We start from the raw sequence: 115,343 nt of genomic DNA on the forward strand, positions 1-115,343 counted from the left end.
AACTTAAGATATTAGACAATAGACGCTAGACAGGAGACTGGTTGAGATACGAAAGAGATCTTGCTACTTGATACTAGCTACTTAAGTCTTCCAATTTAGGCGGCCTAGCGCAGGGGTCCCACCTCTTCCCATCCCGAACAGAGAAGTTAAGCCCTGCAGCGCCGATGGTACTGGGGTTACACCCGGGAGAGTAGGTCGCCGCCTCATTTATTCAAAAGCCAGCTTTAACCAGCTGGCTTTTTTGCGTTAACGCCTGTTTTGGTAAGTGAATACAAAAGCCGGAAGAACAGCCAACGATAGGAGTCCAATGCAGCCTCATTTATCCTAAGCCCGATGGTTAATTCCATTGGGTTTTGGTTTTATATACTTTTTTGTATGCCAACTCAATTCTCTGTTAAGACATTTGGATTGGGTTAGTTATTTTTCTTTTGCAATAGTTTTTTCTCTTCCAATTGCAAAGACCAAACTACTAGGCATTTATTCTCGAATATGATTTTTGTCAGCTTTTAGTATAGTTTATGTCAAGTACCACCATTTTTTACTCACGTAGTTTTGGTGATCCAATAGATTATAAAACCTCAAGAAGATCTGGAGTTATTCTTTCCATTTTTTCTTCAAGTAATTGGTGATATGCAATCTTTAAACTAAGAATTAACCATAATTCGTTTTGGATTTTATAAATTAGTAGAGCAATAGTTATATAAATGGATAAAAAACTACCTGCACATGAAGTTGTTTCTTGCTATCACTGCGGTGAAGATTGCGAGAATGTGCATTTAGTAGTTGATGATCGTAATTTTTGCTGCCAAGGATGTAAACTAGTATATGAGGTTCTCTCTGAAAATGATCTCTGTAATTACTATGATATCGCTAATCATCCAGGAAATAGCCAGAAGAGCAAGAAACTTCAATCTAATAGATTTGATTACCTAGAGGATCAAGAGACGGCTAATAGCTTACTCGATTTTCAAAATGCCAACGAGAGTCACTTAACCTTTTATATCCAAAATATTCATTGTGCGTCTTGCATCTGGCTGCTGGAGAATTTAAATCAAATTCACTCAGGTATTTATTATAGTAGAGTTGATTTCATCAAAAAGAAGGTTCAGATAAAATTTCTTAAGGATAAAATCACGATTAAAGAATTGGTGAGTTTGCTTTCTACCATAGGCTATGAACCTAAAATAAACCTATCAAATCTAGATAAGAAGCAAGTTCCTACTTATGATAAGCGACTTATCCAGAAGCTCGCAGTTGCTGGATTTTGCTTTGGAAATATGATGCTATTTAGTATTCCTGAATACTTTTCAGAAGCTGAGCTCATCGACCCTTCTTTTCGGGGTTTGTTTAGCTATCTAAATGTTATTCTGGCTATTCCAGTAGTCATTTACTCCGCTAGTGATTATTATCTCTCTGCATGGAATTCGCTCAAGCAAAAGCGAATAAATATGGATGTTCCTATTGTATTAGGGATAGTAGCCTTGTTCGTTTATTCGCTTTGGGAAATTTTTGCTTTTCAAAGATCAGGATATATGGACAGCCTGGGTGGATTATTGTTTTTCTTATTATTGGGGAAAATCTATCAACAGAAAACTTTTTCAACCCTAGAGTTTGACAGGGATTATAAGGCCTATTTTCCAATTGCAATTACCCGAATATCAAAAGACCAAGAGTCAGTAATCCCTTTATCCAAACTCTCGGTTGGTGATGTGATTATGGTTCGTGATGAGGAGTTGATACCTGCTGATTCAGTTTTGTTGAGTGCCAACGCTAGTATTGATTACAGTTTTGTGACTGGAGAAGAGGTTCCAGTTCCAAAACAAAAAGGAGAATTAGTATATGCTGGAGGTCGTCAGATGGGTGGTGCTATTTTGCTGACAGTCCAAAAATCTCCCTCACAGGGATATCTCACTGATTTATGGAACAATGAATCTTTTGAGAAAGGCAAAGAAGGATTGCTCGAACCCATATCAAACAAAATCAGTGCTGTTTTCACTTGGTCAGTTTTAGCGATTGCATTTATCTCATTTGCCTATTGGTCTTTCACTGATTTATCTCTTGCAGTAAAAGTATTCGCGTCAGTGCTTATCGTAGCTTGCCCCTGTGCTTTGGCGATGTCCACGCCTTTTACTTTAGGTAATACACTCAGGATTTTTGGGAAAAGTAGATTTTACTTAAAAAATGCGAATGTTGTTGAGCGATTGGCTTTGGTTGATTCAGTAATCTTCGATAAAACTGGTACCCTCACAGATCCTTCAACAGCGAAAATCAGTTTTATTGGTGTGCCTCTTTCAGAAGAATCTAAAAGTATTTTGAAAGCTTTGGTCCAGCGCTCTACCCACCCACTCAGTAATCGTATTAATTATTGGCTTGAGGGTCAAAATGCTATTTCAATAGAACAGGTAAAAGAAATCAAAGGAGCTGGGGTCCAAGTGACATATAAAAACCAAGACTTCAGAATTGGTTCTGCTGAGTTTACAGGCTTTAAAACTCAGCCAAAAAGTCAATTTGGAAACATTGTATGCTTCACTGTAGAAGGCCAGGAATTAGGTTATTTCCTAATTGAGTCAGGTCTTCGAGAAAAGGCATCTGATGTAATTAGTGAGCTTAGCGCTAAATATAACCTGCATATGTTGTCGGGAGATTATCCTCACGAACAAACATACCTAGAAGAAAAGCTTGGTCATAAAATCACTTATAATTTCCAACAAAGTCCAGTCGATAAATTGTCCTATGTGAAGAACTTGAACAAAGCCAACCATACTTTAATGATAGGAGATGGCTTAAACGATGCTGGGGCTTTGCAAGAGGGTGAAGTGGGAATAGCAATATCTGATCGAGTGAGTCATTTCTCCCCAGCAAGCGATGCGATCATGGATTCTGAGGTATTTGGTATGATTCCTAATTTTCTGAGTTTCGCCAAATCAAGCAGACTTATCATAAAGGCAAGTTTTATTTTGAGTTTATTTTATAACTTAGTTGGACTTGGGTTGGCAGTTCAGGGGCTTTTGAGTCCGGTAATCTGCGCTATTTTGATGCCTTTAAGTAGTATTTCTGTGGTTGTTTTTACGACGTTGACCACCAATTTTGTTGCCTGGAAGAGGGGAATGTTAAGTTCAAAACTGTTCTAGCATGGAGGTTATTTTTCTGTTAATCGCGATTAGTCTAATACTGGCAAGTACATTTCTCTACCTTTTTTTTAAGGCAATGAAAGACGGCCAATTTGATGATAATTATACTCCTTCAATAAGAATACTCTTCGATAACACATCGAAAAAATCAAAGAAAGATCAACCATCAAAACCCGATTCCTATGAATGACACTATGCTGGAGAGGTTCCAATATGACAATAAAATTGTCAAATATTTTGGGGCAGCCACAATTATCTGGGGCGTAATAGGGATGCTGGTCGGCGTTCTTGCGGCGACACAGTTATTCTTGCCTGAAGCTAATTTAGGCAACCCCTACACTACATTTGGGCGAATTCGCCCGCTCCACACTAATGCGGTAATTTTCGCTTTCGTTGGAAATGCAATTTTCGCTGGGGTGTATTATTCCATGCCTAGGTTACTTAAAGCGCCGATGTGGAAGAAATCACTGAGCTGGTTTCACTTCTATGGCTGGCAATTAATTATTCTTGCGGCTGTTCTGACTTTGCCTTTGGGATTAACCTCTTCGAAAGAGTATGCTGAATTAGAATGGCCTATTGATATTGCAATAGCTGTTGTTTGGGTGGCTTTTGGAGCCAATATGATTGGTACTATTCTCAATCGTAGAGAGCGTCATATGTACGTTGCTATTTGGTTTTATTTAGCATCATTCATTACGGTAGCCGTATTGCATATCGTGAACTCCTTGGCGTTGCCGGTTACGTTATTTAAGAGTTATTCTGCCTACGCAGGTGTGCAGGACGCGTTGGTGCAATGGTGGTATGGCCACAATGCCGTAGCATTTTTCCTTACTACACCTTTCCTCGGCTTGATGTATTATTTCTTGCCAAAGGCAGCAAATAGACCGGTTTACTCTTATAAGCTTTCTATTATTCACTTTTGGTCCCTGATCTTCCTTTACATGTGGGCAGGACCTCACCACTTACTTTATACTTCGCTTCCTGAGTGGGCTCAAGTATTGGGGACGGTTTTTTCCGTGATGCTTTTGGCTCCATCTTGGGGCGGGATGGTTAATGGTCTTTTAACCTTGCGGGGAGCTTGGGATAAAGTGACAAATGATCCCGTCCTGAAATTCATGGTAGTGGCGATCACCGCTTATGGTATGGCAACTTTTGAGGGACCAATGCTTTCCTTTAAAAATGTCAGCGCAATAGCTCACTATACCGATTGGATTATAGCACACGTACATGTAGGCGGATTAGGATGGAATGGTTTCTTGACTTTCGGAATGCTGTATTGGATGTGGCCTAGATTATTTAAGACAACCATTTATTCAACTAAGCTGGCTAATACACACTTCTGGCTTGGAGTATTGGGAATCATTTTCTATGCCTTGCCAATGTATGTAGCCGCTTTGACTCAATTCTTGATGTTGAGAGAGTTTGATGAGATGGGTAAACTGGCTTATGGTAACTTCCTTCAAACTGTAGTTGAGTTAGTTCCAATGTACATGCTTCGGGCATTTGGTGGTCTGCTCTATGTGAGTGGTGCAATTCTGATGGGCTATAATATGTTCAAAACTGCTAAGCAAGGTACGTTTGTAGCAACCGAAGAAGACTCAGCACCGGCACTGACGAAAAGCTACAATCCCCAAGGAGAATTTTGGCATCGGGCATGGGAGAGAAAACCAGTTTTCTTTGCCGTATTAGCTACTGTGGCCATTTTGATAGGTGGCGTGGTAGAGATCGTTCCTACTATTTTGGTAAAATCCAATATACCTACTATCAGCTCTGTGAAACCTTACACTGCTCTTGAGCTGGAAGGAAGAGATATTTATATCAATAATGGATGTGTGGGATGTCATTCTCAAATGATTCGGCCATTTAGGTTTGAAACAGAACGATATGGAGAGTATTCCAAGGCAGGTGAATTTGTATATGATCGACCTTTCCTCTGGGGATCCAAACGGACTGGTCCAGATCTTCATAGGGTAGGTGGTAAATACCCTGATAGTTGGCACTATTTCCATATGGAAGACCCTAGAAGTATGTCTCCTGGATCTTTGATGCCTCCATATCCATGGTTGAAAACCAATGAACTTAATTATTCTGATTTGCCTGCCAAAATCAGAACGATGCAAAAATTGGGCGTCCCATATCCTGAGGGTTATGACCAGCAAGCAGTGGCAGACTTGGAAGCTCAGGCTGCTAAAATCGCTATAAATCTGGAAGATGCAGGAGTGGCAGTAATGCCAAATACTGAAATAGTAGCATTGATTGCTTATCTCCAGCGATTAGGGACAGATATCAAAGTTTCATCATCTAACTAGCCGGAAATCATGTACAAAGAAGTATTAAGATCGATTGAAAATGTAGAAGTGTTCCCAGTGGTTTCTCTGGTGATATTTGTTCTGTTTTTTATAGGGATTACTATTTGGACTATGCGTGTTCCAAAAGATGTAATAGACCATATGAGTTCTTTGCCAATGGATGATGATAACGAATTAACCGACAAACAGCCATGAAAAAATTACTAACCCTATTTACATTCAGTGGACTTTTGGCTTCTAATCCACTTTTGGCGCAGGAAGTGTCAGGGGGATTTGCAGCTATCGACTCTAATCAAAAGACTCTTTTAATAATTATTGGGATCACTATCGGAGTAATTATTTTGCTCTTGGTTCTGATGATTTATTTGATGTCGTTTATTTCTACCGTTTTCCGCAAGGAAAATCCAGAGATAGCAGAAGAACCTAGCTGGTGGGAATCATTTAAGTTGAAGTTTGTCACAGGTGATATCGAAGAGGAGCAAACAAAAGATAAGTTGATGAACGATCATTCGTATGACGGAATTCAGGAGCTGGACAACTTTATGCCCCCATGGCTTCAATGGGTATTTACTGGAACCATCATAATAGCATTTGTGTATTTTGGTTATTACACAGTTCTTGGTTATGGAAAAACCGGTGTTGAGGAATATCAAGAAGAAGTACGGATCGCAGCGATAGAAGCTAAAGCTAGAGGTGAGAGTGCGCTTGCGTCGCTAGATGAAACCAACGTGACTCTTGATGATTCTGAAGCAGCTTTGGCTACAGGAAATACTATTTTCCAAGCGAACTGTGCTGCTTGTCATGCTGCTGACGGCGGAGGCGGAGTAGGACCGAATCTAACAGATAAATATTGGATACACGGCGGAGATATCAAAGATTTATTCTCTGTGATAAAATATGGTGTGATATCGAAAGGGATGGTCCCTTGGGAAGATCAGCTTAATCCTAAGGAGATTCAGGAAGTGGCAAGCTTTATCCTGAGTCTTCAAGGCACAAGCCCTGCTGCTCCAAAAGATCCACAAGGAGAATTGTATGAAGAGGGAGCTGAAGAACCTGCTATGGATTCTGTTTCTCCTGCAGATACAACTTCATTTGCGACCGATACAACGGCGATAGCCGAATAAGTTAACCCTACCGGCAGTCATCCGATTTCCGGTAGAAAATAGCCTAATTTTATGGCAAAAAAGAACCCACATTTAAATCCTGAGACCTTTAGAGACTCATTGGCTACTGTCTTGGATGATGGGAAGCGGAATTGGGTCTATCCCAAAAAGGTAAAAGGGTTCTTTTATAAGTACCGGACCTACGTTTCTTGGGTCCTCTTGGGGATTTTATTTGCTGGACCATTTATCAAAGTAGACGGCAGGCCTTGGCTTCTATTCAATATTTTTGAGCGGAAATTCATCATTTTCGGGGCAGTATTCTGGCCTCAGGATACCTACCTGCTCATTTTTCTTTTGCTGATATTCTTTGTCTTTGTCATTCTCTTCACGGTAGCTTTTGGAAGAGTATGGTGTGGGTGGGCATGCCCGCAAACGCTATTTATGGAAATGGTTTTTCGTAAAATAGAATACCTGATTGAGGGAGATGCTAATCAGCAAAGAGCGTTGAATGCGCAGCCTTGGAACCAGGAGAAGATAGTCAAGAAATCAATTAAGATCAGTGTCTTTGCTTTCATATCACTCTTGATTGGTCATTTGATGATGGCCTATTTGATTGGAATAGAAGCGGTGCTAGAAATCGTCTCTTCACCGCCTACTGCGCATATGGCAGGATTTATAGGCTTGATTGCCTTTTCTGGCATTTTCATGTTTGTTTTTACCTGGTTTAGAGAGCAAGCCTGCTTGGTGGTGTGTCCTTATGGTAGATTACAAGGTGTGATGCTAGATAACAACTCCATCAATGTGATGTATGACTATGTTCGTGGAGAACCGAGAGCACCTATCCGAAAAAACGCTGCAGAGAATGTAGACAAAGGAGATTGTGTGGATTGTAGCCTTTGCGTGCAAGTTTGCCCGACGGGAATAGATATTCGCAACGGAATACAGATGGAATGTGTGAACTGTACGGCATGTATAGATGCCTGCGACGAGGTAATGGTGAAAGTAGATCGGCCTACAGGCTTGATTCGATATGCATCAGAGAATAGTATCAAACAAGGCTTTCAAAAGCTACTGACTGGAAGAGTAAAGTCTTACATCGTAGTTTTGGTTTTGCTGTTAACTGTTTTCGTTTCTCTGATTGCCACCCGAGATGATATTTCTGCTACAATTACTAGATTTCCAGGGATGACTTACCAAGAGCGGGAAGATGGAATGGTTACTAACCTTTATCAAATTACCTTGATTAATAAAACCTTTGAGCCTCAGGAGGTCGAGTTGAAGTCCCTGGCTGAAGGAATGAATGTGGAGATTGTGGGAGCTCAGCATTTGGTTTTGGATGCACAATCTAAATTTGAAGGAAGGTTCTTTTTGGTAAGAAATCAAGATGAGGTGAAAGTGAATCAAGAAAAAGTAGAATTGGCTCTTTTTTACAAAGGAGAGAAGATTGACGAGATAGAGACGAATTTCACAGCACCAATCAAGTGAGTTTAAAAATTAATCAGATGCAATTATGGATTGGGGAAAGGGTATAGTACTTACAATTATAGGCTTTGTCGCACTGATTTTGACTATGGTGGTGATCTCTGTGCGAATGGACGGTATCGAGTTGGTGACGGAGAATTACTACGAAGAAGAAATAAAATACCAAGACAGGATTGATGAATCTAAATCTGCTGACGATTTAGACCGAGAAGTGATTTCTTTTGATGTGCAATCCAAAGTCATAGAACTTGACCTTCCGAGTGGTACAAAAGGGTTTCTCCAGCTTTTCCGTCCTTCCGATTCTTCTTTGGATCAAAAAATAAACGTTGAAGTAACGCATTCTGGAATTACTCAAATCCCCCTGAAAGATCTTAAATCTGGTTATTGGAAAGTTCAGCTCAACTGGTCTGAAAATGGAATTGATCACTATCAGGAAAAAAAGATCACACTATAAATGCTCTGGACTGCCTTCATACTTGGGTTTTTGGGTTCATTTCACTGCGTGGGAATGTGTGGTCCCATAGCTTTAGCCGTAGGCGGAAGTGGGAGCAAATCATTCTTCTATAATAAGATTCTCTATAACCTTGGCAGAAGCGTTACCTATGCTATTCTTGGGCTAATTATTGGCAATATTGGTTTTCCCTTATCAGTGGCTGGAGTACAGCAAGGTTTCTCTATTGCGATGGGCGTACTCATTCTGATTATGGCGCTTTCATACAAAAAAGCCGATCAATTTTTAACTATCCCTGCTCTTTCGGGAATAGTGATTTGGGTAAAGAGACAATTAAATAGATTTCTGAAAGCTGGAGGCCCATTTGCTTTCTTTGGTACAGGGTTAGCCAACGGTTTACTTCCCTGCGGAATGGTCTACATGGCGTTAATTGCTGCTTTGGCATTCCAAAGTCCGCTACTTGGGACCACCTATATGTTCTTTTTCGGTATTGGTACGATTCCTATGCTCCTTGTACTTATGTACTCAGGGACTTTGATTCCGGTTGGAGCAAGGCAAAAATTCCAAAAAGCCATTCCTTACCTCGGTGTGCTTATAGGACTTCTATTTATTTTCCGTGGACTTGGGTTAGGAATGTTTTTCAGCCCTGATCTACACGTTTTTGATTATGGTAGTCAGCAGGTCGAAATTACGATGTGTCGCTAGACCGTCTTGCTGAAAAGAGCTTTTTTAGCTTGATTTTTTGCCAAACGAAGATCTATCTGAGAGCAGATGTTTCTAATGAAACTCATTCCTTTTTGCGATACTTTGATCAGAGTAGAATTTATGGACATAAGACCGTCCAATTCCATTTCTCTTAGGTTCCAAACTTGATTTTCTGAAAACTGCTCCCAGACTTCAACTGGGATTTCAGCTTCTTTTCTACAAATCAACTCAAGAATTATACTTCTGATTTGTAGGTCAAGTTCGCTGAGTGTGTGCCCTTTTTGGATAGACCATTCTCCTTTCATCGTCTCAGCTTTATAGCGCTCAATAGCTTTGTCATTTTGGGCATAAGCATAATACACGTCACTGATGCTACTGGCTCCCAGCCCAATCAGGGTTTTGGAAGGCAAAGTAGTGTAACCCATAAAATTTCTATGCAATGAGCCTTCGTTTTTTGCTAGGGTCAAAGGGTCGTTTGCAAGTGCAAAGTGGTCCATTCCTATTTCTACGTATCCCATTTTCACAAGAAGAGCTCTTCCGAATTTGTAGAGTTCACTCTTCTCAGTTTCTGTTGGTAAAAATTGCTCGAAGCTCCTCTGCGCAGGAAATGCACTAGGCAGATGTGCGTAACTATAAAAAGCTATCCGGTCAGGTTTTAACTCATTTACTTTTTCAAAGGTGTCTTTGAGGCTTTTGATGGTCTGATGTGGCAACCCATAGATCAAATCAAAATTTATAGAAGTGTAACCTAAAATTCGTGCAGAATCTGTCGCGTATTTTACTTTCTCAAATGGCTGGACCCGATGGATGGCTTTCTGAACTTTCTCATCAAAATCCTGAATTCCATAGCTTACACGCTTGAAGCCCAGATCGCCCAGTGTTTTTAAATGTTCAAAACGTGTATTGTTCGGATGTCCTTCAAAGCTAAACTCAGCATTAGGACTGATAGCTGAACCTTTCAGAATAGTTGAAATCAAATGATTTAGACTTGAGGGGGCAAAGAAGGTGGGAGTTCCTCCGCCAAGATGGATTCCTGCTATTTTAGGTTGATTCTCAAAAATCGCCTTATATTTTTCCCATTCGGCAAGCAGTGCTTCAATGTATGGATCTTGGACTTGTTTGTTTTTGGTGATTCGTTTGTTGCAGCCACAGTAGGTGCACAGGCTTTCGCAATAAGGCAGATGGATGTAGATAGAAATCCCTTCTTTCTCGCCAAAGTTTATAAATGCTTTCTTTACCAGGTCATTCCAATCCTTATGCTCTAAGTTATTTTCCCAAAGAGGAACGGTAGGATAAGAAGTGTATCTGGGTGCAGGACTGTTGTACTTTTTGACTAATTCGGCTGAATTCGGCATGTGAATTTGCTTTTTTGCAAATAACGCCATTCATCTTTTTAGACTAGATGATAACTGAAGTCAAGTTTAATGACTAAAATCAGGTCACAAACTTTCTCCAACTCTTGCTCATTAAAGTAATTAATCGAGTAGGAAATTATTTAAGAAACTGCTTTTCAACCCAAGCCAAATAAAGAATAATATCAAACCCCAAAATAGGTATATGCGATAGTAATCGGCTGTTTCCTTATAGCGATTTTCTATCACTTCAGTCTTTTCTAAGGTGTCTATTCTATCAAAAATAGAAGCTAGGGTACCTCCATCAGCAGCTCTGAAAAATTCTCCATTTCCAACCTTGGCTATTTCTCGAAGTGTGGATTCATCCAAATAGCTTTCTACCATCTGAGGTCTTCCAAAGAAATCTGTACCATAAGGAACGAGACCATCCTTTCCCATGGCAATCGTATAAAGCTTGATATCCAGTGCGGCGGCTAGGTTTGCAGCGAATAAAGGATCTACATTACCTGCATTACTTTCACCGTCACTAAGCAGGATCATTACCTTAGAAGCAGACTCGGATTCCTTCATTCGATTGGTACCGGCGGCTAACGCTGAGCCAATTGCTGTTCCTTTTGCTTCCATCATGCTGAAGGAAATTTCTTGCACTAAATCTGTTAGTAGCTCATAGTCATTTGTTAGAGGGGCCAATGAATACGCCTCGCCTGCGAATACAACCATACCAATTCTATCTCCAACTCTGCCATTTATAAACTCAGTAGCGGTAGCTTTAGCCGCTTCAAGGCGATTTGGAGTGAAATCCTGTAAATCCATGGATTCGGAAATATCCAAAACCAGCATGATGTCTATTCCCTCCGTATATTGCTCTACCCGCTCATTGCTACGCTGTGGTCGAGCTAAAGCAATTACAAGCATAATGAGGAAGAGATAGAAAAAGCCAGCAGGTATTAGGCGTAAATAAGTCCAAGGGTTGTTATTCGCGATGCGTTTTGGAAGTGAAAGCTCTAGAACAGGGTTTTTCAAGAACTTAACAAAAGTTCTAAAAAGGATGAATACTGGAATAATCCAGATCAAATTCAATAAAATCGGATTTTCCCATTCGAAACTTTTGAAGGTCTCAGGCAGAAACCAGGACCAGCTAAAGAATTCAGACAGCTGCTCTCTCATGCTTGATTTTGGTTTGTTTTTCCTGATATTTCTCTCTTGCCACTTCTAATAAATAGCTTGTTGCCTCTTCGCTTTCAGAAGATTCTCCGGCATAAATAATCAAATCTATCGCTCTGAGCGCTTTGAAAATCTCAAGATTATCCAATTGCTCACCGATTTCGCTGGAAGTCCATTCCTTAATAGGAAGATTGGTGATGCTCTCCATATATCCTTTCCAAAGACCAATTACCTCATCTGCAGATTCAATGGAAGGGTTTTTAGTGAGCAATGCCGTCTGGGTTTTCCATCTTTTTTCAAACTGCTCCCAACGTCTTTTCTCTCTTCTTTCTGTCCAATATTCTTGGAATTTATCTGCAAAAAGGAAGTAAATAATTCCAAGGAAAATCAGAATACCACCTAGAATAATACCTATAATAATCCAGTTGAAAGATTTTTCGAGGGATTGGTAAATGTTGTTTTGTTGGAAGACTAGCTGCTCAGGAATGCTGTCTAATGTTAGTTTAAGTTTCAGTTCAGCCTCCATTGGATAATGGACCACACTATCATACCTAGCAAGTTCATATACCGGCAAAGTCAGATAAGTACTCGGGTCTAACGAAAAGTTAGATACAAAATAAACTGTACTGTCTTGAGTAATGCTGTCCTGAGTAGAGGATATATAGGTCTTTTTTTCAAGAAGGACCATTGGAGAAAAATCGAAGGTAGAATCAGGAAAAATAATCTGGGTGGATTCTGGGTAAGTTGCCTTCAGTACATACCCTACTCGCTCACCAATCTTAGCAGAGTCTTGCATGAAATAGCCATCCACCTTGACTTGCTGCGCATTGCTCAGAAAAGGAAGGAGTAGAAATAAAAAGATTTTGAGCGTTTTAACCACGTTTCATACTTTTGTTTCGGTACTTAAATAGCTCCAGTAGAGGGCCAACTATATCTTGGGTGGTATCAATAGTTAGGTAGTTTATTTGGTTCTTTTTACAAATATCCTTTAAGTTCTCTCGCTCAGAAGTAAAGGTATTCGCTATTTTTTTAGAAAAGCTCCCAAAGGCAGTGTTCACCCATGTTGTTTTACCTTTTTCTTTATCATAAACCGGTATAATACCCAAGGAAGGTAATGCCGACTCACGAGGGTCGGTTAATTGTATGGCCACTACATCATGTCGCTCAGCAAGGGCTCTGAATGGGCGCTCGTAACCGTCGTCGATGAAATCAGAAATAATTACAATTACAGCTCTTTTTTTAATAAGATTCAGGGCAAACATAAACATGGAGTTCAAATCTGTTTTCAAAGAATTGTTTTCATGGTCAAATATTCCTCGAATCATCTTTACGCCTTGCTTGCTTCCTTTTGAAGGGAGAATCAGTTTTTCCCGTTGATCTGAATAGCTGATCAACCCAACTTGGCTTCCATCAAAAACCGCAGCAAGTGTTAATACTCCTGCGATAATCTTTCCTTGATCGATTTTCTTATTGCCTGGCTGTCCAATATCCTGACTGCCGCTAATGTCTAACAGAAAGAAAACTGACTGTTCCTTGTCTTCGCGAAACGTTTTGACAAATGTCCCGTGCCCCTTTGCAGATACTTTCCACTCAATGGTACGGATGTCGTCTCCATACTGGTAAGGGCGGAGATCATCAAACTCCAATCCCGACCCTTTGAAAAGCGACTGATACTCTCCTTGCAGGTGATTATTGGCCACCTTTCGGATCATGATTTCGTATTTTCTGAGCTTGCTGAATAATTCGTTCATGAAGGATGATTTGAACGGCCTAAGTTATGCTTCTAAGCTGAATTATAAAATTTCAGTTACATGAAGGGTGGGGAGATTTTCCGTTAAAAAAACCTAATTTTGACCTGTGAAAAGATTTCTGATACTAAGTTTTTGCATCATTTCCCTTGTAAGTTGTAATTCTAGCAATAAACCAACTGGTCTGTTGCCCGAAGATAAGATGGTGGAAGTGTTGATAGATATTCATCTTACTGAGGGACTTACGAGTGCTATGCCAGTAGCATATGATTCGTCCAAAGTACTTTATAATTTGCTCGAAAAAGATGTTTTCATCAAACATCAGGTAAGTGATTCAGTTTTCACACAGAGCATGTTGTATTACCTCCGTGATCCTTCAGAAATGGAGCGAATTTATTCTCGCGTGGTAGATTCCCTTATGGTAAGAGAGTCTTCCGGCGGGACGATAGACCAATTCTAATGCTATACCCACGCAATCTCGAACAAAAAGTAAATTTTATCAAAGTCAAAGAACTCCTCAAAACGGAGTGTAGCTCTCCACTTGGAATGCAATACGTGGACCGTTTGACTTTCTCTTCAGATTTTAATTTGGTGACCAAATTGCTCGATCAAACAGAGGAATTCCGCCAGATTTTAATCTCAGGAGACCTTTTTCCCTCATCCAATTTCACCAATCTGAATCCTTATTTAGAGAAAGCCAAACTGGAGAATGCTTTCCTTGACGTGGAGGATTTTTATGAGATAAAACTTTCTCTGGATACACTCAGAGGCTGTATTTCCTTTTTTCAGAAAAGAGAAAATGAATATCCAGTGTTAAGCCAGCTGTTGGGATTACTGATGGATCTCGATATGAGTTTACTGAAAGCGATCGAGCTGATTATCGATGAGAAAGGCAAGATGAGAAGCAATGCCAGTCGGGAATTACAGCTTATCCGTACGCAGATCTTGTATGAAGAAGGCCGTCTGCGAAAGGTGATGGATCGGGTCTTCAAGGAAGCCAGAGCAAAAGGACTTACTACGGAAGATTCCGCTATTACGGTGCGTTCAGGTCGATTGGTGATTCCTATTGCTGCAGAAAATAAGCGTAAACTCAGAGGTTTTATTCACGATGAATCTGCGACGGGTCAAACGGTATTCATGGAGCCAGAAGAGGCTTTGGATATCAATAATGAGATTCGAGATTTGGAGTATATGGAGCGCAGGGAGATTATCAAGATTCTCATTCAGCTGACTGATAAGATTCGGCCTGCTATTCCTGCCTTGAGGAAGGCGACAAATTTCCTTGGTCTAATGGATTTCATCCGAGCTAAAGCAAAATTTGCTCAAAAGACGGATAGCTGTAGACCGGAAATCACTAAGGAAAGGCAATTGACTTGGAGGAAAGCTAGGCATCCCTTGTTGGAAATGGCACTTAAGTCGCAGGGTAAAAATGTCGTTCCGCTTGATGTAAAACTCAGTGGCCATGAGCGTTTACTGGTTATCTCTGGTCCAAATGCCGGAGGAAAATCGGTGACCTTAAAAACCGTAGCACTCCTTCAGTACATGCTGCAGTGTGGAATATTGATTCCAGTTCATCCAGACTCCAAAAGTTCGCTATTTGATAATTTCTTTATCGATATAGGGGACGAGCAAAACTTGGAAAATGACCTCAGTACCTATAGCTCGCATTTAATGAGCATGAAGCATTTTTCGCTTTTCGCCAATAAGAAAACTATCCTTTTTATAGATGAATTCGGTACCGGAACCGAGCCTCAGTTTGGAGGAGCAATAGCCGAATCCATTCTTTTGGCATTGAATAAGCTCGGGGCGTATGGCGTGATTACGACTCACTACGGTAATCTGAAGCAAATCGCAAACAAAAACCAAGGGATGGTCAATGGAGCGATGCGCTATGATGTGGATAAATTGGAGCCACTTTATCAGCTTGAAATTGGAAAGCCCGGTTCTTCTTTCGCCTTGGAGATTGCCTCCAAAATTGGTATACCTAAGGAGATATTGAAATATGCCAAAGAGCAGATTGGCGAGGAGCGCGTGCGTTATGATCGTTTGCTCACACAGGTTGAGAACGAGAAAAACCAATATTCCACTTTGCTGGCGGATGTGAAAGCAAAAGAGCGCTTATTGAAAACGCGTCTTCAGGAATACAATGAGCTGAAAGAGACGATGGAGACAACTAAAAAACGCTATCTCCAAGAAGCAAAACAGGAAGCCAAGCAACTATTAGATCAAACAAATAAAAAGATAGAAGCCACTATTCGTGAGATTAAAGAAGGCAAGGCAGAGAAAGAGGCCACAAAGTTGGTGAGGAAAGATCTGGAAGAATTCAAGGAAAAGGTCAAGCCTGAGAAGAATGTCATCAAGAGTCCTGAGATAAAAGTGCTAAGTGGAAAAATAGGCGTAGGAGATTGGGTAAGACTAAAAGATAATGGAGCGATAGCAGAAGTGCTTCAAGTGAAAGGAAATGAAATTGAAATTTCCATCGGTGAACTTAAATCGAAAGTGAAGCTTTCGAGATTAGAGAAAATATCTCAAGGTGAAGTAAAAAAAGAAAAGAAGGCTGCTGCGTCAAGAAGTGGATATAATACCAACGAAAAGATGATGGATTATTCGCCTAATCTTGATTTGAGAGGAAAACGAGGGGAGGAGATACTCTCATTGATTCAAACCTTCGTTGATGAAGGGTTTATGCTTGGTCTGAAAGACCTCAGGATTGTCCATGGAAAAGGTAATGGGATATTGAGGGATTTAACTCGCAATTTCCTGAAAGATATGAGTCAAGTAAGGCATATGGAAGATGAGCATGCAGACCGAGGCGGCGCAGGAGTCACACTAATTACGCTGAAATAAACTAAAATGGGGAGCAATATTGCTCCCCATTTTAGTTTATTGTCTGATTCAGGTTATTTCTTAAGCAGGTTGAAAGTGTAATTTCCTGCAACTGCTAAAACACCATTTATCCTTGCTCCCGGTGCTGGAATTGTAAAGGTGAGGGTTAAGTTGCTGTTGTTTTGCGTAAAAGAAATTTCCCTTCCGGCGACCGGCTTGGTTCCGGAAAGCATAAACTTGTCGAAGTTTGTGCCTGCAAAACTCCAGGTTCCTGATGCATCAAAAATGTCATTGTTGTTTTTGGACGTGTAGGTTTTAGATGCTCCAGACTTTAGTACCAATTCAAAGCCTGAATATAGATTTGTGACTGCCGTACCATCACGAAGTACAGATCCGCCGCCATCAATACCCCAAGTCTGAGTACCCGTTCCTGTCAAGGCTTCAACAGCTAGTTCTTCTGCTGTTTTAGCAGGAGGAGTAGGGTTTGGGTCGTCTCCACCGCAACTTTGAACTATGCACATGGCAAAAGCGAGGATGCAAAGTCTAATTATTGATGATTTCATATGATTATTTCTTAAAGGTAATTTGGCATCTGGCATATAATTCCTGAAATGATCAAGCAATTGAAACCTTCAACTGTTTGTCTGTTCCAATATGTTCGATTTGTTATGCTGGATAGTTGTCAACCGTGAATTTAAAGATAGGAATTAAAGTTTAATGCTATTGTTTACTTATAATCTTCAAGTGCTATTTTTTGTTTGCAGAATTCGTACTCTCTAGGCTCGTTAGAACATATTATCAGCGTTCTACTTTGAGCATACTGATTTATCATTTCCTGATACCATTCTATTCCCTTACGGTCAAGGTTAGAAGTTGGTTCATCTAAAAGAATTAATGAAACATCTGAAAAAAGCGCCAGACCAAGCTTAAGTCTCTGTTTCATGCCAGAGGAAAATTGACTGATTTGCTTCGACCTATGCTGTGTTAAGTAGAGCTTTTCTATGATTTCATCCAAAGAAATTGAATTCAGCGGCTTTTTAAATTTAAAGTGGAAGTTGAGCAATTCTACTAAACTGAATTCTTCTGGAACTTCCATGTAAGGAGCAGAGATAGCCAGATGGGTAAACCAATCAGTTTCTGAAATAGACTTTTCATTAAAGCAATAATCTATTTTTCCCGAAGTAATAGGGATTGCTCCACAAAGGCACTTCAGCAATGTAGATTTTCCGGATCCGTTACTGCCCGTAATAGCTAAGGAATTCCCTTGAGTCAATTCAAGGCTGAGATTCTTAAAAACCCATTCGTATTGGAAGCGTTTCGAAGCTTCTTCTAGGTGGATTTTTAGCATTACTAATTGATGTAGCCTTTCATTACACCTCGTTCGGAAGAGCGAATGAAATTGAGAATTTCATCCCTTTCTTTTGTTGCAGGCAGATTTACTTCGATTTCTTCCAATGCACGGCTATTATTCATACTATTCAAGAAAAGGTAGCGATAGACTTCCTGAATGTGGGAAATGGACTCACTGGAAAAGCCTCTTCTTCGTAATCCAAGGGAATTTACGCCTGCATATGAAAGAGGCTCACGCGCTGCTTTAGTAAATGGTGGAACGTCTTTTCTAACTAACGACCCGCCAGAAACCATGGCATGCATCCCAATTTTTACAAATTGATGAACTGCACTTGATCCACCCACAATCGCCCAATCGTCAATGGAAACGTGACCGGCTATCTGTACCGAATTAGCGATGATCACATGACTTCCGATCACGCAATCATGAGCCACATGCACGTAAGCCATTAATAAACAATTGCTTCCTATCACTGTAGTTTGCTTTTCTACTGTTCCTCGGCTGATTGTAACACACTCCCGTATGGTCGTATTATCGCCGATCATTACTGTGGAGTCTTCACCTTGGAATTTTAAATCCTGAGGAATTCCGGCTATTACTGCACCTGGAAAAATCTTACAATTTTTACCAATACTGGCTCCTGAAAAAATCGTTACGTTTGGTCCAATCCAAGTATTGTCTCCAATAGTGACATTCTCGCCAATCATCGTGAAAGGATCGATATGAACATTTTTTCCTATTGTTGCTTTTGGGTCGATATGTGCTAAAGGACTGATCATGATTCTTTTCTGGTTATGCTTGCTGTCATTACGGCCTCACATACTAGCGTATTTCCGACATAAGCTTCACCACGCATTTTTGCAATTCCTCTTCTTATCGGGGCCAAAAGTTCACATTTAAAAATGAGAGTATCACCAGGAAGAACCATTTTTCTAAACTTACAGTTTTCAATTCCCAGAAAATAGGTCCAGTAATTTTCTGGATCATCCACTGTACTCAATACTAAGATACCTCCTGTTTGGGCCATTGCCTCTACCTGCAATACTCCTGGCATCACTGGGTTAGCGGGGAAGTGCCCCATAAAGAAAGGTTCGTTGATCGTTACATTTTTTACTCCTGCCACCACCGTATTATCGAGATAAATGATTTTATCAAGTAGTTGGAAAGGATATCTATGCGGCAAAATGCTGCTGATCTGATTGATATCCATCACTGGCGGGAGCTTTGGATCATAATATGGGATGTGTGAGGAAGATGATTTTTCCATCGCACGCTTGATTTTTTTGGCAAAAGCTACATTAGCCGCGTGACCAGGTCTTGCAGCCATAATTTGCGCTTTCAATGGGCGGCCAACAAGAGCTAAATCCCCAACGACATCAAGTAATTTATGTCTTGCAGGTTCATTTCGGTAGCGAAGATCGACATTATTCAAAATGCCTTCTTTCTTTACCTCAACCTTTGGCTTATTGAACATCTTAGCCAAATTGACCAATTCTTTTTCTTCGACAATCCTATCCACCACAACGATGGCATTATTCAAATCACCACCTTTGATAAGATTAGAATTGTAAAGCATTTCTAGCTCATGCAAAAAACAAAAAGTACGGCAAGAAGCTATTTCTGATCTGAATTGGCCAATATCAGTGATCGAAGCATGCTGGCTTCCTAGGACGGGTGAATTATAGTCCACCATCACTGTCACGCGATAATTGTCTGTTGGTAATGCCACCATTTCTACTTCGCGAGCAGTGTCCTTGTACTGGATGCTCTCCTGGACTTCATAGAATCTCCTTAGTGCATTTTGCTCCTCAAGTCCCGCTTCTTCCAGTACTTCGATAAATTGGATAGATGATCCATCCATAATTGGAGGTTCAGGGCCATCCAATTGGATTAGGACATTGTCTATTTCCAAACCCACCAAAGCGGCTAACACATGTTCTACAGTATAAACCCGGGCTCCATTTTGCTCCAGCGTAGTGCCTCTGGAAACATCTACCACCAAGTCGCAGTCTGCGTCTACGGTTGGTTTGCCTTCCAGATCAATTCGCTGAAATTTATATCCGTGATTTGGAGGTGCAGGAAGAAATGTCATGTTTGAAATAACTCCAGTGTGTAGTCCCACCCCGGATATTTCCACCTGCTTTTTAATGGTGTGTTGTTTTACTTTCATCTGATTTTTGAACCGTTCAGCATGCTAAAGGCTGCAAATTTACTGCTTTTTTTCTAGTTCTCTTATGCGGTCTTCTATTGAGCCGAGCTTTTTGAAGATTGAATACGATTTCAGGAAATTCTTCATATCCATTGCTACGTACCCGAACAGAGTAGTTCCTGATTCTTTGATCGATTTACTTATGCCTGTATTAGCGCCGATAGTGGTGTTGTCTGCGATTTTTATATGTCCTACAATTCCAACTTTTCCAGCGATTATGCAGTTTTTTCCTATTTCTGTTGAACCCGAAATGCCAGTTTGAGAAGCTATGACTGTATTTTCACCAACTATTACATTGTGTGCTATTTGAACCATATTGTCGATTTTTGCTCCCTTTTTGATCAAGGTAGATCCCATCGTTGCACAATCAATGGTGCTGTTTGCACCTACGCTCACATTGTCTTCTAGAATTACATTCCCTATCTGTGGAATGGTTTTGTAAGTTCCGTCTTCTTGGGGTGCAAAACCAAACCCATCTGAGCCAATCACGGCTCCAGGATGTATTTCGCAATTATTACCAATAACTGTGTCAGCGCAGATTTTTGCGCCGGGATGTATAATGGTATTGTTGCCGATTTTCACTCGATCGCCAACATGTACATGACTGTGGATTTTGACTGAATCTCCGATGGAGCAGTTTTTGCCCACATAAGAAAAAGCGCCTCTATAAGCCTGTTGCCCGATGCTAGAACTGACATCCAAATAGGATGGTTCTTCAACTCCTACTTTGCTACTTTTCATGAGCATGGAGTAAGCTTCAAGGAGTTTAGTGAATCCGTTATAAGCATCTTCAACGCGGATTAGATTGGTTTTTAGAGCCTTTGTCGGAGTGAAATCTTTGGAAACGATAACTGCTGTTGCCTCCGTTTCATAGATATATGGGGTGTACTTTTCATTAGCCAAAAAACTGATGCCTCCTTGCTGACCTTCTTGGATTTTATCCAATCGGGTTACTTTTTGGTTTTCATCGCCCTCTACTTTTCCTTGTAGTATTGCAGCAACTTGTCCGAGAGTAAATTCCATAAACAATATAAACGGAGTTAATAAGTTAAATTTAGGCTTTTGGCCTTACATACATAGTGTTTCTCTACGATTTTACTCATGACTTTGATATTTGGTAAGTCTGCGGCCTGAGCAACATCAATTACCTTTCCTTTTTTTGTCAAGATGTTAATTCTATCCTTGGCCAAATACCCATAATTACTAACTGCGCCATGCGAAAAGAAATAAACTAAATCACCTTCAGGTATTTGGAGTTTGCTAATCGTTTTCTCCTTTAAATGTTCTATTTCCTCACCCGAAAAAGGCTCATTGGTAAGATTGATCTTAAAAAGGTTTCGAGTCAAAAACATTTGAGAAATATTTCTAAGCACATAATCCGGATGGTTTTTCCAAAGCTTTACCGCCCCCCAAATATCCAAATCATCCATTTCGAGAAATAAGGTCAAAAGATCTGGATTAGTTCGGAAATCAGATAAAGTGGGATCATTCATTAAGAAGAAATCAAATTCCTCAGTTACCGTAAATCGATCTCCAGACTGTCGAAGGAATTTAGCTCTTTCAATAAGTTTGATCAACATTTTCTCTGCACTGACGGTCGTTTTGTGTAAATAAACCTGCCAATACATTAGACGTCTAGCGCTCAAGAAATTTTCGATAGAATAAATTCCTTTTTCTTCGATCACCACCTGATCATTTTTCACATCCATCATCTTGATGATGCGATCTGCTCCGATGGTTCCTTCTGATACGCCGGTAAAGAAACAATCACGCTGCAAGTAGTCAAGTCTGTCTATGTCCAACTGGCTGGAAACCAGTTGATGAAAGAATTTTCGCTCGTATTTATTCTTAAATATTCTTAAAGTAAGATCTAATTTTCCGCCAAACTCCTGATTTAAGAGTTCTATAATCAGAAGGGAAAGGTCTTCATGGGGTACGCCTTTTAGTAGACTATATTCCAAGGCATGTGAAAAAGGTCCATGTCCAATATCGTGCAAAAGAATAGCGATTAGTGCCGCTTCATATTCTTCATCTGTGATTTCAGTGCCTTTATTTCGTAGATTGTCTAGCGTAATGCTCATTAAGTGCATTGCCCCAATCGCATGATGAAATCGGGTATGAAGAGCGCCGGGATAGACAAAATCAGTCAGGCCCAGTTGTTTTATTCTCCGTAATCGTTGAAAATAAGGATGGTCAATAATCGTAAAAATCAACTCGCTAGGGATTGTTATAAATCCGTAAACGGGGTCGTTAAGTATCTTCTGGCTTTTCAAGGAGGCCTTTTTTGTTTGCCCCAAAAGTAATTATAATTTTAAAAGAAACTGAACCTGAAATGTCTCAAAAATTCAAGATACTCTGGGCTGATGATGAAATCGACTTGCTCAAACCTCATATTCTTTTTTTAGAACAGAAAGGATATGACATTACTACAGTGAATTCAGGCGTGGATGCTATCGAAGAGGTAGAATCCAAAAACTTTGATGTAATCTTCTTGGATGAAATGATGCCGGGAATGACAGGTCTCGAAACGCTGCAACAAATCAAACAAATGAAGCCTCAGGTGCCTGTGGTCATGATCACCAAAAGTGAGGAAGAGCATATCATGGATGATGCGATAGGAGGAAAAATCGCTGATTATCTTATTAAGCCTATTAATCCCAGCCAGATATTGCTTTCTGTGAAAAAGCTATTGCAAAATAAGCAGTTGATAGACGAACGCACAACGCAAAGTTATCAGCAGGATTTCATGAATATTAGTATGGCTTTTGATGATGCAGATGATCATCAAGATTGGGCTGATATCTATCGTAAGTTGACGTACTGGGAGATGCAAATCGATGATACGGAAAACAAAAACATGCTCCCTGTTCTAGAATCTCAGAAAATCGAAGCAAATGCAAATTTCTCCAAATTCATAAAAGAGAATTACCTGGATTGGATGGAGGAGAAAAACCCTATAAAGCCGCTACTTTCCCATCAGGTGGTGAAGAAAAAGGTATTTCCACAGCTTCAGGAGAAAAAGCCTCTTTTCTTTATTGTGATTGATAATTTTAGGTTAGATCAATGGGAAGATATAGAGTCAATTATTGCCCCGTATTTCAATATAAAAGACAAGGATACCTATTACAGTATTTTGCCAACCACTACTGCTTTTGCGCGAAATGCGCTCTTCAGCGGCATGATGCCGATGGATATGGCGAGATTCTATCCTCACTTCTGGGAAGATGAGGACTCTGATGAAGGTAAAAATAACTTCGAAGACGAGTGGCTGAAGATCAACTTGGAGAAAAATAGATTGTCGATAAAGTCTAGTTATAATAAAATCATCCAAGCTCATCAAGGAAAAGCAGTCTTGGAGCAATTCCATACCTTTCTTCAAAATGATCTCAATGTCCTGGTCTATAACTTTGTGGATATGGTTTCTCACGCCAGAACGGATATGAAAATGATACGAGAGCTGGCTCCGGATGAATCCGCCTACAGGTCATTGACTACAAGTTGGTTTGAGCACTCTTCCTTGTTTGAACTACTGAAAAAGATCCATGATGCAGGTGCTGAGGTTATTATTACCACAGATCATGGCACGAAAAGAGTAAATAAACCCTATCGAATCATAGGGGATAAAAATGTTACTACGAACTTGAGATATAAGCAAGGTAAGAACTTAAACTTTGAACAAGGAAAGGTTTTTGAGATCAAAAAACCTGAAGACGCGAAATTGCCAAGATTGAATGTGTCTTCTACCTATGTTTTTGCCGTTGAGGATTATTTCTTTGCATACCCCAATAATTACAATTATTATGTGAACTTCTATAAGGATACCTTTCAGCATGGAGGTGTATCTTTGGAGGAAATGATCATTCCGATCGTTCATTTGTCACCTAAATAATCAATCATTTGACCCAGTTCACCTACGAACTAGATGAGATAGATAAGGCTGTACAGGCTATACTAGCGGTAGCTTCGGAAGAAAAGGTATGGGTGTTTCAGGGCGATATGGGAGCAGGAAAGACTACGCTCATAAAAGCGCTGTCCCGAGCTTTTTCTATTACTGATCAAGTTAGCAGCCCTACATTTGGCATCGTCAATCACTATGAGAACCCAAGTGGTACTATTTTTTATCACTTTGATTTTTATAGAATGGATGATCCAACTGAAGCCTTGGATATCGGAATAGAAGAGTATTTTTATAGTGGAAATTATTGTTGGTTGGAATGGGCTGAAAAAATAGCTGCATTTTTGCCTGAGAACTTTCTATTAGTGCGGATTCAAAATGATTCCGATACCAAAAGAACCCTGAACCTACAACACGTCGAGAATGCCAACTGAATTAGACCAATTCACCGCTGTGGGACTGATCCCAAAAGAATCCCCCGCGAAAGTGAGAAATAGAGACAACTCTTTGGTAATTGGACTACCAAGGGAAGTGTCTACTCAAGAGAAGCGGATAGTAATTACACCTGAATCTGTAGGCTTGCTTTCAAACAACGGGATTAGCGTAGTAGTGGAGGCAGGTGCAGGCATGCAGTCCAAATTTTCAGATCAGGATTTTTCTGATGCTGGAGCGAAAGTCACCAATTCTAAAAAGGAGGTCTTTGAGTCCCAAGTAGTGCTTAAAATTGATCCGCCTACAGAAGAGGAGTTGAGCTACATGACTACAGGAAGCTGTTTGATGTCCGCTCTCCAGCTTGAGCGTCAAAGTCAGGAGTTTATACAGACACTAAATCAAAAGAAAATCACAGCTGTAGCATTTGAATACCTGGAGGATAAGGTAGGAGGCATGCCAGTTGTGCGCGCGATGTCAGAGATAGCTGGAAGCACGGTAATGCTTATTGCTTCCGAGTATCTTTCTAGTGAGAATGATGGAAAAGGGTTGATTATGGGTGGAGTGACGGGTGTGCCGCCTACTCAAGTCGTGATTATCGGAGCAGGTACAGTGGCTGAATATGCAGCAAGGACTGCTTTGGGATTAGGCGCAAATATTAAAGTCTTTGATAATCATATTTACAAGCTGCGGAGATTAAAGCAGCTTCTTGGCCAGCAGATATATACCTCCACGATTGATAATTTTAGTCTTAATCAGGCACTTTCAGAAGCAGATGTGGTCATAGGTGCGCTTCGTGCGGAGAAGGGTAGAAATAAGATTGTGGTTTCTGAAGAAATGGTTGCCAATATGATGCATGGAAGTATCATTATTGATGTTGCTATTGATCAAGGCGGTTGTATTGAGACAGGAAGGATGACTTCACATGATGAACCTGTCTATCAAGTCCATGACATAATTCACTATTGTGTACCTAATATTGCTTCTCGAGTTGCCAGAACAGCCTCATACTCTTTGAGTAATATATTTACACCAATAATTCTTCAAATGGCAGACCTCGGAGGTGCCGAAGAAATGATATTCAATTATAAATGGTTTTTGAGAGGCGTTTATACTTACAGAGGAAGTCTTACTAATGCCTATCTAGGAAGGAAATTTGGGATGAGCCACAAAGAGTTACAATTATTGTTGGCGGCTAGATATTAAATTAGGATAGTAGATTCTGTCGTAAAATAAATTCCAATTGATCATTGGCCTTAATTAGTGCTTTGGTCAATTTTTCATTTTCTCTACGAAGCTGATAAATCTCAAACGCATTTTTGATTACAGTTCTTAAGTAATCTTCTTCCCAAGGTTTTGTCAGGTAATGATATACTTGTCCTTTGTTGATCGCATCAATTACAGCTTGGATATCAGTATAACCAGTCAGTAATATTCTTATTGGGTTAGGATAAATTGGAATAATTGATTCTAAAAATTCTACACCAGTTTCGCCGGGCATTCTCTGATCCGTGATAATTATGTCAACTTCCTGCTTAGAAAGCACCTCTCGGGCTACTGTAGCGTCGATAGCGAGAAAAATTTGGTAATCTCTTCTAAAAGTAGCCTTGAATGCCTGAAGGTTATTTTCTTCATCATCGACATAGAGTATTTTTATTTTTTCTTGAGGCGTAGTTTCCATTTAACAAATTTGTCTAAAACAATCGATACGTTACGATCAAACAGTATTTTTTTATAAAAATAACTATTGAAAACTATTTTCTAGAACTTTTTGAATACTAATATAAAAAGATACACTATAAAGGGTATTAAAAAATTGGACTTATAGTTGAAAAAATTAACTTTACTTCAATTTGTCACCCCCGATAATACGAAATGTTTAGCAGTACACAGTTTCATCTTGATGATCAGGTTTTCCCCTCAATCTTTAAGCCTTCAGATTTTTCGGATTCTTCCATTTTTAATGAATTGTATCATAATTCTGAAGTCACCGTACTTGACAAGCTAGATGACCAAGTAGCTGAATTGGTAAAAGTGGACAATCCAACATTGTCCTTCACAAAAGAAGAGTTGTCTACACGTGTTTCTCATTTTTTTGTTGAACATGATAGAAGCAACTATGGCAATTGGGTTTACTTTCCATGGAAGAAAGTATTGGTTAGGTTACTTCCTGAAGAGGATTTTATTCGAGTTAGGACCGCTAGAAATAATTATAAAATTACTCCGCAAGAACAGCAAGAGCTGAGGAAGAAGAAAGTTGGAATCATTGGACTTTCAGTAGGGCAAAGTATAGCATTTGCGATAGCTTTGGAAAGAGGATGTGGCGAATTAAGATTGGCAGATTTTGATACCTTGGAGCTGAGTAATCTCAATCGGATCAAGGCTGGTGTGGTTGATTTGGGAGTAGAAAAAGTTATTTTGGCGGCTAGAGAGATTTTTGAAATAGACCCTTATCTGAAAGTCACCTTATACAGAAAAGGGGTAAATGAAGATAATATTGATGATTTCCTGTCAGATGGCGGGGATTTGGACTTACTGATTGATGAGTGCGATAGCCTTGATATCAAAGTGCTGGCAAGAGAAAGAGCCAAGGCGAAAAAGATTCCTGTACTAATGGAGACTTCAGACCGAGGCATGTTGGATGTTGAGAGATTTGATAGAGAGCCTTCCCGTGAAATTTTTCATGGCCTACTAGGGGGGGGTAATTTTTCTGATCTTAAGAATTTGACCAGCAAGCAAAAGTTGCCTATGGCGCTTAAAATTACGGGGATTAAGACTGTTTCCACGCGTATGAAAGTGTCATTACTTGAGATGAATCAAACCATTGCCTCTTGGCCACAATTGGCTTCAGCAGTTTACTTGGGAGGTGCCGCGGTCTCCCATGTTTCGAGAAATTTGTTGTTGGGTGAGAATATTGACTCGGGTAGGTATTTTGTCGATTTAGATGAAATACTGAAGAAAAATGAAACTCCCCAAACTTTCAGTGCAGGGGAATCCCCTAATGAGGATACAGATTTTATTAGCTTTTTGCCTACAAGTAACAAAATATCCAACTATAGGCTAACTGAGGAAGAACTTAAGCGCTTGGTAGGAAAAGCTAATACGGCTCCATCTGGAGGTAATTGTCAACCTTGGAAATGGATATTTGATAAAAATGGGGTTTTACACTTGCTTCATGACAAGAAAAAGAGTGAATCTCTGCTTGATTTTTTGGGTACGGGTTCATTATTAGCTTTTGGTGCTGCATTGGAGACGTTACGATTAACCTCAGCTGAACTGGGAATTGATATTACTATAGATTATCAAATCCATAATTTTAATGCTGAGTTGATTGCGTCAATAGTTTTTAACTCGAAATCGCATGCCCCAATAGATACTCCTCATGGAGAATTAGTGCAAGGAATTGGCCTAAGATGTACCAATCGTAAAAACGATAAAAGGGAACTTATTAGTTCTGATCAACTTGCTGAATTCAAAGCCTTAATTGCTGACAATGAGATTTCACTTGAAGTCTGTGATGATATCATAGAGTTAAAGAAGCTTGCACCAATACTTGGTGGAATGGATCGCCTGCGTTTGCTCCACGATCAAGGCTATGCGGATTTCATGAGTGAAATTCGCTGGTCAGATCAGGAAGCTAGCGAGACCAAAGATGGTATTGATATCGCCACTTTGGAGCTGGGAAACGCAGAGCGGGCAGCAATTGGACTTGTACGTGATCCAGGTACTGTAGAGTTTTTTAGGAAAAATGACTTAGGTTATGGTTTGACCAAAATTTCTGATGAAACTATACTTTCGGCTTCTGCTGTGCTCATGTTTACTGCAAAGGATTATACTCCAAAAGCATTTTTGAATGCCGGTGCTGCTGTTCAACGCATTTGGATCAAAGCAAATCTTTCAGGATTTAGTGTTCAGCCTGTGTCTGCTTCATTATTCATTTTTCATAGAATAAATCGTGAGAAAAACACTGGATTCTCATCTAGAGAAAAACAAGAGATATTACGTTTAAAATGCGAACTCGACACTATATTTAGCTTCAAGGGACAAAAAGAAGAAATGTTTATGGTAAGAATAAATAAGGCAGGTTGCCCATCAATGCGTGCTTTAAGAAGAGATGTTTCAGATAGTTTGATTATTCTTTAAGGCCAAATGTTCAAACTTATTGCATTTAAGGCAATTGATGACCCGGAGCGTTGCCAAAAATTCATTGAAGGGCACAGGCAAGTACTCGAGAGTATTGGTGTGAAAAAAGTAACGTCCGCAAACGATCAATGGGTTAACAATCCAGATGTAATCGTTGTGATAGTAGAATCAATGGAGGATGGCTTGATCTACGGTGGAGCAAGAGTTCATAAGGCTAACTCTCAATTTAAGCTACCCATTGAGGAAGCAATAGAAGATCTGGATAATTCTATAAGAAGTATAATTAGCGATGATATTGATGCTGGTACTGGTGAAATCTGCGGTCTATGGAATTCTCGGAAAATCACAGGGTTGGGAATTGGAGCGATATTTATGTCAAAAGCTTGCCTGGCATTAGCTCCAAAACTAGGTCTTACCTCACTTTATGCGTTGTTGGCCCCAACTACAGTAAAACTTGGTCATGAGACTGGGTATGAGATTTTATCCCAAATTGGAAATAACGGTACTTTTTATTATCCCAAATTGGATTTGATTGCCACTGCTATGAAATTGCACGATGCGATCAACCTGCCACTTACGTCTCCCGAATTTAGAGAGTCGGTGGCTTTGATCCGAGCCAATGATAGATTAGTAATAGAAGAAAACTACCGGGGCAGAAAAGTTGTGCTCGAATATACCTCTTACATAGAATGACCAAAATTCTTTTATACCTCGCTTGTTTCGCACTTCTTTCATCTTGCGCTAATAGAGCAAATACGCAAGATTTTACTTTTCTGGCATATGCATTAGAATCAACTCAAGTTGATGATATTGAATCATTTATTGCATACGATCCTGACTCCTTAATTCCTATAGAGAATCAGTATATTTCTTTAGGCCATTACGGGAAAACACTTTATATAAAATTGGTTGTTAATAAAGATCAATTTATAGGAGACGATGTTTTTTTGAGTTTCAGCAATCCGATGCTTACTGAAATTGAATTGTATGATTCAAATGCATCATTGATTGGTTTATTGGGTAGGATGAATTTTGTGAAGGACGATTATGCCAGTTTTTTCAACACAAAAAAGATCTATCTGGAGTCAGGTTTAACTTATTATATTAAAGTAAAAAGCTTTGGAAGTGTAACGGTACCTATAGCTATTATAAATGACAGTGATTTTCAGCTTACGATAGATGAGAGAAATGTTCTTTTTGGATTGTACTTCGGAATCGTTGTTGCAATGTTTTTTTATAATCTGTTTCTCTGGTTTTCTACAAAGGATAAGATTTATGGGATTTACATTACCTATATCTTAGTTGTAGGGATGACGCAGGGTGTAATAGCTGGCTATTTAGACGTTTACCTTTGGCCTGAAAATGTTTTCCTAAAACAAAACTCGTATTTCCTTTTTACGGTGTTAGTAAATATAGTAGGGATTTATTATTCTCTTAAATTTTTGGTTATTAAAGACCTGAATAAAAGACTGTGGGATATTGGTCTTTCGATTATTGGAATTTATATTTTGGTCTTTTTAGCGTTTTTCTTCGATTTAAGCACTATAAATGCTAGAGTAAGAGTTTTACAAGTGTTCTTAGGGGTTGTTCCATTTTATCTTTTGTTTATCTCTATTTACAGCTTTCGAAGAGGATATAGACCAGCTAAGTTTTTCTTAATCTCTTGGTCATTATTGATCACCAGTATGATCATTTTTCTACTTACCGATCTGAATATCCTGCCTAATAATTTCTTCACTAATTACATATTTACCTTTGGTTCGGCATGTGAGGCTTTACTACTATCTTTTGCTTTAGCAGACAAAATCAACGTCTTGAAAAAAGAGAAAGAGCATGAACAGCTGGAACTGGTACGGGTATTAAACGAAAATGAACAGTTAGTTCGTGAGCAGAATTCTATGCTAGAAGAAAAAGTCAAAATTAGAACAGACGAACTCGAGCAGGCACTTCGAAACTTACAAAACACCCAGAGCCAGCTGGTGAATCAAGAAAAAATGGCTTCTCTTGGCCAGTTAACTGCGGGTATTGCACATGAAATAAACAACCCGATCAACTTTGTTAGTTCTAATATTATGCCGCTCAAGAGGGATATTAAGGATATTATGGAAGTGATTGAGTTTTATAGAACTACCGGAGCTAAAGAATTTACTCCAGAAACGCAGAAAGAAGCCAAGCAGCTCGAAGAAGATCTTGAATTGGAATACGTGCTCGATGAAGTTGACCAATTGCTGAAAGGTATGGATGATGGGGCAAAGAGGACTGTTGAAATTGTTAAAGGTCTCCGGTTGTTCTCTCGTGTGGATGAACAGGATATGAAAAAGGTGGATGTGCATGACGGGATCAACAGTACAATTATCTTGTTAAATAGCACCATGCCAACCAAAATCCGTATTGTTCGCGACTTCGGTGAGCTGCCTTTGGTTGAGTGTCTAGCAGGTAAAATCAACCAGGTTTTTATGAATATTATCAACAATGCAGTTCATGCCCTAGCTGACCATGTTGACACTATTGCTGATCCAATAATTGAACTTAGAACTAGGTCTTTGGGAGATTTTGTGAGTATAGAAATTTCAGATAATGGGCCAGGTATGCCTGATCATGTAAAGCAACGAATATTTGAACCTTTCTTTACTACAAAGGCAGTTGGTAAGGGTACAGGTTTGGGGCTTTCAATTGTTTACTCTATTATTGAAAATCACAAAGGAACGCTGGAAGTAATTACGGAAGAGGGCCAGGGGACTACATTTAAAATAACACTTCCTATTTACCAAAGCTCTCAACGCTATGAATGATAAAATCCATGTCCTTTATATAGACGATGAAGACAACAACCTAAAGTCTTTCAGGGCTACTTTAAGAAAGGACTTTAAAATTTTTACAGCTATAGATGCTGATGAGGGTTTAAAAATCGCCGCGGAGGAAGAAGTCCATGTAGTAATTGCCGATCAAAGAATGCCAGGTATGACTGGTACCGAATTCTTTGAGGAGTTGGTGAAGTTTAATCCTGATCCCATCCGGATATTGCTTACTGGCTATTCTGACATCGCCTCAGTTATTGATGCTATTAATAAAGGCGAAGTGTATCGATTTATTGATAAGCCTTGGAATATTGAGCAAATAAAAAACTCTATTAAAAATGCTGCGGATATTTACTTTATGCGTCGAGAGCTCAAAGACAAAAATCTAAAACTCAAAAAGCTTCATTCTGAGATGAATCAGTTTGTTTACAGCTTGTCACATGAATTAAGAGGACCATTAATGAGCATTTCAGGTGTTTCCAAATTGGCTAAAATGGAGCTTAAGGACCCTGCCGCTATGGAATATTTTGATATGATAGATAGTGCAACTGGTAAGTTGGACGATTATATCTACAAAATGCTTGACTTCTATAGATCAACTAAGATTGATAATAAAATCTCTGAAATCAATTTTAAAGAAGTTGTTGAGCAACAGCTTGTTGCATATAAAGCGAAGTTTATTATTGACCACATTCAGCTTGACATCCAAATTAATCAGCCTAGTCCTTTCTATTCAGATGATTCAAAAATCAGAGTTATACTGAATAACCTATTTAGCAATTCGGTCCAATTCCAGAAAGGAGATCAAACTGATAATAAGATAAATTTGAATATTGAAGTCGATGAAAAATTTGCAACTATCACTCTTTCAGATAATGGTATTGGCATAGAAGAAAAGCATCACCTCGATGTTTTCAATTTATTTTCCCGAGCAACACAAAAGAATGTAGGAACCGGTTTAGGTCTATATATGGTAAAAGAAGCAGTAGAGCAAATGGGCGGGAAAGTAGATCTTTATTCAGTATTTGGAGAAGGCAGTACATTCAAAGTCGTTTTGCCAAGCATGAAATAGTAGGTGATTTCTGGTCATTTACGAGCTAAACTGTATCTTTGCCTGAGCCCTTAAAAAGCTCGACTTTTTATTAACTAATTCAAGATATTATGATTAATCCCTGGCATGACGTCAACATCGGGAAAAATGCCCCTGAATTCGTAACAGGTGTAATTGAAATACCTAAGGGTAGCAAAGGTAAGTACGAATTGGATAAAAAAACCGGTATGCTGATGCTAGACCGAGTGCTTTTCTCTGCAGTGCATTATCCAGCAAATTATGGATTCATTCCTCAGACTTTCTGCGAGGATCATGATCCATTGGATATCCTTATTATTTCTCAGATTGATATCCCATCCATGTGTTTGGTTGAGGCCAAAGTGATTGGGGTAATGAGAATGATCGATGGTGGAGAGGCCGATGATAAGATCATCGCAGTAGCAGCCGGAGACCAGTCCGTGAACTATATTGATGATATTGATGATCTTCCGCCACATTTGATGAAAGAAGTTCATCGATTCTTTGAGGATTATAAGAAGCTCGAGAACAAAGAAGTAAAAGTAGAAGACTTCCTTGGCAAAGAAGATGCGATGCGAATCATCAAAGAAAGTGTTGATTTATACGATCAAAACTTTAGAACTAAACGATAAAATGAAAACCTGAGATCACACTCAGGTTTTTTTGTTTAATTTTTTTTACCGCAAAGCACGCAGAGGATTTCGCAGAGAACGCAATTTGAATACAAATCTCTTTTCTTCTAGTTGATGTGTTATCCTGCTTGTCCAGGAGTAGGCCTGAATTATGCAATAAGTTCAATGTCCATCAACCAAGGAAAAATTAGCGTTACTTACTGTTTTTTCACTGTGACTGAATTCTGGAAACTGATTACTTCTTACTTTTCACCTTCTGTTTCCCCGCTTTTTTTGCCAAATAAGACACAAGATCTTGATAGGCTTCGTGCTCATGATTGGAAACTGAGATGGACTGATGATCCGAAAATGCAATAGTTACTTGACGGAATTCCTTTTTGTTCGCTTTCACGATCTCCTCTTCCCAAGCTAGAATCTGAGAAACAGGATAAGTTTTGCTGTATCCTCTCAAAGGTAATTTGACGATGATCTGATCTCGTCCAGCGGTGATAAACCGGTACCCTGCCAGCATTTTCACCAAGAGCATCAAAATCACTAAAGTGATAATAGAGCATGCAATCAAATAAAACCAGATCCCGAAACTCCCGGTGTAAGCGAAATCTCTGAGAATATATACTAAACCCGCAATTAGGATGAGTAATACTAGGCTTAATGAAATATATGTGGATACTTTTGGTTTAATGACCAGCATTGGAATGTTGAATTTCTAGTAATTTCTCTCGTGCAAAAGTCTCCAAATCCTTGAAGAAAGCGAAGAATATCACTTCAAATTCTGCTTCTTTTTCAATCAAGGAAAGATGTGCCACTTCCATTTTGGAAGGAAAGCGAGTTCTACGGGACATTCCGGTAAGCGTTTGTCGTATGCCATCTATATCTCTGTATTTCAGTAGCCAGTTATCCTTAACCATCCAATCAAACATGTTAGCGAAGCGATCTGGAAAAAGCTGCCTGTGATGTTTTAGAATGGAAAAAGTATTCTGTGTAAAGTCTAGCAAAGGGATATCAGAATACTTCTCCCAATTTTTCGCAAGAAAATGATCAAAGAAAATATCTGTGATGACTGTGGAATAATGCCTGAATTTGGGGCGAAGATAGGTTTGTCCAGCTTTGACCAGCGGGTGTGTATCTGTGTAGAGGTCAATAGCCCGATGCAATTTGATGCCATTTTGAACTTCCTGAGGAAAGGTATCCATCATCTTTCCCTTCACAAAATCCCCTATGAAATTACCTACAAGTACTTGATCTTGACCAAAAGAAAGATATGCATGTGCTAGGTAGTTCATTGGCTGGTTTGAGTTGGGGAAACTCGGGAGCTTTTCATTAGTTTCGCCTAAAATACGGATTGATGGACAAAGTCACTGAGGAATTAAAGAAAGGTCTGAAACTTTTAAAACTGGAATGGGAGGAAGATCTCGCCCAATACAAACAGAAATTTCTGAATTCCTCTCTTGCAGACAAGAAAAAGGCCGGCATCACCTGGCATCCAGTTCAGTTAAAAAAGAGAAAAATCGGAATGGGTGAACGCTTGCTGGTGGAAATAGAACGCTCTGATTCTAATCATCCTTCGTCTTTTGGTTCAGGCAAATCCGTGTCATTTTTTACCACACAGGAAAGTTACCAAAGCACCGAAAACCGTGTAAATGGAGTGATCAATTTTGTGCGTAATAATACGATGATGGTTACCCTGCAAGCCGATGAGATCCCCGATTGGATGGAAGGAAGTCGGCTGGGAGTGGATCTTCTCTTTGATGAGGCAAGCTATCGGGAAATGGAGTTTGCTTTGAAAAAAGTGATTTCTGCTGAAAACAAGCGGGTAGATGAATTAAAGGATATCCTGCTGGGAGAAAAAGCGCCGCAGTTTTCTGAGAAGCATATATCTAAAAAAACCAATCTCAATTTTTCCCAAAACCAAGCCTGCGAACTAATTGCAAATTCCAAAGACGTAGCAGTGGTTCATGGACCTCCAGGCACAGGAAAGACGACCACGCTGATCGAAGCGATTCAAGATTCAGCGATTGCTGGAGAATCAATTTTGGTCTGTGCTCCAAGTAATGCAGCAGTGGATCTGTTGGTGGAAAAACTAATTGACCGGGGGATTGAAACCTTACGTCTTGGTCATCCGGCTCGGGTGGAGGAGAAGATTCTGAATCAGACTTTGGATGCCAAAACAGCATTCCACACGAGTTACCGAGATCTCAAAAAGCTACGCAAAGAAACCGATCAATACCTGAAACTTGCCAAGCAGTATAAGCGAAATTTTGGCCCTGAGGAGCGAGCACAGCGAAAGCTGATGTATGCGGAAGTTTCCAGGCTGAGAGAAGCTTCCAAATCACTTGAAGAATACATTCAGTACGATATTTTTCAAAGAACGAAGGTTTTTGCAAGTACCCTAGTTGGCGCGTCCTCTTACAATCTCAAAGGGATGGAGTTTGATGTCGTTTTCATCGATGAAGCGGCACAAGGGCTGGAAGCGGCAACCTGGATCCCGATTTTGAAAGCAAAGAAAGTTGTCTTTGCGGGGGATCACTGTCAACTTCCACCTACGATCAAGTCTTATCAGGCTGGTAAAGATGGACTGGCGGAGACACTTTTTGAGAAAGTAATTTCCCGCAAGCCTCATGCTGCGCAAATGCTACAAGTGCAATACCGAATGCCTGAAGTAATTATGGGCTTTTCTAATGAGCAGTTTTATCATGGCAAATTAATAGCGGATGAAAGTGCGAAAGCACACCGTTTCTCAACCGAAGAGAATGCAATAGAATGGATAGATACTGCCGGTGCTGGATATTTGGATCAGAAAGAGCTCGAAAGCCTGAGTACTTTTAATCCTGAAGAAGCACAGTTTGCCGCGAACTATCTCAATGAACTTGTAGGAAAAATAGGTATAGCTAATTTCCTTCAAAAGGATTGGACTATCGGTCTGATTGCGCCATACGGAGCACAGGTTCGTTTACTGCGGAGTATGATCTTTGATGGATTTGAGTATCCGAATTTAAGATCATTGGCTGAGTTGATCACCATTGACACGGTGGATGGTTTTCAGGGACAGGAAAGAGATCTGATGATGATTTCCTTAACTAGATCCAATGACTTGGGAGAGATTGGATTCTTGGCCGATGAGCGAAGAATGAATGTGGCTTTGACACGTGCGAAGCGTAAACTGGTACTGATTGGTGATAGCAGCACCTTAGCCCAAAATCCATTTTTTGATCAATTGCTTCAGTATTTCGAGAAAAATGAGGGATATAAAAGTGTTTGGGAGTTTTTAACGGATTGAAAGATTAGAAAATTAAAGATTGGAAAATTCACATTCCAGAGGAAGATGATCGCTAAGTTTTAACCAACTTTCAACACTTCCGATTTCTAGTTTTTGAAGATTATTTCTGAAAGTAGAACTTCCGAAAATGTAATCGATATGATATGGCTTATTTAGATTTTTCTGAAAGTAAAAAGTAGGATGGTTTTCATTTCCTTGAATTTGATTTCCATTGTAATGATATAAGCTTGTGATATTTAGTCCTTCCAGTTCTCTTACCACTTCACTATGATTCCAAGCTCTTTTTGGTTTATCCCAAATTGAATTACTGTTGAAATCTCCAATCATTAAACAGTTTTTGAACTTTGACTTATGTAGCTGAAGATATTTCCAAAATTGGCCGATATATCCAAAAGTTGGCGAGCTATTATAATGAGTCCAAACAGCAATTAGGTCGAATTCCGAATTTATCTGACAGGGTAAAAAATGCTTTATTGGATTTCCCTCGTATTCATTAGTCCAATTTAGAGGTGTGAGAGTTGTTTCAGATTTTGCAAAGATTCCTAAACCTTTATGTTTAGTGTCCCCAATCCAGAGATAGTTTTTTGCCCATTCTGAATAAGCAGGGTGTTTTACTTCTGCTGGATTTTCACATTCTTGGATTACATAGATATCAGCATCAAATTCATCTAAAAAGTTGAATTTTTTCCTCAATGCACCATTGCAATTCCATGTGACAACCTTAAAATTTTTCAATCTTCCAATCTTTCAATTCAAATCTAGTTCTTCGAAATCGAACCTTTCACTTTATAATGATAGCTCAGTGTGCTGAGAATATCTCCAAAAGCATCCGCTGACTTCAGTTGTTCATCGGAGACTTTTTTGCCTAGCAGTCGGCAGAGCAGCAGCCCGTAAACGCCATTCAGACAGATTTGAATTTCATTGCCCAAATCTTGTCCTTCTGCCTGCATCACAGCATCGAGGATAAATGGCTTGGCTTTGCCATAGGTTTCAAAATAAGTCGGATCAGTTTTTAGTAGATTCCAGTGGATTTGCGCAAGTTCGGAAACCAGCTTATTCAATTCTTCCAAGTGCCCTTTTTCCAGAATTTCCTGAACTTTCATTTGGTCCAGCAGTCCCAAATACCAATCGGCTATGTTGCTTTTCTCCTCTTCTGAAACTGGATATTTTTCCACTACGAAGGTTTTGAGTTCATCCTGATTTCCTTGATAGGATCTGATCAGATCCTCCATTTGATACATGTAGATGATGTATTCTGCGATGTTATTTGACTTCTTGTTTTCGGCTACTGACTGCATACTTCTTGATATTTGAAGGGCAAATTTAGAAAATACTGCGTCATTGCGAGAAGTGAGGAACGAAAGGCGAAGCAATCTTTCAAGTAAACGAGATTGCTTCGGAAGTGCCTCCCTGACAATGACGGTCCTCGACGATTGGTATTCCCCCGCAGTGATGCACATTGAAAATTGAATTTGAACATTGAAACTTGATCATTCTCTTATCTCCTAGTTATTTACTATTTTTGCGCCCGAAATGAATATGAAAAATATAAGGAATTTCTGTATCATCGCCCACATTGATCATGGGAAGAGTACACTGGCGGATAGGTTACTGCAGGAAACGAATACGATCGCTGATCGTGATATGCAGAATCAGTTGTTGGATAATATGGATCTCGAGCGAGAGCGTGGTATCACGATCAAGTCTCATGCGATTCAAATGAAATACACCCACGAGGGTGAGGAATATACGCTTAACCTGATTGACACCCCAGGTCACGTGGATTTTTCCTATGAGGTTTCCCGATCTATTGCTGCCTGTGAAGGCGCTTTGCTAATCGTAGATGCTTCCCAAGGGATCGAAGCACAGACGATTTCCAACTTATACTTGGCACTTGGCCATGATCTGGAAATCATTCCTGTATTGAATAAAATTGACCTTCCTGGAGCTGATCCGGAAGCGGTTGCCGATGAGGTGATTGACTTGATCGGTTGCGACAGAGAAGATATTATTTTGGCCTCCGGCAAAACAGGTATTGGTGTTGACGATATTCTGAAAGCTGTAGTGACGAGAATTCCTGCTCCTACTGGTGATCCGGATGCACCACTTCAAGCAATGATTTTCGACTCGGTATATAATCCATTCCGGGGAGTAGAAGTGATTTTTAGAATTTTCAACGGGACATTCAGCAAAGGCGATAAAATCAAATTTGTTAACACCGGAAAAGAATACGAAGCGGATGAAATCGGGATTTTGGGCTTGAACCAAATTCCTCAGCAAACCATGAGTGCCGGCAACGTGGGGTACCTGATCTCTGGGGTAAAAGTGGCCAAGGAAATCAAAGTGGGTGATACCATCACACACATCAAAAGACCTTGCGATAAAGCTATTCAAGGTTTCGAAAACGTAAAACCAATGGTTTTTGCGGGTATTTACCCAGTGGAAACTACGGATTACGAAGAACTGCGCTATTCCATGGAGAAGCTTCAGCTAAACGATGCTTCCCTAGTTTGGGAACCTGAGACTTCCATGGCTTTGGGCTTTGGATTCCGTTGCGGATTCTTGGGGATGCTTCACATGGAGATTATCCAGGAGCGTTTAGAGCGTGAATTTGATATGACTGTGATCACGACTGTGCCTTCGGTTCAGTTTAGAGCACTCATGACCAACGATACTGTGCAACTTATCAATGCACCTTCAGATATGCCTGATCCTACGCGGATGAAGCACATCGAGGAGCCTTATGTGCGAGCGTCAATCATTACCGCCGCAGAGTATGTTGGTGCTGTGATTACACTTTGTATGGATAAGCGTGGGCAGATTAAAAATCAGGTTTATCTGACTGCTGAGCGAGTGGAATTGACTTTCGATATGCCGCTGGCAGAGATTGTCTTTGACTTCTTTGATAAATTAAAAACCATTTCCAGAGGTTATGCCTCCTTGGATTATGAGTTGAAAGGATACCAAGTTTCGCATATGGTGAGACTTGATGTGATGCTAAATGGCGAGCCAGTCGATGCGCTTTCTGCGGTAGTTCACCGGGATAAAGCTTACGACTGGGGAAGGAGACTTTGCGAGAAATTGAAGGAATTGGTTCCTCGTCAGATGTTTGAAATTGCCATTCAAGCAGCTATCGGTCAGAAAATCATAGCTAGAGAAACCGTGAAAGCAATGCGTAAAAACGTATTGGCGAAGTGTTATGGCGGTGATATTTCCCGCAAGCGTAAACTCCTCGAAAAGCAGAAAAAAGGCAAGAAGCGTATGAGACAAGTCGGAAACGTCGAGGTGCCTCAAGAGGCGTTTATGGCTGTACTCAAGCTTGATTAAGGTATTTACGATTTACGATTTGGGATTTACGGCATCCATCTGAACCTCGATCGTGTTTTGTAATCAATGCTTCATTAATTAATGGAGAGGTAAATACGAATAAAGATTTATGATTTGAGATTAAATCGTACCTCGACCCTAAATTTTCATAGGTAAGTTTTTTAGATTTAGTTCTAAATACTAGTGCAATATGAAAAATGAAATGATCCGAAGGACAAAGCAATTTGCTATTGATGTTTGGAGATTGTGTTCGAAATTGCCTCATTCTAGAGAGTTTAATAGTTAGGTGAATCAGTTAATAAGAAGTTCTAGTTCGGTTGCTGCTAATTATCGAGCAGTTTGCAGAGCAAAATCAAAAGCTGATTTTATTAATAAATTGAAAATAGTAGAGAAAGAAGCAGATGAAAGTCAATTCTTTCTAGAAGTGATCGACGAAATAAATACTGATCTTGAATTATCACCCGAGATCAAGAGACTAATTAAAGAAGCAGATGAACTAGTTGCAATAGTTGTTGCTAGCATAAAAACATCAAGATCTTCTTAATCCATAATATAATTTGCGGTTGGTGTATAATAGCAGGATTGAAGTTCCAATTGACCCCGTAAATCGTAAATCAAAAATCGTAAATCAAATGATCTTAATCGACGGTAAAAAAACATCCACTGAAATCAAATCCGAAATCGCAACCCGTGTAGCGGAAATAAAAGCGGAAGGTGGTAAAATCCCTCATCTCGCTGCGATACTCGTGGGAAGTGATGGAGCTAGCCAGACCTATGTAAATGCAAAAGTGAAGGCATGCGGAGAATGTGGTTTTGAATCTACCTTGGTAAGATTGGAAGACAATGTCTCAGAAGAAGAATTGTTGAGAGTAGTGGAAGATATCAATAGCAATCCTTCTATAGATGGGTTGATCGTGCAGCTTCCTCTTCCTAAGCATATTTCTGTCGAGAAAGTAACCAATAAGATCAAACCTGAGAAAGACGTGGATGGATTTACTCCAGCAAACGTTGGTCGTATGGCACTTAACTGGCCAGCTTACGTAGCGGCAACTCCCTATGGGATCGTAGAATTACTGAAGAGATATACTATCGAAACTTCAGGTAAGCATTGCGTGGTGATCGGTAGATCTCACATCGTAGGAAGCCCGATGAGTATCCTGATGGCTAGAAATGGCTATCCTGGAAATGCTACCGTGACGTTGACACATAGCCGAACTGCTAATCTTCCTGAGATTGCTAAAACTGCTGATATTCTAATCGTGGCTTTGGGTAAACCTCACTTTGTAACCGCAGATATGGTAAAGCCAGGTGCTGTGGTAATCGATGTGGGAATCCACAGAATCGAAGACGCGAGTAAGAAGTCAGGTTTCCGATTGGTAGGAGATGTGAAGTTTGAGGAAGTTTCAGAAATAGCTTCAGCGATCACACCAGTACCGGGTGGAGTAGGGCCGATGACGATTGCGTCCTTGCTTTACAATACGCTTTTGGCGGCTGAGAAGAAGGTTTACGGGTAATACCCAAGAAAATAACTGTAAAAGGTTAGCATCGGGTTTGCATGGAATAGGCAAGTCTGGTACTTTTGCAGACTGTTAACCGCGCACGTGGTGAAACTGGTAGACACGCCAGCTTGAGGGGCTGGTGCTTTAAGTAGTGTGGAAGTTCGAATCTTCTCGTGCGCACAATCAGAGCCTTGATCGTTTGTTCGGTTGAGGCTTTTTTTATTTACGATTTGGGAAGTACGTACCGATGGCTATCGGGATACGAGGTTTCTGATGATCTTTGAGGTTTTTTCGAACCTCGAAGGTCTTGTCTGTTTTATTTCCCGAAGGGGTCGCGGAGTTTGACGCAGAGGGCTCTGGGTATGAGTTGTCCAGCTTTTCGAGAAGCTGGACTTGGTTGAATGCTCTAGCGCCTCGTTTTTTATTTTCACAAATCGTAATGGATTTTTTCATTACTGATCGCGATAAAAGAACGGTTTGAAATTGACTTTTTTCCACCATCGGCATCCTTTCTCCTTAATATTTTCCTTACATTTTCAGCCTAAATACATTCCCATGACTCGATTATTCGCTTCGGCTTTCTTTTGCTTTGCTCTTTTTGCTACTCAGTTATCATTTGCTCAAGAAGCGCAATTCCCGTTAGTGAAGGGATTTGGAGGAATCTTTGAAGTTCCTGAGGCATCTGAAAGACCTGATGGAACTTTGGATTATTACATCCTAATTGACATGACCACAGCAGCTGATGATAATGCTCAGGTCAGTCGCTGGGTAGATAATATAGCTCGTATGATGAATCTTCATGGCCTCGCTGGTGTTTCCAAAGATCGCATGCACGTGAAAGTTGTCATTCACGGAGGTGCTATCGCCACGGTCATGAGTAATGAAGTATATCAGAAGCGTTACAATTCTGATAATCCGAATATCCCTGTGTTTAAAGCATTGGAGGAAGCAGGAGTAGAAGTACTGGTTTGTGGACAGTCGCTGCGAGCTAGAAATCTGCAAAAATCAGATTTATACGAAGGTGTGAACGTAGCCTTATCAGCTATGACTACCGTGACTACTTATGCTCCAAAAGGCTACACGATCTTAAAATTTTAATCCCCAATTGGAATAATTATTGGTTCTTGGGGTAAAGTGTTTTTAATGAATAAGAAATCCCCTAGTTCCAATACTGCTGGGAAAGTCGTTACTGGCTTTTTCATAGCCTCTATTTTCCTGATTGGAATGGCTGGGTTGACGTATTATACTCAGAATCGGCTACTTGAAACCATGAAGGAGCTTGCCGAGCCCAATCAGAAACAGAACCTTCTTAATAATCTCCAATCTGAGATTATCCAAATCACCCAAATGGATCACTCCACAGTTGAACAGGACTTTAGAGTTCAGGATTCAAGTGTGATTTCGCTCAAGCTCAAGCTTCAGGAATTGGCATTATTGGCTGAAGACTCTTTAGAAAATAGCTATATACAAAGTGTAAAAACCAATCTGGATACCCTTATTTTGGGTTATGTCAACTTATATGAGGTTAAGACAAGTTTGGCAAATAGAAATTTCACCCAAGAAGCCCTGAACAAAGTGGAGTTGGGAATCAGAAGGAGAGCGGCGAGTCTGGAGCAAAAACCCATCGAAAAGATCAATCCAAAAGCCTCTTTGTTCAATGAGCTGGAGGAAGAGATTTCTTCGCGCCAAGAGGCAAAGACGAGCAAAGTTCAGCAGAAGACCATCATTGCCACAGAAGACGATAAATCCATTGCCTTCCTACGTGATTTACAAAAGCAAAACTTCAAAGATTCCAATATGCCTGAAGGGCAAACTCTAGATAGTGTCCTTTACAGCATCAAAGGAGTGATCAACAGGGTCAATCGGGAGGAATCATTTCAGCGGCAGAAACTGGCAAAAATGGAATCTGATATTTCCGCCAGCCAAAGTAAAATAATCAACACGATTCAAAGTTTGGTAAGTACGCTACAGCAGCGAGCAATCGAGAAATCTGATCGCCAAAACGATTCTGCCTATCAGCTCACCTATGACATGACTTATTTCCTGATCTTGATTGTGGTTTTGGCAGTGATAGGCGCGGCGGTTATGGTTTATTCGATTTTGAAGGAGATCCAGGTGACCAGAAAGTATCAGGAGAATCTGGAAATCTCTCGGCAGAAGTCAGAGCAATTGGCTAGATCAAAGCAGGAGTTTTTGGCGAATATGAGTCATGAGATTAGAAATCCTCTGCATGTCATTCAAGGGTACAGATCTGTTTTGGAAAAATCAGAACTAAACTCTAGTCAGCAATCACACCTCAGAATGATAGGTTTTGCCTCGGATACTTTAATGGAAATCGTAGATGAGGTACTCGACTTTTCAAAGCTGGAAGCAGGCAAGTTGAAGCTGGAAGCGCATCCATTTGATCCAGAATCACTTTTCTCTGCCTTGCAAAGTTTCTTTGAATTGCAGGCTGGGGAAAAGAAAGTTGATTTTGAATGGACTTTGGATCTGCCAGAAGATAAATGGCTGATTGGTGATCAGCTTCGACTGAAGCAAATACTGAATAACCTGCTGAGTAATGCCTTTAAATTTACTTCGGAAGGCTCGATCTGTGTAAATGTGGGGTGGGTAAAAAATGTACTGACTGTGGAGATAAAGGACACGGGTATTGGAATGTCGCCCGCTGTACTTGAGAAGGTGTTCATGGAATTTGACCAAGCGGATACCTCGATCTCCCGAAAATATGGTGGAACAGGACTCGGATTGGCCATAGTTCAGCGCTTGGTATACCTGATGGGAGGAGAGATTACCGCCAAAAGTGTGGAGGGTGAAGGGACTGATATGTTGGTGAGTTTACCTATGGTAGCTACAGAAGCTCAACGAGCGGAGTTTAACCCAGATGAAATTGCAACCATCGATCTTTCTGGGCTGAAGATTCTTCTGGTAGATGACGATAAGGTGGGGATAAGGTATTTGGAGACTATCCTAAGTTACTTTGGAGCTTCGATTATCGCATATCCTGGTGGAGTGAATTTCCGTGATGAGTTTGTTGCAGTCGATTTTGATTTGGCGATTTTGGATATTCAAATGCCTGAATTTTCAGGATTTGATGTGGTGGCAAAACTTCGATCCATCGAAAAGTATAAAGAAATTCCTATCCTCGCGATGACTGCGAATGTCTTTGTGGAGGAGCGCGATAAAATGATGGAAAGCGGCTTTTCTGAGATTATTTTCAAGCCTTTCCAAGAGCGGGTATTGATCGAATGTTTAGGCAAGTTTTTTCCAGATCATGTTGTGAAAAACTCTCCTTTAAGTCATAAAATCAGCGAGGCGGATAATAGCCTTTTTCAATTAAAAGATTTAGCCAGGTTCTGTATGGGTGATGAGTTATTGCTCCAAGATATTGTGCGTGAATTAGTTGTAGAGACTAAAAAGGATCTCAATAAATTGAAAAAGGCTCGATTGAAAGATGATTATGACCAGATTTTAGAGATCTGCCATCAGTTGGGAAGCCGCCTTGGCCAGATAAAAAGTACTGCAGGTCATACTGCAAGAAAGGTGGAGAATAGTTTGAAAATAGGGAATAAAAATGGTCTCGGTGACACCCTAAATCAGCTGGATGAAGAAATTAATATCCTGCTATCAGCGCTTTCCGAGACCATTGAAAAAACAGCGGATTTACATAGTTAATCCAATCCGTATTTTTCCATTTTGCTATAAAGGGTCTTACGATCCATATTTAAAATCCGGGCAGTTTTGGACTTGTTAAACTTGGTGTCCATCAGTACTTTTTGAATCAATTCCTTCTCCTGCTCTATCCACTGGGATTTGTAATCTTTCGGAGAAAGCATATCAGTTTTGCTTGTAATTGAGGAATAACTTCCGTTTGACCCAGCCAGACTGATAGATGGCTCATATAAGTCTGCAGGCAAGGATTCTTTCTCTACATGAGATCCTGAAGTCAAAAGAACCGCCCGTTTAATGATATTTCGCAATTCCCGTAAGTTGCCTGGCCAGTCATACCCAAGGAAAATCTCCCAAACTTCCGGAGAAAATCCCTTAACATTTTTGCCTAGCCGCTCATTACTTTCTTCTAAGAATTGATCTGCGAAATCTTCCAAATCTTCTTTTTTACTGCGGAGTGGGATGGCACTGAGGGTAAATTCATTGAGTCTGTGGTACAGATCCTCACGGAAATGTCCATCTCCAGCCTGCAATATCAGGTTGTCATTGGTGGCAGCAATAATTCGTACATCTATCTGAATTTCTTTATTGCCTCCGATTTTCCGGATTGTTCTTTCTTGAATCGCTCTCAGTAATTGAATTTGTACCTCATAGCTAAGGTTCCCGATTTCGTCAAGGAAGATGGTGCCACCATTGGCCATCTCGAAATGTCCCGTTTTGTTTTCTAAAGCTCCCGTAAAGGCACCCTTTACATGGCCAAAAAGTTCACTACCAGCTAGTTCTTTGGGCAAAGCCCCGCAGTCAATCGCAATAAAAGCCCCATCTTTTCTGGTAGAGAAATCATGAATTCTTCTTGAAATAAATTCCTTTCCTGTTCCCGTTTCCCCTAGTACCAATACGCTCAAGTCTGTTGGTGCGACTAGTTGGATATGCTTTTCAAGTTTTTCTGCTTCAGCAGAACTGCCGACAACATAGCTACTGTTCACCTTGTTTTTGGCTGACGAACTTGTTGGAGCTGTTATGGTGTCCGAAGAAATAGGGTCAGGTATTTTGGCGGAAAGAGATTCCTTTACAGTTGCCAAAAGCTCATCAGGATTGATCGGCTTGGTAATGTACTCGAAGGCTCCCAGTTTCATCGCTTTAATTGCAATTCGTATATCGGAATAGTGAGTGATCAGGATCACCTGGGTTTGAGGATAATTGCTTTTGGACCATTGTAGTAGTTCCATGCCGGTGCCGTCCGGTAATCTGAAGTCGGCAATGATCAAATCGAACTTAGAGTTGCTAAATAATTGCTGGGCTTCCTTGACTTTGACAGCAGTCTGAATAAGGAATCCATTTTTCTCCAAAAAGGTCTTGACGATCCGGGAATAAGTCAGGTCATCTTCTACTAATAATATACGCTTCATGAATATCTTTCTTTGTAGAGCTAGTTAACAAAAAAAGCACCAGACAAGTGCCCGGTGCTTTTTTACTTTAGGGTTCAAGCAACTAGTCTTTTATTTCATTTCCTTCTTCGTCATATTTTTTGGTCAGTTTTTCTTCTGTACCATTATCAAATACAACTTCGAAATGTGTAGTGCCATCTACCTTGCTTACTTTAAAAGCTTCAGCAATCACTAAGGCTTTTACTTCTTCATTTGCTGCTATGGAAGCTTTTATTGGATCAGGAAGTGCATCGGTTTCGATTTTCACCTTCTCTTGCTGGATTTCCATTTTGGTAGTAGCATTCAAGTTTGTGGTACTCACTGGTGAAGCCATGGCAATTCCAGCAAATAACATAGCGGACATAAAAAGAACTTTTTTCATGATAATAGTTGGTTTAGGTAATTTTAATTAATCTGTTGTTAGAGTCCGGACTCTTAAATCCAAAACCTTTGTTTTGAATCTTTTAGACTAGATGCAGAGGGTATGCCAAGTAGTAAAAATGCGGTTTAGAGCGATTTGTTGATAAAAATCAAAAGTTATTTTGTAGAAAAAAGCCTCAGATTGTTCTTAAGAAATCTAAAAACACCCAATAAAACATAGGCTATCTCAGCTATTTCGCAGCTTATCCTGAATGGGCAGATTTGACAGAATATATAATCTTGAAACCGAACTTTTTTGAGGGAAAATTCTTTTAAAAACTAGTAACTTTGATTCTTCAAAATAACATTTGCCATACTCTATGAGTGACGCCATCAAACACGAATGCGGCATAGCAATGATTAGATTGCGAAAACCTGCCCAATATTACATTGATAAGTACGGGACAGCTGCTTTTGCTTCTAACAGATTGTATGTCCTGATGCAAAAACAAATCAATAGAGGTCAGGATGGTGCTGGAGTCGCTAATGTCAAAATTGACACCAAGCCTGGGACTAGATATATCAGTAGATATAGATCAATTGAGCCTTCAGCAGTCAATTACATCTTTGACAAAATCAACAGGAAGTACAAAAAAGCAAAGAAAATCGGAGGCCATGATGCGCTTTCTGATGGGGCTTGGCTCAAAGAAAATATTGCTTTTACCGGGGAAGTTTGGCTAGGCCACCTGAGATATGGGACACATGGAGAGAATTCCATTGAGACTTGTCATCCGTTCTTAAAGCAAAACAATTGGAGAAGCCGTAACCTAGTAATGGCCGGTAACTTCAATATGACTAATGTGGAAGAGCTTTTTGATAAGCTTGTTCAGCTAGGTCAGCACCCAAAGGAAAAAACTGATACTGTCACAGTGATGGAGAAAATCGGCCACTTCCTTGATGAAGAAAATCAACGAATTTTTGATAAATACAAGCACCAATTCTCTAATGAGCAGATCACCCAATTGATCGAGAATGAATTGGACATGGCTAGAATTCTGCGAAGATCTTGTAGAGATTTTGATGGTGGATATGCTATGGCTGGTATTGTGGGTAATGGTTCGGCTTTTGTAGTGAGAGATCCTTCAGGCATTCGTCCAGCTTATTATTACGCTGATGATGAGGTGATCGTAGTTGCGTCTGAAAAACCTGCAATCAAATCTGCATTCAACATTAATTTCAATTCCATCAAGGAGATTCAGCCAGGGCATGCTTTGGTGATCAATAAGGATGGATCTTTTGCAGAATCTGAAATTATGCCTGCAAGGGAAAAGAAATCCTGTTCTTTTGAGCGAATCTATTTTTCTAGAGGAACTGATCCAAATATCTACCAAGAGCGAAAAAATCTAGGTAAGGCTTTAATTCCTCAGATCTTGAAAGCGATTGATTTCGATCTGAAAAATACCGTGTTTTCATACATTCCAAATACTGCTGAAACGGCATTTCTTGGAATGATCGAAGGCCTGGAGGATTATTTGGCGGCCAAAAGAAGGGAAGTCTTCGTGGACGGAAAACCGCACATGGGGGATCTAGACGAGCTTTTGAACTTCCGCCCAAGAGTAGAAAAGCTTGTAAGTAAAGATGTGAAATTGCGGACTTTTATCACCAACGATGAAGATCGTGATACTATAGTAGCAAATGTGTACGATACCACTTATGAAGTGATTAAGTCAGGCATAGATACACTTGTGGTAATTGATGATAGTATCGTGCGGGGTACTACGCTGGAAAAGAGCATACTTACCACCCTTGATAAGTTGAGTCCTAAGCGAATAATTATAGTTTCTTCAGCTCCACAAATTAGATTCCCTGATTGTTACGGGATCGATATGTCGAAGATGAAAGAATTCATTGCTTTTAGAGCCGCTCTAGCTTTGATCAAGGAGAGGAAAATCGAGAACACCTTGGATCAAGTTTATGATGCTTGTAATGCGCACCCTTATTCAACAGAGAATTTTGTGAAAGGTGTGTATAGCTCATTTACTGATGATGAGATTTCTGAGAAAATCTCTGAGATTGTAACCAATGATGATATCAAAGCTGAAGTAAAAGTAATTTATCAGACAGTTGATAATCTTCACAAATGCTGTCCAGACCATCTTGGCGACTGGTATTTTACAGGTGATTATCCTACTACAGGCGGGATGAGAGTTGTCAACAGATCTTTTGCAAACTTTATGGAAGGCAAGACTGTAAGAGCTTATTAATGCATTTTAATCGGTTTGTGATGCTCCAAAAAGAGCAAAGCAAATCATAGTTAAGGCACAGAGAAGTTATTCTTTGTGCCTTTTTCTCTTTCAAGACAGTTCAAATTATTAATTTTACCTAATTAGAAAAAAATTAAAAATGAACATAAACGTAGCCCTTCTTAAGGAAATCTGTGAAATCGCCGGAGCACCAGGATTTGAGAAAAGAGTAAGAGATTTAGTGCTTGATTTGGTCACTCCACTAGCTGATGAAGTCAAAGTAGATAATATCGGGAATGTAATTGCCATCAAAAAAGGCAAAAGAAATCCTGATGGCAAGCGGGTGATGATCGCTGCTCACATGGATGAGATCGGCTTTATCGTCACTCATATTGATGATAATGGCTTTCTGAGATTCCATACCTTGGGTGGCTTTGATCCGAAGACTTTAACTGCTCAGCGAGTAATCGTCCATGGAAAAAAAGATCTGGTAGGAGTAATGGGAAGCAAGCCTATCCATGTCATGTCTGCGGAGGAGCGTACCAAACTTCCAAAAACCACTGATTTTTTCATCGATCTGGGAATGTCTAAAGAGGAAGTGGAAAAATACATCACTGTAGGAGATCCAGTAACGCGAGATAGGGAATTGATCGAGATGGGTGATTGTGTGAATTGTAAGTCCATTGACAATAGAGTTGCTGTCTTTATTCTTGTAGAAACACTCAAGCAATTAGAAAACCCAGCCTACGACGTCTACGCCACTTTCACCGTTCAGGAAGAGGTTGGTCTGAGAGGAGCAAATGTAGCTGCGCACGGAATCAACCCTGATTTTGGAATAGCTTTAGACACCACGATTGCTTTTGATGTGCCAGGTGCTCAGGCTCATGAGAAGGTGACCGAATTGGGTAAAGGTACTGCCATCAAAATCATGGATGCGATGACGATTTGCGACTATAGGATGGTGGAATTCATGAAGCAAACTGCTGATAAGGCTTCTATTAAATGGCAACCTGAGATTCTTGTGGCCGGAGGAACAGATACTGCCGGAGTTCAGAGAATGGGGAAACAAGGAGCGATTGCGGGAGCGATTTCAATTCCAACCCGACACTTGCATCAAGTGATAGAGATGGCTCACAAGCAGGATATAGCAGATTCTATAGCGTTACTAAAATCCTGTCTAGAGAATATTGATCAATACGACTGGAAGCATTAAACGAACAAGAGCCTTTTGGATGTCAATTCCAAAAGGCTCTTTTACTTTTTAGGTTGCTAGTGCAGCTTGGTTTTTGATTTAAAAGTAATGAACCAACTATCAATATTTATAATGTCACTAGTGAAACATGATAGAACTATTGTGGAACCGTTTCTTGCGTTCGGCAATAGTGAAGTTGTTTTCTTAAAAGGTAGGGTAATTAGCGCCTATACAGAAAAGAGACCTTCATCAAGGAATAACTGGCTAAAGAATATTCTGGCTTCAATCAGGAGGTACTCTGGTTCTGCTGTTCCTTTAGCCAAGGTAGAAATCACTTTTCAGGAAAAAAGCTACGTCGTCTCCACTGATGAGGATGGGGTTTTTGAGTTACAAATTGGGGAATGCAAACCTAGTGAGAACCTAAGTGAGATTGTTTTTTTTAAAGTCTTAGAGCCCACACCTAAGAAATCTCAGACTGCGCAATTAGAAGTAGTAAGATATGAAGATGGTACCGGGGTGATATCTGATATTGACGATACAATTATCATTTCTCATTCCACGGATATTGGGAAAAAGTTTTGGTTATCAATTTCCAAAAATGCTTTTACCAGAAGACCACTGCCGGGAGTTTCTGGCTTTTACAAAAAACTTACAGGAAATGGTTCAAGTCCTATATTTTACGTTTCAAGCAGTGACTGGTCACTATTTGACCTAATTAAAGATTTTCTCAGATTCCGACATATTCCAGAGGGACCAATTTTGCTGAAAGACAAGCATATAAACTTGAAGAATATTTGGAAATCAGGAGGTGGGAATCATAATCACAAGTTCGAAAAGATAGAATTGCTTTTCAATCTTTACCCTGAGATGTCTTTTTATTTGATTGGCGATAGTGGACAGGAAGATCCTGAAATCTATGCTGACGTTATTGAGAAACATCCTAATCGAGTGAAAGGTACTTTTATTCGATTAGTGGAAAAGTTTGATCCAGATAGAAAAGAAAAACTCAAGCATATTATTTCATTGGGGCATTTCCATTTTATTGAAAGCTCAGAAGAAGCCATGCAAATTTTAGAAAAGGAATTAAGCTTTAACTAAGTTAGATCAGATCATGAAGAATTGTCTTTTTGTATTTAATCCAATATCTGGGTCAAACGATTTTGATAGAGATGAGATTAATGAAATTCTTGAAATAAAGTTGCCAGGCTTTATTCCTTACATTATAGAAACCTCTGGTGAAAAGGATGATGAAATGATTTTGGATGAGTTTCAAAAATATCAACCAGAGTTAGTTTTGATAGGAGGGGGCGATGGCACTGTGAAGATGGTCGCCAAAAGCTTGAAAGATCAAAATGTGCCCTTGGTGATTGTTCCACTTGGATCAGCAAATGGGTTGGCCAAATGCATGGGAATAGAAATGATTTCTGATGCCTGGGAGGCTGTTCGGGATTTCAAAGTTCATCAGATCGATGCGATTCATATTAATGGAGAACTTTGTCTTCACCTTGCGGATTTTGGAATGAATGCCAATCTGATCAAGAAATTTGAGCAGGATGATTCTAGAGGAATGTTCGGATATGTGAAAAATTCTTTTTCAGAGATTTTTTCTTCGAAGGCCAAAAAATTCCTTCTAAAGCTGGATGAGGAAACTATAAATGTCACTGCAAAGATGATAGTAATTGCAAATGGAGATCAATATGGCACAGGTGCAATAGTGAATTGTAAAGGGATTATGGATGATGGAAAATTTGAAGTTATTTCCCTCAATCCTGAGACAGCTGAAGATTACGTGAAAATGACCATGGCATTTTTGAAAGGCAATTTGGATGAATTGGAATGTATAAAGACTTGGAGTGTGTCCAGTTGTCAGATTGATAATTTAGAAGGAGCAGAATTTCAAATTGATGGCGAAATGATGAATCACCCTGAAACTGTTTCTGCTAAAATTGGAAAGCACGCTTTTAAGTTTCTGACAGGAAAGTCATTCAAAGCTTGCCATACTTCCTAGAAAGCGTGCACTCATCTAAAAGAGTTAATCAGAACCATAGAATTCCTTACCTTACTTTTATCTTTTTACCTCAACCCTAATTTCCATGTATAGAAAAGTACTATTTGCTTCCCTGATAAGTAGCATACTCATTTCCTGTAGTTCTGAGAAAAAAGAAACTCAGGTTGCAGAAGAACCCAAGCCTGAATGGACAGAAATGTTTAATGGTCAAAACCTCGAAAATTGGACTCCGAAAATTTACCATCACGAGACTGGCGATAATTATCAAAACACTTTTCGAGTAGTAGATGGCAGTATAGAAGTGAACTACGATGATTATAATGAGGGTTTTAATGATCGCTACGGTCATTTGTTCTACAAGCAGCCTTTTTCATCCTTCCACATGACTTGGGAATATAGATTTACGGAACAGTGGCTGGAGGATGCAGCGAGCTATACTTACAGGAATAGCGGAGTGATGTTTCACTCCCAAGCTCCGGAGACGATTCTAAAAGAGCAGGATTGGCCGATCTCTGTGGAATGGCAAATGCTGGCTGAAGAAAAAGAAGGCGTACCTAGACCAACTGGAAATATGTGTTCTCCAGGTACAGATGTGTTTTTTGAAGGGGAAAAAGATCCTCGTCACTGCATCAATTCCACTTCTCCAACCTTCAAATGGGATGAGTGGGTGAAAGCTGACTTGATAGTTTATGGAGATTCGTTGGTGATTCATCTTGTTAACGATGAAGAGGTTCTTCGATACACCAAACCTCAGATTGGTGGAGGAGTAGCGAATGATTTTGACCCGCAGTATAAAGTGGACGGGAAGGCGCTAACCGAAGGGTATATCGGCCTGCAGAGTGAAGGCCAGGGCGTGATCTTTAAGAATTTGAAGATTAAAGAGCTTTAAAAAGTAGCAAGTATCAATACATAAGTAGCAAGACTTGAGAGCCAAGAATCAAGAGTCAAGAACCAAGAGTCAAGAAATGAGATCTATTGCCGCCGTTCGTGCCTGCCTACTGTAAGGAAGGTCCAAACGAACGGCTTTTTATTGGTCGCTCATTCATGTTGGACAAAAGTTAAAGCATAGTGCTCTTTGACTTCCAACTTCCTTCACTTCAAATAAACCGTCTTCCCAGTCTTCGCACTTTCTACTGCTGCAGATAGTATTTCAACTACGATCATATTGTTTTCCAAAGAAGGAAGGGCATATTCCTCAAGAGTTAGCTCACCATTAATCACTGCTAGAAAAAGAGTAAAAGGATCTTCAAAAGGAGTGTTTTGATATTCAAGTTTCAGCTTTTCTTCTTCAAAACCTGAATAGCCTTCAGCCTGAAGAACTCGAACATCAGTAGGATTGTCAGCATAAATCACTCCGGTAAGCCCGTAGATTTCCATGTCTTTTCTGCCAATTGGCCAGTTCCAAGATGCCTGGATGATGGCTTGTGAATTCTCGTAATTTAAGATGATTGTGGCCTCATCATCCACCTTTGGATTGTTTTCAGGCTGCAACTGCTGAGTGACAGCAGTGACAGAAATTGGACGCTTCCCACTTTCTAGCCAGGTGACCAGGTTTGCTCCATAGCACCCAAAATCGATGATAGCTCCGCCTCCATTCAGTTTTGGGTCAGTCAGCCATTCTAGGAATTCGTCGCTTACACCAATTTTTTTCGGTCCTCTGTGACCATCGCGTACTACTACTTTTCGCAAGTCACCCACTTCTCCACTTTTGAGGATTTCATAAGCCTTGAAAGTGCTTGGGTACCAAGTAGTCTCGTAATTGGTGATGAGGTGGATGTTGTGTTTTTCTGCAAGTGCCTTCATCTTTTTAGCATGCTCTAAGCTTACCGCCAAAGGCTTTTCCACCATGACATGAATGCCCTTCGGCGCACATGCTTCGACCACAGCCAAGTGATCGTAGATATTTCCAAATGCAGTCACAGCCTCAGGATTCGTTTTTTCAAGCATTTCTTCTATGGTGTCAAAAACCAAATCCATAGAAATTCCATGTTGCTCAGTCAGACGTTTTGCCAACGCTCTATTCGGTTCAGCAATTCCTACGATTTCCAGATCAGCACGATCTTTTGCATTCAAAATCCAGCCTACATGCCCGTGCGTGAGTCCTGCTACCCCGATTTTGGTTCGCTTCTGCTGCGCCAAAGATTGGAAACTGAAGAATAAAAGGAAGAGGAAAGAAAGCAGTATGCGGGTGATCATGGGTCAGTGATGTTAGCGAACTACAAACTCGAGAAAATGGATTGACTTTGCAAGGAGGGGATGGTTTTTAGCACTTGTTACCCAAAACTAAAGAGCTATATTTAATGTGCATATGCACGACAACTTTTTATAAATGCGCAATTCAGATAGGGTTCAACTTCCATTTTATTTTGATATTCTTAAGCTCCAGTCAGAAGTAAAAAATCTGATTAACGTTGAGTGGATCGGTCATTTTGTAAGACAGAATTACGAAGGAAGCTGGTCTGTGATTCCGCTGACGGCACAGCCAGGTGTGACTCACCCTATTCAGATGGCAGCTGCTATTCCCGGTGATTATGATTTTGTCGCCACTCCTTTTTTGGAACTTTGTCCCTATATTAAATCTGTTTTGGCTTGTTTTGAGGCAGAAAAATGTTCCGTCAGATTGATGAAACTGACTTCGGGATCGGAAATAAAGGAACATAGGGATTATGACCTAGATGAAGGAGAAGTTAGAGTTCACATTCCTATTTTCACCAACGAAAAGGTAAGCTTCTTTGTAAATAACACTAAAGTGAAGATGCAGGAAGGTGAGTGCTGGTACCTTAGGCTATCTGATCCGCATCGAGTCATAAATGAAGGGGAATCTGACAGGATTCACTTAGTGTTGGATTTGAAGGTTAATGAATGGCTAAGTGAAATACTGACTAAATCATTAGCCTAGTTCAAACAACTGATTTTCAGTCCATTTGAGTTTTTCCCATCAGCTCCAGACAAGACAAGGTCGCATCTTCGTTAAAAAACTGGATATCTAGTAGGTGCTTTCTAAATAATGCTTCAATCACATTTGTAGATTGGGAAATTGAACGGATCCAAATGATTTTGGGCGGGTGCTGCCACACAATTGAAAAATGGTAGAAATCAGCATCGAAGGTGACAATTATAAAATTTTCGCGCTTGGCATATTCCCAGATTTCTTTATCTGAAAAATTTTCAATTCCTAGCTCTCTAACCTGCTTTGCTTCTGGGTAAATATCTGAAAGCCGTTTTACAATTTTGAAGGAAATGTTCTGATCGAACAAGAGCTTCATGATGCTATTCCTAATTGTTTTTCTCTCGTTGCTGCAAATAACAAACAGGCGTGAATGCTGTCTACGGACAGCTCTGGAAAATCGGAAATAATTTCCTCTTTGGTCATTCCGTTTGCTAACCAGTTTAAAACATCTGCTACTGAAATTCTAGTACCGATGATAGTTGGTTTTCCAAAACGTTTGCTGGGATTGATTTCGATATATTTATTAAATTCCATAGCTAAATGTCGTAAAATCAGACAACAATGTCTACGAAATCGTATTGATGTTGTTTGAATCTAATCTGTATACTACATCCTCGATATAGTCATTCCGCCATCCACGCAAATAACCTGACCAGTAGAATAGGGGAGATCTCCTTTTACTAACGCAGCGACTACTTTGCCAATATCCTCAGGAACTCCCATTCTTCGCTCTAGCGTCATTCCGTTTTTTACTCCCTCGTGGTACTTCTCGCGTACTTTTTCGATCATATCCGTTTCGATAACGCCTGGTCGAATTTCGTAAACTGGGATATCAAATTCAGCCATTTTCACCGCCAAAACTTTAGAAAGCATGGATAGCGCGGACTTTGACATGCAATAGGAAGCCCGGGTTGTGGAGGCTACCGTAGAGGAAATAGAGGTAATATTGACTATAGAAATTTCCGAATCAGGATTGGTTGTTTTCAAATCTGCCATCCATTTTGCGATAGCTTGAGTCAGGAAAAAAGTGCCTTTTTGATTGATCTCCATGAGATGATCGTAGTCTTCCTCTGTAATATCAAATATGTCACTTCTGGTTCTCGGCGCTACTCCTGCATTATTGACCAGAATATCAATTTTACCAAATTTGGCCAGCAGACCTTCAACAATAGCTTGGCGATCTTCGCTGGAGGCAATGTTTCCTTGTAGGTATTCTACCCGAACACCGTATCCTTTCAGTTCTTCCAAAGCTTCTCTTACACTCGCCTCTTCGCGCACTCCGTTGATGGCGAGGTTTATTCCAGCTTCGGCAAGTTTGCGTGCTATTCCCAAGCCAATTCCTCTTGATCCACCCGTGACTAATGCTACTCGACTCATGATGCTTTGATCGTTTTAAGTGTTTCGTGTATTTCCATTTTTTTGTAAAAAGGATCCAGTGGAAAGCAGCCAGAAATCATTCCGTTTCTTGGGGCCGTTGTACAATCTGAGAACGTACGGCAGATTTTTGCCCGCTTCATAGGAGTTCCTTCCAACACATCTGCTGGCAATTCTGGATAGCTTAGTACCATTCTTCCCAAGCCAATCGAGTCAGCTTTTCCTTCTTCCAATACATTCTGAGCCACATTTGGTAGCCACTCTTGTAAATAAGAATAGCCTGAGCCAACCGTATAGAAATTTGGAAAAGCTTTCTTTACCTCACATACAGCAGAGATTTGTCGGGCTACGCCATGAAGTGGATCTTCAGGCGGCATGTAGCCATCTGATGGAGGAAAAAGTGCTGGGCGCTGAATATGGGGGTTGTAATATGGACTACCTGCTGTGGTGCAGAGAAGTTCAATATCCAAGTTTTCCAATTCCTTTAGGAACTGAAAAGATTCGTTAAGATCTTCCCCTTGACCAGATTCATTTCCTCCAAAAGCATATTTATAAGGAGCTTCAGTTGCGGGGATCCCAGTTCCTTCCGGACCTTGCTTGAAAGGCATCCAATCAAAAATACTCATACGAACACCAATCTCCAGTCCTGGTGCTTCAGCTCTGATTCCTGCGGTTATTTCTCTGATGAAACGGGTGCGATTTTCCAATGATTTGCCATACTTCCCTTCCCGATCATAAGCACTGAGAAATTCATGACCTAAATATCCATGACAATGTTTGATGTCCACGAATTTGAATCCGGTCTTCTGTGCACGCACAGCAGCAATCACATACGCATCGATTAATTCGGAGATTTCTCCATCTGTCATCAGTGGATAATCCTCTGCCAGTCCAAATTTTCTATTTAAAACCGGGTGGGAATAAAGGATCTTAGGTTCCATTTTTGTTTTGCTATTAGGCTTGCAAAACCTGCCCGAATGTGTCAATTGCAATCCAGTGAGTAAATCATCAGAATTACCAAAAGCAGTTTCATGTTCCTGCTTTACAAGTTGGTACAGATCTTCAAAGTCACCCAGGTTTTGCTCATTGATCATGAGTTGGTTAGGGTTTGCCCGTCCTGCAGGCTGTACAGCTACCGCTTCGCAGCCCCAGAGTAATTTGGCTCCAGAGATCGCAAAGTTCTTCCAACGTCTTTTCGTGAGTTCGGTGGGTTTGCCATCGGTAGTGCCGTCCCAGCCTTCCATTGGCAGGATGCAAAATGCATTTCCAATACTGTTGCCAGCGCGCGTGGTATGAGTTTTGGCGAAGGGTGAGTTTGCACCTGTCTTTAATTCTTTGTCAAAACCCATTTCAATCCCTTCTTTAGAAAGGTGGACACTTAGGTCTTCTGCAGTCTTTAGTTGCGCGACTCTTGGGTATTGCGGTTTGTATTTTCCAGTGCTCATTGGCTTACACAGTTAAAGAAGCTGTAATAGGTCTCACCCTTTTGCATGCGCTGAAGTAGTAAAGCAAGTTCTCGGGCGTGATAATCTCCCCACATGCAAGACTCTCCATATGCAGCTTTATTGGATTCTGGACGGTAGTCCCAGCCATTTGGCTGATGGTAGATCGCGTGAAGAATCAAACCTTGATGCCCTGGGTCAGTAGAGATATAAGGCTCAGAGAATAGGTTTTTAGCGATCTGAATCCCTGCTTGGAGATACTTTTCCGATCGGGTTGGATCAATGCTTTTTAGCCAATTTCCAATCCGGATCAAACCCTGTGCGGTGATGCAGGCAGCGGAGGAATCTATGGGTTCATGGGCATTGAAAGGATCAGATATCTCGTTCAGGTAATCTCCCATTTTATGCAAATTTGGTGCTCCTGTATCCCAATAGGGAATGCCATCAGTAGGTGTGTTAGCTAGATAAAATTCACAGGTGGCGATAGCTGCCTTTTTCAGTTCTTCTACGAAGCCTTTTTTAGAAATAATGGAAGAGTAATCGCTTTCATCAATTTTATCCAGGATTTCCAGTGTTTCCCCTATTCCGCAAATTGCCCAAGCCAAGCCTCGCGTCCAGGTGCTGAATCCAGTGTAGCCTTGCTGGGAATTTGGACAGCGGTAATTTCCGTCGTTTGTGTTGAAGATGATTTCATGAGCCGTTCTACCTGATACGTCATAGGTGTCTCTTCCATTTCCGTAGAAGATAGAATAGCGGAGCGTGCTCAAAATATGCTGAATCGCACGTTGGATCAGTGAGATTCTTTTGTCGTTTTCTCCTTGCAGCACATGCCCCAATCCATGAGAAACAACCAGAGCACGACAGGAGCGAATGGTATCCACAAAAAGTGAATGCGGGCCATTGAATGAATAAATATAGCCCCCATCAGTCGTATTCGTCCAGCGCATTGCCTGCACAGCTCCACTGACTTTGAGTGCCAGTTCATAAAAGTTTTTCTCCCAGTCGGCACCTTTCATTTTTCCTTCTTTGATCAGGCGAAGCAAATTGCCATAGGTACTCACATTGTTGAATCCATGGTCATGCACTCCGGTGTGGGTAAGGTGAGGTGCCATTTTGTTAAGGGTGCTGTCTCTACCGATTTTCAAGAACTGTTCATCTCCAGTAGCGTCAAATTGCAAGATCGCCGATCCATATTGGAACCCCTGAGTCCACTCAGTCCAGCCACGGGTAACGTATTTTCCTTTTTCAGTGAAAACAGGCGCGCCATTCGCAGTGTCGAAATTGGATTTGATTAGGTTTATTTTTTCTCCGGAAAGCTCCCAAAATCTTGTGAGAGATGCCTCCAAATCATGTATTGAAATAGTTGAATCAAGCTTCATGAGTAGTTTTTTGAGTCAAATGATGGCGAAGCATCAAGATAAATGTGATAACGAAGAGTACGCAATACATCAAGAAATCCAATGGATAACCTGCGATAATCGAAGGGACGATTCCAACTAGGGATGATACGAATGTTACCAAAGCAAGAGTAGAAAGGTAAATCAATTCTTTCGGTGGGTTTTTATACATCACCGCTCCTAAAACCACCGGAGCAATCATAGAAGTACCTGCAAAACTTACGCGAGCAAGCAATACTAACTCATCACTCATATAGGTGGAAAATACCAAAACAATCAGTGAAAATACGAGGATGGAAATCTTTGTGATTCGCATGTTGGATTGATCTGAACCTGTAAGCATAGATCTTAGTTCGGTGCCCAAGGCGAAAATCTGGGCATTTGTTGTCGAAAGACAAGCAGCAAATAAACCTACGACTGCGAGTGCGGCAACTGGAACTGCCTGATCAAACAAAAGCGCATTGGTCAGGAAATCCGCAGTGCTGGCCTCTGGGTATTTTATCGCACCATAAAGTCCGATAAAAGCTGTTGGTAGTATGACCAAGATAGCAAAAATACCTACTGCATATGCCATTCTATGGACGGATTTCAGGTTTTTCATGACGACCAACCGAGTAGTAAACTGAGGTTGAGACACAGGGATCAGAACAATGGCTATCGCTGAGGCTATAAGAAATGGACTGGTGAAAAGCCCTTTTGGACCTGGAAGTGTTAGTAAGTCTGGGCTAGTAGAAGCTACTGTAGCCAGACCAGCTTCTAGGCCTCCGCTCATTTGGAGGCAGGTCACACCTATAATCCAGATTACTGTTAGCATGATTACCCCTTGAATAGCATCGCTATAGACGATGGCTTTTAGTCCGCCGATCTCAGAATAGATTAGCATGATAAATACTAAAAGTGCTGACCAAGACCAGTACGGAAGTATATCAGGGAAAGCCGCATCCAAAAAGATGGAGATTCCACGGATTTGAATCGCTACATAAGGGATTAGGAATAGGAAGGCACTAGCAAAGACTAAATACCCTGCAAACGAATTGCCATAGCAGGATTTCATTAGTCCGGCAACGCCTTTATACCCATTGATAGAAGCGCGCTTTCTTAAGGCGTACCCAAACCAAATCAGGAAAAAGACCATCAAGGCGTCCGAAAAAGCTAAGAAAATCCAAGCACCCACACCGTGTGTTCGGAAGAAGTCCGGCATGCCCATAAAGGTAAATGCAGAGAATAATGCTGCCGAAAAGGTCAGAAAGCCCAATATGGTTCCGATGTTTGAGCCTGCGAAAATAAAGTCGTCGGAGGTTCTTTCTTTATTGTAAGATCTGTAAGAGGCGTATCCCAGCATGGCCAGGAACAGCGTGAAGAAGAATATTAACCAACCGATCATTGCTTCTTCGGATCTTCAAATGGAAATAATTTTGAGCCCAAAAATGTGGCAAATACAACTAATGCCGTAATAAGAAATCCTGTCCAAAAGACAAAGGGGATTCCAGCTAGGATGGGTTCGAGTTTGTTTTCTTTAAAAAGAAATAAAAAGGAGCCGAGGGTCAAACATATGACTACAAGCACCAAGATCTTCCATTGTTTGGATTGCATGAGAAAAGGTTAAGGTTATTTTGGATAATTCGGGTTTTACCTAAAGATCATTTTAAGTTTGGCTTAAAATAGTAATTATCTCTTTTAATACTAACCTGTGGTCATTCCCTTTTGGTGATTTTCTTACGAAATGGTTTCCATGAAATTGCGCAAATTTTGCTTTTGCAATAGGATTAGTAGGTCTATAAGTACACCATGCCTATAAATAGCAAAATCCCACTTGGGCCCCTTTTGAAAAAGAGGGAGTTGCGAAAGTTGGACTTCAGGAATTCATACCTGTTTATTACTTAAAAAACTCAAATAGCTTTTTCTAAGCTCACACGCACCGACTTGCTAATAGGGGTATTGCTTTTGTCAGCATATTCATGGATAGGTATAAGTGGGTTTGTTTCTGGATAATAAGCGGCAAGATTGCCTTTGGGTATATTGTAGGGGATCACCAAAAACTGAAATACTTTTCGTTCCTGCCCATCATAATTGCTTAGGATATTTACCACGTCCATTTTCTTGAGATTCTCCCGAGCTATATCAGCTTCATTCATAAAGAGCACACGACGCTCGTTGTGAATTCCTCTGTAGCGATCGTTCAAACCATAAATCGTCGTATTAAATTGATCGTGTGAGCGGATGCTCATGAGTAGGTATTCGTTTTCTTTTAGTTCGTGAACAGGCAGAGTAGTAGTGGAGAACTGCGCTTTTTGATTTGGGAGTTTACTGAAATCCAGTTCTCTCACATTATTTGGTAAGTAATAACCAAAACCTTCCGATTTAGTATTCATGTCTTTGAAGCCCGAAATCACTTCGCCTAATTTCTCTCGCAGCAACTCGTAATTGGATCCAAGAGATTTCCATTTTACCGGGTGATCTTCCCTGAAATAGGCAGCAGCAATTCCAGCAACAATCTCTGGTTCACTTTTGATATTGTCTGAAATTGGATCGAGAAAGCCTTTGGATTGGTGGACGATGCCCATGCTGTTTTCTACGGTGAAATGCCGTTGTTTTCCATCTTTCAAATCTTTGTCAGATCTTCCCAGCGTCGGTAAAATCAGCGCTGTCTTGCCGGTAATCAAATGACTTCGATTTAGTTTGGTGCTGATCTGAACGGTAAGATCGCAGTTCTGAAGTGCCTTGGCGGTGTATTCAGTATCCGAAGCTGCTGACACAAAATTCCCACCAAGACCAACGAATAGTTTCGCCTTGCCTTCATGCATGGCAGGAATGGCTTTGACCACATCCACGCCTTCATGTTCTGGCGCATCAAACCCAAAAGTTTTTTTGATCGCGGCATTCAGTTCTTTGGAGACAAAATGCATAATACCTACGCTTCGGTCCCCCTGCACATTACTATGTCCTCGAACGGGGCAGGTGCCGGCGCCTGGTTTGCCTAAACTTCCTTTTAGCAAAAGTAAATTGACGCATTCTTTGATGTTTTCTACGCCATTTTTATGCTGGGTAAGTCCCATCGCCCAGCAGATGATGATTTTGCTTTTTTGGGCTAAAAGGGTAACTGTTTCGTCGATTGATTTCTCATCTACACCACAAAGTTCCAGTAATTCTTGTTCACTGTGGGTGTCCAAATGTGCTAAAAGTGAATCATAACCTTCTGTGTATTTCTCTATAAATTCATGATCAAAAACGTTTCCATTTGCCTTATCTAGAGCAGCTAGCTTTTTCTCTATCAGTTTTAAAAGAGCGACATCCTGATTTATTTTCACCTGAAGATAGATGTCTGTTAATCCATGGCCATTGAGTAGCATTCCGCTGATTTCCTGAGGATTTCTGAATCGTATCAATCCGGCTTCCTGAAGTGGATTGACGCTGATAATTTTACCGCCGTTTCTCTTACATTTTTCCAATGCAGAAAGCATTCGGGGATGGTTGGTTCCGGGGTTTTGCCCGATTACCATCACCACTTCAGCTTTGTCAAAATCTTCTAATTTCACTGAGCCTTTTCCTATTCCGAGGGTTTCCGAAAGGCCGATTCCACTGGATTCGTGGCACATATTGGAGCAGTCTGGCATATTGTTCGTGCCAAATGCTCTCGCAAAAAGTCCGTAGAGAAATGCTGCTTCATTACTGGACCTTCCTGAAGTATAGAATATAGCTTGGTCTGGATTATCCAGCGCGTGAAGATGATCTGCGATAATTCTAAAAGCTTCTTCCCAAGTGCATTCTTCATAGTGGTTGGAGCCAGGCTTGAGGAGCATAGGCGCTACCAAACGCCCACTTTTCCCGATTTTAAAATCCGACCATTGAGAGATTTCCTGCACAGAATAGTTTGAGAAAAAAGCATTGTCTACTTCTTTGTTAGTAGCTTCTTCGGCCAAAGCCTTAGCGCCATTTTCGCAATACTCAGCGATTTTGGAAGGCTGCTCAGGATCTGGCCATGCGCAACCCGGACAGTCAAACCCATCCTTTTGATTCATATGGGCAAGTGTCTGAAAGGACTTTATAACTCCCATTTCCTTAAACGTGTGCTGAAGAGCTACTTTTACTCCCGTAAATCCAGCGGCATAGTTTGCAGGTTTTGTCAGCTCAATTCCTGTAAATTCGGTAGAGCTTTGGGTTTGGATGTTCTTTCGGATTGGAAAAGGCATATGTGTTAATTCTGAAGGTCCTGTGCTTAAAGTTAAAAGAAATATGTAATCCGAAATGTTTGGCAATAAGAGGATTTATGGTTCTGTCTATTCTAATGGATGAAGTTCTTTAGGCTAAAACAAAAAAGCGGATTGACCTTTTGCCCAATCCGCTTATTGTATTTAGAAAATCTATCCAGTTAGATGACTGTCACAAATTTCTCTTTTGGAGTACGTACTTTTTTCATGTTTACTAACCAGTCTCCATCTTCATTTCTATAGCCTAGAGGTAAAACGATCACAGATCGAAGTCCTCTTGATTTCAGATCCAAGATCTCATCCAAAGCCGCAGGATCGAAACCTTCCATAGGAGTGGAGTCCACTTCCTGCTCGGCGGCAGCGATCAGTGCCGTACCTAACGCTATGTAAGCTTGCTTAGCTGCGTGAGTGAAATTCTCTTCTGCAGTTTTCGCTGTAAAGCTAGTCAAAAGCATGTTGCGATACTCATCGGTGACAGAGTCTGGAAGATTTCTCTGCTCATTGTTGTATTTGAATACGCCATTGATACGCTCAGGAGTGTAGTTGTCCCAAGCAGCAAAAACCAACACGTGCGATGAATCTGTGATTTGGCTTTGATTCCAAGCGATAGGTTTGATTTTTTCCTTTGTTGCTTGATCTGTGATGACTAAGATTTCATAAGGCTGTAATCCGGAAGAAGAGGCAGAAAGTCTCACTGCTTCAAGGATGTAGTCTACTTTTTCCTGTGGAACGGGCGTTCCATTCATTGACTTGGTGGCATATCGCCAATTCAAATTTTCTAAAACTTGCATACTATGTTGGTTCAGTTTTCAAAGTCCTGAGGATTCACTCAGAAGTAATAAAACTTAAACAAGGCAAGCTTTAGAAAGTTCATTGTATAGAAAATAAATGTATATACATTGTTTAGTTTCTGAAGGCAACTTTTGTTCTTTAGGTTAGTGATTAAGGAGTTACAGGTTTGTTTTTTGCAAATAACTTTTTCCCAAAATGAATAACCGCCCAAACAACGAAACCTACGACTAATCCTACAAGAAATTCTGTAAGGATCGATGGGATGGAAGGGAAAAGGTGATGCATGAAATCTAAGTTGTGAACGAAGATTCCACCAGAAACGAGGAGTAATGCGATGGTACCAATGATCCCCATTGCTTTGATTATTTTGGGTAGTGCATTGACTAATAAAAGACCGACTTTGTCTGAAAAGGAGTCTTTTTTATCATTTAGAGCAATAAGTCGAGCTCCAAATTCATCCATTCTAACAATTAGTGCGACTATGCCATAGACACCTACGGTGGCTAAAAGGGCTATCACAGTCACTACCAGAATTTGCTCTAAAATTGGTTCGGTAGCAACTGTTCCCAAAGCAATAATTACAATCTCCACCGATAAGATAAAATCTGTAAGTATGGCTGATTTTATTTTTTCATTTTCCCGACGGAGAACTTCTTTTTCAGAAATGTCTTCTTCAAGTACTATAGTTTTAACATGCTTCCCAGGAGTAAGGTATTCGTAGATTTTTTCTGCACCTTCGTATGCAAGGTAGAGTCCTCCAATTAGAAGGATGATAGTGACAGCAGTGGGTATAAAGGCACTGAGCAGAAAGGCCACTGGGAGTATGATGACTTTATTGAGCAGGGATCCTTTCGTGATAGCCCAAAGTACAGGAATCTCACGATCGGAGACGAAGCCGGAAGCTTTTTCGGCATTTACAGCCAAATCATCACCTAAAATCCCGGCAGTTTTTTTTGCTGCCACTTTACTCATTACCGCTACATCATCCATCAGCGTGGCAATATCATCTAGCAATGCAAATAGTCCTGAAGCCATTTTTGTTATTTAAAGTCTATGAAAGTTGTTGCCTTTCTGGGGCAAAAGAAAGTGAAGATAGTTTGCTCAATCGATGCGCACAAATGCAGGTTTCCTAAAAAACGATATTGCAGGAGGGAGCTGATATCTTTTTAACTTGGATTTAAATACACGTTTTATTCCAAAACTCAGATCATGATACGTTTTGCCTTTGTTTTCTTACTGTTCATACTTCCAAGTTTTTCTGTTTTATCGCAAGCTAATTATGAGATCCCTGCAGATACGCAGCGAATAGTTTTTTTGGGGAATAGTATCACTTATTCGGGTCAGTACATCAGTTATGTGGAGACGTACTATCGGTTGAAATATCCAGATCGAGAATTGGAATGGGTCAATGTTGGCCTGCCATCTGAGACGGTTTCTGGGCTGTCTGAGGAAAATCATGCGAATGGTGCTTTTCCCCGACCAGACCTTCACGAGCGATTGGATAGGGTATTCGAGCAATTGAAGCCTGATTTAGTATTTGTGAATTACGGAATGAACGATGGGATTTATCTGCCATTAGATGAAGGAAGATTTCAAAAATATAAGGATGGGATCAACTGGCTAGATGAGAAGATTAATGAAATTGGAGCTGAGGCAATCTTCGTGACGCCACCTGTTTATGATCCCGTAAAAGGACCGGCTTATGCCAATGTCTTGAATAATTATTCGGATTGGTTACTGTCAAAAAGATATACCGATGGGTGGAATGTGATCGATATTCACTGGCCAATGCTTAACTATCTGGAAGATCAGCGGGATTTGGATAGCACTTTTTATCTGGCAAAAGACGGCATTCACCCAGGAGAAATGGGGCATTGGTTGATGGCAAAGGAGATATTGCTAGGACTAGGGCAATCTGAGGTGAAAAACTATGCCTACATCGATGAGGCACTCGCATCCTTTCCTAATGGTCAAGAAGTTTTGGGTTTAGTTGCAAAAAGGCAAGCCTTGCTTCGGGATGCGTGGCTCACAGCAATTGGTCATTTGAGGCCGGGACTTGCTGAAGGAATACCTTTGAAAGAAGCTGAGGACAAGGCAATAGAGATTGAAAAGCAAATCAGAGAGTTATTGAGGTAGATGTCAAGCAGTTTCACTTTAGAGTGATTTTGAACCCTAGTGAAATATTTAAATGACGTTTTATCAGTTCGGTTTTCGGTGTTTTATTTCTTTCTGTAAAAGGGCCGATTTAAGGTTGATGCAGAGAAAATCAGCTTAGATTTGTGGCAAAATTGAAGCGCTTCTAAGAAAGCCTGTTTCTTAATACTACAATTGCCGCATGCCCTATTTGATCAGAAAAGCCAATTTTGCTGACTTGAGTTCTTTGTTAGAAATGGCTAAGATTGCATTCCTTCAGGCCTTTACTGAAGGAAATAAAATTGAAAATGTACATGCTTACCTTGAGGAAGCATTCACTGAGGAGCAGTTTACCGAGGAGATCGAGAATCCAGCATCAGTTTTTTTTCTTCTGGAAGTAGATGGCAAATTGGCTGGCTACGCTAAAGTCAATTTTGTGCCAGCACAGACTGATCTTCAGGATAATTCAAGCCTTGAAGTTGCCCGTTTATATCTCCTGGATCAGTACATCGGGCTTGGTTTAGGGAAGGTTTTGCTGAATCACACCATTAATTTTGCGAAGCTAAATAAGAAAAAATACCTCTGGCTAGGTGTATGGGAGAAGAACAAGCGAGCGATTAAATTCTACGAAAAAAATGGTTTGAGCATATTCAGTTCACATCCTTTTCCTTTTGGGGATGAAATCCAGACCGATTTTTTGATGAGAATTCATTTTTGAATGAAAAAATAAAAACTAAAAAAGGCGACCATTGGTCGCCTTTCGGATCTATAAATAGGGATCGATCAAAGAAAATTTATTCTCCAATTTCTCCTCGTTCAGCCATTCTCTGCATTTTTTTATTCGCGTAGATCGCTACTTCCACCCTTCGGTTTTGTTGACGACCTGCTTCTGTGTCATTGGTGGCCGTGGGTTGCATCTCACCATAAGCAGTGATTTCCATTCTACTTTTGGCTATTCCGTTAGCTGCCAGGTAATCTTCTACAGAATATGCTCTCCTGCGTGATAGGTCCATATTGTAATCATCTGCTCCTGTGTTGTCAGTGTGACCTTCTACGAGAATATTCGTCTCTTCGTATTTTTTCAAAGTCTCAGCCAGCTCAGTTAAATTAGACCTAGACGCTGCACTTAATTCAGATTTGTCAACAGGGAACATCAGGCCAGAATCGAAGGTTATTTTAATGCCTTCCCCAACACGCTCTACAGTGGCACCTTCCAGATCTCTCTGCAACTCTTCAGCTGCTTTGTCCATCTCATTTCCGATGATGGCACCGGCTGATCCACCGATTGCAGATCCTATCAATACTCCGACAGCGGTATTACCTTTCCCTGCGATCACTCCACCAAGTACTCCACCTGCTGCGCCGCCTATAGCCCCGCCTTTTACTGCATTACTTGATTTGCAACTTACAGCACCCAAAGTAGTCGAGGTGATTAGGGCAGCCATTAAAAGTTTGTTGGTCGTTTTCATATCTATAGTAGTTTTTTCAAAGGTGATATGGAATCTCGCGAGATTGATTTTGCACTTGAATAAGGACAGTTTCAAACCGCTTGATTTCATATCATAGTTTGTTTGATGCTAGGCTTAATTCCAATTCACGTACCATATCGTTTATTACCTAAATAGAGCTGTTTTGTGATTTTCTTCATGGGAAAATATTCCCGATTTTGCGGTTACAAGGGATGGAATTGATGTGGGATTCCCCGAGAAGAGATAGTTTTTAGTTGTGTTTTTATCTCAAAAAAAATCCTGATCATCCAGTGAGGTTCTACTGCCTTTTTGCACCAAATCTAGTTCTGATCCAGAAGGATTTGTTTGGAGACCTTTCCTTTTTTAAAAAGAGTGCTTTGTCAACCCCCTGATTTCACCAAACTGTTATTAGTGATAATAGGATTGCTTCCGAAACGACCAGCAAGTACTTTTGCGTAAAGTTTATTTTATGAAGAAATTATATTTTCTCTTGCTCCTGGTGCTAGTTTCATTGCCAATTCTCACTTTTTCTCAAGAAAAGAAAGAACCTATAGTCATTTTGATTTCGCTTGATGGCTTTCGATACGATTATGTAAGCCGTTTTAAGCCAGAAAATATATCACGTTTCATTGCCGCAGGTGTGGCAGCAGAGAGTATGATGCCATCTTTTCCAAGCAAGACTTTTCCAAATCACTACACTATCGCTACAGGATTAAAGCCAGAGCATCATGGGTTGGTAGATAATTCTTTTTATGACCCGAAGAAAGATTTGACTTACGGAATAGGTAAAAAGGAGCTTGTCCAGGACGGGACTTGGTATGGAGGTACGCCGCTTTGGGTGCTGGCAGAGCAAAATAATATGATCGCGGCGAGTTACTTTTTCGTGGGGTCCGAAGCCGATGTGCAAGGGGTGAGGCCGAGCTACTATTATGATTACAATGGCAATGTAAGCAACCTTACCAGAGTTACGGAGGTATTCAAATGGCTGGAATTGCCGGAAGAAAAGCGGCCCAGGTTGATTACTATGTATTTTTCGGATATGGATGATGTGGGCCATCGCTATGGACCTAGCAATGATAAAAAGCTTTCGGAAGCGCTGACTAAGCTAGATCACGAGTTGGGCTCGTTATTCGAAGGTCTGAAAAGTTATGATTTAGACATCAATGTAATCCTGGTGTCAGATCATGGCATGATGGACGTGACTCCGGATCACTTCATCGATTTGACAGCATTAACCAAAGGTATTCCAGCTAGAATTGTCAATAGTGGTGCTTTGGCTCACGTGTACCTGAAAGATCAGCAAGACAAGGAGAGAATAATCAAGCAGCTTCAACAATCTGGACTTCCAATTCATGTCACGGACGTGGATGAAAAGGAAAACTACCAGGATTTAATGTATAAGGATAGAATTGGGGATATACTTATCATACCTGATAGATACTATTATTTGGCTTGGGAGACCACATTGACTCGAATGCGAGACAATATGGACAGATTAGACACGGATACTTTTGGGGAGCATGGCTATAGTCCGGCCTATAAGGATATGCATTCGATTTTTTATGCAAATGGCCCGGCCTTCAAGTCTGGGTTGGAAATTGAAACTTTTCAGAATGTTCATGTGTATCCATTGATATGCAAGATTCTTGGACTTCCTATTCCTGAGAATATTGATGGGAGATTGGAAGTGTTGGAGCCTATTTTGAAGTAAAATAATGGATAAGATTGATATCAAATCGAGGAAGGAAGTTGATTTTTTGGTGAGGCGTTTTTATGATCAAATACGTCAGCATGATACGTTGGGGCCGATTTTCAATGGAGTAGTCAAAGATTGGGATACTCATCTAGTGCATCTCAGTGATTTCTGGGAAATGATTTTACTCCAGACAGGGCCTGGTGCAGGCAAGTTTAATCCTGTCCGAGTTCATCGCCAAGTAGATGCTGAGGTGGATAATAGCATAGAGCAGGCCCACTTTGGGAATTGGCTTGAACTCTGGTTTCAGACCTTGGATCGATATTTTGAAGGAGAAAATACCAACTACGCCAAGGAGCATGCGCGAAGAATGGCACATATGCTTTTTATGAGGATTTGGGAAGCGAGGGTGAAGTAGTGGTCAGTTGTCAGTTTTCAGGTGGTGCATGTCAATGCCTAGACCAAATGCAGTCTGAAGGCAGCATTATTTTTGGTTCAAACCCGCCTATAGTCGGACAGGACTGAAGTCATAAACTAAACTGTCGGAATAGGTCTCTCTACTTGATACTTATTGCCATAAATAGTATTTAAGGACGTTCATCATGAGAATTGAAGTATTATTTTTAGCTTAAGGAAACTTTAACACTATCCCAAAATCATGAAAAGAATCACCTTTATCCTGTTTTTTGCTTCCATTGTTTTTTTCGCCCAAAGTCAAACCATCGATCTCTTTGATGGAAAAAGTCTCGAGGGCTGGCACATGGATGTCCCGGATTTGGAAGCAGATAGTTCGCTGAGAATCCCTTTTATCATCCGTGATGGGTTGTTAGTGAGTTTGGGAAACCCTCAGGGCCACTTGATCACCGATGCTGAGTATGATAATTATACCTTGGAGCTTGATTATCGCTTTGCTGGAGAGCCGGGCAATTGTGGGATATTGGTTCATGCATCTACTCCGAGAGCGCTCTACGATATGTTCCCTAAGTCTATTGAGGTTCAGTTGATGCATTCTAACGCCGGGGATTTTTGGTGCATAGAGCAAAATATAGAAGTGGAGGACATGGAGGCAAGACGTGGACCAAAGGAGAATTGGGGAGTAAACGGTAGAAAGCTGAGAAGAATTAAAAATCTTACAGACGATTCCGAAAAGCCCTTAGGCGAGTGGAATCATATAAAAATACGCTGCGATGCAGATAAAGTAACTGTCTGGTTAAATGGTGATTTAGTCAATGATGGATTTAATGCCACTGCTACCCGGGGTAAAATAGCTTTGCAGGCAGAAGGAGCAGAGGTAGAGTTTAAAAATGTTATGCTAACGAAGCTTTAATATCACTTGACAGTACTTCAATCAATAGAAATATTGTTCATTAAGTCCTGAAAATGTATACCTTAGAAAGGTTAAGTCAGGTTTGAATAGCCTTATGGAAGTAGTTTAATTTGTTTTTTTAAGCTTAAAATATAGGAGTATGAAAAAGTTTTTGTCCCTCATTTCTTGTTTCATTTTTATTTCTCTTGTTGCAGTCGCACAGCAAGAGGAGCTATTGTTTGATTCAGATGAAATTTTAGAAGTCAGCATGAAGTTTTCAGTGAAAAAGCTTCGCAATGAAACCAATGATTCCACGCTATTGGATTCGTATTTAATCTATAAAAACACGGATGGTTCCCAAGATACTTTGGATGTGGGACTTAGGGTTAGGGGTAACTTCCGTAGGGAAAATTGTTTTTATCCACCCGTCAGAATGAGGCTAAAAAAGAGGGAGGGGAAAGGGAATATTTTTGATGGAAGTAGAAATTTGAAAATAGTTTTCCCTTGTGCTACTAATAATAATGCTGATTCATTTATAGTAAAGGAATATCTCTGCTACCAACTCTATGAAGAAGTGAGCCAATACACGTTCAAAACACGGATGATTCGGGTCAACTTTCAAAATGAGGACGATAAAAAAGGACGAACCGAGCAGTTTTTGGGCTTTTTGATTGAAGATGACGATAAGGTTGCTGAGCGTTTCGATGCAGAGGTTTTGGAAAATAAGAAAGTAGCCGGTACTTTTCTAGAGGATACTGCAGCAGTTCGTCATGATTTATTTCAATACATGATTGGCAACACAGACTGGTCGAGTCTATACCAGCATAACATGAAAATCCTAAAGCTGGACTCGAAAACTGCTATTCCCTTGGCCTATGATTTTGACATGACCGGCATGGTAAAGCCGCCTTATGCACAAGTCAGTAGCCTAGTTGATATCGACGACGTGAGCCAACGATTGTATAGAGGGTTTTGTAGGGATGAGGCGCTAATGAAAACAATTAGAGATGAGTTTTTGAGCAAAGAGCAGCTTCTTTTTGATCATATTCAGCAGCTGGCACATTTGGTGCCTGATCAGGAGGTTAAGAATATGACTACTTATCTGAAAGAATTTTTTGTAGTTCTGAAAGACGATCGACTTTTTGAAATCAATATTTTATCTGCCTGCAGAACCTCCGAGTAGTTTTTCTAGTTGATCAGTGACTAGACAAGGAAAGTTGATTTAAAGGCTTTTGTTTGCTTCTAGTCAATTCTGATTAATTTAAGACAAAGAGCACCTGTAACCACCGATTTTAATGGCTTGGAAAAAAGAAAAAACAGAGGAGCAAGTTGCCGAAGAGCAGCAGAAAGAGATTGATAAAGAGCTGAAAAAGTCAAAGTCTAAGGGGTCTGACTCTGCCAAATCCCATGGAGAGATTCTTCGTGATCAGATTGTAGATGCTCTGGAAACGTATGACAAAAGCTATCAGAGCTTGTTTACGAGTTCGCTCACTGCAGGACTGGAGATTGGTTTTAGCTACCTACTGATTTGCTCACTTTACTTTTTTTTGATTGGCTCAGTGGCTGATAGTTCCTTGATCCGTATTGTGTCATTGGTTTACCCGCTGGGATTTATCTTGGTGGTTTTGGGACAAAGTATTCTTTTTACCGAACAAACAGCTTTGCTGACGCTACCTGTTTTGAATAAAAAGCGAAGTGCCGGGAGTATGTTTAAGCTCTGGGGAGTGGTAATCGCCGGAAACCTCGTTGGAGGCTATATAATCGCATTAATTTTACTCTGGCTTGGCCCTCATTTGGGGATTTTTACTACTGAAGTTGTTGTTGAAATTGCCACACATGTCATTCATCCAAGTACAGCGGTGATTTTTGTCAGTGCGATTGTTGCAGGTTGGTTGATGGGTTTACTTTCATGGCTGCTTGCTTCCTCCAGGGATACGATCAGTAGAATCGTGATGATTTTTATCATAACTGCGGTCATGTCATTCACAGGATTGCATCACAGCATTATCGGTAGCGTGGAGGTTTTTTCCGGAATGTTAATCTCTCCTGATATTTCACTTTGGGACTATATAGCTTTCCAAAGCACAGCCTTGATCGGGAATGCATTTGGCGGAGCCACATTCGTAGCTCTGTTGAAATACAGAGCCTTTGTATTCAATATTGTTTCAAAAAACTGAGTTAAGGTAAATTAACTTAGATAGCTAGTTGGTGATATTTATCTTGGAGAATGAAAAGACTGATACTCCCAATTATTATAGCGCTGTTATATTTTTCATGTAGTCAGAAAGATATTACTACCCCACAGAAGTTGGTATCCGACGGGCAGCTTGTTTCACTTCCAATAGATAGTCAGACTTCGAATGTAAGTGGTGGTTTAGTGGCATTTCAGGGAGAGGATCGTTCTTGGCTTTTCAATGTGAATCAGACAAATAATGAGGTGCAGTTATATGATCTGGGTTCAAGGAAAATGGAGAAGCGAATGATTTTTGATCTGGAAGGACCCGAAGGAGTAGGAGAGGTTTTGGGGATTCATGTGCAGAATTTAGATAGTATTTTTTTATTTGGATATCCTAGTCTCAATCTCAATCTCACCGACACAAGCGCAAAATTCAAAGCAAAATATACCTACGAACCACCACTTAGCTATACCCCTGCCTTTGTATACAATGCCCACTATAGCTATTCACCCATTCTGAGGGGAGATAAATTGCTGGTGAACACAAAATTTGGAGCAGACCTAAGAGAGGTGTCGGATGATACGCTTGCCTCAAAAAAGCTTAGCTATGTGATTGACTTGAAGAGCTCCGAAGTAGAGCTATTGCCTATCACCTGGCCAGCCGGCTATAATACTTCAGGGCCAAAACTATTGGATTTCAGCATGGCTTCTGACGGAGAAAAATTAGTCTATTCGCTAGTCGCCGACCACAACTTATATGTCGCGGATTTAGATGGGAATTTAAATAAAAGTGTGGAGGCCAAAAGCCAGTTCGTGGATCAAGGCTTTCCTAGTTTTCGTGAAGCAACTGATCGATTTAGCACCATGAAGTACGTCTTTGCCTCGGACCGTTACGAACGTATTTTGTGGGACCAATATCGCGGAGTTTTTTACCGCTTTGTTTACCCGAAAGTAGTAGTGGAAAGTGAGGGTGAAATTGAACAGCTTAGAAGATTCCCCCGGAAGTTTGCTGTGATGATTTTGGACAAAGAACTGAATGTACTAGGAGAAACGCTCTTCCCTGAAAACACCTACTATCCGGGAAATTCCTTTGTCAGTCAGGAAGGACTTTACATCTCCATCAGCCATCCAGACAATCCCAACAACGAGGAAGATTTGATGAGCTTTGAAGTGTTTAAGCTGGAAGAAGTAGAGTGAGGAATGGCCGGTGTCGGTGGAAAAGCTGGAAGACGGGAGACCGAAGACAGAAGTAGCTTACATCATCGCGTCTAGCCCAATTTTTTAAAATTGAGTCTTTTTGACAAAAAATAAAAAAGCAAGATAGAAAATGATGAACACTAAAATTGACGATACTTCGGTCTCCCGTCTTCGGTCTCCCAGCTTTTTTCCTACTTCAATTTCACCAGCGGGTAGTTCAATCCATTCACCAGATTCTTCACCAACACGTATTTGTCCAAGTTCTTGAATAGCTCCGTAAGATTGCGGAAGCCATAGGACCTTGGATCAAAACTGGGGTCTATTTTTCTCAATGAGGCCCCGATCTTGGCAATGTGGATTTCCTCTTCCTCATCCGAGGAGATTTCAAAAGCCTTGTCGATGATGCTGAGATCAAGCTCCGCGCTTTCTTTTTCAGGCTGTTCTTTTTTGATTTCCTCGTTTACGACTACATTCTTGCGGGCAGTATTACTTTGAGTTTTCTCTGCTTTTTTGGTAGTCGATTTTGGTTTTTCTGCAGGCAAAAGGTTTTCCGCATAAGTAAAAATCTCACAGGACTGTACAAATGCTTTTGGGGTGATTCTGCGTCCGATTCCCATCACAAACATACCTTCTTCACGTATTCTTTTGGCCAAACCCGTGTAATCTGAATCCGAAGAAACGATGCAAAAACCGTCCACACTGCCGCTGTGAAGTATGTCCATCGCATCGATGATCATAGAGCTGTCGGTGGAGTTCTTGCCTGTAGTGTAAGAAAATTTTTGGATGGGACTGAAAGAATGTAGGTTGATCATTTCCTTCCAGCTATTCATATGTGGTGTGGTCCAGTCTCCGTAAATTCTTCGAATGGTGGCTTTGCCGTATTTGGAAACCTCTTCGAGAATTTCCTTGATCAATTTTGCTTGTGCATTATCCCCGTCGATAAGGACGGCGATGTTGAATTTGTTGTTGTTCATGTATAAAAATATAAGTTATTGCCCTTAAGGTAGCAATTACTAAGCCGAGGTTGTGATATGGAAAGGAAAGTGCCAGGAGTGTTATGCCTGGCACTTAGAATAATTGATAGAAGTCTTCTTACCCCAGCTTCTCCTTAAAAAAACCAATCGTCCTATCCCAGGCCAATGTTGCGGCATCTTCATCATATCTCGGTGTGGTATTGTTATGAAATCCGTGGTTCACATCTGGATACATAAAGGCCTGATTTTCCACATTATTAGCATCTAGCGCTTTTTCGTATGCTGGCCAGCCTGCATTTACCCGCTCGTCAAGGGCAGCAAAGTGGAGCATCAGCGGGGCTTTGATTTGCGCAGCTTCTTCTGCTGATGGTTGGCCTCCATAGAAAGGAACGGCGGCATTTAGTGTGGGAATTCTAACGGCCATCATATTGGATATCCAGCCCCCAAAGCAGAAACCTACCACAGCTACTTTTCCATTGCAGTCAGGGTGGCTTTTCAAATACTCATAAGCTGCGATAAAGTCCTCTAGCATTTCGTCCCGATCCCTCTTGCTTTGCATCGCTCTACCTTCATCGTCATTGCCGGGATAGCCGCCAAGTGGTGTCAGCGCATCTGGCGCCAAAGAAATAAAACCAGCTACCGCCGTTCTCCTTCCCACATCTTCTATGTAAGGATTGAGACCTCTGTTTTCATGGACGACTACTACTCCCGGAACTTTACCGCTCATTCCGGCAGGAGTGGAAAGCAATCCTTTGATTTTGCCTCCTCCTTTGGGAGAATCGTAGATAATGTAGTTTGATTCCAAGCGAGTATCATCTGCTTTGATTGTGCGGGTGTCTTCATAGTTTGGCATCATCGCACTCATCAGCGCGGCGACGGTCACACCACCAACTGCATAAGCAGAAAGCTTCTCTATAAATTGTCTTCGCTCCAGTTTATTGTGAGCATATGCATCGTATAGGTCAAAAACGCCTTGATCTATGTCTTCTTTTTTTAATTCTTTCATGGTATTGGTGTTATGGGTTGTTGTGTAATTTACAAGAAATTAGTACTAAGTATCAAGTACAAAGTACAAAGTATCAAGAACCAAGAACAAACAACTTCCAACTTCTAACTTCCAACTTCCAAACCTCCCACTTCCAACTTCCTATTATTCTTCCGAACTTGCAGCCAAATATCATACGCTTACTATTTTGTCTCAAAAAATCCTTTTCATCACCCCTCCTTTTACGCAGCTCAACACGCCTTATCCGGCGACAGCTTATCTGAAAGGTTACCTCAATCAAATCGGTGTAGCATCCAACCAAGTGGATTTAGGAATTGAAGTGATTTTGCAGCTTTTTTCCAAACAGGGTTTATCCAAAATCTTTGCCGAAATAGAAGCAAATGAGGCTGAAATGTCTGATAACATCGCTCGGATAGTTCGTCTGAAAGCCAATTACCTACAAACGATTGATCCAGTGATTGCTTTTCTGCAGGATAAAAACCCGACGCTTGCGTATAGAATTGCCGAAGGAGATTACCTGCCTGAGGCAAGTCGCTTTGAGCAGTTGGATGATTTGGAATGGGCTTTTGGTACACTGGGAATTCGGGATAAGGCAAGATATTTTGCTACCCTGTATCTGGAGGATATTGGGGATTTGATCTCCGAGCAAATTGATCCGCACTTTGGATTTAGCCGCTATGCCGAGCGACTGGGCATGTCAGCCAATTCTTTTGATGAAATGCAGGAAGCCTTGAATCAGCCTTCAAGATTGATTGATGAGTTGCTTTGTGACTTGCTGGAGCAAAAGATTCAGCAGTACCAACCTACTTCTGTGGCTTTCTCAGTGCCTTTTCCAGGGAACCTTTACGGTGCTTTCAAATGCGGGCAATACCTCAAAAAGCATCATCCAGACTTGGTGCTTTGGATGGGTGGAGGTTTTCCAAATACAGAGTTGCGCTCGCTGAAGGAGTCTCGAGTTTTTGACTATATGGATTTTATCGTCTTGGATGATGGGGAAGCACCGATTCGTTTGTTGCTCGATCATCTGGATGGGAAGATACCGGTGATTGAGTTGAAGAGAACCTTTACCAGGATTGATGGTCAAGTGAAGTATTGTAATAACAACGCCGTCAAAGATGTTTCTCAACGGGAAGTAGGCACTCCGGATTACAGCGATTTGCTGATTCGGGATTACCTCTCGGTGATCGAAGTGGCCAATCCCATGCATAGACTTTGGTCGGATGGTCGCTGGAATAAAATGACATTGGCACACGGTTGCTATTGGGGAAAATGCACGTTCTGCGACGTTTCGCTGGATTACATCGGTAGATATGAGCCGATCACCGCTTCGATTCTGTGTGATCGCATCGAGGAAATCATAGCCCAAACGGGCCAGAACGGTTTTCACTTTGTAGATGAAGCAGCTCCGCCTGCTTTGATGCGGGACTTGGCGATCGAGATTTTGCGAAGACAACTTTCTGTTACCTGGTGGACGAATATCCGCTTTGAAAGCAGTTTTACGGCAGATCTTTGTCGCTTGCTGAGAGCTTCTGGATGCATCGCTGTTTCAGGTGGGTTGGAAGTGGCTTCGGATCGTTTGTTGGCTTTGATCAAAAAGGGTGTGACTGTTTCACAGGTAGCTCAGGTGACCAATCATTTTACTCAAGCGGGCATCATGGTACATGCCTATCTGATGTATGGTTTTCCTACGCAGACAGCTCAAGAGACGATTGATTCGCTGGAAATGGTGCGACAACTAATTCAAGCAGGTGTCATCCAATCGGGTTTCTGGCATAGATTCGCTATGACCGCCCACAGTCCCGTTGGCTTGGATCCAAAAGCTTTTGGAGCAGTGAATTTGATGCCAGTAGCGGGTACATTTGCGAATAATGACCTACCCCATGATGATCCTACAGGCGCAGATCATGAGCTTTTCGGAGAGGGGCTGCGAAAATCACTTTTCAATTACATGCATGGCGTCTGCTTTGATCTGCCACTTCAGGACTGGTTTGAGACTAGGGTTCCGAAAACAACAATTCCAAAGAATTATATAGCAAACGAAATTAGAAATGAGCCTTCTCCCGAATACAAAGATCGAAATAGAATCTTGTGGATTGGTGCTCAGCCGGAATTACAAGTTTTCGAAGAGGACGAACTTTCTGAGTTGATTTTCTCAGGTAAAAAAGAAGACTTCGCAATGGAGCTTCCACTGGAGTTAGGAGAATGGATCTATGAGATGCTGCAAACAATAGGCTATTCCCAAAACCTCAATACGCTCAAACCAATTCGGGAAAGCTACGAGTCGGAGTTTGGTGACTTTGAGGAGATGCTGGAATCAGAAGTTTGGGAGATTCTGAGGGAGCATGGATTGTTGGTTTTTTAGGGTAACATTCGACTTTTCTTGGAACCGTAGTTAAGTGGGAAATAATCTGGTTTTTAGTATGTCAGAAAGACAATCAATGATTTCCCTCTTTGATATGAATTTGAGAGGAAATGTCTAATTTAAACACTCTCTGAGACTTACAGCTTCTCGGTAAATTAATTGTAAATTCAGTTTGAATAACTTTAAAGAAATGGAAGAATTTTTGGAACCAAAGAAAGATAAAACAGAGAGAGCAACTCAGACTTTTTTTAGAGTGACTTTTATGAATAATTGTAATCTACTGCAGATTGCTGACAACAAAGCTAATATTGTGATCAGCATCAATGCGCTGGTGATTTCCTCTTTAGTTGCGATTATTGGCTACGGAACTATTTCCCAACAGTTTGATTATCAAAAGACAACGACCTTGATTCCAATCATGGTTTTAATCACGACTTGCCTAGTGTCTACTATTTTGGCTGTGCAGGCCGCCCGTCCTAAATTTCTAGGGAGGAGAAAAAATCATGAGGAGGAGACTAAGTCAAGTGTGATGTTTTTTGGAGTTAGCTCCCATTTTACGCTTGAAGAATATCTCACTGAAATTGATCAAATCTTGCCTTCCAAAAAACAAGTTCAAGAGCAAATGGCCATTTCCTTATATTATCAAGGCAAGGTTTTAAATAGAAAATATAAGCTTTTGGCACATGCCTATACAGTTTTTATCATTGGGTTGGCTGTAGGAGTAGTTACTTTTTTTATATACTTAATCGCGTTATAAACCTTGTTGACGAGGGTCTTAAGCTTAAGTTGTGAGAATTAACCTGTTCTTGAATTTTTTGAGTTAATTCAATTTGGTCATCAAAATTATTCCTGTTGACCAATCCATTTTGGTCATGCAAAAGTCTTCTCGTTTTTCCAACGTTGAAACTAGATTTTGCACTTTCTGTGCATGTCCCTCAGGCCAATTTGGTTGCTCGTTCATATCATCAATCACATAGATGCCACCTATTTTGACCAAATCCAGCACCTCATCTAACTCGCTGTATTTTCCAGGCCAAGCATCTGCAAAAATCAAATCAAATTTATCACCTGAATAGTTTTTAATCCATTCAGCTCCGTCTTGACAAAGGATATTGACCCTTGGGTCAAGCATAAAAAAATTACTGACTATTTCTGTGAGTTGTGGGTCAGTGTCAATAGAAATGATGTTTCCACAATCGTCCATACCATCAGTCATCCAAGAAAGAGATAGTCCAATTCCTGTTCCAAGTTCGAGGAAATTACCACAAGGTTTGCTTGCAACTAGTGATTTTAGAAGAGTGCCTATATAGATATCGGAAGGCATATCAAAGCCTATTTCCTGAGATTTCGCTTCTATAGTTGCATGCGCTCTAGGTCTATTAACAATTTCTGAAAGATTCATCAAATAAAAATTTTAAAGTTGGAAGAGCACGAAGACTCAAAAAGTAACGTAAAAATCCGCTTTCGCGGATTTCAATTTAGTAAGTATATTTCACATATACGCGTTTTTGCAGACTTTGCTCATCAGGATTTAGCAATGGGGGAGCTGAAGCTGCATCTGCACTGGTCCGCATCATCTCCATTTTCGCATATGCAAAAGCCACAGGTTGTGATTCCAAAGTGACGCGGTGCACTCGTATAGATTTGATGCCCAAAGTCTGAGCGATCAGTTGCGCTCTGCTTTCAGCATTTCTTAAAGCTGCAGTTAGCAGTTCATCTTCTAGAGACTTTTGAGTGGCCTCAGAAATCCGGAAATTCAGATTAAAACTCATATCGCCTGAACCTTGAATGGATTCTACAATCTTCTGAAGGTCTTCATTTTTACTGTTTGTCACCACTCGCAGTGATTGGCGCGCTACATAGCCGGAATCTCGCTGTGTTCCTCCTCTGTATACACGATTGACATCGACCGAATAATTGTCTGCAATTAATTTATAGTCCTTGATTTTTGCTTTTTTCAAGGCGTCAGCGAGTAATTGTGTTTTCTTATTTATTACAGCTACTGCATCTGTAACTTTCATTGCTTTTTCTTCCAAATTAATCTGGAAAGTCGCTTCGTCAGGTGCAATCTTTTTTTCGCTAAATCCTTCCACTTCAATCAAAGGCACAGTCATGTTGTCCTGAGCAAAAAGTGGGGCTACCATAAAAAAGGAAAGTAGTAGAGTTATGTAATTCTTCATCTGTGTTTGGTTAGTTTCTACTTTAAGTGTTCAAAATGAAAGCCAGTTTTATAAAAAAGTATTTCAATTAAGGGAAATTAAGGAAACAGAGCCCACAAATTCTATGATCAATGTTCAATTCCCAAATTTAAAATCAGCCAAAATCACTGATACTTACTTCCATTCCATGACTTCCATGGTATTTAATTCTGGTCCGCCACCGCGTTTTGCGCTACCAGCAGCTACATAAAGCTTCCCTTTGTGGTAAATCACTCCAGTCCCGTGTCTTCCTTGGTTTAAATCTGGAAGTTTTGACCATTCGCCAGTATGCGTATCGAGAACTTCCACTTCAGCATGAGAGGGCTCCTGAGCTGTACTTTCGCCATTCATGACTAGTAAATATTTCCCTTTCGCAATGGAAGAAGTTCCCCCTCTTGGGGTGGGAAGTCCTGCTTCTACTGTACCCCACGAATTGGTTTTAAAATCAAAGAAATCAACTTCAGGAATCACCAAGTCCAGCACCTTTCCTATCTCAGCATGCGACGTTCTCCCCCCTGCTGCATAAATTTTATCCTCCACCAGTACAGCACCGAAGTGATCTCTAGGCCGTGGTGCATCTGGAAGAACTGTCCATTTGCCTGTTTTAGTGTCATACTCATCAAACCAGGGAACAAAATCGGCATAGTGTCCATCGACGATTCCGCAGACTAAATAGATTTTGTCTCCACGGACTGTTACTCCCACTGAACCTCTACTTCTATCTTCTGGAATTTCTGCACCTTCCCGCCAAGTATTGGTTTTTGGGTTGAAAATCAAGAAATGTGTCAACGGAGTCTCATGTGGATAGCCACCAGTCAACGCGCCGATTACATAAATTTCATTTTTGAATGATATGGCTTGAAAGTGATGAAACTCTATGGGAGCCATGGCTAATGTCCTCCAGGTGTTTGTCTTAGGGTCGTATTCCTCGATTGGTTTGATGCCTCGCCCACCAAGGAGATAAAATTTACCATTGTTTTCCACAAAGGAGTTTTCATGCCTTGGAAGGGGAAAGTTCATGGTTTCCACTGTTGTCCATTGATCAGCAGATTGAGAAAGTACTGAGAGAGTAATTAGTAGAAATGCTAGCGTGAAAAAGGATTTCATAGGGTTGGGTTGTTTTATAAAGTTCAATTTACTGAATTTTGAGTTGTTACTATTAAAGCTTGATGATCAACTTGCCGGGACTCTCCGTGAAAAACTTAGCGTACTCAGCGGTTAAAAAAAAAACGCCACTTGAAGTATCAAATGGCGGTTCACAATACCCGAAATCATACATCCGAGATCCGAAATCAATTTACTTCTCCAAATCCAGAATTTCTCCAATCTTATTGATTTCAGTCATATCTGCTGATAACCCTTGTCCGTCACTAGCCAAAATCTTATCACGGAATGCTGTCAAATTCGAAATATAGCCATCCAAAGCTGATAAGATATTATCCTTGTTTTCTGTAAAAATAGGCGACCACATGGCCGGGCTAGACTTCGCTAGACGAACAGTTGAGGCAAAGCCAGAGCCCGCCATATCAAAGATGTTTTTCTCATCTTCCATTTTTTGCAGTACAGTTTTGCCAAGCATAAATGAGGAAATATGCGACAAGTGAGATACAAATGCCAAATGACGATCATGCTCCTCCGGATCCATAAATCTCAATTTCAGATTCAATGCATCAAAAAGCTCATATGCCTTCTCCTTCAACTGCAAATCAGTTTGCTCTAGCTCACAGACGATCAGTACTTTGCGGTCCAGCAGACCTGCAAATGCTGCTTTTGGCCCAGAATACTCCGTTCCGGCAATCGGGTGAGCCGCTAAGTATTGCTTTCTTTTTGGGTGATCTGCCGCCAAAGTACAAAGTTTAGCTTTGGTAGATCCCACGTCAAAAACTAAGGTGTTTTCACCAATTTGATCAAGAGTTTTCAAAAGTAAATCGCCCAAAGTGTCTGCAGGAGTAGCCAATATAACGATATCAGTATCTGCATCCGGTGCATCTTTGGCCTCTTGAATAATTCCAAGATTTAATGCATCCTGAAGATTTTTCTCACTTGCATCAGTGCCTGTAATAAGAATCTCAGGAAATTTATTCTTTGCTGCCAAGCCAAATGAACCTCCAAGAAGTCCCAAGCCTACAATGTGTAATTTTTTCATTTCTAGTTATTTAATCCTGTTTATTGCTTCCAATATTTTAAACTCAGGCATACACAGCGAAAAGCGAACATACCCCTCGCCGGCTGATCCAAAGATCTTTCCTGGAGTGATGAATATATTTCTCTCATAAAGTAATTCGTCAACAACTTGATCTGCCGATTTCCCTTCTGGCACTTTGCACCAGACAAATAGCCCCGCAGCATTGGTGTCATAGCTCAGATTTAATTTGTCAGCTAGTTTCCAAACCAGTTTTCTACGGCTCTGGTAAGTGCTTTCGATATCAGAAAACCAGCTTTCACCAAGATTTAGTGCTGCAACAGCGCCTTTCTGAATTCCCAGAAACATCCCGGAATCCATGTTACTTTTCACTTTCAGCACTTTCGAAATCCAGTCTTCCCGTCCTACCAGCATACCCACTCTCCAGCCTGGCATGTTGAATACTTTACTTAGAGAATTTAGCTCCATCGCCACCTCTTTCGCTCCTGGAATAGACAGAATGCTGATCGGCTCTTTTGTCAATATATGACTGTAAGGATTGTCATGGAGTAAAACGATCTCATGTTTTTTGGCAAAAGCCACCAACTCTTGCAAGATAGCTCTGCTTCCAGGCGCTCCAGTTGGCATGTGTGGATAATTGATCCACATCGTTTTCACTTTACTTAGGTCCTGATTTTCCAGTTCTTCTAAGTTTGGACGGCCTGATTTAGCAAGGTCAATACCGTAATAAATTGGTTTTGCCCCAAGTAAATTGGTAACGGAAGTGTAAGTCGGATATCCTGGATTTGGGATCAATACCTCATCTCCGGAATTCAGGAAAGTCATGCTCAGATGCATGATACCTTCTTTAGAACCCATCATTGGAAGGATTTCCCTATTCGGATCTAAGCTCGCGCCATATTCCCTTGAATAGAAATTCGCGATGGAGGTTCGCAGCTGTGGAATTCCTTGATAACTTTGGTATCCGTGCGCCTGCGAATTATCTGCCGTACTTTTTAGCGCCTCAATCACATTTTTGTCTGGCGCTAAATCTGGGCTTCCAATACCTAAGTTAATGACTGGTTTTCCATCAGCAATCATCTGATTCACCTCTCTGAGCTTGGCGGAAAAGTAGTACTCTTCTACACTGTTTACTCGATCTGCAAAGCCTTTCATTTCTTGATTCTTGTTGTTATAATTTTAATCTCTTTTTCTCTAATTGTAAGAGAGAAAAGCATCTTAGGCTTGGTTGGCCTCATGCATTTCGGCTACTTCGGTCTTCCGTCCAGTTGATCAAAGAAATTTTGGCTAATGGCATTAATGCGGGAAATCACGTTTTTATTTTCTGCTCAAATACTCTCCAAAAATTTTCACCTCTCCAAAGCTAGTCCGAATTTCCTCAATTGTCTGCGAGAAAATGGAATGATCTTCAAAAACCAAGTCTATGAAGAATGCATATTCCCAAGGTTTTTCTATCACAGGAATTGACTGGATTTTGCTTAAGTCAATCCCATTTTCGGAGATCAACGTCAGCAACTTGGCCAGTCCACCTTTTTGGTTTTGAATCGTAACTTTAATTGATGCTTTATTTGCCTCGCCTGATGGCTTTACAGATTCTTTTTGAAGGATGATAAATCTTGTAAAGTTACATTTCACCGTCTGGATATCATGTGCGATGATCTCCATGCCATAAATATCAGCTGCAATAGTAGATGCGATTGCTGCAACACCTTTTAAGTTTTCTGCGGCAATATCTCTCGCTACGGAAGCAGTGTCAGTATCTTCTTTAAGTGTGATATGTGGATGCTGCGCAAAAAAGGCTTTGCACTGCAAAAGCGCCATGGGATGCGATCGAACTTCTGAAATATCCTGGATAGTCTGGTCTGGAAGCGCCATGAACTGATGACCGATTGGAAGGTAATACTCATCCCGAATGCTCAGGCCATAGCGATCTATTAGATCATAATTTGGTAAAATCGCTCCGGCGATGGAGTTTTCAATCGCCATCACGGCAAAATCTGCTTCGCCATTTGCCACCGCTCTCGCCACTGGCTCGAAAGTGGTGAAATCAAGAATTTCTATTTCCTCGCCAAAATTGCGAAGCGCAACTTGGTGATGAAATGAGCCTGGAACGCCCTGGATGGCTATTTTTAAAGTACTCATAACTTAAGCTTGGCTGACGATGGAGATTCCCGCAAGCTGGCAATGCTTCCAGAAACTTGGGTAAGATTTATCCACCACGGAAGGATCTTCTATACTTACTCGTGTTTTGGTGATTAAAGGCATAAACGCCATCGCCATTCTGTGATCATCGTAAGTATGGATTTTTACTTCAGCTGGCATGGTCACCGATGGGATTACCTGATATACTTCGGGTTCTACTTCCTTCAGGTCAGCATTGAATTTGGCTAGTTCCTGCTGCAATGCATAGATTCTATCCGTCTCCTTGATTTTCAAACTTTCCAATCCCGTAAACGTCGCGTTTTGTCCTAAGATTGCACAGGTCACTGTGATGGTTTGGGCCAAGTCTGGGCAGTGAGTGAAATCCCAATGGGTTAATCCTTTTACCGGCTGTTTCTCCAATAAAACGCCACCATCCTTAAAGGTGCTTTTTACCCCAAGTTGCCCCATGATTTCTACCACGGCAGAATCTCCTTGTAGGCTATTTTCTTTCAAACCAGATAGAAAAAGCTCACCAGAATCGGCGCAAGCCAATAAGCTGAACCAGTATCCAGCACCGGACCAGTCACTTTCTACTGCGAACGTAGTAGGCTGATAAGCTTGGTGCGCAACAGTGATTTTGTTGTCTTGCCATTCGTAACTGATTCCAAATTGGGACATAGAATCCAAGGTCATTTCTATGTAAGATCGCGATCCTACCTTGCCTTCCAATTCAAGCTCCAAGCCCTTCGGCAACAAAGGAGCAATCATGAGAATTGCGGAAATGTATTGGCTAGAAACGTCTCCTCTGATTTTTATTTTATTGCTTTTCTGCTCAGTAAGTCCATGAACAGCCATTGGTGGATAGCCTTCCACTCCCAAATAATGGATTTCCGCTCCCAATGTTCTGAGCGCATCCACCAAAATCCCGATCGGTCGCTCGCACATCCGTGGAGTTCCAGTCATGACCTTATTTTGGTTGGTGATCGCAGCGTAAGCAGTCAAGAATCGCATCGTTGTTCCTGCATCCAGCACGTCAAAAACTGGAGGGTTTTTCTCCAGCAAAGAGATCATAGTTTGCGTATCACGGGCCTCAGCAAGATTGCTGAGTTCGTTTTTTCCTTCCGTGAGCGCGTCAATAATTAGTACGCGATTAGACTCGCTTTTGGAAGAAGGAAGAGGGATATGTGTAGACGAAAAATCTGTTTTCTGAGCCAGATGTATGGTTTCCTTGGTTTCAGTAGTCAAAATATTGGTAATTAGGTCTGAGGTAAATTTTGGTAATAATGGATTGCTTCTTGTATTTCCTCCCGGGTTACAGGAATGTTGTACGTGCAATCGCCGATGGAACGGAGCAGAGAAAACATCAGTTCTTTGCCTTCATTCTTTTTGTCTTGGAGGCAAAAATCTAGAACCGCTGGTAGATCAGTTTCCAGGATTTCTATTTTGCCATATACTTTCAAAAATGCAGATTGGATTTGCTTCAATTCTGCCATTGAAAGGTCTAATTTCTTGTGTGAGAGCCAAGCTTCGCAAATCATTCCGACAGCAATGGCTTCTCCATGTAAAAGGTGTTTTGGTCCGTCCAAAAAATACGTTTCAAAAGCATGACCTATGGTATGCCCAAAATTCAGGATTTTGCGCAAGCCAGCTTCTTTTGGATCTTCACTGACCACTGCGCTTTTGATCTCCACAGAATGATGGATCAGTGGTGCCCAATAGGATTTGCTCCAATTCACAAAATCCAAGCTTTCGAAGTATTTTTTATCCCGAATCAAGCCGTGTTTGATGATTTCAGCATATCCGGATCTAATTTCTTGCTCGGGTAAGCTCTTTAGGAAATCGGATGCTACTATGACTGTTTCGGGCTCATTGAATACGCCCAAGTGATTTTTCAACCCTTCGAAATCTACTCCTAATTTCCCGCCTACACTGGCATCTACTTGTGAAAGAAGAGTAGTAGGCATATTGATAAAGCGAATTCCCCTTTTGTATATGCTGGCGCAAAAACCACCCATATCACCTAAGACCCCTCCTCCAATATTTAGAAAAAGCGCTTTTCTGTCAAGTTGAGCTTCGGTCATGGCAGCCCAGATTTCCATGCAGGTAGCTATGGTTTTATTCTTTTCGCCAGATTCAATGGTGAAAAAAGTACTGTTGGAAGGGAAAACTTCTTCTACCAAAGGCAGGCAATGAGCCTTGGTGTTTTCATCTGTTAGAATAAATAGACTGGAGTAGTTGATTTCGCTGAGTACTGCGGTCAAATCTACAGATGCATTTTCAGAAAAGATTATAGAGTCCACGAAGAAGAGATTTTACTGAGTCTAAAATTAGAGTAAAAATCTGAGGAGAAATATTCCCCTCAGATTTACTATAAGCTCAATGTTTATGAATTGCTACTTTATGAATTACACTGGTTCATTAGTCAAGAGCCCATGGTCTATGGACTATAAACCATCAACTCAACGATTTACTTCTTCACCGTATCCGCTTCTCTAAGCTGCTTTTCTTGGCGTTTTACTGATTCCTCATGGATACAATAAAGTAACTCGCGCATGAATTTTTCACTTAGATTTTTCTTAACCCCTTTTTCGGTACGTCCTTCCATTACTTCTTTCCAGCGATTGGATTGAAATACGGATAGGTGATGCTCTCTTTTGTGAGCACCTATCTGGTCGATCACTGCAAATCTTTCCTGAAGTATATCCAATAACTGATCATCAAGATGATCCACAGCTCTTCTCAAGTCATTCAATTTTTCGCTTGGCTGCTCAGATTCCAGAGGTTTTTTGAAATCTATAGCTGAAAGAATTTCTTTTAAACGAGCTGGAGTTACTTGCTGCTTAGCATCAGACCAGGCTTTATCTGGATCATGGTGAGTTTCGATCATTAAACCATCCAAACCGAAGTTCATCGCTTTCTGAGAGATTTCAAGGATTCCATCTCTTTTTCCTACGATATGAGAAGGGTCATTGATAACTTCCATGCCAGTCCAAACACGCTTCAAGTGCATAGGCATAGACCAGTTTGGTTTGTTTCTATATCTCTTGTCGTATGCGTCTGAGAAGCCTCTGTGAATTGCCGCCAATTTAGTAAGTCCAACTGCGTGGAATCTCTCCAGTGCACCCATCCACAGATCAAGATCAGGGTTCATTGGGTTTTTTACCATCACAGGAATATCAGAACCAGCTAATGCGTCAGCAATTTCCTGTACTGCGAAAGGATTCACGGTAGTTCTAGCACCTACCCAAACGACATCCACGTTGTTTCTAAGGGCGATTTCAGCGTGAGCTGCATTTCCTACTTCCACAGTGATCGGGATATTCAGGTGGTGACGAACGATCTCCATCCACTTTAGGCCTTCTTCGCCGATGCCTTCGAAACTTCCTGGTCTAGTTCTTGGCTTCCAGATTCCGGCACGGAACATAGATGGGATGACATTGTTTTCCTTCATCTCGATACAAATCTGTTCGATTTGTTCAGGAGTCTCTGCAGAGCAAGGTCCTGCGATGATGGTTGGTCCTGTGAGTCCTAGACCCCAGTCTTTGATTTGCTTGTGTTCTTTCATACTACTGAGCTTTAAATGAAAAAAGCCCGACTCTTGCGAATCGGGCTTTATGTGTTATATTTTCTTTTTAGTTTAGGCTAGGCAATACACAACTCCGATTCGATTTTGTCTTCGAAAGTAAAAGTAAAAGAAGCTAAAATATGTCGCTGCTGTGTTTATCATGTGTCAAATGTAAAGTGGTGATTTTTAAAATCAAAATTAATTTTTCGCTAACTACTTTAAACAATCTTCAAAGAATCAGGCTATTCCTTGCATTTTTCAAAATCAAGCCAAAAAACCAGGGGCTTTCAGAATTATATTCTGATTTTTTGTAAAAAAGGTTTAAATAATGCATTTAAATATTTTTTGAAATAAGTTTAAAAATGTTAGGAGCAGATAAAGGGAAAGGATGTTGGTTTTGAAAGTTCGAAAATCTAAATGAATTGCTACAACTGGTTTTTGTGGTATAGGAACCTCTCTAGAATTTTTGATCAGAAAAGAAAGACCTTTGAGCTTTCGACTTTGCTCGAATTGACGCAAATCTTAAGTATTATATCTCCTGTCTTGCGTCTCTTTTTACCCCTCAATTATCATAACAAAAGGAACCCAAAAGCAGTTTTTTTGATATCTTTGCAGCTTTATTTCTGGAATATGCCCGCCAAATCCACTATTTCTTTTGACAACTTAAAAGTTGCCTTTGCTTCGAAAAGTAATTCAGAGCTTAGGAAGATGCACCTGGTGTTCGCCATGTTGAATAACAAGTTTGTGTCTGATTTGGGGATTGCGTTGACCAACATAGGCTTTAAGCTAGGTTTGCCTATCAAAGGAATAATGAAGCAAACCATGTTTGGGCATTTTTGTGGAGGTGAAACAATCACAGAAACCATTGAGGATTGTAAGTCACTTGCCAAATTTGGGGTGGAATCAATCTTGGACTACTCTGTGGAGGGAAAAGGTGACGAGGAGAGCTTTGATAATACCTGTGAGGAAATCCGCCAGACAATGGTGGAGTCAGCCAAAACTGATTATATGCCATTCGGTGTAATTAAAGTGACAGGCTTAGGTGATTATCATATTTTGATCAAAATCCAGGCAGGTGAGGCTCTCAATCCAGAAGAATATCAGGCGTATGAGCGTTGCAAAAGAAGAGTGGATTTGCTATGTAAGACGGCTTATGATTTGGGATTGAAGATTTTGATCGATGCCGAAGAGTCATGGTTTCAGGATGTGGTCGACACGCTGGCCTACGAAGCCATGGAGAAATACAATAAGGAAAAATGTGTGGTTTATAACACATATCAGATGTATCGCCACGATATGCTTGGAAGATTGAAGGAAGCTAAAGTATTGGCAGATGAGCTTGGGTTTCTTTTAGGAGCTAAGTTGGTGCGTGGTGCATATATGGAGAAAGAGGCAGAGCGTGCAGAAGAAATGGGCTATCCAAGTCCGATCCAGCCCAGCAAAGCAGCGACTGATATGGATTACAATTTTGGCGTGGAATTTTGCATAGCGAATGGTGTTTACTTGGTCAGTGGATCGCATAATGAAGCAAGTAATCATCTCGTAGTAGAGTTGATCGAAAAGTATGGAATAGACAAGGAGTCTGACCGTGTCTTCTTCGCTCAGCTCTATGGAATGAGTGATAATATTTCCTTTAATCTAGCGGATGCTGGATATCGGGTTTTGAAATATGTGCCTTATGGACCCGTAGAGAAGGTTATGCCTTACCTGATCCGCCGTGCCTCAGAGAATTCCAGTATTGCAGGGCAAAGCAGCCGGGAGTTTTCTATGATCAAGAAGGAGGTCGAGAGAAGGAAGAAGAGTAAGTGATCAGTTTGCAGCCTCAGTCTACAGTAATTATATAGCAGTAGTAAAAGATATACAGTAACAGGAACATATTTCGAAATTTGGCCAAGCTTGGTGGAATTCTGAAAATTTTAAATTTTAAATTATTAATTCTCAAATTATAGCATGCAACTTTTGAGCGAACAGGAAATAGAAAGACGTAAAGATCGGGAAGAACTGATGAAGCTGGGGATCAATCCCTATCCTGCAGAGGCGTTCCCAATCAATGTCACTGCGGATGATATTCATCGCAACTACGAAAACCGAAAGCTAGACTATAAAAATATAGAGATAGCTGGCCGCCTGATGAGCCGTAGAATCATGGGTTCAGCTTCTTTTGGAGAGATTCAGGATGCTACTGGGCGCTTGCAATTCTATGTGCGTCGCGATGATATCTGCGAAGGCGAAGACAAGACTCTTTACAATACAGTATTCAAAAAGCTATTGGGAATCGGTGATTTTCTTGGCTTGAAAGGCTATATTTTTACTACTCAGACTGGAGAGATTTCTCTCCATGTGACTGAGTTGACCGTACTGTCCAAGTCTGTGAAACCACTTCCTGTGGTGAAAAGAGACGAAGATGGAAATGTCCACGATGGATTTACTGATCCTGAAATGAGATACCGTCAACGCTATGTGGACTTGACGGTAAATCCTGAGGTGAAGAAAACTTTCATTACCCGCTCCAGAATTATCACGCAAATGCGTCGCTATTTTGACGATCATGGATGGTTGGAAGTGGAGACTCCGATCCTACAAGCTGTTCATGGTGGAGCTGCTGCACGTCCGTTCGACACGCATCACAATACCTTGGATATGCCGCTTTTCCTCAGAATCGCAAATGAGCTTTATCTGAAAAGGCTGATCGTAGGCGGATTTGATGGGGTTTATGAGTTTGGGAAAATGTTCCGAAACGAAGGCATGGACCGAACGCATAATCCTGAATTCACCTCCATGGAAATCTATGTAGCCTACAAAGACTACATCTGGATGATGGAAATGGTGGAAGAACTGATCGAGCAGGTAACTCAGGCCATTCATGGTAAAACCAAAATCACTGTTGGTAAAAATGAGATAGAGTTTGCCGGGCCTTACAGAAGACTGACTATGTATGATTCCATCAAGGAATATGCGGGAATCGATGTCAGCAAAATGGACGAGGAAGGCTTGCGCAAAGTTTGTCTGGACATGGGGATTGAAGTAGATGCTACTATGGGCAAAGGCAAGTTGGTAGATGAGATCTTCGGTGAGAAGGTTGAGGCCAATTTGATCCAGCCAACATACATTACTGATTATCCTATTGAGATGACTCCTTTGGCGAAAAAGCATAGAACTGAGCCGGGCTTGGTAGAGCGATTTGAGTTGTTTGTGAATGGTAAAGAAATCGCAAATGCTTACACGGAGCTAAACGATCCGATCGATCAGCGTGAGCGATTTGAAGATCAGTTGAAACTGGCTGAAAGAGGCGATGACGAGGCAATGGCAATGGATGAGGATTTCCTTCGTGCTTTGGAGTACGGCATGCCGCCAACTTCAGGTTTGGGAATCGGAATCGATCGTCTGACGATGTTGTTGACTAATAATACGACGATTCAAGAAGTACTTTTCTTCCCGCAGATGAGACCTGAGAAAAAACAGGTAGAAATGACCGAAGAGGAAAAAGGGATCTTTGAATTGCTGAAAGCAGAATCTCCAGTGGCTATCGCCGACCTAAAAGGAAAAGCCGGGCTAAGCGGAAAGAAATGGGATGTAGCGATGAAAGGCCTGACAGGAAAAGGCGTCGCGAAAGTAACCAAAGAAGGTGACGCTGTGACGGTATCTCTGGTCGACTAACCCTAAAGATTATAAGTATAAAACCGAGCTGAGAGGCTCGGTTTTTTTTTGATTTTAATGTCACCGTGAGTGTCTCAATCACGGTTTCCTTTAAGGTTTTTAACTTCAAGAACCAAAGAGTATAGATCGGATGGACGTGGAATAAATTCGTCTACTTCCTTATTTTCTTTCAGCAATTTATTGGAATGATATTTTCCCTATGAGGGGTAAATAAACGACCCAACCCTCTGATATTATGAAAACATACACCGATTTTCTAAAAATATTTTCGGTTCTGCTGCTCTTAAGTTTGAGTAGCTGCGCGATCAATCCTGTCACTGGAAAAAAGCAGCTGGTATTGATGTCTGAAGCTCAGGAAATTGCCATGGGTCAGCAAGCCGATCCGGAAGTAATTGCTTTTTTTGGGCTATATGAGGACCCTCAGCTCCAAGAGTTTATTACGGAAAAAGGGAATGAAATGGCAGCCATTTCTCATCGTCCAAAATTAGCCTATGAGTTTAAAATCGTTGATTCTCCTGTAATCAATGCCTTTGCAGTACCTGGTGGTTTTGTGTATTTCACCAGAGGGATTATGGCACATTTCAACAACGAAGCGGAGTTTGCAGGAGTCCTAGGCCATGAGATAGGGCACGTGACTGCTAGGCACTCCGTGATACAGCAGCGCAACCAACTTTTAGGTCAGATAGGTTTATTGGCAGGGGTTATATTGGTGCCTGAATTAGGGCGGTTTGTGGATCCTTTATCTCAGGGAATGCAATTGGCTTTGTTAAAGTTTGGTAGAGATGCTGAGCGGCAATCCGATGAGCTAGGTGTGGAATATTCTTCTCAAATCGGGTACGACGCAACAGAGATGGCTGACTTCTTTGAAACTCTGGAAAGACAACAGGCAAATACTGGCGCCAATGAAATTCCACCTTTTCTTTCCACTCACCCATCCCCAGACGAGCGAAATGCAACTGTGGAGGTGCTTGCGCAAAAGTGGCAGGAAAAGTCTAAACTGACGGATTTTGAAGTGGATCGAGACAGTTACCTTAGGAAAATTGATGGGTTGATTGTGGGAGCAGATCCTAAGCAGGGTTTTGTGGAAAATAATGCATTCTATCATCCGGTACTGAAAATCCAGTTTCCTGTCCCAACAGGATGGCAGCATCAGAATACTCCACAACAATTTCAAATGGCAGCAGCAGAAGGTGATGCAGTGATGATTCTCACCTTAGCCTCTGGAGCTAATTTGGAGGAAGCTGCCAATGCAGTTTTGGAGAATTACGGATTGACACTGGTAGAATCTAAAAATGAGACCATCAACGGAATGCCGGCAATACTAATGGTTGCCGATAATGTGCAAGAGCAAGCTAGTACCATCCGGGTTCTTTCTTCATTGATTCAGTTTGAAGGAAATATCTACAGCCTGATGGGAGTGACCGATGTGGCTAATTTTAATTCTTATCAAGCCCTATTTTCAAGAACCATCAGAGACTTTAAGGAATTGCGAGATTCGGAAAAGTTGAATCGTAAACCTGACGTTTTAAAGATCAAAACCATTCCAAATTCCATGTCTTTGGAAGCTGCATTTAGATATTACGGAATGCCAGCAGAGCGATTTGAAGAATTGTCTTTGTTGAACGGAATGCTTTTGTCAGATCAAGTGGATAAAGGTATGCTGATCAAAGTAGTCGGAAAATAAACGCTGTTTTACACCCTGATAAACAAGAAAGCCGAGCAATCAGTAGCTCGGCTTTCTTATGCTTGGATAGTTATTTCTCTTAAAGTCCTGTTCCAGTTCCACTTTTAGCTCGCTCCGCATAGCCAAATACTTTTTGTAGTAAAACTGTACTTCTGGCAGCCACATTTTCCCTGATTTTCAATTCTTCTTTAGCGATTTCATAAAAGAGTCCATCTATCGCTTTTTGTGTAACATACTTCGATAGGTCGGCCTCGATTGGAGTCATGAGAGGGATTTTATTGTATCGGGTGATTACATCACTCCAGTATTTTGTCGCTCCTACTTTAGTGAGGCTACTTTCAATAATTGGTTTGAATTTCCCTTCCAATGAATTTGTGGTTTTGTTCTCAAAGTATTTCGTCGCGGCATTATCAGCTCCAAGTAGGATGTTTTTCACATCTGCGATACTCATATCTTTGATTGCAGCTACGAAAATCGGCTTAGCCTCTATAGCTGCATCCTCAGCAGCACGATTTACGCTGGTGATTACCTGATCGCAAAGGCTTCCTAATCCTAAAGATCGAAGGGTGTTTTCTACTTTTTTGGCTTCTTCCGGAAAGGCAATTTTGATAGCCAAATTCCCTAAGTAGCCATCTTCCTTTGATAGACGCTCGGAGGCATAGCTGGTTCCATATTCTAAGGCCTCTTTCAGTCCTGAATTGATTTCAGATTCTGTAGGAGTTCCGAGGTCTAAAGCTTTGCTTAACTGGCTTAGCGTATCGCAGCTTCCAAGAAAGAGCGCACTGGCCAGAGTGAAAGTGAAGGAAAGTTTTTTGAATGTTGTATTTTCTAATTTCATTGAAATTGGCTTAGTTGAATCTATTTCTATTCAACAATGATACCCCAATTAAATTCCAGGTTAATTGTTGTAGGAATAAATCTTAAATTAAAAGCACATACTTTCAACTTTATTTTTCATTTTTCTCAATCAGTAGCTTTAATTTTTTGTAAAATGGCAACAATTCATTAAAATAGATAACAAAATGTTAATTAAATGAACCTTAGACTTAATTCAGAATTCGGGACGCTCAAAGCTGTCTTGATGCATAGACCTGGGAAGGAAATCGATCGACTAACTCCCTACAATAAGGAGTTTTTGCTCTTTGATGATGTGCCTTATTTGGAAGCTTTGCAGAAAGAACACGATACTTTTTCAAATCTAGTGAAGGCTTCTACTGGTGCGATGGTTTATCAGCTTAGAGAACTCTTGATCCGCGTGCTTTACGACCAGCAGATTCTACTAAAGTTGATGCAAAATGCACTTCAACGTTCAGGATTATCTCATTTAGCAGAGTCAATTCTCGAGCGATATTCTACTGCCGAATGTGCGGGGATTCTTACAGGTGGTTTGAAGATTCATGAGTTGAAGCGTAAAATCCCAAAACTGAATTCTGGGGAATTGATGGATTATGCTTTTGCAATAGCCCCTTGTCCGAATTTGTATTTCCAGCGTGATCCTATGGCTGTGACTCCCGGAGGAATTATTTTTTCAAGTATGAAAATGGAAGGAAGACAACGAGAGGCGGATTTGTTACGGACAATTTTTGAGAATCACCCTGACTTCAAGGACAATATCAATAAGCTTTATCCTGCTGAGGGAATGCATAGCCCTCCGAGTATTGAAGGTGGTGACGTTATTATTCTTTCGCAAAAAGCGGTTGCCATTGGGAATTCTGAGCGAACAGAAGAGAAAGCGATTTATCATGCAGCAAAAGCCTTGCTCGGTGAAGGTACTGTGGAGCGGGTTTATGAAGTTCACCTTCCCCAAAAGCGTCAGTATATGCACTTGGATACGGTGTTTACCATATTGGATGAAAACCTTGCCCTGACTTATCCTGACGCATTGAATTCAGTGTTGCAGACTTCGCTTTATACGTTGAAAGAGATCAGAGATGATAAGGTGGTTATCAAACGAGAGGTTCTGAAAGAATCCTTGCTTACGATCTTGGAGCGGGAAATCCCTCACCTGGAGATTCTCCATACCGCAGACGGAAATCCTGATTACGCCATGCGTGAGCAGTGGTTTGATGGGGCAAATGTCTTTGCTATTGGCCCACGCCGAGTGATTTCATACAATAGAAACATTCACACCAACCGCGCACTTCGGGAGAAAGGAGTAGAGGTTTTGGAGATTCCTTCTTCTGAGCTTTCCAGAGGTCTGGGAGGACCAAGATGCATGACTATGCCGCTTAGCAGATCGAGAGTTTGATAAAAGGCTGAAATTAGAAATATGAAAGCTGAATTTTTTTTCCAGACTACAAAATTTAGCTTAATGAAATGATTTACCTGTCAAAAAACGATCGTCGTCTAGAAACTTTCAAATCCTGAAGGATGGTTGACTTCACTCGTATATCAATGTTGTAAGAAGTAAATGCCCCAAAAGGAACCCAGTTCACATTCATCTGCCAGCAATGCAGATCCCTTGCAATACCGACCATTGTCTGAGTCAGTTTTTTTGTTTGGGCATCATAGCCTGTGTTGAAGTTTACCGCCCACTTCTCAGAAAGTTTGAAATCACCTCTTACGCTGACTGTTTGAGTGATTCTTTTGGTTCCTGAGACTTGATTGCTATAGGATAGCACATAGCCAAACGACATATTCCATGGAATATTCCAATCAATGTATTGACTAGGGTCAGTCGAAATTCTATTGATTTCACTTTCTACAAACTCATTCATCACGCCGCCTTGCTGCATAAATTCATTGGTGAGTTCATCTCTTACTTCACCTGGGTTTTGTGCACTACTTGGGTTGATCGAGGCATTCATATTTAGCGAAGCATTTCGTATGGTGCCTAATCCTTGTCCATTTTTCCAGGCAAATTGATTGACTGACCTTGTGATTTCAGCACCGTTTGAATTAATAAATGTTCCAGTAGCATAAGGATCAAGCGTCGAACTCATGTTTACAGAGAGCTTTCTGTCGAAAAAGCTGGTTCGGGCGCTGATTCGAATAGGAGCAAGCTTAAAGGAATCTGCTGCAAAATTATAGCTGGAGTTCAGATCGATATTTTCGAGTAAAGGTATTTTCTTAGTAGCATTCTCCTGAGTTGAATCTTTTTTATCGATAACCTTTGCTTCCAATACACTGCGGATACTAAATGCCATGGCTCTGCTTTCTCCCATTGGAGCACCACTATAGGAGAATCCTTGATATCTATCAAACAAACGTGTGTCCCCTTCATTGTTAACTCGCACCTCTTGGAAATACCCTAATGAAGGGTCTGAGAAATCGGGAGAAAAATTAACACTCAAGGAAGGTTGAATATGCTGGCGTATGGTCTGGATTTTTCCTCTTTTGAAGTTGAAAAAGCCATAGATGTTGGTGTTTAAACTGAATGAGCTAGAATAAAAAGTAACCCGATTAAAGCCATCTTCAATGATTTTATCTACTCTCTCTTCAGATGGATTATAGAAATAATTAATCCTTTTGAGGTACCATAGCTCAGTTAGGTTGGCAGATGCTGTACCTGTGAAATATTTAAAAAGTCTAAAATTTGAGCTTATAGGAATTCTGTTTCTAGCTCCATTTTTTGCATTTTGAAGTAGATAGCCAAAATTTGCTGGGGTAAAATCTACCAAGTCAGGAGTATCAGTGTTTTCCACTAAGTCTGGATCTACTCCGAATTCCTGAGTCACTTTGTTAGTAATGGAGTTTTGGAGGTCAAAGTTGTATGCAATATTTAAAGTCTTGAGAGGCTCGAATTTCATGTTCTTGAACGGGCTTTGCCTATTCATACTTAAGTTCATATTAGGTAGACTCAGTTGAACTTCTCCCGTCTGCACACTTTGAGAATGTCTCATGCTGGCACCGAAGGAAAAAGGAGTTCCAGTGAAGGTTTTACTATACTGAATATTCGAAGATAAATCTGAAGTTACGTTGTTGGTGAAGTTGTTAGGGTTGACGATGTTGTTGAAGTAACTCGTGGAACCTGCATTTACCGAAGCTGAGAATCTACTGTTTCCTCTTGATTCAGGGTTATGAGACCATTGGATTCGGAATGTATTATAGTCGACTGGATTCAGTTCAGTTTCCGGAGACCTAAACTTTTGAAAGTCAATATTAAAAGACCCTGCAAACCTGTAGCGCTTTTTATAAATAGATTGTGATTTCAGTCCCCAGCCTCCATTCGAATAGATGTCACCAGTTATTCTAGCGTGAATGTAATCATTGATGGCAAAATAATAACCTAAGTCACGGAGGTAAAGTCCTCTTTTTTGCTCTTGTCCATAGCTTGGAAAAATCAAGCCTGAAGCTTTCTCCTCTGGAGTATTTGGTATTATCCCAAAAGGCAGCCCGAGTGGTGTGGGGATACCATTAAAAAAGAGATTGAAAGGTCCTGCAACTACTTGACCTCCTTCAATAGATTTAATTTTGTTTGCAGCTACATGATAATGAGGGGTAGTGAGTGTACAGGTCGTATAATAACCATTTGCTAAGTAAATACTACCGTCTTCTGTTTTCTTGATCGTTTCACCACGTAGAATTCCATCTTGCTGCTCGGTGACGACATCTTTTATAATAGCTTTTTGAGTTTTGAAATTATACTTCATCTCCTTCCTGATCTCATAGGAGGAATTTCCGTCTTTGAAAAATGGATTTCCTTTCACATTTCCCAAACTATCCGTGACGCCGGAAGCGTAGAGCTCTGAGTTTTTCCAGTCAATAATAATCAAGTCAGCTTCCAAACGCATCGTACCATATTCGAACCATGCTTGGTTATAAAGATATATTTTGTTTTCTGTGAAATCTGACACGATACTATCTTCTCCGTAATATGTAATATCTGTTGAGATATCACTCCTGGGCATAATTTTTGTCGAATCAGTAAGAGCGAGCGTATCAGCAGTATTGGGCAAAGTATCCATAGCCATCAATTCTCGCGAAAGTGGCATTAGCGAATCTGGAGCCGCTAGTGGTTTTTCTTCAAGCTTGCGAACTGGGTCTTGCGCAGTCGCTAGTAGCGGAACAATCAATAGCCCAAAAAAGCAAAATAAAAAGAGCCTGAATCCCTGCACTGTTGCTTACGCTTTATTTAATTTGAGTGAAATTTCGTGTAAAGTTAATTTTATTGCCCTCATGGAACGGTCCAAAAACAAAAAAATTCTTCTTAGTCTGATTTTATGCATTCCCTTTGTATTTGGCGGCTTTATCACCAATGAATCCATGGTACCATCTTTTAAGATGACAAAGATCGTCTTGGATGCTGGCCACGGAGGCAAAGATCCTGGTAATCTGGGTTCTAGGTCAAAGGAGAAAGACATTAATCTTGCAGTTACACTTTTGGTCGGAAAATACATCAAGGAAAACCTGCCTGATGTAGAAGTTATTTACACTCGGGACGATGATAGTTTTCCTTCTCTTAAGGACCGGCCAATGATCGCCAATAATAACAAAGCACATCTCTTTGTGTCCATTCACTCCAATTCAGCTGCTAATAAATCAGCGTTTGGAACAGAGACTTTCGTGATGGGTACCAAGCACTTTGATGCAAACTTTGATATCGTAAAACGAGAAAACTCGGTGATCCTATTGGAAGATAACTACGAGGAAAACTACGAAGGGTTTGATCCATCTTCGCCGGAGTCTTACATGATGTTCAATTTGATGTCAAAGGTTCACTTTGAGAATTCTGTGACCTTGGCCGATAATGTTGAGACTCAATTTAGAGATCGAGTTGGGCGCAAAAGCAGAGGCGTCAAGCAAGGTCCTTTTTATGTGCTCTGGACGCCTTCAATGCCATCTGTTTTGGTGGAATTGGGCTTTTTGTCCAATAGCAATGAGGAGCGATTCCTGATGAGCCAAGAAGGCAAGGAATACATGGCATCAGCGATATACAGATCGATCAGAGATTATAAGGAGTCAATTGAAAAAAATTGATTTTCAAAAGATTTAACATTTGCTAAGCCCTTTTTCGATCGAAGAAGGGCTTTTTGATTTGAAATTAAAACTGCATTGTCCCTATAGGTCTAGATTGCATGGTCCCTAAATAAATATTTAGTATTACTTTTTTAGATTACAGTTTTAAGGATGAATACTGAGACTGGGACTTTGACCACTACAACTGTTAGCTTTTTCTTTTTTAACTTCGGGACTTAACTAATTGCAGTAAGCACTGGTTATGACATCTAAACCCAAATTTGACTAATGACGACTACTACCGGAAATTCCAATTCACCTATGGATAGTTTACTCCAGGATTTACAGGCAAAATATGAACAGGTAAAACTAGGTGGAGGAGCCAAAAGAATAGAAAAAGAACATGCTAAAGGGAAGCTCACAGCCCGTGAGAGAATTGATTACTTGCGGGATCAGGACACCGATTTTTTAGAAGTTGGGGCTTTTGTGGCTGATGGAATGTATCAAGAAGAGGGGGGATGTCCATCTGGTGGAGTGGTTACCGGAATAGGATATGTAAGTGGGAGAATGTGCATGATCGTAGCCAATGATGCTACAGTGAAGGCTGGAGCTTGGTTTCCGATGACAGCTAAGAAAAACCTTAGAGCTCAGGAAATCGCCATGGAAAATCAGATCCCTGTGATTTATCTGGTGGACAGCGCTGGAGTTTTTCTCCCTATGCAAAATGAGATTTTTCCAGACAAAGAGCATTTTGGCCGTCAATTCCGCAACAATGCAAAAATGTCTGCAATGGGTATTATCCAAGTTGCAGCAATCATGGGCAGCTGTGTGGCCGGTGGGGCATACTTACCTATCATGTCTGACGAAGCTATGATTGTTGATAAAACGGGATCTATATTTTTGGCAGGCTCATATCTCGTAAAATCAGCTATCGGTGAGACAATAGACAATGAGACATTAGGTGGAGCCACAACGCATTGTGAAATATCAGGTGTGACCGATAATAAATACGAAACAGATCAGGATTGCCTGGATGCGATCAGAAAGATTTTTGACAAAATAGGTCATAATCCTACTGCAGGTTTTGATCGAGCAGAATCGCAAAAAGCCGGTTTGGAAGGCGAAGAACTTCTTAAATCTTTTCCAATTGAGCGAGTAAAGCCCTACGATATGCTTCAAATCGTGAAAGGCCTTGTGGACGGTGGTGACTTTGATGAATACAAAGAAGACTATGGCAAAACATTGATTTGTGGAACTGCCAGAATCGATGGTTGGGCTGTGGGAATAGTAGCCAATCAGCGGAAGATCGTGAAGACCGCCAAAGGCGAAATGCAGATGGGTGGCGTAATTTATTCTGACTCAGCAGATAAAGCTGCTCGATTTATTATGAACTGCAACCAGCGGAAAATCCCACTGGTATTTCTTCAGGATGTGAGCGGATTTATGGTAGGGAGCAAAGCGGAACACGGTGGGATCATCAAGGACGGAGCGAAAATGGTGAATGCCATGGCAAACTCGGTGGTACCAAAATTCACATTCATTCTTGGAAACAGCTACGGTGCCGGCAATTACGCCATGTGCGGCAAGGCTTATGATCCCCGCTTGATATACTCTTGGCCTACAGCTCAGATGGCTGTAATGTCAGGTGCGGCAGCCGCAAACACCTTGCTTCAGATCAAAGTTGCAGGCTTGAAGAAAAAAGGGTTGGAGATAACTTCAGAAGATGAAAAACAATTGCTGGATGAAATTACTTCAAAGTACAACGAGGAACTAAGTCCTTACTATGCTGCATCTAGACTTTGGGTAGATGGGGTGATAGATCCTCGCGAGACTAGAAAAGTAATCAGCATGGGGATAGCCGCAGCCAATCATGCGCCGATTACCGAAAGATTTAACGTTGGAGTAATCCAGACTTAAGACGATTTTTAGTATCTTATTTTACAGTTTAATGCCATTAACCGTAGCCTTTTGACTATGAGTGATTTGACACCCGGAGAATTAAATGCTTTGGTTTCCTTGTTGGACGATTCCGATCGGGAAGTGAGAATGCATGTGAGGGATCGGATTATTTCCTTGGGAAATGATATCATTCCTTTTTTGGAGAAAAAATGGGAAAATAGCTTCAATCCGGATATTCAGAAGGAAATAGAAGAATTGGTTCACGACCTTCAATTCTCGCTGTTGAAAACTCGACTGATAGATTGGAGAGATACTGATGATAGAGACTTGCTCACCGGACTTTGGATTATCAATACCTATCAATATCCTGATCTGGAATATTCCAAACTGAATGCAGAGATGCATCAGATTTACTTTGATGTGTGGACGGCTTTCAAAAATGATTTGACTCCTTACGAACAAGTGCGCGCTATCAATAATGTGCTGTTCAATACGCTTCGATTCTCAGCAAATACCAAGAATTTTCATTCCCCAGCGAATAGTATGCTTTCTTCGGTTTTGGATTCGAAACGTGGGAATCCCTTGACCCTCTGCTCGATTTATTTGCTTGTCGCAAAGAAACTAGGGCTGCCGATTTACGGAGTGAACCTTCCTAATCTTTTTGTTCTCACCTATAAATCTTCCGATGTCACTTTTTACATTAATGCATTCAACAAAGGCTTGATATTTAGTAGGAAGGATATTTTTAATTACTTGGAGCAATTGAAGATTGACCCAAAAGACGATTACTTCGAGCCTTGTGCACATCTGCAGATTATGCTCAGGATGTTTAGAAACCTAGAGAACTCATTTGAGAAGCTCGGAGAAGCGGATAAAGTAGGGGAAATAAAGGAATTAATTGCTTTGCTGAACGATCAATAGGTCCGGACATTACAGCCAACAGCTCTTACTTGGCTTGGAGTGGGAGCTTCACCCTTTAGAATAGAATCCAATGCTTTATCTAAATACTTAGACGACACAGCACTTTCAGCCTGTGGATTATTATCGAGTGCTCCTCTATAACTTACCTCTGCTCCGGAGGTGAGCAAAATAACTTCAGGGATTTTGGTGATTTTAAAGAATTTGGTTAGCTCCTGATTTTCATCAACCAAGTATGACATGTTCATGTCTGATTGGTCTATGTAGCTTCTCAGGGCGGTTTGGTCTTCAGGCTTTTGACTGACTTCAGGATTTACCAGCATAAAAGTAAATCCCTGATTTTGGTATTTGCTTCGCAAAGCAATCAGGCGCTTTTCATACATCTTGGCAAAAGGGCAACCTAAACTATGGAAAACCAGAATCAATCCTTTGCCTTTTACCTGCGAGGCTACATTAACCTGTTTGCCAGTTACTGCATCTGTGAGGATGATCGTTTCTAGACTTTGGGCGGAAAGCCCGAAAGCTAGAGAAAAGAGAATAAGGATGGTTAAGCTAAGCTTTTGCATTTACCAAATAGTGTAAGTAAGTACTACGTCTGACATCACGCGAACTTGTACTGTGTAATGATGGTCTGTAAAATCCGTACCTCGGATCTTGCCTTTAATTATTCCAGTCTTTGAATCAAAAGGTTCTAATAGGATATTTTCCCGAAAAGAAACACCTCTTTTACCCTGACATTTAAAGATAGACTCTTTAGCCGACCATGCCATGGTATAATGTAAAGGATCCTTTTCTAAGAAGTCTAATTCAGATTCGTCCAAAAAGCGGAATCCTATTCTCAGGATTTTTTCGCGTATCAAATCCATATCAATTCCTACAGGATTATCTCGGTGATAAATGGCACCTGCATAACCTATAGTATGAGAAAGTGAAATAAATCCATGACCATTCATCGCTTGGGATTTGCCATGCTCATCTTTGAAAAAACCAGGATATGGCACATGAAGCACATCTAAAGCATCTCGGATGGCGATTCGTGCTGTGGCCCATTCTCGTTTTTTCTCCTGATGGGAAATGTTAGCGTAACCGAGTTTCTCTCTAAAGCTGAGAAAATCCAACTCATTTTCATCCTGAGTTTCGATAATCTTGATGGCCAAAGCCGAGGAGGAATCTATTTTTTCTATTTTTGTTTGCATACACAAGCAGGGCAACCAAAGTCTCAGTCTAATATATGTCAAAAATAGAAGTTAATAAATTACAAACACTAACAGGGCACAATGACTGCATCTATGCACTGGTGGAAGGTTGTGATCCTAGATTTTTTTATACTGGTTCTGGAGATGGGATGGTTGTGGAATGGGATCAGGACACTCCGAAAGATGGTAAGTTGATCGCTAGACTTCCGCACTCAGTTTATGCCCTAGCCGTTGACTATTCAAGAAACTTGCTGTTCATTGGTCATAATTTCGAAGGAATTCATGTCATAGATCTGAATGAAAGCAAGGAGATTTGGTCCCTGAAATTAACAGATCAGGCGATTTTTGACATTAAGGTATTTGGAGACGAGGCCTACATAGGCACTGGAGATGGAGTACTTATTGTAGTTGATGTCAATTCCAAAACAGTAAAAAAACACATAAAACTAGGTGAAAAAAGTATTCGTGTAATGTCTTTGGCCAAAGACAAGCGAGAGTTGGCAGTAGGTCTGAGCGATCACACAGTTAAAATTTTAGACCTTTCAGATAATTTCAAACCACTTACAAATCTGACCGGGCATACCAATTCGGTATTTGCGCTTTCGTACTCACCGGACGAGTCAGTTTTGGCCAGTGCAGGGAGAGATGCACACCTGAAATTCTGGGAAACGGATACCTATTCCCTTCAGGAAAACATTGTGGCACATATGTATGCCATTAATTATTTATATTTCAAGGAGGACGGAAACTTGCTAGTCACCTGCTCCATGGACAAGTCTATCAAGGTTTGGGATGCAAGGCGCCGAAAACTCCTCAAAGTCATCGACAAAGCAAGGAATGCAGGTCATGGCACTTCAATAAATAAGGTGATTTGGAGTAGCTATCAAGGCAATGTAATTTCCGTGTCAGATGACCGTACAATTTCTATTTGGCAAATTGAAGCAACTTAACCCATGAAATCGAGCAAAACTCCAAGTCTCAAAACCTGTAGATTATAGACATGGTAGATTCCACAGCCTGCCCCGCGTTTTCGGGGCGGACTTTAAAAGACAAATTATAGACACATGAAGATCACACCAGCAGCCATTCGGCAAAAAACCTTTGAAGTAGGATTCAGAGGATATGAGAAAAAAGAGGTAACAGCATTTCTGGACGAAATCTCTGAAGTGGTTGATCAGCTCCACAAAGAAAATATGGAGCTTAAAACTAAGCTTCAAAATACAGAAACAGAGGCAAAGCGATTGAAGGATGTGGAGGAATCACTTTTCCGAACCCTCAAAACCGCTGAAGATACCGGAGCTGCAATAATTGTCGAAGCTAATGAAGCTGCTGATTTGATTATCGCCGATGCAAATGAAACTGCGGATAATGCGACCAAGCATATAGATCAAATGATAGCAGAATCCAGAAAACAAACTGAGGATCAAGCAGCAGCAATTATTGGAGCGGCCGAGGCAAAAGCAAAAGAGACTATTGTGGAGCTACGAGAAAGTATGCAGGGTTTAGTTCGCTCCTATGAAGGCCTAGCCGAGCAAAGAGAAGCTATGGTTAAAAGTCTGAAGCGAATAGCCCAAGACACGTTGAATCAAATAGATCTATCGGAAGCGCATTACACAAGAATCGATGCAAAGGCTCATGCCCGAGCGATTGATGAACTGAGCCGGTCACAAACATTCACTTTTGGCAATCTTGAAAATCTTGGGTACGAAGAAGAGGAGCTGGTAGAGGAAGAAAGCGAAGATAGCCCATTAGCTGAAATGGAAGTGATAGAAGAAAACTTGGAGCTAGAGGACCACGATTCAACTCCTGACTTGGAAATGGAAAGGGAACCGGATCCAGAAGAAGAGTTGGAATTAGAAGATACCAAGATGCAGCTGGAAGACGAGTTTTTAGAAGAAGATATAGAAGAACTTGAAGCGGAGAAAGTAAAAAAACCATTAGAAGAACCTATGAAGCCTCAGGCATCTCAACCGAAATTCACGGATGATCCAAAGAACCAATCGGGTTCATTCTTTGACCAATTTGACTAATGGGAAAAGTAAGCTTAGAGGGGATTGAATTTCATGCTTACCACGGAGCCTATCCAGAGGAGTCTGTTTTAGGAAACCGATTTACATTGGACTTAGAACTGGAAACGGAGTTTAGACAGGCGATGCTGCATGACGACTTGAGTGCTACTGTCGATTATTCCAAATTGTACAAACTGATCAAAGCCAGAATGGATGTGAAAGTGAAATTATTGGAACATCTGGGGCATATGATCGTGACCGATATACTGGAAGCCTATCCCAAAACCACACAAATCAGATTAACACTCAAAAAGCATCACCCAGCACTTGGCGGATTGGTAAGTTTCTCTTCCGTACAAATTCAATATCCTGAAGATTATGCTTAAGTATTTACTTCTAGCCCTAGTTGTTTTGGTTTCTTTTGGAAATCTCAGAGCACAAGGAGAAGCCTATCAGTTTTTTACCAATAAAGGAAAAAAAATTGAGCTAAAAGATGTGTTGAAGCAAGCAAAGGATGTGGATGCAGTTTTCTTTGGAGAACTTCATCATAACAGTTTGGGTCATTGGTTGCAGCTGCAAGTCTTGAAAGGGTTGCATGCCGAAAACCCTGATTTGGTCGTAGGCTCTGAGATTTTTGAGCGGGAAGATCAGTTGAATCTGGACGAATGGTTTTCAGGTCAAATAACCGAGAGCAATTTCGAAGCTGAGGCGAATCTTTGGAAAAATTACACCTCTGATTATCGTCCTGTTTTGCGCTACGCAAAGGAGAAGGGATTAAGATTTATTGCTACAAACGTACCAAGAAAGTACGCCTCCCTTGTCAGCAAGAAAGGACTAGCCGCTTTAGATTCCTTATCGCCTCCGGCTAAGAATTATTTTGCAAAGCTTCCCATAATGATTGATATGAATATGCCTGGATATGTAGCAATGAAAGATATAATGCATGGTGCTCCAGGTAATTCGGATTTTATGATTCAAGCCCAAGCTTTGAAAGATGCAACCATGGCAGAGTCACTTTTTGGGTCAATTTATGAAGGAAAGCAGATTTACCATATCAATGGATCTTATCATACCAAAGATGGAGAAGGTATTTTATTGTATTTGAAAAGAGAGTTTCCAGATCTGAAAATTTTGGATATCCATATGGTCACTCAAGATCAATTGGATAAGCTAGATGATGCAAATGCCAAAGCCGGAGAAATTGTTCTTGTCCTACCTAGCGATAGCCATACAACTTATTAATCTTGTATAAAAAAGCAGAAACATCGAGAATCCGTTCGGAGTTTTGGATTGCTTTTGGGCAATACATGAAGCCAATTCCGAATGCAGAAGGAAGAAGAATCAACTGGCCAAATTACAAGACAGGAGTAAGAAATATCTATTTCCGGATGAAAGCCGAGAATGATTTTGCTTCAATTGGAATCGAAATTGGCCATCAGGATGAGGAATTGCAGGAATTGTATTTTGATCAATTTGCGCAGTTCAGAAAGATGCTAGAAGCGACACTTGGTGAGGAGTGGAGTTGGAAATTATTGGATCAAAATGAATTTGGGCAACCTGTATCGAGGATTGAAAAAGTCTTGCCCAATGTGAATGTGATGGATTCTAGCGATTGGCCAGAGATTATCTCATTCCTCAAGCCCAGAATTATTGCGTTGGATGAATTTTGGGAGAATGTAAAACCGGGGTTTGAGAGTTAAGATTGCCCTTTCGAACCAATAGGTTCCATCTAATCAAAACTACAATGGTCTAGAGATATTTGTTTTGCTTTTTTAGAGTAGGTAAATTGTTTTGAATCTCCCAATTTCCTGCAGATTTCAAATGCCCTGTAAGGGCTCAATAACAAAGCGATGGGTGCAGCCCATCGCAATAGTGAAGCATCTCTCGAACAAGAGCCCTGAAAGGGTGTAATTAAAATTAATAAGACTAATTTCCATTATCCCCAAACATACCTCTCATCATAGTCCACTTTATATTTTTTTAAAAATGCTCTGTATTCCTCTTGAAAAGTTCTGCTTTCATGATGCTCTCGTTGGTTTTGAATATAAATACAAACAGTTTCAATCTGGCTCGGATTAACTGAAAATGCGCCGTAGCCATCTTGCCAATAAAAATTACTAAGTTCTTGATCACGCTTTTTCATCCATTTGGAGGAATCCGTTTTTACTTCTTCCAACAAGTTAACAATAGTCATGTGCTTACTAAGAAGACATAGAATGTGAACATGATCTAAATATCCGCCTACTTTAAGTGGAGTACAATCATGCGCTTTGCAAACTCCTCCAAGGTATTTGAAGAGTTCATCTTCATAGTTTTTTTTAATAAACGGTTGCCTGTTTTTTGTGCTAAAAATAATATGCACAAAATTTTTCACGAGTGATTGTCCCATAGCTTATTGCGCCCTTTCAGGGCTTTAAAAATGAAATCTACTTATTTCTAACAATGGCCTAGCGACCATTGCTGAAATATATTACCCTTTCAGGGCTAATAAATATAATCTAAAATAATGCGTTTCAGGTGTCTTAGAAACTGATTTCATAAATCCGACTACCTTCAAAAAGATCACGGAAAAGTAAAAGAATTTCTAGAACTTCCATATCTGTGGTGCTTTAGATTTCCTAGAAGGATTGTTTCTTCAATTATTAAAAGAAATTGTCCTCAACGGTCTCAAATCATACTTTATTTAACCTTTTTGGCAGGAGATTAAAACCCTCGCTTTACATACTTCAACTCTTCAATTGTCCGTACTCCATTTTCTGTCATTGCCAGCCATAGGTTAATTTCATTGCCTTCTCGCTTCATTGTCAAGCCATGAAAGTACACAGCATCTTCCCCAACTTCCACCAAACGAAATGTGGTCCATTTGTCTTTTTCCTCCCACGGAGAAAGGTCGGCGTTGAAATGTTTGAGTTTTAGAGAAAAAGTATCTCCCTCTTGGACGATATTCATGAATTCAGAAAAGACAAGCTTTCCTTCACTCCAAAAGCGAAAAGTTCCTACCATATTTCCGTCTACCTCAGGCATCCAGACTTCCTCACATTCTCCACCAAATCCAGTTCCTGTCCAAAAACCTTCTAGCCAATCTAGGTCAGAGACATTTCCTTTTCCGGGTTCTTGATCTTTTTCAAGTTGCTTTACTTGAGAAAATACAGAGATTGAAAAAAGGAAGATAATGGAGAATAGAAGTGATTTTTTCATGGGAAGGATGATTTGAAAACTTCCTGAATTTAAATAAAAGATTTACGCTTATGGGATTTCAAGAACTTAAGAAAGCAAAAGCTGAAACGGGCTTCGACTTCGCTCAGCCTGACAGACCTTAACCATGCATTTTAAAATTGGTCTGAAAAAGTAATCAATCGGGTCTGTTTAAGAATATTCGCCGCGTCGTTGTGCCGCCGCGAAAAAGAAATTAAAAGCTTAATTAATCTTACACATCGTGACGCTTCGGGATCTCGGGATTCACAAAAGTAAACCCACGGGCTTCGTCACCTTCAAAAAAATCTATCTGCATGCCCATCAGAAACATGTAGTGCTTTTTTTCTATCAAAACTGGAATTCCTGCCAATTCAAATTTTTGATCTTCCTCTTTTGGCTTGTCAAAACCCAATGCATAAGACATTCCGCCACATCCACCGCCTTTTACCCCAACACGAAGGTGGTAATCAGCCGGAATATTCTTATTAGCCATGATATTTTTGATCTCGGCCTCTGCCTTTTCTGTGATCTTTATTGGGATTATCATGTGGGAGAAATGTTTTTGGCAGGGAATTGGTTCGCGAGAATACAAATTTACATTCCCCTGAAGTTTTCTAACGGGGATAATTTGTGCAAATTCGAGTTTAATCCCCAAAAATGGAATACGCAGTCGATTTATTGAAAATTCTTTTGCCAGCTGGCATTGTCCTTTATGGCATGTATCTCGTGGTTGTTTCTTTTCTTTCCAAGGAAAGAGAAAAAACACTGGTAGAGTTGAAAACCCAAAATTCTCAAACCATTCTTCCCATTCGTTTGCAGGCCGCAGAGCGGATTTGCCTTTTCTTAGAGCGAATTACCCCAAATAATTTGGTAAGAAGATCTAATCCAGGAGGGCTTACTTCCGGTGAATTGCATTCGCTTTTGCTTGCAGAAGTTCGTGAAGAATTCAATCATAATTTTTCTCAGCAGGTATACTTTTCCGAGGAAACCTGGGAAGCAGTGAAGCGTGCAGTGGAGGAAGTGACCACTATAATCAATCAAAGCCGCCAAATGCTGAATGAGGAAGCTACTGGAATAGATATGGCAAAGGCGATTTTTGCACAAGCATTGGAGAGAAAAAACGATCCCGTTGGATATGCGTTGAAACAAGTGAAATCAGAGATTCAAATTTACTTTTGAGAATGAGCAGCTTCAAAGCAAAGACTTCCGCAACTATCGATAATGCCAAAGCACTTTTTGGCAAGAAGGTAGATGCACTCGTAAAACAAAAAGAAACAGTTACGGAGTTAATTGCTGGAGTTGGTAGTAAGATTTCAAGTGTGGGTGATAATCCACGCGTAAAAAAACTGATTGAGCCTGTTTCTATATTTATCCGAATGATAAAAGCGCATTTCAGCGGAGTACATAAAATGACCAACAGCACGCTAGGTTTGGTGCTTTTAGCGTTGGTTTATTTTGTTTCTCCCATTGATATCATTCCTGACTTTTTGGGATTCTTTGGCTTTGCAGATGATCTAAGCGTTGTCTTGGCCATTTATGCCAAAGTAAAAGATGAGATTGAGGATTTTTTGGATTGGGAGAGAACTCAAGACTAGATAGTTCTGTTAGTTCCCAAAATCACATGGAATGCTAGACCAAGAAATTACTTTGATCACGACTGCGCTTTTGGCGACAGGTCAGACATATTCAGAATTCCGGGAAATGACGGTGCGTTTGGTAGAAGAGAATAAAACTACTGGCCCAAATCAGTCCGAGAGTTATCTGAACTATACCAAGATGAATTTGCAGCGAATGAATCGCTGGGACAAAACAATAAAAGTTGCTCCAGAGCTGGAGAAATTAGTAGCTTCAATTTCTTCTCCACAAGTTTGGCTGGTGATTTCTGAAGCCTGGTGCGGGGATGGCGCTCAGACTATTCCTTTTATGGCAAAGCTCGCAGCTTTGAACCCGAAGATTGAGTTGAGGATAGTGCTGCGGGATGAAAATCCTGAATTGATGGATGCTTATCTAACCGAAGGAGCGCGTTCAATTCCTATTTTGATTGCCTTAAGTGGTGACTTGAGTAAGGAGCTTTTTGTTTGGGGCCCGAGGCCTCAGTTTCTTCAGAATCGCCTAAAAGCTTATAAACTCGATCCTCAAAATATTACGTCCAAAGAGTTTTCTGATGGAACTCATCTTTGGTACGCAAGAGATAAAAACAAAGCGATTGCAGAGGAATTGACTCCGTTGATTGCTGAAACGATATAAACTATGCGAATCGCCCTAATTTCCGGAGCTTCAGGCCTTGTTGGAAAGGCATTACTTCACCAGCTTTTTAAAAGTGAGGACTACGACTACGTTTTAAGCGTTGGTCGTAGAAAGCTTGCTATTAAGCAGCAGAAGCTTGTTCAGGTTGAAGGTGATATGGCGAACATTGACAGCTGGGATTGGGAAGGTAAAATATCCTCACAGAGTTTAAGCGGAGAGTATTTTCCTTTGATAGATTCTTTAAGCAAAAAAACAGCTGAAATTCATGCTTTCTGCTCATTAGGGACAACCATCAAGCAAGCAGGGTCAAAAGAGAAGTTTTTTGCGATAGACCATGATCTGGTCATTTCATTTGCTAAGTGTACAAAAGCTTTGGGAGCATCCAAATTTCTCTATGTTTCTTCCTCTGGAGCTGATGCTAAATCTTCGATTTTTTACAGCCAGACAAAAGGTAAAACTGAGGATGATTTAAAAGCTATAAGCTTTGATTACCTGGGTTTGTTCAGGCCATCCTTACTGATGGGGAACCGTACTGAGTTCCGATTTGGAGAGCAAGTAGCCCAAGTAGTGATGAAGCCTCTGATCTGGTTGAAGCTTTTTAAAAATATCCGTCCGATTTACGATTATCAAGTTGCAAAAGGCATGGTCAAAACTGCTTTGGCTACTAAATCAAAGTCAGAAGAAATTATAAGCTCAGGCGAACTACAAGATCTAAGCAAATGATAGTAGTTATTCAACGGGTATCTGAAGCATCAGTAAAAATTGATGGCAAAATCAAAGCAGAAATATCAGCTGGATTGTTGATTTTAGTGGGAATTGAAGAATCAGATAGCCAGGAAGATATTGGCTGGCTTTCAAAAAAAATCGTGAACCTCCGCATTTTTCCCGATGAAAATGAAGTGATGAATAAAAGCTTGCTCGATATCAACGGCGAGATTTTATTGATCTCCCAATTCACTCTTCACGCCAGTACTAAAAAGGGGAATCGACCTTCTTACATTAAAGCTGCGAGACCGGAAATTGCTATTCCATTGTTTGAACAGATGATCCAGACTTTGGAATTGGATTTGGGGAAAGCGATCGGGACAGGCGAATTCGGTGCTGATATGAAAGTTTCTTTGGTGAATGATGGCCCCGTTACCATTTTGATGGATAGTAAGAATAAGGTCTAACTCATCGACAGGTAAGAACAGGATAGGTTAGAGACCAGATTCTCTACTTTAGGGAAGTATTGCTTAACTTTTGCTTACTCTGATCCTGTCCATGAAAACCCAATCTCTTCTTAAGTTTTTCGCTTTTACTCTACTCATTTCTCAATTGCTATACGGCTGCAGCAAGCCTAATCAGGAATCCAGTGAAAGCCAAATAAAGCCGAATGTGATCATCATTCTTGCCGATCAATGGAGAGCTCAGGAAGTGGGATACATGGGAAATACGCAAATCAAAACTCCAAACTTAGACAAGCTTGCTTCTGAGAGTTTGATTTTTGAAAATACAGTTACTACCATGGCTGTTTGTGCGCCATGGCGAGCGAGTTTTTTAACTGGGCAATATCCTTTGACCCATGGTGTTTTTTACAATGATAAACCTTTGCCAAATGAAGCTCTGACTATGGCGGAGATCTATAAGGATCAGGGATACGCAACAGGATATATTGGAAAATGGCATTTGAATGGCCATGAGAGAGGAGAGCATCATTTCAGTTCGAGGGATTTGCCGGTGCCAAAGGATAGGAGGCAGGGCTTTGATTACTGGAAGGTCAGAGAGGTGACACACAACTATAACAATAGCTTTTATTTCGACGAAAATGACGAGAAGCACATATGGGAAGGGTACGATGTTTTTCCTCAGACCGATAGTGCGATTAGCTATATCCAAAAGAATAAAGAGAATCCGTTCGTGCTGATGTTGTCCTATGGACCACCGCATGACCCTTATTTTTCTGCACCTAAAGAGTTTCAGGATTTATATGACGCCAGTACATTGGAAGTTCGTCCAAATGTCCCAGAAGCTTTACAAGACTCCGCGAGAAGGGTTATGGCTGGTTATTATGCGCATGCTTCGGCGATAGATTTTGCGATTGGAAATTTATTGGAGGCCTTGGATAAAGCGGGAATTGCGGATAATACGATTCTGGTTTTCACATCCGAGCATGGGGATATGCTCATGTCCAAGGGAGTTCTGAAAAAGCAAAGACCCTATGATGAGGCGATTAAAGTCCCGATGTTGATCCGGTATCCTGCAAAATTTGGAGAGAAAAGCAGAAAAGTAAATGACCCAATTGGAACGCCAGATTTATTACCTACGCTACTCGGGTTAAGTGATATTGCTTCTCCTGAGAGTATAGAGGGTCAGGATTTTTCCGGTGAGTTGCTAGCTGGAGAAGATTTGGGAAACGAAGCTGCGCTAATTATGCTTCCCGTGCCTTTTCACGAGTGGAAATTCCAAAACGGAGGAAGAGAGTTTCGAGGTATTCGGACCAAGAAATATACTTACGTAAAAGATTTAAAAGGTCCTTGGTTGCTCTATGACAATGAAAAAGATCCATACCAGCAAAATAACTTAGTCAATGATCCAGCATTTTCGGAACTGCAAAATCAGCTGGAAAATATTTTGATAGAAAAATTGAAAGCTACAAATGATACTTTCCTGCCGGCTGATGAGTATATGATTCAGTATAATTATCTCTATGATGCGCAGGACAGCCTTCGCAAACCGGATTATTTGGAAGTTAATCGATAGCTCTATTTGTTTTAATGAAGTCTGGTTTTGACCGTTTCGGAGATTTTGCCAATCTTCAATTTTCAAATCGCTCTATTTTGTCAACCTCACTTCTAAGCATCCATTCCGCACAAGTTCTAACCAAGGGAAAACAAGTTTTTGAATCTCTAGATTTCAATTGGACAAAAGGTCAGAATTGGGCTATTATCGGCAATTCTGGAGCAGAGATGACTGCTTTTATAGAAACTATCCGAGGAAATTCAGTCATCCCGACTGGTGAGATTATCCGGCCTTTTGCAGCAGGATACACAGAACAGAAAACTCAGTCAGGTGAAATCAACTCCTTCCGAGATCTGATTGCCTACGTTTCGCAGCGCTACGAAATCCGGAATAAATCGAATCAGCAGAACTTCTATTTTCAGCAGCGCTTTAATTCTTCGGAGTCAAGTGATACAGCTACCGTACGGGAGTATTTATCTGAAGTGAATGCGAAGGTGGCTGGTCCGTGGACGTTGGAGAAAGTGTCTGAATTGTTGCATTTAGAGAATCTATTGGAAAAGTCACTGCTTTTGCTTTCCAATGGTGAAACAAGACGATTAGCTTTAGGCTTGGGGCTCATGCGTCAGCCAAAAATCTACCTGATGGATCAGCCGATGACTGGATTGGATGTAAAAAGCAGGGAAGAATTTGGAGAGATTTTGAAGGTTATAATTTCGAAAGGAGTGCAAGTCTTATTAACCACTTCGGCGAAAGAAATCCCCACAGGAATCACACATGTTGCCAAGTTAAGTGGAAAAGGTATCGAGAAGAGTTGGGAGGTGGCCGAATTTCATCTGACTACCAAGCATGAGCAAAATTTATCCTGCGATTGGGAGCTTTTAGATTCTCTTTTACCAAAAAGGCCACATGAAAATGAAGAGGTAATACGTCTTGAAAACCTCACAATCAAATATGGGGAAAAACAGATTCTAAAAAACCTTAGCTGGGGAGTGAGATCCGGTGAACGCTGGTTGCTCAAAGGATCCAATGGTTCCGGGAAATCTACTTTGATTAGTCTGTTGATAGGGGAAAACCCTCAAGCTTATTCTCAAAATTTGTGGCTTTTTGGCCGTAAGCGAGGGACTGGTGAAAGTATTTGGGATGTGAAGCGACCTACGGGTTTTGTAGCTCCCGAACTCAGCCGATTTTTTCCTACTAACCAAACCTGTCGCAAAGTCATCCTTTCAGGACTTTTCGATACCATGGGTTTATACAAAAAAGTAACAGCTGAGCAGGAAGCTTTAGCTGATTCCTGGATGAAACTTTTTCAACTGGAAAGCTTTGCAAACATTCCAATTAATCGACTTTCTCTGGAAAACCAAAGATGGACTTTGCTGGCTAGAGCGCTGATCAAGCAACCTGAACTTCTGATTCTCGATGAGGCCTCTCAGGGAATGGATGAGTTTCAGCGAAGACTATTTAAAGATACTGTACAGCAAATCTGCGAGCGCAGTAATATTACTTTGATCTATGTCAGCCATTACGCTGAGGACGTGCCTGAGGCGGTCGGGAAGGTGATTGAGTTGGGATAGGTGTTGCTTTCGATAGATTATTTTG

At 40.8% G+C, this 115,343-nt stretch carries 107 protein-coding genes, 1 tRNA gene and 1 rRNA gene; 61 read left to right on the top strand and 48 right to left on the bottom strand.

What is annotated here, in order from left to right:
• Positions 1–95: 95 nt before the first annotated feature.
• A 5S ribosomal RNA gene (rrf, locus tag ACPUEN_RS18965) occupies positions 96–207 on the top strand.
• Between the two features lie 17 nt (positions 208–224).
• Here the strand turns inward: rrf and ACPUEN_RS18970 are convergent.
• On the bottom strand, positions 225–347 hold the full coding sequence (locus tag ACPUEN_RS18970) for a hypothetical protein (RefSeq protein WP_425637497.1): 123 nt from the start codon (positions 345–347) through the stop codon (positions 225–227).
• Between the two features lie 357 nt (positions 348–704).
• On the opposite strand from ACPUEN_RS18970, the gene ACPUEN_RS18975 reads away from it, so the two are divergent.
• The 8 genes from ACPUEN_RS18975 to ACPUEN_RS19010 are packed head-to-tail and all read left to right on the top strand — an operon-like array spanning position 705 to position 9,181.
• A complete protein-coding gene (locus ACPUEN_RS18975) occupies positions 705–3,131 on the top strand; it encodes a heavy metal translocating P-type ATPase (protein WP_425637498.1) in 2,427 nt (808 codons plus the stop codon).
• Between the two features lies 1 nt (position 3,132).
• Complete coding sequence (ccoS, locus tag ACPUEN_RS18980; RefSeq protein WP_425637499.1) at positions 3,133–3,321, top strand: cbb3-type cytochrome oxidase assembly protein CcoS; 189 nt, start codon at positions 3,133–3,135, stop codon at positions 3,319–3,321.
• The gene (ccoN, locus tag ACPUEN_RS18985; RefSeq protein ID WP_425637501.1) at positions 3,314–5,440 is read left to right on the top strand and encodes a cytochrome-c oxidase, cbb3-type subunit I; all 2,127 of its coding nucleotides are present in this window, start codon (positions 3,314–3,316) and stop codon (positions 5,438–5,440) included. The genes ccoS and ccoN overlap by 8 nt, the downstream gene beginning before the upstream one ends.
• A 9-nt stretch (positions 5,441–5,449) precedes the next feature.
• A complete protein-coding gene (locus tag ACPUEN_RS18990) occupies positions 5,450–5,635 on the top strand; it encodes a cbb3-type cytochrome c oxidase subunit 3 (protein WP_111612815.1) in 186 nt (61 codons plus the stop codon).
• Positions 5,632–6,564 carry a cbb3-type cytochrome c oxidase N-terminal domain-containing protein gene (locus ACPUEN_RS18995; RefSeq protein WP_425637503.1) on the top strand — a complete coding sequence of 311 codons (933 nt, stop codon included), beginning with the start codon at positions 5,632–5,634 and terminating at the stop codon, positions 6,562–6,564. Before ACPUEN_RS18990 ends, ACPUEN_RS18995 begins: the two co-directional genes overlap by 4 nt.
• A 51-nt stretch (positions 6,565–6,615) precedes the next feature.
• On the top strand, positions 6,616–8,028 hold the full coding sequence (ccoG, locus tag ACPUEN_RS19000) for a cytochrome c oxidase accessory protein CcoG (protein WP_425637505.1): 1,413 nt from the start codon (positions 6,616–6,618) through the stop codon (positions 8,026–8,028).
• Between the two features lie 25 nt (positions 8,029–8,053).
• Positions 8,054–8,479: a FixH family protein gene (locus ACPUEN_RS19005; protein ID WP_425637507.1), complete on the top strand. Its 426-nt coding sequence runs from the start codon at positions 8,054–8,056 to the stop codon at positions 8,477–8,479.
• Positions 8,480–9,181, top strand: coding sequence for a sulfite exporter TauE/SafE family protein (locus ACPUEN_RS19010; protein ID WP_425637508.1), 702 nt, complete (start codon positions 8,480–8,482; stop codon positions 9,179–9,181).
• On the opposite strand, the gene hemN is transcribed toward ACPUEN_RS19010, so the two are convergent.
• From hemN to ACPUEN_RS19030, 4 genes are all read right to left on the bottom strand, one after another.
• A complete protein-coding gene (gene hemN / locus ACPUEN_RS19015; protein ID WP_425637510.1) occupies positions 9,178–10,536 on the bottom strand; it encodes an oxygen-independent coproporphyrinogen III oxidase in 1,359 nt (452 codons plus the stop codon). The two genes, ACPUEN_RS19010 and hemN, sit on opposite strands and share 4 nt — an antisense overlap.
• 120 nt (positions 10,537–10,656) lie before the next feature.
• Positions 10,657–11,700 carry a VWA domain-containing protein gene (locus ACPUEN_RS19020; RefSeq protein WP_111612809.1) on the bottom strand — a complete coding sequence of 348 codons (1,044 nt, stop codon included), beginning with the start codon at positions 11,698–11,700 and terminating at the stop codon, positions 10,657–10,659.
• Positions 11,681–12,577: a hypothetical protein gene (locus tag ACPUEN_RS19025; RefSeq protein WP_425637511.1), complete on the bottom strand. Its 897-nt coding sequence runs from the start codon at positions 12,575–12,577 to the stop codon at positions 11,681–11,683. The genes ACPUEN_RS19020 and ACPUEN_RS19025 overlap by 20 nt, the downstream gene beginning before the upstream one ends.
• A complete protein-coding gene (locus ACPUEN_RS19030) occupies positions 12,570–13,448 on the bottom strand; it encodes a DUF58 domain-containing protein (protein ID WP_425637513.1) in 879 nt (292 codons plus the stop codon). The genes ACPUEN_RS19025 and ACPUEN_RS19030 overlap by 8 nt, the downstream gene beginning before the upstream one ends.
• Positions 13,449–13,632: 184 nt before the next feature.
• Here ACPUEN_RS19030 and ACPUEN_RS19035 point away from each other — a divergent pair, with 184 nt between their 5' ends.
• Together ACPUEN_RS19035 and ACPUEN_RS19040 are read left to right on the top strand one after the other, a co-directional pair.
• Positions 13,633–13,905, top strand: a complete 273-nt coding sequence (locus ACPUEN_RS19035) for a DUF4296 domain-containing protein (RefSeq protein WP_317046698.1) — start codon at positions 13,633–13,635, stop codon at positions 13,903–13,905.
• Entirely contained in the window at positions 13,905–16,292 is a 2,388-nt protein-coding gene (locus tag ACPUEN_RS19040; protein WP_425637515.1) for an endonuclease MutS2, read from the top strand. Before ACPUEN_RS19035 ends, ACPUEN_RS19040 begins: the two co-directional genes overlap by 1 nt.
• Before the next feature lie 53 nt (positions 16,293–16,345).
• Here ACPUEN_RS19040 and ACPUEN_RS19045 read toward each other — a convergent pair whose 3' ends face one another.
• The 6 genes from ACPUEN_RS19045 to ACPUEN_RS19070 form a co-directional block, all read right to left on the bottom strand.
• A complete protein-coding gene (locus ACPUEN_RS19045) occupies positions 16,346–16,834 on the bottom strand; it encodes a hypothetical protein (protein ID WP_425637517.1) in 489 nt (162 codons plus the stop codon).
• Positions 16,835–16,998: 164 nt separating this feature from the next.
• Complete coding sequence (locus tag ACPUEN_RS19050) at positions 16,999–17,619, bottom strand: ABC transporter ATP-binding protein (RefSeq protein ID WP_425637519.1); 621 nt, start codon at positions 17,617–17,619, stop codon at positions 16,999–17,001.
• A gap of 2 nt (positions 17,620–17,621) precedes the next feature.
• Positions 17,622–18,401, bottom strand: coding sequence for an acyl-ACP--UDP-N-acetylglucosamine O-acyltransferase (gene lpxA / locus ACPUEN_RS19055; protein WP_425637520.1), 780 nt, complete (start codon positions 18,399–18,401; stop codon positions 17,622–17,624).
• Positions 18,398–19,792 (bottom strand): bifunctional UDP-3-O-[3-hydroxymyristoyl] N-acetylglucosamine deacetylase/3-hydroxyacyl-ACP dehydratase, encoded by a 1,395-nt coding sequence (locus ACPUEN_RS19060; protein WP_425637522.1) that lies wholly within the window; start codon positions 19,790–19,792, stop codon positions 18,398–18,400. The genes lpxA and ACPUEN_RS19060 overlap by 4 nt, the downstream gene beginning before the upstream one ends.
• Positions 19,793–19,831: 39 nt before the next feature.
• Positions 19,832–20,854 (bottom strand): UDP-3-O-(3-hydroxymyristoyl)glucosamine N-acyltransferase, encoded by a 1,023-nt coding sequence (gene lpxD, locus ACPUEN_RS19065; protein WP_425637523.1) that lies wholly within the window; start codon positions 20,852–20,854, stop codon positions 19,832–19,834.
• A 17-nt stretch (positions 20,855–20,871) separates the two neighbouring features.
• Positions 20,872–22,104, bottom strand: a complete 1,233-nt coding sequence (locus ACPUEN_RS19070) for an HD domain-containing protein (protein WP_425637525.1) — start codon at positions 22,102–22,104, stop codon at positions 20,872–20,874.
• A gap of 59 nt (positions 22,105–22,163) precedes the next feature.
• Between ACPUEN_RS19070 and ACPUEN_RS19075 the strand changes: the two genes are divergently transcribed.
• From ACPUEN_RS19075 to ACPUEN_RS19085, 3 genes are read left to right on the top strand one after another with little or no spacing between them, the layout of a single operon-like run.
• The gene (locus tag ACPUEN_RS19075; RefSeq protein ID WP_425637527.1) at positions 22,164–23,720 is read left to right on the top strand and encodes a PglZ domain-containing protein; all 1,557 of its coding nucleotides are present in this window, start codon (positions 22,164–22,166) and stop codon (positions 23,718–23,720) included.
• 8 nt (positions 23,721–23,728) lie between these two features.
• Positions 23,729–24,160: a tRNA (adenosine(37)-N6)-threonylcarbamoyltransferase complex ATPase subunit type 1 TsaE gene (gene tsaE, locus ACPUEN_RS19080; protein ID WP_425637529.1), complete on the top strand. Its 432-nt coding sequence runs from the start codon at positions 23,729–23,731 to the stop codon at positions 24,158–24,160.
• The gene (locus ACPUEN_RS19085) at positions 24,150–25,361 is read left to right on the top strand and encodes an alanine dehydrogenase (RefSeq protein WP_425637531.1); all 1,212 of its coding nucleotides are present in this window, start codon (positions 24,150–24,152) and stop codon (positions 25,359–25,361) included. The genes tsaE and ACPUEN_RS19085 overlap by 11 nt, the downstream gene beginning before the upstream one ends.
• A gap of 1 nt (position 25,362) precedes the next feature.
• Here ACPUEN_RS19085 and ACPUEN_RS19090 read toward each other — a convergent pair whose 3' ends face one another.
• On the bottom strand, positions 25,363–25,836 hold the full coding sequence (locus ACPUEN_RS19090; RefSeq protein ID WP_111612799.1) for a response regulator: 474 nt from the start codon (positions 25,834–25,836) through the stop codon (positions 25,363–25,365).
• Between the two features lie 194 nt (positions 25,837–26,030).
• Between ACPUEN_RS19090 and ACPUEN_RS19095 the strand changes: the two genes are divergently transcribed.
• The 5 genes from ACPUEN_RS19095 (at position 26,031) to ACPUEN_RS19115 (ending at position 32,797) form a co-directional block, all read left to right on the top strand.
• Complete coding sequence (locus ACPUEN_RS19095) at positions 26,031–28,298, top strand: Rv1355c family protein (protein WP_425637533.1); 2,268 nt, start codon at positions 26,031–26,033, stop codon at positions 28,296–28,298.
• 6 nt (positions 28,299–28,304) lie between these two features.
• Positions 28,305–28,991, top strand: a complete 687-nt coding sequence (locus ACPUEN_RS19100) for a hypothetical protein (protein WP_425637534.1) — start codon at positions 28,305–28,307, stop codon at positions 28,989–28,991.
• A complete protein-coding gene (locus ACPUEN_RS19105) occupies positions 28,988–31,090 on the top strand; it encodes a 7TM diverse intracellular signaling domain-containing protein (RefSeq protein WP_425637535.1) in 2,103 nt (700 codons plus the stop codon). The genes ACPUEN_RS19100 and ACPUEN_RS19105 overlap by 4 nt, the downstream gene beginning before the upstream one ends.
• Positions 31,083–32,168 carry a hybrid sensor histidine kinase/response regulator gene (locus ACPUEN_RS19110; RefSeq protein WP_425637536.1) on the top strand — a complete coding sequence of 362 codons (1,086 nt, stop codon included), beginning with the start codon at positions 31,083–31,085 and terminating at the stop codon, positions 32,166–32,168. Before ACPUEN_RS19105 ends, ACPUEN_RS19110 begins: the two co-directional genes overlap by 8 nt.
• An 89-nt stretch (positions 32,169–32,257) precedes the next feature.
• A complete protein-coding gene (locus ACPUEN_RS19115) occupies positions 32,258–32,797 on the top strand; it encodes an inorganic diphosphatase (RefSeq protein ID WP_111612794.1) in 540 nt (179 codons plus the stop codon).
• A 235-nt stretch (positions 32,798–33,032) separates the two neighbouring features.
• Here ACPUEN_RS19115 and ACPUEN_RS19120 read toward each other — a convergent pair whose 3' ends face one another.
• Together ACPUEN_RS19120 and ACPUEN_RS19125 are read right to left on the bottom strand one after the other, a co-directional pair.
• Positions 33,033–33,488: a hypothetical protein gene (locus tag ACPUEN_RS19120; RefSeq protein ID WP_425637537.1), complete on the bottom strand. Its 456-nt coding sequence runs from the start codon at positions 33,486–33,488 to the stop codon at positions 33,033–33,035.
• Positions 33,475–34,080, bottom strand: coding sequence for an ACP phosphodiesterase (locus ACPUEN_RS19125; protein ID WP_425637538.1), 606 nt, complete (start codon positions 34,078–34,080; stop codon positions 33,475–33,477). Before ACPUEN_RS19125 ends, ACPUEN_RS19120 begins: the two co-directional genes overlap by 14 nt.
• Before the next feature lie 62 nt (positions 34,081–34,142).
• Here ACPUEN_RS19125 and ACPUEN_RS19130 point away from each other — a divergent pair, with 62 nt between their 5' ends.
• Positions 34,143–36,074, top strand: coding sequence for an AAA domain-containing protein (locus ACPUEN_RS19130; protein WP_425637539.1), 1,932 nt, complete (start codon positions 34,143–34,145; stop codon positions 36,072–36,074).
• A 12-nt stretch (positions 36,075–36,086) separates the two neighbouring features.
• On the opposite strand, the gene ACPUEN_RS19135 is transcribed toward ACPUEN_RS19130, so the two are convergent.
• Positions 36,087–36,809 (bottom strand): endonuclease/exonuclease/phosphatase family protein, encoded by a 723-nt coding sequence (locus ACPUEN_RS19135; protein ID WP_425637540.1) that lies wholly within the window; start codon positions 36,807–36,809, stop codon positions 36,087–36,089.
• Positions 36,810–36,832: 23 nt separating this feature from the next.
• Entirely contained in the window at positions 36,833–37,372 is a 540-nt protein-coding gene (locus ACPUEN_RS19140) for a DUF4924 family protein (protein WP_425637541.1), read from the bottom strand.
• A gap of 235 nt (positions 37,373–37,607) precedes the next feature.
• Between ACPUEN_RS19140 and lepA the strand changes: the two genes are divergently transcribed.
• The 4 genes from lepA (at position 37,608) to ACPUEN_RS19160 (ending at position 41,080) form a co-directional block, all read left to right on the top strand.
• Positions 37,608–39,401: a translation elongation factor 4 gene (gene lepA, locus ACPUEN_RS19145; protein ID WP_425637542.1), complete on the top strand. Its 1,794-nt coding sequence runs from the start codon at positions 37,608–37,610 to the stop codon at positions 39,399–39,401.
• Between the two features lie 286 nt (positions 39,402–39,687).
• Positions 39,688–39,945: a four helix bundle protein gene (locus ACPUEN_RS19150; RefSeq protein WP_425637543.1), complete on the top strand. Its 258-nt coding sequence runs from the start codon at positions 39,688–39,690 to the stop codon at positions 39,943–39,945.
• An 88-nt stretch (positions 39,946–40,033) separates the two neighbouring features.
• Positions 40,034–40,915, top strand: coding sequence for a bifunctional 5,10-methylenetetrahydrofolate dehydrogenase/5,10-methenyltetrahydrofolate cyclohydrolase (locus tag ACPUEN_RS19155; protein ID WP_425637544.1), 882 nt, complete (start codon positions 40,034–40,036; stop codon positions 40,913–40,915).
• 81 nt (positions 40,916–40,996) lie between these two features.
• Positions 40,997–41,080, top strand: a tRNA-Leu gene (locus ACPUEN_RS19160).
• A 39-nt stretch (positions 41,081–41,119) separates the two neighbouring features.
• Here ACPUEN_RS19160 and ACPUEN_RS19165 read toward each other — a convergent pair.
• Positions 41,120–41,353: a hypothetical protein gene (locus ACPUEN_RS19165; RefSeq protein WP_425637545.1), complete on the bottom strand. Its 234-nt coding sequence runs from the start codon at positions 41,351–41,353 to the stop codon at positions 41,120–41,122.
• 102 nt (positions 41,354–41,455) lie between these two features.
• Here ACPUEN_RS19165 and ACPUEN_RS19170 point away from each other — a divergent pair, with 102 nt between their 5' ends.
• On the top strand, positions 41,456–41,998 hold the full coding sequence (locus tag ACPUEN_RS19170) for a DsrE family protein (RefSeq protein WP_425637546.1): 543 nt from the start codon (positions 41,456–41,458) through the stop codon (positions 41,996–41,998).
• 45 nt (positions 41,999–42,043) lie between these two features.
• Positions 42,044–44,572 (top strand): ATP-binding response regulator, encoded by a 2,529-nt coding sequence (locus ACPUEN_RS19175; protein ID WP_425637547.1) that lies wholly within the window; start codon positions 42,044–42,046, stop codon positions 44,570–44,572.
• Here ACPUEN_RS19175 and ACPUEN_RS19180 read toward each other — a convergent pair.
• Entirely contained in the window at positions 44,569–45,975 is a 1,407-nt protein-coding gene (locus ACPUEN_RS19180) for a sigma-54-dependent transcriptional regulator (protein WP_425637548.1), read from the bottom strand. The two genes, ACPUEN_RS19175 and ACPUEN_RS19180, sit on opposite strands and share 4 nt — an antisense overlap.
• An 82-nt stretch (positions 45,976–46,057) precedes the next feature.
• Complete coding sequence (locus ACPUEN_RS19185; protein WP_425637549.1) at positions 46,058–46,375, bottom strand: hypothetical protein; 318 nt, start codon at positions 46,373–46,375, stop codon at positions 46,058–46,060.
• A 358-nt stretch (positions 46,376–46,733) separates the two neighbouring features.
• On the opposite strand from ACPUEN_RS19185, the gene ACPUEN_RS19190 reads away from it, so the two are divergent.
• The 5 genes from ACPUEN_RS19190 to ACPUEN_RS19210 all read left to right on the top strand — a co-directional run bounded on the left by ACPUEN_RS19190 (position 46,734) and on the right by ACPUEN_RS19210 (position 52,685).
• The gene (locus ACPUEN_RS19190) at positions 46,734–48,617 is read left to right on the top strand and encodes an amidophosphoribosyltransferase (protein ID WP_425637550.1); all 1,884 of its coding nucleotides are present in this window, start codon (positions 46,734–46,736) and stop codon (positions 48,615–48,617) included.
• A 139-nt stretch (positions 48,618–48,756) separates the two neighbouring features.
• Entirely contained in the window at positions 48,757–49,809 is a 1,053-nt protein-coding gene (locus ACPUEN_RS19195) for a M42 family metallopeptidase (RefSeq protein ID WP_425637551.1), read from the top strand.
• A gap of 111 nt (positions 49,810–49,920) precedes the next feature.
• Entirely contained in the window at positions 49,921–50,886 is a 966-nt protein-coding gene (locus ACPUEN_RS19200; protein ID WP_425637552.1) for a phosphatase domain-containing protein, read from the top strand.
• Between the two features lie 13 nt (positions 50,887–50,899).
• On the top strand, positions 50,900–51,796 hold the full coding sequence (locus tag ACPUEN_RS19205) for a diacylglycerol/lipid kinase family protein (RefSeq protein ID WP_425637553.1): 897 nt from the start codon (positions 50,900–50,902) through the stop codon (positions 51,794–51,796).
• Positions 51,797–51,881: 85 nt separating this feature from the next.
• Positions 51,882–52,685 carry a 3-keto-disaccharide hydrolase gene (locus ACPUEN_RS19210; RefSeq protein WP_425637554.1) on the top strand — a complete coding sequence of 268 codons (804 nt, stop codon included), beginning with the start codon at positions 51,882–51,884 and terminating at the stop codon, positions 52,683–52,685.
• Between the two features lie 203 nt (positions 52,686–52,888).
• Here the strand turns inward: ACPUEN_RS19210 and ACPUEN_RS19215 are convergent, their stop codons facing one another.
• Entirely contained in the window at positions 52,889–53,992 is a 1,104-nt protein-coding gene (locus ACPUEN_RS19215; RefSeq protein WP_425637555.1) for a Gfo/Idh/MocA family protein, read from the bottom strand.
• A gap of 133 nt (positions 53,993–54,125) precedes the next feature.
• Between ACPUEN_RS19215 and ACPUEN_RS19220 the strand changes: the two genes are divergently transcribed.
• Complete coding sequence (locus tag ACPUEN_RS19220) at positions 54,126–54,695, top strand: aspartyl/asparaginyl beta-hydroxylase domain-containing protein (protein WP_425637556.1); 570 nt, start codon at positions 54,126–54,128, stop codon at positions 54,693–54,695.
• A gap of 16 nt (positions 54,696–54,711) precedes the next feature.
• Here ACPUEN_RS19220 and ACPUEN_RS19225 read toward each other — a convergent pair whose 3' ends face one another.
• The 9 genes from ACPUEN_RS19225 to ACPUEN_RS19265 all read right to left on the bottom strand — a co-directional run bounded on the left by ACPUEN_RS19225 (position 54,712) and on the right by ACPUEN_RS19265 (position 64,994).
• Positions 54,712–55,062: a DUF5615 family PIN-like protein gene (locus ACPUEN_RS19225; RefSeq protein WP_425637557.1), complete on the bottom strand. Its 351-nt coding sequence runs from the start codon at positions 55,060–55,062 to the stop codon at positions 54,712–54,714.
• Positions 55,059–55,280 (bottom strand): DUF433 domain-containing protein, encoded by a 222-nt coding sequence (locus tag ACPUEN_RS19230; protein ID WP_111612776.1) that lies wholly within the window; start codon positions 55,278–55,280, stop codon positions 55,059–55,061. The genes ACPUEN_RS19225 and ACPUEN_RS19230 overlap by 4 nt, the downstream gene beginning before the upstream one ends.
• A gap of 72 nt (positions 55,281–55,352) precedes the next feature.
• Positions 55,353–56,123: a 3-ketoacyl-ACP reductase gene (locus ACPUEN_RS19235; RefSeq protein WP_425637558.1), complete on the bottom strand. Its 771-nt coding sequence runs from the start codon at positions 56,121–56,123 to the stop codon at positions 55,353–55,355.
• Positions 56,120–57,565 (bottom strand): NADH:flavin oxidoreductase, encoded by a 1,446-nt coding sequence (locus tag ACPUEN_RS19240; protein WP_425637559.1) that lies wholly within the window; start codon positions 57,563–57,565, stop codon positions 56,120–56,122. Before ACPUEN_RS19240 ends, ACPUEN_RS19235 begins: the two co-directional genes overlap by 4 nt.
• Positions 57,562–58,941, bottom strand: a complete 1,380-nt coding sequence (locus ACPUEN_RS19245; RefSeq protein ID WP_425637560.1) for a glycosyl hydrolase — start codon at positions 58,939–58,941, stop codon at positions 57,562–57,564. Before ACPUEN_RS19245 ends, ACPUEN_RS19240 begins: the two co-directional genes overlap by 4 nt.
• On the bottom strand, positions 58,931–60,343 hold the full coding sequence (locus tag ACPUEN_RS19250) for a sodium:solute symporter family protein (RefSeq protein ID WP_425637561.1): 1,413 nt from the start codon (positions 60,341–60,343) through the stop codon (positions 58,931–58,933). The genes ACPUEN_RS19245 and ACPUEN_RS19250 overlap by 11 nt, the downstream gene beginning before the upstream one ends.
• 505 nt (positions 60,344–60,848) lie before the next feature.
• Positions 60,849–63,149 carry an FdhF/YdeP family oxidoreductase gene (locus ACPUEN_RS19255; protein WP_425637562.1) on the bottom strand — a complete coding sequence of 767 codons (2,301 nt, stop codon included), beginning with the start codon at positions 63,147–63,149 and terminating at the stop codon, positions 60,849–60,851.
• A 179-nt stretch (positions 63,150–63,328) separates the two neighbouring features.
• On the bottom strand, positions 63,329–63,958 hold the full coding sequence (locus tag ACPUEN_RS19260) for an NAD(P)H-dependent oxidoreductase (RefSeq protein WP_425637563.1): 630 nt from the start codon (positions 63,956–63,958) through the stop codon (positions 63,329–63,331).
• 151 nt (positions 63,959–64,109) lie between these two features.
• A complete protein-coding gene (locus tag ACPUEN_RS19265; RefSeq protein WP_425637564.1) occupies positions 64,110–64,994 on the bottom strand; it encodes a DUF808 domain-containing protein in 885 nt (294 codons plus the stop codon).
• A gap of 174 nt (positions 64,995–65,168) precedes the next feature.
• On the opposite strand from ACPUEN_RS19265, the gene ACPUEN_RS19270 reads away from it, so the two are divergent.
• Together ACPUEN_RS19270 and ACPUEN_RS19275 are read left to right on the top strand one after the other, a co-directional pair.
• A complete protein-coding gene (locus tag ACPUEN_RS19270; protein ID WP_425637565.1) occupies positions 65,169–66,095 on the top strand; it encodes an SGNH/GDSL hydrolase family protein in 927 nt (308 codons plus the stop codon).
• A gap of 199 nt (positions 66,096–66,294) precedes the next feature.
• Positions 66,295–66,810, top strand: a complete 516-nt coding sequence (locus ACPUEN_RS19275; protein WP_425637566.1) for a GNAT family N-acetyltransferase — start codon at positions 66,295–66,297, stop codon at positions 66,808–66,810.
• A 76-nt stretch (positions 66,811–66,886) separates the two neighbouring features.
• On the opposite strand, the gene ACPUEN_RS19280 is transcribed toward ACPUEN_RS19275, so the two are convergent.
• The gene (locus ACPUEN_RS19280) at positions 66,887–67,561 is read right to left on the bottom strand and encodes an OmpA family protein (protein WP_425637567.1); all 675 of its coding nucleotides are present in this window, start codon (positions 67,559–67,561) and stop codon (positions 66,887–66,889) included.
• A gap of 469 nt (positions 67,562–68,030) precedes the next feature.
• On the opposite strand from ACPUEN_RS19280, the gene ACPUEN_RS19285 reads away from it, so the two are divergent.
• The 6 genes from ACPUEN_RS19285 (at position 68,031) to ACPUEN_RS19310 (ending at position 73,933) form a co-directional block, all read left to right on the top strand.
• The gene (locus tag ACPUEN_RS19285; protein WP_425637568.1) at positions 68,031–69,272 is read left to right on the top strand and encodes an ectonucleotide pyrophosphatase/phosphodiesterase; all 1,242 of its coding nucleotides are present in this window, start codon (positions 68,031–68,033) and stop codon (positions 69,270–69,272) included.
• A gap of 4 nt (positions 69,273–69,276) precedes the next feature.
• Complete coding sequence (locus ACPUEN_RS19290; protein WP_425637569.1) at positions 69,277–69,672, top strand: group III truncated hemoglobin; 396 nt, start codon at positions 69,277–69,279, stop codon at positions 69,670–69,672.
• 240 nt (positions 69,673–69,912) lie between these two features.
• Complete coding sequence (locus ACPUEN_RS19295; RefSeq protein WP_425637570.1) at positions 69,913–70,581, top strand: 3-keto-disaccharide hydrolase; 669 nt, start codon at positions 69,913–69,915, stop codon at positions 70,579–70,581.
• 139 nt (positions 70,582–70,720) lie between these two features.
• Positions 70,721–71,743 carry a hypothetical protein gene (locus ACPUEN_RS19300; RefSeq protein ID WP_425637571.1) on the top strand — a complete coding sequence of 341 codons (1,023 nt, stop codon included), beginning with the start codon at positions 70,721–70,723 and terminating at the stop codon, positions 71,741–71,743.
• Between the two features lie 112 nt (positions 71,744–71,855).
• A complete protein-coding gene (locus ACPUEN_RS19305; protein ID WP_425637572.1) occupies positions 71,856–72,737 on the top strand; it encodes a formate/nitrite transporter family protein in 882 nt (293 codons plus the stop codon).
• 50 nt (positions 72,738–72,787) lie between these two features.
• Complete coding sequence (locus tag ACPUEN_RS19310) at positions 72,788–73,933, top strand: DUF4221 family protein (RefSeq protein ID WP_425637573.1); 1,146 nt, start codon at positions 72,788–72,790, stop codon at positions 73,931–73,933.
• A 191-nt stretch (positions 73,934–74,124) separates the two neighbouring features.
• Here ACPUEN_RS19310 and ACPUEN_RS19315 read toward each other — a convergent pair whose 3' ends face one another.
• Together ACPUEN_RS19315 and ACPUEN_RS19320 are read right to left on the bottom strand one after the other, a co-directional pair.
• Positions 74,125–74,907 (bottom strand): NYN domain-containing protein, encoded by a 783-nt coding sequence (locus ACPUEN_RS19315; protein WP_111612760.1) that lies wholly within the window; start codon positions 74,905–74,907, stop codon positions 74,125–74,127.
• A gap of 118 nt (positions 74,908–75,025) precedes the next feature.
• The gene (locus ACPUEN_RS19320; RefSeq protein WP_425637574.1) at positions 75,026–75,913 is read right to left on the bottom strand and encodes a dienelactone hydrolase family protein; all 888 of its coding nucleotides are present in this window, start codon (positions 75,911–75,913) and stop codon (positions 75,026–75,028) included.
• A gap of 187 nt (positions 75,914–76,100) precedes the next feature.
• Here ACPUEN_RS19320 and ACPUEN_RS19325 point away from each other — a divergent pair, with 187 nt between their 5' ends.
• Both ACPUEN_RS19325 and ACPUEN_RS19330 read left to right on the top strand, forming a co-directional pair.
• Complete coding sequence (locus ACPUEN_RS19325) at positions 76,101–78,275, top strand: B12-binding domain-containing radical SAM protein (RefSeq protein WP_425637575.1); 2,175 nt, start codon at positions 76,101–76,103, stop codon at positions 78,273–78,275.
• Between the two features lie 190 nt (positions 78,276–78,465).
• Positions 78,466–79,032 (top strand): Pycsar system effector family protein, encoded by a 567-nt coding sequence (locus ACPUEN_RS19330; RefSeq protein ID WP_111612757.1) that lies wholly within the window; start codon positions 78,466–78,468, stop codon positions 79,030–79,032.
• Positions 79,033–79,095: 63 nt separating this feature from the next.
• Here ACPUEN_RS19330 and ACPUEN_RS19335 read toward each other — a convergent pair whose 3' ends face one another.
• The 9 genes from ACPUEN_RS19335 to ACPUEN_RS19375 all read right to left on the bottom strand — a co-directional run bounded on the left by ACPUEN_RS19335 (position 79,096) and on the right by ACPUEN_RS19375 (position 88,323).
• Complete coding sequence (locus ACPUEN_RS19335) at positions 79,096–79,677, bottom strand: O-methyltransferase (RefSeq protein WP_425637576.1); 582 nt, start codon at positions 79,675–79,677, stop codon at positions 79,096–79,098.
• Positions 79,678–79,753: 76 nt separating this feature from the next.
• Entirely contained in the window at positions 79,754–80,455 is a 702-nt protein-coding gene (locus tag ACPUEN_RS19340) for an SIMPL domain-containing protein (protein WP_425637577.1), read from the bottom strand.
• A 153-nt stretch (positions 80,456–80,608) separates the two neighbouring features.
• Positions 80,609–81,580 carry a Kelch repeat-containing protein gene (locus ACPUEN_RS19345; RefSeq protein WP_425637578.1) on the bottom strand — a complete coding sequence of 324 codons (972 nt, stop codon included), beginning with the start codon at positions 81,578–81,580 and terminating at the stop codon, positions 80,609–80,611.
• 190 nt (positions 81,581–81,770) lie between these two features.
• Positions 81,771–82,619 carry a prephenate dehydrogenase gene (locus ACPUEN_RS19350; protein ID WP_425637579.1) on the bottom strand — a complete coding sequence of 283 codons (849 nt, stop codon included), beginning with the start codon at positions 82,617–82,619 and terminating at the stop codon, positions 81,771–81,773.
• Between the two features lie 6 nt (positions 82,620–82,625).
• Positions 82,626–83,771 carry a pyridoxal phosphate-dependent aminotransferase gene (locus tag ACPUEN_RS19355; RefSeq protein WP_425637580.1) on the bottom strand — a complete coding sequence of 382 codons (1,146 nt, stop codon included), beginning with the start codon at positions 83,769–83,771 and terminating at the stop codon, positions 82,626–82,628.
• Positions 83,772–83,933: 162 nt separating this feature from the next.
• Complete coding sequence (locus tag ACPUEN_RS19360; protein ID WP_425637581.1) at positions 83,934–84,758, bottom strand: prephenate dehydratase; 825 nt, start codon at positions 84,756–84,758, stop codon at positions 83,934–83,936.
• A gap of 3 nt (positions 84,759–84,761) precedes the next feature.
• Positions 84,762–86,003, bottom strand: coding sequence for a 3-phosphoshikimate 1-carboxyvinyltransferase (locus ACPUEN_RS19365; protein WP_425637582.1), 1,242 nt, complete (start codon positions 86,001–86,003; stop codon positions 84,762–84,764).
• Between the two features lie 11 nt (positions 86,004–86,014).
• A complete protein-coding gene (aroB, locus tag ACPUEN_RS19370; protein ID WP_425637583.1) occupies positions 86,015–87,058 on the bottom strand; it encodes a 3-dehydroquinate synthase in 1,044 nt (347 codons plus the stop codon).
• 167 nt (positions 87,059–87,225) lie between these two features.
• Entirely contained in the window at positions 87,226–88,323 is a 1,098-nt protein-coding gene (locus tag ACPUEN_RS19375) for a chorismate mutase (protein WP_111612747.1), read from the bottom strand.
• Positions 88,324–88,953: 630 nt separating this feature from the next.
• Here ACPUEN_RS19375 and ACPUEN_RS19380 point away from each other — a divergent pair.
• The 3 genes from ACPUEN_RS19380 to ACPUEN_RS19390 all read left to right on the top strand — a co-directional run bounded on the left by ACPUEN_RS19380 (position 88,954) and on the right by ACPUEN_RS19390 (position 93,664).
• On the top strand, positions 88,954–90,132 hold the full coding sequence (locus ACPUEN_RS19380) for a proline dehydrogenase family protein (RefSeq protein WP_425637584.1): 1,179 nt from the start codon (positions 88,954–88,956) through the stop codon (positions 90,130–90,132).
• A gap of 141 nt (positions 90,133–90,273) precedes the next feature.
• Complete coding sequence (gene lysS, locus ACPUEN_RS19385; RefSeq protein WP_111612745.1) at positions 90,274–91,980, top strand: lysine--tRNA ligase; 1,707 nt, start codon at positions 90,274–90,276, stop codon at positions 91,978–91,980.
• Between the two features lie 235 nt (positions 91,981–92,215).
• Positions 92,216–93,664, top strand: coding sequence for a M48 family metalloprotease (locus ACPUEN_RS19390; RefSeq protein ID WP_425637585.1), 1,449 nt, complete (start codon positions 92,216–92,218; stop codon positions 93,662–93,664).
• Positions 93,665–93,743: 79 nt separating this feature from the next.
• Here ACPUEN_RS19390 and ACPUEN_RS19395 read toward each other — a convergent pair whose 3' ends face one another.
• Positions 93,744–94,502: a DUF4197 domain-containing protein gene (locus ACPUEN_RS19395; RefSeq protein ID WP_425637586.1), complete on the bottom strand. Its 759-nt coding sequence runs from the start codon at positions 94,500–94,502 to the stop codon at positions 93,744–93,746.
• 195 nt (positions 94,503–94,697) lie between these two features.
• On the opposite strand from ACPUEN_RS19395, the gene ACPUEN_RS19400 reads away from it, so the two are divergent.
• The gene (locus ACPUEN_RS19400; protein WP_425637587.1) at positions 94,698–95,912 is read left to right on the top strand and encodes an arginine deiminase family protein; all 1,215 of its coding nucleotides are present in this window, start codon (positions 94,698–94,700) and stop codon (positions 95,910–95,912) included.
• Between the two features lie 73 nt (positions 95,913–95,985).
• Here the strand turns inward: ACPUEN_RS19400 and ACPUEN_RS19405 are convergent, their stop codons facing one another.
• Positions 95,986–98,721 (bottom strand): putative LPS assembly protein LptD, encoded by a 2,736-nt coding sequence (locus tag ACPUEN_RS19405; RefSeq protein ID WP_425637588.1) that lies wholly within the window; start codon positions 98,719–98,721, stop codon positions 95,986–95,988.
• 61 nt (positions 98,722–98,782) lie between these two features.
• Here ACPUEN_RS19405 and ACPUEN_RS19410 point away from each other — a divergent pair, with 61 nt between their 5' ends.
• The 3 genes from ACPUEN_RS19410 to ACPUEN_RS19420 all read left to right on the top strand — a co-directional run bounded on the left by ACPUEN_RS19410 (position 98,783) and on the right by ACPUEN_RS19420 (position 102,382).
• Positions 98,783–99,583, top strand: coding sequence for an N-acetylmuramoyl-L-alanine amidase family protein (locus ACPUEN_RS19410; protein WP_425637589.1), 801 nt, complete (start codon positions 98,783–98,785; stop codon positions 99,581–99,583).
• Positions 99,584–99,883: 300 nt separating this feature from the next.
• On the top strand, positions 99,884–101,479 hold the full coding sequence (locus ACPUEN_RS19415; protein ID WP_425640209.1) for an acyl-CoA carboxylase subunit beta: 1,596 nt from the start codon (positions 99,884–99,886) through the stop codon (positions 101,477–101,479).
• Between the two features lie 57 nt (positions 101,480–101,536).
• Positions 101,537–102,382 (top strand): transglutaminase-like domain-containing protein, encoded by an 846-nt coding sequence (locus tag ACPUEN_RS19420; RefSeq protein ID WP_425637590.1) that lies wholly within the window; start codon positions 101,537–101,539, stop codon positions 102,380–102,382.
• Here the strand turns inward: ACPUEN_RS19420 and ACPUEN_RS19425 are convergent.
• Positions 102,376–102,945 (bottom strand): redoxin domain-containing protein, encoded by a 570-nt coding sequence (locus ACPUEN_RS19425; RefSeq protein ID WP_425637591.1) that lies wholly within the window; start codon positions 102,943–102,945, stop codon positions 102,376–102,378. The two genes, ACPUEN_RS19420 and ACPUEN_RS19425, sit on opposite strands and share 7 nt — an antisense overlap.
• Positions 102,946–103,575, bottom strand: coding sequence for a 4'-phosphopantetheinyl transferase family protein (locus ACPUEN_RS19430; protein ID WP_425637592.1), 630 nt, complete (start codon positions 103,573–103,575; stop codon positions 102,946–102,948).
• Between the two features lie 35 nt (positions 103,576–103,610).
• Between ACPUEN_RS19430 and ACPUEN_RS19435 the strand changes: the two genes are divergently transcribed.
• The 5 genes from ACPUEN_RS19435 (at position 103,611) to ACPUEN_RS19455 (ending at position 107,284) form a co-directional block, all read left to right on the top strand.
• Complete coding sequence (locus tag ACPUEN_RS19435) at positions 103,611–104,525, top strand: WD40 repeat domain-containing protein (protein WP_425637593.1); 915 nt, start codon at positions 103,611–103,613, stop codon at positions 104,523–104,525.
• A 114-nt stretch (positions 104,526–104,639) separates the two neighbouring features.
• Positions 104,640–105,605 (top strand): DivIVA domain-containing protein, encoded by a 966-nt coding sequence (locus ACPUEN_RS19440; RefSeq protein ID WP_425637594.1) that lies wholly within the window; start codon positions 104,640–104,642, stop codon positions 105,603–105,605.
• The gene (gene folB / locus ACPUEN_RS19445) at positions 105,605–105,970 is read left to right on the top strand and encodes a dihydroneopterin aldolase (RefSeq protein ID WP_425637595.1); all 366 of its coding nucleotides are present in this window, start codon (positions 105,605–105,607) and stop codon (positions 105,968–105,970) included. Before ACPUEN_RS19440 ends, folB begins: the two co-directional genes overlap by 1 nt.
• Positions 105,963–106,826, top strand: coding sequence for a ChaN family lipoprotein (locus tag ACPUEN_RS19450; protein WP_425637596.1), 864 nt, complete (start codon positions 105,963–105,965; stop codon positions 106,824–106,826). The genes folB and ACPUEN_RS19450 overlap by 8 nt, the downstream gene beginning before the upstream one ends.
• A 2-nt stretch (positions 106,827–106,828) precedes the next feature.
• A complete protein-coding gene (locus tag ACPUEN_RS19455; RefSeq protein ID WP_425637597.1) occupies positions 106,829–107,284 on the top strand; it encodes a DUF4268 domain-containing protein in 456 nt (151 codons plus the stop codon).
• A 236-nt stretch (positions 107,285–107,520) separates the two neighbouring features.
• On the opposite strand, the gene tnpA is transcribed toward ACPUEN_RS19455, so the two are convergent.
• The 3 genes from tnpA to ACPUEN_RS19470 all read right to left on the bottom strand — a co-directional run bounded on the left by tnpA (position 107,521) and on the right by ACPUEN_RS19470 (position 109,326).
• Positions 107,521–107,973 (bottom strand): IS200/IS605 family transposase, encoded by a 453-nt coding sequence (gene tnpA, locus ACPUEN_RS19460; protein WP_425637598.1) that lies wholly within the window; start codon positions 107,971–107,973, stop codon positions 107,521–107,523.
• A gap of 314 nt (positions 107,974–108,287) precedes the next feature.
• Positions 108,288–108,782 (bottom strand): DUF6265 family protein, encoded by a 495-nt coding sequence (locus ACPUEN_RS19465; RefSeq protein WP_425637599.1) that lies wholly within the window; start codon positions 108,780–108,782, stop codon positions 108,288–108,290.
• 229 nt (positions 108,783–109,011) lie between these two features.
• Positions 109,012–109,326, bottom strand: coding sequence for a HesB/IscA family protein (locus ACPUEN_RS19470; RefSeq protein ID WP_111612729.1), 315 nt, complete (start codon positions 109,324–109,326; stop codon positions 109,012–109,014).
• A 110-nt stretch (positions 109,327–109,436) separates the two neighbouring features.
• Between ACPUEN_RS19470 and ACPUEN_RS19475 the strand changes: the two genes are divergently transcribed.
• The 7 genes from ACPUEN_RS19475 to ACPUEN_RS19505 all read left to right on the top strand — a co-directional run bounded on the left by ACPUEN_RS19475 (position 109,437) and on the right by ACPUEN_RS19505 (position 115,318).
• A complete protein-coding gene (locus ACPUEN_RS19475; protein WP_425637600.1) occupies positions 109,437–109,958 on the top strand; it encodes a hypothetical protein in 522 nt (173 codons plus the stop codon).
• Between the two features lie 2 nt (positions 109,959–109,960).
• The gene (locus tag ACPUEN_RS19480) at positions 109,961–110,374 is read left to right on the top strand and encodes a YkvA family protein (protein ID WP_425637601.1); all 414 of its coding nucleotides are present in this window, start codon (positions 109,961–109,963) and stop codon (positions 110,372–110,374) included.
• Positions 110,375–110,405: 31 nt separating this feature from the next.
• On the top strand, positions 110,406–111,026 hold the full coding sequence (locus ACPUEN_RS19485) for a thioredoxin family protein (protein WP_425637602.1): 621 nt from the start codon (positions 110,406–110,408) through the stop codon (positions 111,024–111,026).
• A gap of 3 nt (positions 111,027–111,029) precedes the next feature.
• Positions 111,030–111,749, top strand: a complete 720-nt coding sequence (locus ACPUEN_RS19490; RefSeq protein ID WP_425637603.1) for an NAD-dependent epimerase/dehydratase family protein — start codon at positions 111,030–111,032, stop codon at positions 111,747–111,749.
• The gene (gene dtd / locus ACPUEN_RS19495) at positions 111,746–112,198 is read left to right on the top strand and encodes a D-aminoacyl-tRNA deacylase (RefSeq protein ID WP_425637604.1); all 453 of its coding nucleotides are present in this window, start codon (positions 111,746–111,748) and stop codon (positions 112,196–112,198) included. The genes ACPUEN_RS19490 and dtd overlap by 4 nt, the downstream gene beginning before the upstream one ends.
• A 91-nt stretch (positions 112,199–112,289) precedes the next feature.
• Entirely contained in the window at positions 112,290–113,768 is a 1,479-nt protein-coding gene (locus ACPUEN_RS19500; RefSeq protein ID WP_425637605.1) for a sulfatase family protein, read from the top strand.
• Between the two features lie 77 nt (positions 113,769–113,845).
• Complete coding sequence (locus ACPUEN_RS19505; RefSeq protein WP_425637606.1) at positions 113,846–115,318, top strand: ATP-binding cassette domain-containing protein; 1,473 nt, start codon at positions 113,846–113,848, stop codon at positions 115,316–115,318.
• The last annotated feature ends 25 nt before the right edge of the window (positions 115,319–115,343 follow it).

The sequence above is a fragment of the Algoriphagus yeomjeoni genome (genome assembly GCF_049821175.1).
GTDB classification, from domain to species: Bacteria; Bacteroidota; Bacteroidia; order Cytophagales; family Cyclobacteriaceae; genus Algoriphagus; species Algoriphagus yeomjeoni_A.

Coding starts and splice junctions, on each gene's coding strand:
- ACPUEN_RS19430 (WP_425637592.1), bottom strand. CDS start 103,575: ATGCAAACAAAAATAGAAAAAATAGATTCCTCCTCGGCTTTGGCCATC.
- ACPUEN_RS19225 (WP_425637557.1), bottom strand. CDS start 55,062: ATGAAGCTCTTGTTCGATCAGAACATTTCCTTCAAAATTGTAAAACGG.
- lpxA (WP_425637520.1), bottom strand. CDS start 18,401: ATGATCAGTCCTTTAGCACATATCGACCCAAAAGCAACAATAGGAAAA.
- ACPUEN_RS19180 (WP_425637548.1), bottom strand. CDS start 45,975: ATGAAGCGTATATTATTAGTAGAAGATGACCTGACTTATTCCCGGATC.
- ACPUEN_RS18970 (WP_425637497.1), bottom strand. CDS start 347: ATGGAATTAACCATCGGGCTTAGGATAAATGAGGCTGCATTGGACTCC.
- ACPUEN_RS19215 (WP_425637555.1), bottom strand. CDS start 53,992: ATGATCACCCGCATACTGCTTTCTTTCCTCTTCCTTTTATTCTTCAGT.
- ACPUEN_RS19105 (WP_425637535.1), top strand. CDS start 28,988: ATGACCAAAATTCTTTTATACCTCGCTTGTTTCGCACTTCTTTCATCT.
- ACPUEN_RS19315 (WP_111612760.1), bottom strand. CDS start 74,907: ATGAACAACAACAAATTCAACATCGCCGTCCTTATCGACGGGGATAAT.
- ACPUEN_RS19205 (WP_425637553.1), top strand. CDS start 50,900: ATGAAGAATTGTCTTTTTGTATTTAATCCAATATCTGGGTCAAACGAT.
- folB (WP_425637595.1), top strand. CDS start 105,605: ATGGGAAAAGTAAGCTTAGAGGGGATTGAATTTCATGCTTACCACGGA.
- ACPUEN_RS19355 (WP_425637580.1), bottom strand. CDS start 83,771: ATGAAAGGCTTTGCAGATCGAGTAAACAGTGTAGAAGAGTACTACTTT.
- ACPUEN_RS19210 (WP_425637554.1), top strand. CDS start 51,882: ATGTATAGAAAAGTACTATTTGCTTCCCTGATAAGTAGCATACTCATT.
- ACPUEN_RS19005 (WP_425637507.1), top strand. CDS start 8,054: ATGGATTGGGGAAAGGGTATAGTACTTACAATTATAGGCTTTGTCGCA.
- ACPUEN_RS19010 (WP_425637508.1), top strand. CDS start 8,480: ATGCTCTGGACTGCCTTCATACTTGGGTTTTTGGGTTCATTTCACTGC.
- ACPUEN_RS19350 (WP_425637579.1), bottom strand. CDS start 82,619: ATGAAAAAATTACACATTGTAGGCTTGGGACTTCTTGGAGGTTCATTT.
- ACPUEN_RS19420 (WP_425637590.1), top strand. CDS start 101,537: ATGAGTGATTTGACACCCGGAGAATTAAATGCTTTGGTTTCCTTGTTG.
- ACPUEN_RS19095 (WP_425637533.1), top strand. CDS start 26,031: ATGTTTAGCAGTACACAGTTTCATCTTGATGATCAGGTTTTCCCCTCA.
- ACPUEN_RS19260 (WP_425637563.1), bottom strand. CDS start 63,958: ATGCAAGTTTTAGAAAATTTGAATTGGCGATATGCCACCAAGTCAATG.
- hemN (WP_425637510.1), bottom strand. CDS start 10,536: ATGCCGAATTCAGCCGAATTAGTCAAAAAGTACAACAGTCCTGCACCC.
- ACPUEN_RS19335 (WP_425637576.1), bottom strand. CDS start 79,677: ATGAATCTTTCAGAAATTGTTAATAGACCTAGAGCGCATGCAACTATA.
- ACPUEN_RS19240 (WP_425637559.1), bottom strand. CDS start 57,565: ATGAGCACTGGAAAATACAAACCGCAATACCCAAGAGTCGCGCAACTA.
- ACPUEN_RS19345 (WP_425637578.1), bottom strand. CDS start 81,580: ATGAAATCCTTTTTCACGCTAGCATTTCTACTAATTACTCTCTCAGTA.
- ACPUEN_RS19300 (WP_425637571.1), top strand. CDS start 70,721: ATGAAAAAGTTTTTGTCCCTCATTTCTTGTTTCATTTTTATTTCTCTT.
- ACPUEN_RS19310 (WP_425637573.1), top strand. CDS start 72,788: ATGAAAAGACTGATACTCCCAATTATTATAGCGCTGTTATATTTTTCA.
- ACPUEN_RS19380 (WP_425637584.1), top strand. CDS start 88,954: ATGCCCGCCAAATCCACTATTTCTTTTGACAACTTAAAAGTTGCCTTT.
- ACPUEN_RS19435 (WP_425637593.1), top strand. CDS start 103,611: ATGTCAAAAATAGAAGTTAATAAATTACAAACACTAACAGGGCACAAT.
- ACPUEN_RS19075 (WP_425637527.1), top strand. CDS start 22,164: ATGTCTCAAAAATTCAAGATACTCTGGGCTGATGATGAAATCGACTTG.
- ACPUEN_RS19485 (WP_425637602.1), top strand. CDS start 110,406: ATGCTAGACCAAGAAATTACTTTGATCACGACTGCGCTTTTGGCGACA.
- ACPUEN_RS19130 (WP_425637539.1), top strand. CDS start 34,143: ATGGACAAAGTCACTGAGGAATTAAAGAAAGGTCTGAAACTTTTAAAA.
- lysS (WP_111612745.1), top strand. CDS start 90,274: ATGCAACTTTTGAGCGAACAGGAAATAGAAAGACGTAAAGATCGGGAA.
- ACPUEN_RS19230 (WP_111612776.1), bottom strand. CDS start 55,280: ATGGAATTTAATAAATATATCGAAATCAATCCCAGCAAACGTTTTGGA.
- ACPUEN_RS19480 (WP_425637601.1), top strand. CDS start 109,961: ATGAGCAGCTTCAAAGCAAAGACTTCCGCAACTATCGATAATGCCAAA.
- ACPUEN_RS19375 (WP_111612747.1), bottom strand. CDS start 88,323: ATGAAAGAACACAAGCAAATCAAAGACTGGGGTCTAGGACTCACAGGA.
- ACPUEN_RS19050 (WP_425637519.1), bottom strand. CDS start 17,619: ATGCTAAAAATCCACCTAGAAGAAGCTTCGAAACGCTTCCAATACGAA.
- ACPUEN_RS18990 (WP_111612815.1), top strand. CDS start 5,450: ATGTACAAAGAAGTATTAAGATCGATTGAAAATGTAGAAGTGTTCCCA.
- ACPUEN_RS19295 (WP_425637570.1), top strand. CDS start 69,913: ATGAAAAGAATCACCTTTATCCTGTTTTTTGCTTCCATTGTTTTTTTC.
- ACPUEN_RS19110 (WP_425637536.1), top strand. CDS start 31,083: ATGAATGATAAAATCCATGTCCTTTATATAGACGATGAAGACAACAAC.
- ACPUEN_RS19465 (WP_425637599.1), bottom strand. CDS start 108,782: ATGAAAAAATCACTTCTATTCTCCATTATCTTCCTTTTTTCAATCTCT.
- ccoN (WP_425637501.1), top strand. CDS start 3,314: ATGAATGACACTATGCTGGAGAGGTTCCAATATGACAATAAAATTGTC.
- ACPUEN_RS19415 (WP_425640209.1), top strand. CDS start 99,884: ATGGATAGTTTACTCCAGGATTTACAGGCAAAATATGAACAGGTAAAA.
- ACPUEN_RS19195 (WP_425637551.1), top strand. CDS start 48,757: ATGAACATAAACGTAGCCCTTCTTAAGGAAATCTGTGAAATCGCCGGA.
- ACPUEN_RS19125 (WP_425637538.1), bottom strand. CDS start 34,080: ATGAACTACCTAGCACATGCATATCTTTCTTTTGGTCAAGATCAAGTA.
- ACPUEN_RS19030 (WP_425637513.1), bottom strand. CDS start 13,448: ATGAACGAATTATTCAGCAAGCTCAGAAAATACGAAATCATGATCCGA.
- ACPUEN_RS19395 (WP_425637586.1), bottom strand. CDS start 94,502: ATGAAATTAGAAAATACAACATTCAAAAAACTTTCCTTCACTTTCACT.
- ACPUEN_RS19045 (WP_425637517.1), bottom strand. CDS start 16,834: ATGAAATCATCAATAATTAGACTTTGCATCCTCGCTTTTGCCATGTGC.
- ACPUEN_RS19155 (WP_425637544.1), top strand. CDS start 40,034: ATGATCTTAATCGACGGTAAAAAAACATCCACTGAAATCAAATCCGAA.
- ACPUEN_RS19250 (WP_425637561.1), bottom strand. CDS start 60,343: ATGATCGGTTGGTTAATATTCTTCTTCACGCTGTTCCTGGCCATGCTG.
- ACPUEN_RS19245 (WP_425637560.1), bottom strand. CDS start 58,941: ATGAAGCTTGATTCAACTATTTCAATACATGATTTGGAGGCATCTCTC.
- ACPUEN_RS19255 (WP_425637562.1), bottom strand. CDS start 63,149: ATGCCTTTTCCAATCCGAAAGAACATCCAAACCCAAAGCTCTACCGAA.
- ACPUEN_RS19360 (WP_425637581.1), bottom strand. CDS start 84,758: ATGAGTACTTTAAAAATAGCCATCCAGGGCGTTCCAGGCTCATTTCAT.
- ACPUEN_RS19020 (WP_111612809.1), bottom strand. CDS start 11,700: ATGAGAGAGCAGCTGTCTGAATTCTTTAGCTGGTCCTGGTTTCTGCCT.
- ACPUEN_RS19410 (WP_425637589.1), top strand. CDS start 98,783: ATGGAACGGTCCAAAAACAAAAAAATTCTTCTTAGTCTGATTTTATGC.
- ACPUEN_RS19390 (WP_425637585.1), top strand. CDS start 92,216: ATGAAAACATACACCGATTTTCTAAAAATATTTTCGGTTCTGCTGCTC.
- dtd (WP_425637604.1), top strand. CDS start 111,746: ATGATAGTAGTTATTCAACGGGTATCTGAAGCATCAGTAAAAATTGAT.
- ACPUEN_RS18975 (WP_425637498.1), top strand. CDS start 705: ATGGATAAAAAACTACCTGCACATGAAGTTGTTTCTTGCTATCACTGC.
- ACPUEN_RS19340 (WP_425637577.1), bottom strand. CDS start 80,455: ATGAAGAATTACATAACTCTACTACTTTCCTTTTTTATGGTAGCCCCA.
- ACPUEN_RS19400 (WP_425637587.1), top strand. CDS start 94,698: ATGAACCTTAGACTTAATTCAGAATTCGGGACGCTCAAAGCTGTCTTG.
- ACPUEN_RS19165 (WP_425637545.1), bottom strand. CDS start 41,353: ATGAAAAAATCCATTACGATTTGTGAAAATAAAAAACGAGGCGCTAGA.
- ACPUEN_RS19470 (WP_111612729.1), bottom strand. CDS start 109,326: ATGATAATCCCAATAAAGATCACAGAAAAGGCAGAGGCCGAGATCAAA.
- ACPUEN_RS19040 (WP_425637515.1), top strand. CDS start 13,905: ATGCTATACCCACGCAATCTCGAACAAAAAGTAAATTTTATCAAAGTC.
- ACPUEN_RS19275 (WP_425637566.1), top strand. CDS start 66,295: ATGCCCTATTTGATCAGAAAAGCCAATTTTGCTGACTTGAGTTCTTTG.
- ACPUEN_RS19280 (WP_425637567.1), bottom strand. CDS start 67,561: ATGAAAACGACCAACAAACTTTTAATGGCTGCCCTAATCACCTCGACT.
- ACPUEN_RS19235 (WP_425637558.1), bottom strand. CDS start 56,123: ATGAGTCGAGTAGCATTAGTCACGGGTGGATCAAGAGGAATTGGCTTG.
- ACPUEN_RS19185 (WP_425637549.1), bottom strand. CDS start 46,375: ATGAAAAAAGTTCTTTTTATGTCCGCTATGTTATTTGCTGGAATTGCC.
- ACPUEN_RS19120 (WP_425637537.1), bottom strand. CDS start 33,488: ATGCTGGTCATTAAACCAAAAGTATCCACATATATTTCATTAAGCCTA.
- ACPUEN_RS19285 (WP_425637568.1), top strand. CDS start 68,031: ATGAAGAAATTATATTTTCTCTTGCTCCTGGTGCTAGTTTCATTGCCA.
- ACPUEN_RS19305 (WP_425637572.1), top strand. CDS start 71,856: ATGGCTTGGAAAAAAGAAAAAACAGAGGAGCAAGTTGCCGAAGAGCAG.
- ACPUEN_RS19100 (WP_425637534.1), top strand. CDS start 28,305: ATGTTCAAACTTATTGCATTTAAGGCAATTGATGACCCGGAGCGTTGC.
- ACPUEN_RS19500 (WP_425637605.1), top strand. CDS start 112,290: ATGAAAACCCAATCTCTTCTTAAGTTTTTCGCTTTTACTCTACTCATT.
- ACPUEN_RS19060 (WP_425637522.1), bottom strand. CDS start 19,792: ATGAAAGTAAAACAACACACCATTAAAAAGCAGGTGGAAATATCCGGG.
- ACPUEN_RS19190 (WP_425637550.1), top strand. CDS start 46,734: ATGAGTGACGCCATCAAACACGAATGCGGCATAGCAATGATTAGATTG.
- ACPUEN_RS19085 (WP_425637531.1), top strand. CDS start 24,150: ATGCCAACTGAATTAGACCAATTCACCGCTGTGGGACTGATCCCAAAA.
- lepA (WP_425637542.1), top strand. CDS start 37,608: ATGAATATGAAAAATATAAGGAATTTCTGTATCATCGCCCACATTGAT.
- ACPUEN_RS19475 (WP_425637600.1), top strand. CDS start 109,437: ATGGAATACGCAGTCGATTTATTGAAAATTCTTTTGCCAGCTGGCATT.
- ccoS (WP_425637499.1), top strand. CDS start 3,133: ATGGAGGTTATTTTTCTGTTAATCGCGATTAGTCTAATACTGGCAAGT.
- ACPUEN_RS19450 (WP_425637596.1), top strand. CDS start 105,963: ATGCTTAAGTATTTACTTCTAGCCCTAGTTGTTTTGGTTTCTTTTGGA.
- lpxD (WP_425637523.1), bottom strand. CDS start 20,854: ATGGAATTTACTCTCGGACAAGTTGCTGCAATACTACAAGGAAAAGTA.
- ACPUEN_RS19175 (WP_425637547.1), top strand. CDS start 42,044: ATGAATAAGAAATCCCCTAGTTCCAATACTGCTGGGAAAGTCGTTACT.
- ACPUEN_RS19265 (WP_425637564.1), bottom strand. CDS start 64,994: ATGGCTTCAGGACTATTTGCATTGCTAGATGATATTGCCACGCTGATG.
- ACPUEN_RS19140 (WP_425637541.1), bottom strand. CDS start 37,372: ATGCAGTCAGTAGCCGAAAACAAGAAGTCAAATAACATCGCAGAATAC.
- ACPUEN_RS19330 (WP_111612757.1), top strand. CDS start 78,466: ATGGAAGAATTTTTGGAACCAAAGAAAGATAAAACAGAGAGAGCAACT.
- ACPUEN_RS19290 (WP_425637569.1), top strand. CDS start 69,277: ATGGATAAGATTGATATCAAATCGAGGAAGGAAGTTGATTTTTTGGTG.
- ACPUEN_RS19115 (WP_111612794.1), top strand. CDS start 32,258: ATGATTAATCCCTGGCATGACGTCAACATCGGGAAAAATGCCCCTGAA.
- ACPUEN_RS19320 (WP_425637574.1), bottom strand. CDS start 75,913: ATGAAAGAATTAAAAAAAGAAGACATAGATCAAGGCGTTTTTGACCTA.
- ACPUEN_RS19425 (WP_425637591.1), bottom strand. CDS start 102,945: ATGCAAAAGCTTAGCTTAACCATCCTTATTCTCTTTTCTCTAGCTTTC.
- ACPUEN_RS19200 (WP_425637552.1), top strand. CDS start 49,921: ATGTCACTAGTGAAACATGATAGAACTATTGTGGAACCGTTTCTTGCG.
- ACPUEN_RS19170 (WP_425637546.1), top strand. CDS start 41,456: ATGACTCGATTATTCGCTTCGGCTTTCTTTTGCTTTGCTCTTTTTGCT.
- ACPUEN_RS19440 (WP_425637594.1), top strand. CDS start 104,640: ATGAAGATCACACCAGCAGCCATTCGGCAAAAAACCTTTGAAGTAGGA.
- ACPUEN_RS19490 (WP_425637603.1), top strand. CDS start 111,030: ATGCGAATCGCCCTAATTTCCGGAGCTTCAGGCCTTGTTGGAAAGGCA.
- ccoG (WP_425637505.1), top strand. CDS start 6,616: ATGGCAAAAAAGAACCCACATTTAAATCCTGAGACCTTTAGAGACTCA.
- ACPUEN_RS18995 (WP_425637503.1), top strand. CDS start 5,632: ATGAAAAAATTACTAACCCTATTTACATTCAGTGGACTTTTGGCTTCT.
- tnpA (WP_425637598.1), bottom strand. CDS start 107,973: ATGGGACAATCACTCGTGAAAAATTTTGTGCATATTATTTTTAGCACA.
- ACPUEN_RS19090 (WP_111612799.1), bottom strand. CDS start 25,836: ATGGAAACTACGCCTCAAGAAAAAATAAAAATACTCTATGTCGATGAT.
- ACPUEN_RS19270 (WP_425637565.1), top strand. CDS start 65,169: ATGATACGTTTTGCCTTTGTTTTCTTACTGTTCATACTTCCAAGTTTT.
- ACPUEN_RS19220 (WP_425637556.1), top strand. CDS start 54,126: ATGCGCAATTCAGATAGGGTTCAACTTCCATTTTATTTTGATATTCTT.